This is a genomic window from Shinella sp. HY16, from assembly GCF_028534175.1.
GTDB lineage: Bacteria > Pseudomonadota > Alphaproteobacteria > Rhizobiales > Rhizobiaceae > Shinella.
This window is the reverse complement of the sequence record NZ_JAHYXL010000001.1, coordinates 3677994-3792326: the sequence shown is the minus strand read 5'-3', so window position 1 is coordinate 3792326 and position 114333 is coordinate 3677994. Positions and strand designations below refer to the sequence as shown.

The 114333-nt window shown below is 63.7% G+C and carries 106 protein-coding genes, 1 tRNA gene and 1 pseudogene (2 of these 108 running past the window's edge); 49 read left to right on the top strand and 59 right to left on the bottom strand.

Annotated features, from left to right (window positions below):
* The 6 genes from K0P03_RS18570 to coaA form a co-directional block, all read left to right on the top strand.
* A protein-coding gene (locus tag K0P03_RS18570; RefSeq protein WP_023513688.1) for a DUF2628 domain-containing protein crosses the window boundary here: on the top strand, positions 1-145 show its 3' portion. It extends 326 nt beyond the left edge of the window; the window shows 145 of its 471 coding nt (coding positions 327-471); its start codon lies off the left edge, out of view; its stop codon occupies positions 143-145.
* A 1-nt stretch (position 146) separates the two neighbouring features.
* Positions 147-788 (top strand): imidazole glycerol phosphate synthase subunit HisH, encoded by a 642-nt coding sequence (gene hisH / locus K0P03_RS18565; RefSeq protein WP_272790299.1) that lies wholly within the window; start codon positions 147-149, stop codon positions 786-788.
* A 1-nt stretch (position 789) separates the two neighbouring features.
* A complete protein-coding gene (hisA, locus tag K0P03_RS18560) occupies positions 790-1524 on the top strand; it encodes a 1-(5-phosphoribosyl)-5-[(5-phosphoribosylamino)methylideneamino]imidazole-4-carboxamide isomerase (RefSeq protein WP_272790298.1) in 735 nt (244 codons plus the stop codon).
* A 106-nt stretch (positions 1525-1630) separates the two neighbouring features.
* Positions 1631-2407 carry an imidazole glycerol phosphate synthase subunit HisF gene (gene hisF / locus K0P03_RS18555; RefSeq protein ID WP_023513684.1) on the top strand — a complete coding sequence of 259 codons (777 nt, stop codon included), beginning with the start codon at positions 1631-1633 and terminating at the stop codon, positions 2405-2407.
* Between the two features lie 10 nt (positions 2408-2417).
* A complete protein-coding gene (locus K0P03_RS18550) occupies positions 2418-2738 on the top strand; it encodes a phosphoribosyl-ATP diphosphatase (RefSeq protein WP_023513683.1) in 321 nt (106 codons plus the stop codon).
* Positions 2738-3733, top strand: coding sequence for a type I pantothenate kinase (gene coaA, locus K0P03_RS18545; protein ID WP_024271288.1), 996 nt, complete (start codon positions 2738-2740; stop codon positions 3731-3733). The genes K0P03_RS18550 and coaA overlap by 1 nt, the downstream gene beginning before the upstream one ends.
* A gap of 5 nt (positions 3734-3738) precedes the next feature.
* Here coaA and K0P03_RS18540 read toward each other — a convergent pair whose 3' ends face one another.
* The 4 genes from K0P03_RS18540 to K0P03_RS18525 form a co-directional block, all read right to left on the bottom strand.
* Positions 3739-4356, bottom strand: a complete 618-nt coding sequence (locus tag K0P03_RS18540) for an alpha-ketoglutarate-dependent dioxygenase AlkB family protein (protein ID WP_272790297.1) — start codon at positions 4354-4356, stop codon at positions 3739-3741.
* Between the two features lie 24 nt (positions 4357-4380).
* Positions 4381-4893, bottom strand: a complete 513-nt coding sequence (gene lysM / locus K0P03_RS18535) for a peptidoglycan-binding protein LysM (protein WP_050745391.1) — start codon at positions 4891-4893, stop codon at positions 4381-4383.
* 108 nt (positions 4894-5001) lie between these two features.
* A complete protein-coding gene (gene arfB, locus K0P03_RS18530; protein WP_050745390.1) occupies positions 5002-5436 on the bottom strand; it encodes an alternative ribosome rescue aminoacyl-tRNA hydrolase ArfB in 435 nt (144 codons plus the stop codon).
* A gap of 127 nt (positions 5437-5563) precedes the next feature.
* Positions 5564-7174 carry a phosphoenolpyruvate carboxykinase gene (locus K0P03_RS18525; RefSeq protein ID WP_272790296.1) on the bottom strand — a complete coding sequence of 537 codons (1611 nt, stop codon included), beginning with the start codon at positions 7172-7174 and terminating at the stop codon, positions 5564-5566.
* A 312-nt stretch (positions 7175-7486) separates the two neighbouring features.
* Here K0P03_RS18525 and K0P03_RS18520 point away from each other — a divergent pair, with 312 nt between their 5' ends.
* From K0P03_RS18520 to trxA, 12 genes are all read left to right on the top strand, one after another.
* Positions 7487-8218, top strand: a complete 732-nt coding sequence (locus K0P03_RS18520) for a response regulator transcription factor (RefSeq protein WP_023514723.1) — start codon at positions 7487-7489, stop codon at positions 8216-8218.
* Positions 8219-8363: 145 nt separating this feature from the next.
* Positions 8364-10094 (top strand): sensor histidine kinase, encoded by a 1731-nt coding sequence (locus K0P03_RS18515; RefSeq protein ID WP_245290438.1) that lies wholly within the window; start codon positions 8364-8366, stop codon positions 10092-10094.
* Positions 10091-10546, top strand: coding sequence for an HPr kinase/phosphorylase (locus K0P03_RS18510; RefSeq protein ID WP_272790295.1), 456 nt, complete (start codon positions 10091-10093; stop codon positions 10544-10546). The genes K0P03_RS18515 and K0P03_RS18510 overlap by 4 nt, the downstream gene beginning before the upstream one ends.
* A gap of 150 nt (positions 10547-10696) precedes the next feature.
* Positions 10697-11098, top strand: a complete 402-nt coding sequence (locus K0P03_RS18505; RefSeq protein ID WP_023514720.1) for a PTS sugar transporter subunit IIA — start codon at positions 10697-10699, stop codon at positions 11096-11098.
* 15 nt (positions 11099-11113) lie between these two features.
* Positions 11114-11386 (top strand): HPr family phosphocarrier protein, encoded by a 273-nt coding sequence (locus K0P03_RS18500; protein ID WP_023514719.1) that lies wholly within the window; start codon positions 11114-11116, stop codon positions 11384-11386.
* Positions 11387-11542: 156 nt separating this feature from the next.
* Positions 11543-12943: an adenosylhomocysteinase gene (gene ahcY / locus K0P03_RS18495; RefSeq protein ID WP_130518056.1), complete on the top strand. Its 1401-nt coding sequence runs from the start codon at positions 11543-11545 to the stop codon at positions 12941-12943.
* 290 nt (positions 12944-13233) lie between these two features.
* Positions 13234-15687 carry a sensor histidine kinase gene (locus tag K0P03_RS18490; RefSeq protein WP_272790294.1) on the top strand — a complete coding sequence of 818 codons (2454 nt, stop codon included), beginning with the start codon at positions 13234-13236 and terminating at the stop codon, positions 15685-15687.
* Positions 15688-15693: 6 nt separating this feature from the next.
* Positions 15694-17190, top strand: a complete 1497-nt coding sequence (gene tsaE / locus K0P03_RS18485) for a tRNA (adenosine(37)-N6)-threonylcarbamoyltransferase complex ATPase subunit type 1 TsaE (RefSeq protein WP_272790293.1) — start codon at positions 15694-15696, stop codon at positions 17188-17190.
* Positions 17191-17259: 69 nt separating this feature from the next.
* On the top strand, positions 17260-17994 hold the full coding sequence (locus K0P03_RS18480) for a nucleotidyltransferase family protein (protein WP_272790292.1): 735 nt from the start codon (positions 17260-17262) through the stop codon (positions 17992-17994).
* Positions 17991-21173 carry a double-strand break repair protein AddB gene (gene addB, locus K0P03_RS18475; RefSeq protein WP_272790291.1) on the top strand — a complete coding sequence of 1061 codons (3183 nt, stop codon included), beginning with the start codon at positions 17991-17993 and terminating at the stop codon, positions 21171-21173. Before K0P03_RS18480 ends, addB begins: the two co-directional genes overlap by 4 nt.
* Positions 21166-24723, top strand: a complete 3558-nt coding sequence (addA, locus tag K0P03_RS18470; protein ID WP_272790290.1) for a double-strand break repair helicase AddA — start codon at positions 21166-21168, stop codon at positions 24721-24723. The genes addB and addA overlap by 8 nt, the downstream gene beginning before the upstream one ends.
* 117 nt (positions 24724-24840) lie before the next feature.
* Complete coding sequence (gene trxA / locus K0P03_RS18465; RefSeq protein WP_130518066.1) at positions 24841-25161, top strand: thioredoxin; 321 nt, start codon at positions 24841-24843, stop codon at positions 25159-25161.
* A gap of 55 nt (positions 25162-25216) precedes the next feature.
* Here the strand turns inward: trxA and K0P03_RS18460 are convergent, their stop codons facing one another.
* The 5 genes from K0P03_RS18460 to K0P03_RS18440 all read right to left on the bottom strand — a co-directional run bounded on the left by K0P03_RS18460 (position 25217) and on the right by K0P03_RS18440 (position 30315).
* Positions 25217-26560 (bottom strand): bifunctional folylpolyglutamate synthase/dihydrofolate synthase, encoded by a 1344-nt coding sequence (locus tag K0P03_RS18460; protein WP_023513834.1) that lies wholly within the window; start codon positions 26558-26560, stop codon positions 25217-25219.
* Between the two features lie 21 nt (positions 26561-26581).
* The gene (gene accD / locus K0P03_RS18455; RefSeq protein WP_023513833.1) at positions 26582-27484 is read right to left on the bottom strand and encodes an acetyl-CoA carboxylase, carboxyltransferase subunit beta; all 903 of its coding nucleotides are present in this window, start codon (positions 27482-27484) and stop codon (positions 26582-26584) included.
* A gap of 89 nt (positions 27485-27573) precedes the next feature.
* A complete protein-coding gene (gene trpA, locus K0P03_RS18450; protein ID WP_050745381.1) occupies positions 27574-28413 on the bottom strand; it encodes a tryptophan synthase subunit alpha in 840 nt (279 codons plus the stop codon).
* A 1-nt stretch (position 28414) separates the two neighbouring features.
* On the bottom strand, positions 28415-29635 hold the full coding sequence (gene trpB / locus K0P03_RS18445) for a tryptophan synthase subunit beta (RefSeq protein WP_023513831.1): 1221 nt from the start codon (positions 29633-29635) through the stop codon (positions 28415-28417).
* Positions 29632-30315, bottom strand: a complete 684-nt coding sequence (locus K0P03_RS18440; RefSeq protein WP_023513830.1) for a phosphoribosylanthranilate isomerase — start codon at positions 30313-30315, stop codon at positions 29632-29634. The genes trpB and K0P03_RS18440 overlap by 4 nt, the downstream gene beginning before the upstream one ends.
* 130 nt (positions 30316-30445) lie before the next feature.
* Here K0P03_RS18440 and K0P03_RS18435 point away from each other — a divergent pair, with 130 nt between their 5' ends.
* Positions 30446-30643 (top strand): YqaE/Pmp3 family membrane protein, encoded by a 198-nt coding sequence (locus K0P03_RS18435; protein WP_023513829.1) that lies wholly within the window; start codon positions 30446-30448, stop codon positions 30641-30643.
* Positions 30644-30667: 24 nt separating this feature from the next.
* Here K0P03_RS18435 and K0P03_RS18430 read toward each other — a convergent pair whose 3' ends face one another.
* The 9 genes from K0P03_RS18430 to K0P03_RS18390 form a co-directional block, all read right to left on the bottom strand.
* Positions 30668-31429, bottom strand: a complete 762-nt coding sequence (locus K0P03_RS18430) for a M48 family metallopeptidase (protein ID WP_050745379.1) — start codon at positions 31427-31429, stop codon at positions 30668-30670.
* Positions 31430-31524: 95 nt separating this feature from the next.
* Entirely contained in the window at positions 31525-31959 is a 435-nt protein-coding gene (locus K0P03_RS18425; protein ID WP_023513827.1) for a DUF2852 domain-containing protein, read from the bottom strand.
* Between the two features lie 128 nt (positions 31960-32087).
* Positions 32088-33380, bottom strand: coding sequence for a polyhydroxyalkanoate depolymerase (gene phaZ / locus K0P03_RS18420; RefSeq protein WP_050745377.1), 1293 nt, complete (start codon positions 33378-33380; stop codon positions 32088-32090).
* Positions 33381-33579: 199 nt separating this feature from the next.
* A complete protein-coding gene (locus K0P03_RS18415; RefSeq protein ID WP_272790289.1) occupies positions 33580-34596 on the bottom strand; it encodes a zinc-binding alcohol dehydrogenase family protein in 1017 nt (338 codons plus the stop codon).
* 1 nt (position 34597) lies between these two features.
* Complete coding sequence (locus K0P03_RS18410; protein WP_023513414.1) at positions 34598-35572, bottom strand: ABC transporter permease; 975 nt, start codon at positions 35570-35572, stop codon at positions 34598-34600.
* A gap of 28 nt (positions 35573-35600) precedes the next feature.
* A complete protein-coding gene (locus tag K0P03_RS18405) occupies positions 35601-37154 on the bottom strand; it encodes a sugar ABC transporter ATP-binding protein (RefSeq protein WP_272790288.1) in 1554 nt (517 codons plus the stop codon).
* A gap of 88 nt (positions 37155-37242) precedes the next feature.
* Complete coding sequence (locus tag K0P03_RS18400; protein ID WP_272790287.1) at positions 37243-38229, bottom strand: ABC transporter substrate-binding protein; 987 nt, start codon at positions 38227-38229, stop codon at positions 37243-37245.
* A 209-nt stretch (positions 38230-38438) separates the two neighbouring features.
* Positions 38439-38885, bottom strand: coding sequence for an RbsD/FucU family protein (locus K0P03_RS18395; RefSeq protein WP_272790286.1), 447 nt, complete (start codon positions 38883-38885; stop codon positions 38439-38441).
* A gap of 38 nt (positions 38886-38923) precedes the next feature.
* Positions 38924-39943 (bottom strand): aldo/keto reductase, encoded by a 1020-nt coding sequence (locus K0P03_RS18390; RefSeq protein ID WP_272790285.1) that lies wholly within the window; start codon positions 39941-39943, stop codon positions 38924-38926.
* Positions 39944-40137: 194 nt separating this feature from the next.
* On the opposite strand from K0P03_RS18390, the gene K0P03_RS18385 reads away from it, so the two are divergent.
* The gene (locus tag K0P03_RS18385; protein WP_130518082.1) at positions 40138-41016 is read left to right on the top strand and encodes a GntR family transcriptional regulator; all 879 of its coding nucleotides are present in this window, start codon (positions 40138-40140) and stop codon (positions 41014-41016) included.
* Between the two features lie 10 nt (positions 41017-41026).
* Positions 41027-42118 (top strand): mannitol dehydrogenase family protein, encoded by a 1092-nt coding sequence (locus K0P03_RS18380; RefSeq protein WP_272790284.1) that lies wholly within the window; start codon positions 41027-41029, stop codon positions 42116-42118.
* Here the strand turns inward: K0P03_RS18380 and K0P03_RS18375 are convergent.
* Positions 42112-42912 (bottom strand): HpcH/HpaI aldolase family protein, encoded by an 801-nt coding sequence (locus K0P03_RS18375; protein ID WP_023513523.1) that lies wholly within the window; start codon positions 42910-42912, stop codon positions 42112-42114. The two genes, K0P03_RS18380 and K0P03_RS18375, sit on opposite strands and share 7 nt — an antisense overlap.
* 64 nt (positions 42913-42976) lie before the next feature.
* The gene (gabD, locus tag K0P03_RS18370) at positions 42977-44428 is read right to left on the bottom strand and encodes an NADP-dependent succinate-semialdehyde dehydrogenase (RefSeq protein ID WP_050745371.1); all 1452 of its coding nucleotides are present in this window, start codon (positions 44426-44428) and stop codon (positions 42977-42979) included.
* Between the two features lie 160 nt (positions 44429-44588).
* Between gabD and K0P03_RS18365 the strand changes: the two genes are divergently transcribed.
* Positions 44589-45182, top strand: a complete 594-nt coding sequence (locus K0P03_RS18365) for a nitroreductase family protein (RefSeq protein WP_272790283.1) — start codon at positions 44589-44591, stop codon at positions 45180-45182.
* A 150-nt stretch (positions 45183-45332) separates the two neighbouring features.
* On the opposite strand, the gene gyrB is transcribed toward K0P03_RS18365, so the two are convergent.
* The 5 genes from gyrB to K0P03_RS18340 all read right to left on the bottom strand — a co-directional run bounded on the left by gyrB (position 45333) and on the right by K0P03_RS18340 (position 50669).
* Positions 45333-47765, bottom strand: a complete 2433-nt coding sequence (gene gyrB, locus K0P03_RS18360; RefSeq protein ID WP_130518088.1) for a DNA topoisomerase (ATP-hydrolyzing) subunit B — start codon at positions 47763-47765, stop codon at positions 45333-45335.
* A 133-nt stretch (positions 47766-47898) separates the two neighbouring features.
* Positions 47899-48279: a helix-turn-helix domain-containing protein gene (locus K0P03_RS18355; RefSeq protein WP_023513448.1), complete on the bottom strand. Its 381-nt coding sequence runs from the start codon at positions 48277-48279 to the stop codon at positions 47899-47901.
* The gene (locus K0P03_RS18350; protein WP_272790282.1) at positions 48276-48848 is read right to left on the bottom strand and encodes a Smr/MutS family protein; all 573 of its coding nucleotides are present in this window, start codon (positions 48846-48848) and stop codon (positions 48276-48278) included. Before K0P03_RS18350 ends, K0P03_RS18355 begins: the two co-directional genes overlap by 4 nt.
* Positions 48835-49950 carry a murein transglycosylase A gene (gene mltA, locus K0P03_RS18345; RefSeq protein WP_272790281.1) on the bottom strand — a complete coding sequence of 372 codons (1116 nt, stop codon included), beginning with the start codon at positions 49948-49950 and terminating at the stop codon, positions 48835-48837. Before mltA ends, K0P03_RS18350 begins: the two co-directional genes overlap by 14 nt.
* Before the next feature lie 14 nt (positions 49951-49964).
* Complete coding sequence (locus K0P03_RS18340; RefSeq protein ID WP_023513445.1) at positions 49965-50669, bottom strand: Tim44/TimA family putative adaptor protein; 705 nt, start codon at positions 50667-50669, stop codon at positions 49965-49967.
* Between the two features lie 154 nt (positions 50670-50823).
* On the opposite strand from K0P03_RS18340, the gene K0P03_RS18335 reads away from it, so the two are divergent.
* Together K0P03_RS18335 and secB are read left to right on the top strand one after the other, a co-directional pair.
* A complete protein-coding gene (locus K0P03_RS18335; RefSeq protein ID WP_272790280.1) occupies positions 50824-51282 on the top strand; it encodes an FxsA family protein in 459 nt (152 codons plus the stop codon).
* A gap of 69 nt (positions 51283-51351) precedes the next feature.
* Positions 51352-51828 carry a protein-export chaperone SecB gene (secB, locus tag K0P03_RS18330; RefSeq protein WP_023513443.1) on the top strand — a complete coding sequence of 159 codons (477 nt, stop codon included), beginning with the start codon at positions 51352-51354 and terminating at the stop codon, positions 51826-51828.
* An 83-nt stretch (positions 51829-51911) separates the two neighbouring features.
* On the opposite strand, the gene dnaQ is transcribed toward secB, so the two are convergent.
* From dnaQ to K0P03_RS18305, 5 genes are read right to left on the bottom strand one after another with little or no spacing between them, the layout of a single operon-like run.
* The gene (dnaQ, locus tag K0P03_RS18325; protein WP_023513442.1) at positions 51912-52616 is read right to left on the bottom strand and encodes a DNA polymerase III subunit epsilon; all 705 of its coding nucleotides are present in this window, start codon (positions 52614-52616) and stop codon (positions 51912-51914) included.
* On the bottom strand, positions 52616-53206 hold the full coding sequence (gene coaE, locus K0P03_RS18320) for a dephospho-CoA kinase (protein ID WP_050745366.1): 591 nt from the start codon (positions 53204-53206) through the stop codon (positions 52616-52618). Before coaE ends, dnaQ begins: the two co-directional genes overlap by 1 nt.
* A complete protein-coding gene (locus K0P03_RS18315; RefSeq protein ID WP_272790279.1) occupies positions 53206-54063 on the bottom strand; it encodes a shikimate dehydrogenase in 858 nt (285 codons plus the stop codon). The genes coaE and K0P03_RS18315 overlap by 1 nt, the downstream gene beginning before the upstream one ends.
* Complete coding sequence (locus K0P03_RS18310; RefSeq protein ID WP_272790278.1) at positions 54056-54652, bottom strand: Maf-like protein; 597 nt, start codon at positions 54650-54652, stop codon at positions 54056-54058. The genes K0P03_RS18315 and K0P03_RS18310 overlap by 8 nt, the downstream gene beginning before the upstream one ends.
* Before the next feature lie 25 nt (positions 54653-54677).
* Positions 54678-55499, bottom strand: coding sequence for a pyruvate, water dikinase regulatory protein (locus K0P03_RS18305; RefSeq protein WP_023513438.1), 822 nt, complete (start codon positions 55497-55499; stop codon positions 54678-54680).
* Between the two features lie 404 nt (positions 55500-55903).
* Between K0P03_RS18305 and hemE the strand changes: the two genes are divergently transcribed.
* The 8 genes from hemE (at position 55904) to K0P03_RS18265 (ending at position 64690) form a co-directional block, all read left to right on the top strand.
* Positions 55904-56938, top strand: coding sequence for a uroporphyrinogen decarboxylase (hemE, locus tag K0P03_RS18300; RefSeq protein ID WP_272790277.1), 1035 nt, complete (start codon positions 55904-55906; stop codon positions 56936-56938).
* Positions 56935-57474, top strand: a complete 540-nt coding sequence (gene hemJ / locus K0P03_RS18295) for a protoporphyrinogen oxidase HemJ (RefSeq protein ID WP_023517181.1) — start codon at positions 56935-56937, stop codon at positions 57472-57474. Before hemE ends, hemJ begins: the two co-directional genes overlap by 4 nt.
* Before the next feature lie 186 nt (positions 57475-57660).
* Positions 57661-58926, top strand: a complete 1266-nt coding sequence (rho, locus tag K0P03_RS18290; RefSeq protein WP_024271281.1) for a transcription termination factor Rho — start codon at positions 57661-57663, stop codon at positions 58924-58926.
* A gap of 127 nt (positions 58927-59053) precedes the next feature.
* A complete protein-coding gene (mnmE, locus tag K0P03_RS18285; RefSeq protein ID WP_272790276.1) occupies positions 59054-60379 on the top strand; it encodes a tRNA uridine-5-carboxymethylaminomethyl(34) synthesis GTPase MnmE in 1326 nt (441 codons plus the stop codon).
* A gap of 78 nt (positions 60380-60457) precedes the next feature.
* Positions 60458-62335, top strand: coding sequence for a tRNA uridine-5-carboxymethylaminomethyl(34) synthesis enzyme MnmG (mnmG, locus tag K0P03_RS18280; RefSeq protein WP_443020562.1), 1878 nt, complete (start codon positions 60458-60460; stop codon positions 62333-62335).
* Positions 62332-62967, top strand: coding sequence for a 16S rRNA (guanine(527)-N(7))-methyltransferase RsmG (gene rsmG / locus K0P03_RS18275; RefSeq protein ID WP_272790274.1), 636 nt, complete (start codon positions 62332-62334; stop codon positions 62965-62967). The genes mnmG and rsmG overlap by 4 nt, the downstream gene beginning before the upstream one ends.
* A gap of 13 nt (positions 62968-62980) precedes the next feature.
* The gene (locus K0P03_RS18270) at positions 62981-63775 is read left to right on the top strand and encodes a ParA family protein (protein WP_050745360.1); all 795 of its coding nucleotides are present in this window, start codon (positions 62981-62983) and stop codon (positions 63773-63775) included.
* Positions 63776-63799: 24 nt separating this feature from the next.
* Positions 63800-64690: a ParB/RepB/Spo0J family partition protein gene (locus tag K0P03_RS18265; protein WP_023514416.1), complete on the top strand. Its 891-nt coding sequence runs from the start codon at positions 63800-63802 to the stop codon at positions 64688-64690.
* A gap of 15 nt (positions 64691-64705) precedes the next feature.
* On the opposite strand, the gene holA is transcribed toward K0P03_RS18265, so the two are convergent.
* Genes holA through leuS form a run of 3 tightly spaced genes read right to left on the bottom strand, consistent with a single transcriptional unit; the run spans position 64706 to position 68889 of the window.
* Positions 64706-65740 carry a DNA polymerase III subunit delta gene (gene holA / locus K0P03_RS18260; RefSeq protein WP_272790273.1) on the bottom strand — a complete coding sequence of 345 codons (1035 nt, stop codon included), beginning with the start codon at positions 65738-65740 and terminating at the stop codon, positions 64706-64708.
* Between the two features lie 7 nt (positions 65741-65747).
* Positions 65748-66272, bottom strand: a complete 525-nt coding sequence (lptE, locus tag K0P03_RS18255) for an LPS assembly lipoprotein LptE (RefSeq protein ID WP_050745358.1) — start codon at positions 66270-66272, stop codon at positions 65748-65750.
* Positions 66259-68889, bottom strand: a complete 2631-nt coding sequence (gene leuS / locus K0P03_RS18250; protein WP_272790272.1) for a leucine--tRNA ligase — start codon at positions 68887-68889, stop codon at positions 66259-66261. The genes lptE and leuS overlap by 14 nt, the downstream gene beginning before the upstream one ends.
* A 198-nt stretch (positions 68890-69087) precedes the next feature.
* Here leuS and K0P03_RS18245 point away from each other — a divergent pair, with 198 nt between their 5' ends.
* Both K0P03_RS18245 and K0P03_RS18240 read left to right on the top strand, forming a co-directional pair.
* Positions 69088-69747 (top strand): YggS family pyridoxal phosphate-dependent enzyme, encoded by a 660-nt coding sequence (locus K0P03_RS18245; RefSeq protein ID WP_023516582.1) that lies wholly within the window; start codon positions 69088-69090, stop codon positions 69745-69747.
* A gap of 134 nt (positions 69748-69881) precedes the next feature.
* Positions 69882-71786 (top strand): propionyl-CoA synthetase, encoded by a 1905-nt coding sequence (locus tag K0P03_RS18240; protein ID WP_272790271.1) that lies wholly within the window; start codon positions 69882-69884, stop codon positions 71784-71786.
* A 60-nt stretch (positions 71787-71846) separates the two neighbouring features.
* Here K0P03_RS18240 and K0P03_RS18235 read toward each other — a convergent pair whose 3' ends face one another.
* On the bottom strand, positions 71847-72548 hold the full coding sequence (locus K0P03_RS18235; protein WP_023516580.1) for a DUF1013 domain-containing protein: 702 nt from the start codon (positions 72546-72548) through the stop codon (positions 71847-71849).
* Positions 72549-72780: 232 nt separating this feature from the next.
* On the opposite strand from K0P03_RS18235, the gene acs reads away from it, so the two are divergent.
* Positions 72781-74736 (top strand): acetate--CoA ligase, encoded by a 1956-nt coding sequence (gene acs / locus K0P03_RS18230; RefSeq protein ID WP_024271275.1) that lies wholly within the window; start codon positions 72781-72783, stop codon positions 74734-74736.
* A 192-nt stretch (positions 74737-74928) separates the two neighbouring features.
* On the opposite strand, the gene K0P03_RS18225 is transcribed toward acs, so the two are convergent.
* Complete coding sequence (locus K0P03_RS18225; protein WP_023515750.1) at positions 74929-75126, bottom strand: DUF1674 domain-containing protein; 198 nt, start codon at positions 75124-75126, stop codon at positions 74929-74931.
* A 212-nt stretch (positions 75127-75338) separates the two neighbouring features.
* Here K0P03_RS18225 and htpX point away from each other — a divergent pair, with 212 nt between their 5' ends.
* The 4 genes from htpX (at position 75339) to purH (ending at position 81219) form a co-directional block, all read left to right on the top strand.
* Positions 75339-76304 carry a zinc metalloprotease HtpX gene (htpX, locus tag K0P03_RS18220; protein WP_050745354.1) on the top strand — a complete coding sequence of 322 codons (966 nt, stop codon included), beginning with the start codon at positions 75339-75341 and terminating at the stop codon, positions 76302-76304.
* Positions 76295-77707: an RsmB/NOP family class I SAM-dependent RNA methyltransferase gene (locus K0P03_RS18215; protein ID WP_443020584.1), complete on the top strand. Its 1413-nt coding sequence runs from the start codon at positions 76295-76297 to the stop codon at positions 77705-77707. Before htpX ends, K0P03_RS18215 begins: the two co-directional genes overlap by 10 nt.
* Positions 77708-77823: 116 nt before the next feature.
* The gene (locus K0P03_RS18210) at positions 77824-79506 is read left to right on the top strand and encodes a heparinase II/III family protein (RefSeq protein WP_023512362.1); all 1683 of its coding nucleotides are present in this window, start codon (positions 77824-77826) and stop codon (positions 79504-79506) included.
* Between the two features lie 102 nt (positions 79507-79608).
* Positions 79609-81219 (top strand): bifunctional phosphoribosylaminoimidazolecarboxamide formyltransferase/IMP cyclohydrolase, encoded by a 1611-nt coding sequence (purH, locus tag K0P03_RS18205; protein WP_272790269.1) that lies wholly within the window; start codon positions 79609-79611, stop codon positions 81217-81219.
* Between the two features lie 109 nt (positions 81220-81328).
* On the opposite strand, the gene K0P03_RS18200 is transcribed toward purH, so the two are convergent.
* Positions 81329-82654, bottom strand: coding sequence for an MFS transporter (locus K0P03_RS18200; RefSeq protein WP_081870721.1), 1326 nt, complete (start codon positions 82652-82654; stop codon positions 81329-81331).
* A 249-nt stretch (positions 82655-82903) separates the two neighbouring features.
* Positions 82904-87685, bottom strand: coding sequence for an NAD-glutamate dehydrogenase (locus tag K0P03_RS18195; RefSeq protein ID WP_272790268.1), 4782 nt, complete (start codon positions 87683-87685; stop codon positions 82904-82906).
* Positions 87686-87961: 276 nt separating this feature from the next.
* On the opposite strand from K0P03_RS18195, the gene pdxY reads away from it, so the two are divergent.
* Positions 87962-88837 (top strand): pyridoxal kinase PdxY, encoded by an 876-nt coding sequence (gene pdxY, locus K0P03_RS18190; RefSeq protein WP_023512366.1) that lies wholly within the window; start codon positions 87962-87964, stop codon positions 88835-88837.
* A 95-nt stretch (positions 88838-88932) separates the two neighbouring features.
* Positions 88933-89574 (top strand): carbonic anhydrase, encoded by a 642-nt coding sequence (locus tag K0P03_RS18185; protein ID WP_023512367.1) that lies wholly within the window; start codon positions 88933-88935, stop codon positions 89572-89574.
* A gap of 150 nt (positions 89575-89724) precedes the next feature.
* Here K0P03_RS18185 and K0P03_RS18180 read toward each other — a convergent pair whose 3' ends face one another.
* Both K0P03_RS18180 and K0P03_RS18175 read right to left on the bottom strand, forming a co-directional pair.
* Complete coding sequence (locus K0P03_RS18180) at positions 89725-90546, bottom strand: lytic murein transglycosylase (protein WP_037408762.1); 822 nt, start codon at positions 90544-90546, stop codon at positions 89725-89727.
* Positions 90547-90772: 226 nt separating this feature from the next.
* Complete coding sequence (locus tag K0P03_RS18175) at positions 90773-91807, bottom strand: aspartate-semialdehyde dehydrogenase (protein ID WP_023512369.1); 1035 nt, start codon at positions 91805-91807, stop codon at positions 90773-90775.
* A gap of 491 nt (positions 91808-92298) precedes the next feature.
* Here K0P03_RS18175 and K0P03_RS18170 point away from each other — a divergent pair.
* Positions 92299-94190, top strand: a pseudogene (locus K0P03_RS18170) (MFS transporter).
* A gap of 59 nt (positions 94191-94249) precedes the next feature.
* Here K0P03_RS18170 and K0P03_RS18165 read toward each other — a convergent pair.
* The 5 genes from K0P03_RS18165 to K0P03_RS18145 all read right to left on the bottom strand — a co-directional run bounded on the left by K0P03_RS18165 (position 94250) and on the right by K0P03_RS18145 (position 97682).
* On the bottom strand, positions 94250-94948 hold the full coding sequence (locus K0P03_RS18165; RefSeq protein ID WP_050745347.1) for a phosphatase PAP2 family protein: 699 nt from the start codon (positions 94946-94948) through the stop codon (positions 94250-94252).
* Between the two features lie 120 nt (positions 94949-95068).
* Positions 95069-96178 carry a 3-isopropylmalate dehydrogenase gene (gene leuB / locus K0P03_RS18160; RefSeq protein ID WP_272790267.1) on the bottom strand — a complete coding sequence of 370 codons (1110 nt, stop codon included), beginning with the start codon at positions 96176-96178 and terminating at the stop codon, positions 95069-95071.
* A gap of 108 nt (positions 96179-96286) precedes the next feature.
* On the bottom strand, positions 96287-96667 hold the full coding sequence (locus K0P03_RS18155; protein ID WP_023517288.1) for a RidA family protein: 381 nt from the start codon (positions 96665-96667) through the stop codon (positions 96287-96289).
* A gap of 5 nt (positions 96668-96672) precedes the next feature.
* The gene (leuD, locus tag K0P03_RS18150) at positions 96673-97278 is read right to left on the bottom strand and encodes a 3-isopropylmalate dehydratase small subunit (RefSeq protein ID WP_050745346.1); all 606 of its coding nucleotides are present in this window, start codon (positions 97276-97278) and stop codon (positions 96673-96675) included.
* Positions 97279-97433: 155 nt separating this feature from the next.
* Positions 97434-97682: a hypothetical protein gene (locus K0P03_RS18145; RefSeq protein ID WP_023517286.1), complete on the bottom strand. Its 249-nt coding sequence runs from the start codon at positions 97680-97682 to the stop codon at positions 97434-97436.
* Between the two features lie 152 nt (positions 97683-97834).
* Between K0P03_RS18145 and K0P03_RS18140 the strand changes: the two genes are divergently transcribed.
* Positions 97835-98746, top strand: coding sequence for an HpcH/HpaI aldolase/citrate lyase family protein (locus K0P03_RS18140; protein WP_272790266.1), 912 nt, complete (start codon positions 97835-97837; stop codon positions 98744-98746).
* Entirely contained in the window at positions 98743-98949 is a 207-nt protein-coding gene (locus K0P03_RS18135; RefSeq protein ID WP_023517284.1) for a DUF1737 domain-containing protein, read from the top strand. Before K0P03_RS18140 ends, K0P03_RS18135 begins: the two co-directional genes overlap by 4 nt.
* A 180-nt stretch (positions 98950-99129) precedes the next feature.
* On the opposite strand, the gene K0P03_RS18130 is transcribed toward K0P03_RS18135, so the two are convergent.
* Positions 99130-99564, bottom strand: coding sequence for a metallopeptidase family protein (locus tag K0P03_RS18130; RefSeq protein WP_024271272.1), 435 nt, complete (start codon positions 99562-99564; stop codon positions 99130-99132).
* A 386-nt stretch (positions 99565-99950) separates the two neighbouring features.
* Here K0P03_RS18130 and K0P03_RS18125 point away from each other — a divergent pair, with 386 nt between their 5' ends.
* Both K0P03_RS18125 and bfr read left to right on the top strand, forming a co-directional pair.
* Complete coding sequence (locus K0P03_RS18125; protein WP_024271271.1) at positions 99951-100262, top strand: (2Fe-2S)-binding protein; 312 nt, start codon at positions 99951-99953, stop codon at positions 100260-100262.
* The gene (gene bfr / locus K0P03_RS18120; RefSeq protein WP_024271270.1) at positions 100228-100713 is read left to right on the top strand and encodes a bacterioferritin; all 486 of its coding nucleotides are present in this window, start codon (positions 100228-100230) and stop codon (positions 100711-100713) included. The genes K0P03_RS18125 and bfr overlap by 35 nt, the downstream gene beginning before the upstream one ends.
* Before the next feature lie 66 nt (positions 100714-100779).
* Here the strand turns inward: bfr and K0P03_RS18115 are convergent, their stop codons facing one another.
* From K0P03_RS18115 to obgE, 10 genes are all read right to left on the bottom strand, one after another.
* On the bottom strand, positions 100780-101307 hold the full coding sequence (locus K0P03_RS18115) for an RNA pyrophosphohydrolase (RefSeq protein ID WP_023517259.1): 528 nt from the start codon (positions 101305-101307) through the stop codon (positions 100780-100782).
* Between the two features lie 9 nt (positions 101308-101316).
* Complete coding sequence (locus K0P03_RS18110) at positions 101317-102519, bottom strand: divergent polysaccharide deacetylase family protein (protein WP_023517260.1); 1203 nt, start codon at positions 102517-102519, stop codon at positions 101317-101319.
* A 183-nt stretch (positions 102520-102702) separates the two neighbouring features.
* A complete protein-coding gene (locus K0P03_RS18105; RefSeq protein WP_023514275.1) occupies positions 102703-104025 on the bottom strand; it encodes a S41 family peptidase in 1323 nt (440 codons plus the stop codon).
* Entirely contained in the window at positions 104015-105445 is a 1431-nt protein-coding gene (locus K0P03_RS18100) for a murein hydrolase activator EnvC family protein (RefSeq protein ID WP_272790265.1), read from the bottom strand. The genes K0P03_RS18105 and K0P03_RS18100 overlap by 11 nt, the downstream gene beginning before the upstream one ends.
* Positions 105446-105585: 140 nt before the next feature.
* Complete coding sequence (gene rlmH, locus K0P03_RS18095; RefSeq protein ID WP_023514273.1) at positions 105586-106068, bottom strand: 23S rRNA (pseudouridine(1915)-N(3))-methyltransferase RlmH; 483 nt, start codon at positions 106066-106068, stop codon at positions 105586-105588.
* Between the two features lie 80 nt (positions 106069-106148).
* Positions 106149-106622: a ribosome silencing factor gene (rsfS, locus tag K0P03_RS18090; RefSeq protein ID WP_050745342.1), complete on the bottom strand. Its 474-nt coding sequence runs from the start codon at positions 106620-106622 to the stop codon at positions 106149-106151.
* 40 nt (positions 106623-106662) lie between these two features.
* On the bottom strand, positions 106663-107271 hold the full coding sequence (locus K0P03_RS18085) for a nicotinate-nucleotide adenylyltransferase (RefSeq protein WP_050745341.1): 609 nt from the start codon (positions 107269-107271) through the stop codon (positions 106663-106665).
* 36 nt (positions 107272-107307) lie between these two features.
* Positions 107308-108585: a glutamate-5-semialdehyde dehydrogenase gene (locus K0P03_RS18080; RefSeq protein WP_050745340.1), complete on the bottom strand. Its 1278-nt coding sequence runs from the start codon at positions 108583-108585 to the stop codon at positions 107308-107310.
* The gene (gene proB / locus K0P03_RS18075; RefSeq protein ID WP_023514269.1) at positions 108578-109750 is read right to left on the bottom strand and encodes a glutamate 5-kinase; all 1173 of its coding nucleotides are present in this window, start codon (positions 109748-109750) and stop codon (positions 108578-108580) included. Before proB ends, K0P03_RS18080 begins: the two co-directional genes overlap by 8 nt.
* A 1-nt stretch (position 109751) precedes the next feature.
* Complete coding sequence (gene obgE / locus K0P03_RS18070) at positions 109752-110762, bottom strand: GTPase ObgE (protein ID WP_023514268.1); 1011 nt, start codon at positions 110760-110762, stop codon at positions 109752-109754.
* Positions 110763-110841: 79 nt separating this feature from the next.
* Between obgE and K0P03_RS18065 the strand changes: the two genes are divergently transcribed.
* On the top strand, positions 110842-111702 hold the full coding sequence (locus K0P03_RS18065; protein ID WP_023514267.1) for an endonuclease/exonuclease/phosphatase family protein: 861 nt from the start codon (positions 110842-110844) through the stop codon (positions 111700-111702).
* Between the two features lie 39 nt (positions 111703-111741).
* Here the strand turns inward: K0P03_RS18065 and K0P03_RS18060 are convergent, their stop codons facing one another.
* From K0P03_RS18060 to rplU, 4 genes are all read right to left on the bottom strand, one after another.
* Positions 111742-112332, bottom strand: coding sequence for a GNAT family N-acetyltransferase (locus K0P03_RS18060; RefSeq protein ID WP_272790264.1), 591 nt, complete (start codon positions 112330-112332; stop codon positions 111742-111744).
* Positions 112329-112961 carry a GNAT family N-acetyltransferase gene (locus tag K0P03_RS18055; RefSeq protein WP_024270533.1) on the bottom strand — a complete coding sequence of 211 codons (633 nt, stop codon included), beginning with the start codon at positions 112959-112961 and terminating at the stop codon, positions 112329-112331. Before K0P03_RS18055 ends, K0P03_RS18060 begins: the two co-directional genes overlap by 4 nt.
* Positions 112962-113085: 124 nt before the next feature.
* The gene (gene rpmA / locus K0P03_RS18050; protein ID WP_023515222.1) at positions 113086-113355 is read right to left on the bottom strand and encodes a 50S ribosomal protein L27; all 270 of its coding nucleotides are present in this window, start codon (positions 113353-113355) and stop codon (positions 113086-113088) included.
* A gap of 25 nt (positions 113356-113380) precedes the next feature.
* Complete coding sequence (rplU, locus tag K0P03_RS18045; protein ID WP_023515223.1) at positions 113381-113752, bottom strand: 50S ribosomal protein L21; 372 nt, start codon at positions 113750-113752, stop codon at positions 113381-113383.
* 346 nt (positions 113753-114098) lie between these two features.
* Between rplU and K0P03_RS18040 the strand changes: the two genes are divergently transcribed.
* Both K0P03_RS18040 and K0P03_RS18035 read left to right on the top strand, forming a co-directional pair.
* A tRNA-Ser gene (locus K0P03_RS18040) sits at positions 114099-114188 on the top strand.
* Between the two features lie 115 nt (positions 114189-114303).
* Positions 114304-114333, top strand: the beginning of a protein-coding gene (locus K0P03_RS18035) for an ABC-F family ATP-binding cassette domain-containing protein (RefSeq protein ID WP_272790263.1). 1593 nt of this gene lie beyond the right edge of the window; only the first 30 of its 1623 coding nucleotides appear in the window; it begins with the start codon at positions 114304-114306; its stop codon lies beyond the right edge, outside the window.

The following is a 114333-nucleotide window of genomic DNA, read 5'->3' as shown; positions in this document are numbered from 1 at the left end:
TGCAACGGCGGAAGAGATTTACTACATGGACATCAGGACCGGCGAACCGGAGACGCGTCATACCGTTTCCCTGCCGGCAGCCGAAACCTCCCCGCGCCGGCACGCTCCCATGCTCGGCCTCGTCGGTTTCAAGGAAGGACGCTGAGATGCGCGTTGCAATCATCGACTACGGTTCGGGCAACCTGCGCTCGGCCACCAAAGCCTTCGAACGCGCCGCGCGCGAAGCCGGCATTACCGCCGAGATCGACCTGACGGACAAGGCCGAGCGCGTCGCCAGCGCGGATCGCATCGTGCTGCCCGGCGTCGGCGCCTATGCCGATTGCCGTCGCGGCCTTGATGCCGTGCCCGGCATGGTCGAGGCGCTGCGCGAGACCGTCGAGGCGAAAGCCCGTCCCTTCCTCGGCATCTGCGTCGGCATGCAGCTCATGTCCTCGCGCGGCCTCGAAAAGACCACCACCGAAGGCCTCGGCTGGATCAGGGGCGATGTCGTCAGGATGACGCCCGACGATCCGGAGCTGAAAATTCCGCAGATCGGCTGGAACACGCTCACCCGCCGCTACGCGCATCCGCTCTTCGAGGGCATTCCGGAGACGCTGCACGCCTATTTCGTGCACTCCTACCACCTCGCCGCCGAAAACCCTGACGAGGTGGTCGCCACGGTCGGCTATGGCGGCCCGATGACCGCCTTCGTCGCCGACGGCAACAAGGCCGGCGCGCAGTTCCATCCGGAAAAGAGCCAGTCGCTCGGCCTCGCCCTCATCACCAATTTCCTGCGCTGGAAGCCGTAACATGATCCTCTTTCCCGCCATCGACCTGAAAGACGGCCAGTGCGTTCGCCTCAAGCTCGGCGACATGGACCAGGCCACCGTCTACAATCCCGACCCGGCCGCCCAGGCGAAAGCTTTTGAAGACCAGGGTTTTGAATGGCTGCACGTTGTCGACCTCAACGGCGCCTTCGCCGGAGAGAGCGTCAACGGTGCTGCCGTCGATGCTATTCTCAAGGCGACGAAGAATCCGGTGCAGCTCGGCGGTGGCATCCGCACGCTGGATCATATCGAAAGCTGGCTGGCGCGCGGCCTCTCCCGCGTCATCCTCGGCACCGTTGCCGTGCGGGATCCGGCGCTGGTCATCGAGGCCTGCCAGAAATTTCCGGGCAAGGTCGCTGTCGGCATCGACGCCAAGGGCGGCAAGGTCGCCGTCGAGGGCTGGGCGGAAGCCTCCGAACTCGGCGTGATCGAGCTTGCCAAAAAATTCGAAGGCGCCGGCGTTGCCGCGATCATCTACACGGACATTGACCGCGACGGCATTCTGGCCGGCATCAACTGGGCTTCGACGCTGGAACTCGCCGACGCCGTCTCCATTCCCGTCATCGCCTCCGGCGGCCTTGCCTCGATGGACGACATCCGCCGCCTCGTCGCGCCGGATGCCCGCAAGCTGGAGGGCGCGATTTCCGGCCGGGCGCTCTACGACGGGCGGATCGATCCCGCCGAAGCGCTGGCCATGATACGAGGAGAAGCCGCATGACCCTCAAGGCCCGCGTCATTCCCTGCCTCGACGTGAAGGACGGCCCGCGACGCCCGCAGCCGCATAGCGGCGAGGACGCGCAAAACAAGAAGAAGGAGGCCGTCCTTTGACCCTCAAAGCACGCGTCATTCCCTGCCTCGACGTGAAGGACGGCCGCGTCGTCAAGGGCGTCAGCTTCGTCAATCTGGTCGATGCCGGCGATCCCGTGGAATCGGCGAAAGCCTATGATGCGGCCGGTGCCGACGAACTCTGCTTCCTCGACATTACCGCTTCCTCGGACAACCGCGACACGATCTTCGACGTCGTGGCGCGCACCGCCGACCATTGTTTCATGCCGCTCACCGTCGGCGGCGGCGTGCGCGCAGTGGCGGATATCCGCAAGCTGCTGCTTGCCGGCGCCGACAAGGTCTCGATCAACTCGGCCGCCGTCGCCAATCCGGATTTCGTGGCGGAAGCGGCCGACAAATTCGGCAACCAGTGCATCGTCGTCTCGATCGATTCGAAGAAGGTTTCGCAGGACGGCGAGGAAGACCGCTGGGAAATCTTCACCCATGGCGGCCGCAAGCCGACCGGCATCGACGCCGTCGCCTTCGCCGAAAAGATGGTGGAACGCGGCGCGGGCGAGCTGCTGCTGACCTCCATGGACCGCGACGGCCAGAAGGGCGGCTATGACATCGCCCTGACCCGCACCATCGCCGACCGCGTCTCCGTGCCGGTCATCGCCTCGGGCGGCGTCGGCACGCTCGACCATCTCGTCGAGGGCGTGCGCGACGGCCATGCGACGGCGGTGCTGGCGGCCTCCATCTTCCACTTCGGCACCTATACGGTGGGCGAAGCGAAACGCTACATGGCCGAGCATGGCATTGCCATGCGGCTCGACTGAGGAGAGAGCGATGAGCGACTTTTCCCTTGCCGATCTCGAACGCATCGTCGATGCCCGCGCCAAGGCCGATCCGTCGGAATCCTGGACGGCCAAGCTCGTGGCCGCCGGGCAGCAAAAGGCGGCAAAGAAGCTCGGAGAAGAGGCGATCGAGACGGTTATCGCGGCGATTGAGGGCGAAAAGGCCGCTTTAACGAGCGAAACGGCCGATTTGCTCTATCATCTGATCGTCGTATTGAAAATCGGCGGCGTCGCGTTACAAGATGTCATGGAGGAGCTGGAGCGGCGGACGAACCAGTCCGGCCTCGTGGAGAAGGCCAGCCGGAAGAGTTGATGATCCAGGCAGTGCGCGACAAGGACCAGGCGGATATTCCGGACGATTTCGGCAACCGCGACTATTCTCCCTACCGCTTTTTTTCGGCAGACGAGTGGGCGCGCTTCCGGGCCGACACGCCGCTGACGCTGACCGCCGACGAGGTGCAGCGCCTGCGCTCGCTGAATGACCCGATCGACCTCGACGAAGTCAGGCGCATCTACCTATCGCTGTCGCGTCTGCTTTCGGCCCATGTCGAATCCTCGCAGATCCTGTTCGAGCAGCGCAAACGCTTCCTCAGCCTCTCGGACGAGGCCAAGACCCCCTATGTCATCGGCATTGCGGGTTCGGTCGCTGTCGGCAAGTCAACCACCGCCCGCATCCTGATGGAGCTGCTGTCCCGCTGGCCTTCCAGCCCCAAGGTCGATCTCGTGACGACCGACGGTTTTCTCTATCCGAACGCGGTGCTCCAGCGCGAAAACCTGATGGAGCGCAAGGGTTTCCCGGAGAGTTACGACATAGGCGCACTGCTGCGTTTTCTCTCGGCCATCAAGGCTGGCAAGAAGGACGTCAAGGCACCGACCTATTCGCACCTCACCTATGACGTGTTGCCCAACGCCTTCCGCACCATCGACCGGCCGGATATCCTGATCTTCGAGGGTATCAACGTGCTCCAGTCACGCAATCTGCCGGCCGACGGCAAAATCGTGCCGATGGTCTCGGATTTCTTCGATTTCTCGATCTATATCGACGCGGAGGAGACGCTGATCCACACCTGGTATGTGGATCGTTTCATGCGCCTTCGGGAAACGGCTTTCCGCAACCCCGATTCCTACTTCCACCGGTACGCGACGATCAGCGAGGACGAGGCGCTGACGATCGCGGAAAACCTCTGGCGCAACATCAACCTGAAGAACCTGCACCAGAACATCCTGCCGACCCGCCCGCGCGCCGATCTCATCCTGCAGAAGGGCGAGAACCACCTCATCGAGACGGTGGCGCTGCGCAAGCTCTGAGCAGGCTATGGATTGACCCGACGGAGCGTCAGATTGATGCGCCCGGCGTTCTTCAAAAGCGTCGACGTGCCGGGATAGATCCGGTCAACCCCGTGAAAGATCAGCCGGCTTTCCCCGCCGAACACGAAAACGTCGCCGCTTGAGAGGCGGAACGACCGTGTCGGATCGCTGCGGGAAACACCGCCGACGCGGAACAGGCACTGGTCGCCAAGCGAAACGGACACGACAGGCGCTGCAAATTCAGTCTCGTCCCGATCCTGGTGCAGGCCCATCTTGGCATCCGGATCATAGAAATTGACGAGGCAGGCCTCCGGCGGCTTTTCGAAGCTGGATACCGCGTTCCACAGGGCGAGAAGAGTCTCGGGAATGGCCGGCCAGGGGCGGCCGGTCTCGGGATGGGTCGGCTGGTAACGATAGCCGCCGTCCTTGTCCGTCACCCAGCCGAGCGAGCCGCAATTGGTCATGCGCACGGACATCGGCTTGCCGGTCTTCGGCATGCGCGGCACGAAGAGCGGCGCCTCGGCCACGATCTGCCTGATAGCGGCGACCAGGGCCTCCTGGGCCGAGCGATCAAAATGGTCGGGGAAGTAGCGCAGCCCCGGGGCGAGGCCGCGCTCAGCCATGACACATCTCGCGGTCCGTACGGTTCACGCTTCCGCCAGGTCCGGAATGCGCAGCACCTGGCCGGGATAGATCTTGTCCGGATGGGAGAGCATCGGGCGGTTGGCGTCGAAGATCAAGGTGTGCTTGGCGCCCTTGCCCTTGCCGTAATAGGCCTCTGCGATCTTCCAGAGATTGTCGCCCTTCTTGACCGTGTGAAGGGTCGGGTCATTGGCGGGCGCGGAGACTTTCAGGAGTTCCGTCAGGTCGATCTTTTCGAGTTTCAGGCCGGAATCGGCCGGTGCGACCTTGAGATCGGCGGCCTCGACCTTGGAAATCCCCAGCGTATTGCCCACGGCGATGACGGCCTTTTCGAAGGCCGTCTGGTCGGCCACGACGCCCTTCAGCACACATTTGTCACCCTCCACGGAGACTTCGACATTCTGCGTGCCGAGATCGAAGGAATCGAGCTCCTTCTTGACCGCCTCGGCTTCCGGCGCTTCGTCGTCGCCGATGCCGAGCTTCTTGCCGGCGTTCTTGATAAAGCTGAAGAGACCCATGGCTACCTCCCTGGTCTTTTTTGCCTGGTTTTCCGAACTTAAGCAGAGCCCTTCCGCAAAGGAAAGCTCTCGTTTCACTCTCACCGCTAAACGGCCAAGTTGCGGCAATCATTCACCGCCGGGCTTGGCCCGCATGCGCTTGACGTCCGATCGGCCCGATTTTTCCTTGAGCCGGCGTTCGACCGAACCTTTCGTCGGCTTCGTCTTCTTGCGCACCGGCGGCGGCGGTTCGGCCGCCTTGAGGATCAGCTCCTTCAGCCGCTCGCGCGCATCCTCGCGATTGCGTTCCTGGCTGCGAAAGCGGTTCGCCTCGATCAGCAGCACGCCGTCCTTGGAGACCTTGCGGCCGGCGAGCCGTTCCGCGTTGGCCTTCACCCGGTCGTTCAGCGAGGGCGAGTTGCGCAGATCGAAGAAGAGCTGCACAGCCGTCGAGACCTTGTTGACGTTCTGCCCGCCCGGGCCGCCGGCCAGCACGAATTGCTCGGTCAGTTCCCAGCCGGCAATCGTGATCGAACTCTTGATGTAGAGGGGCGCGCTTGCCATGGAAATTCCTTTCCCGGCCGTTTTAACCGGCACCGGGCGAAACGGGAAGCTGCCGCCGGAAAGGAAAATACCGACGAAAAACCCGGCCGCAGGGGCCGGGTTTCACGTGAATCATTGCCAAAAAGCCTTATTCGGCGGCAACCTTCAGGCCCGGCGCGGCATCGCGCACGCCGCCATCGACATGGTCCTCGAACTTTTCGAAGTTCGCGATGAACATGTCGACGAGCTTCTGGGCCTGCTTGTCATAGGCAGCGCCATTGGCCCAGGTCGAACGCGGGTCGAGAATCTTCGTGTCCACACCCGGCACCGAAACGGGCACCTGGAAGCCGAAATTGTCGTCACGGCGGAACAGCGCGTCCTTCAGAGAGCCGTCGAGCGCGCTGGCGAGCAGGGTGCGCGTCGCCTTGATCGGCATGCGACGGCCTTCGCCGTAAGCGCCGCCCGTCCAGCCGGTGTTGACCAGCCAGCAATCGACGCCGTGCTCGGCGATGAGCTCCTTCAGGAGATTGCCGTAGACCGTCGGGTGGCGCGGCATGAAGGGGGCACCAAAGCAGGTCGAGAAGGTGGCTTCCGGCTCGGTCACGCCACGCTCGGTGCCGGCAACCTTGGCGGTGTAGCCGGAAAGGAAGTGGTACATGGCCTGGTCCGGCGTCAGCTTGGCGATCGGCGGCATGACGCCGAAGGCATCGGCCGTCAGCATGATGATCGTCTTCGGGTGCGGTGCGCGACCGGTCTTGCTGGCGTTCGGGATGAAATCCAGCGGATAGGCGCAGCGGGTGTTCTCCGTCAGCGAGCCGTCGTTGAAATCAGGCACGCCGTTCGCGTCGAGCACGACGTTCTCGAGGACGGAACCGAAACGCTGCGTCGTCGCGTAGATTTCCGGCTCGGCTTCGGCCGAAAGGCGGATCGCCTTGGCGTAGCAGCCGCCTTCGAAGTTGAAGATGCCGTTTTCGCCCCAGCCGTGCTCGTCATCGCCGATCAGCGTGCGGGTCGGGTCGGCCGACAGCGTCGTCTTGCCGGTACCCGACAGGCCGAAGAACACGGCAGCGTCACCATCCGGGCCGACATTGGCCGAGCAGTGCATCGGCATGACCTTTTCCGACGGCAGCAGCCAGTTCAGAACGGTGAAGACCGACTTCTTCATCTCGCCGGCATAGAAGGTGCCGGCAATGAGCACGATGCCGCGGGTCAGGTCACAGGCGATCATGGTTTCCGTGCGGGCGCCGTGGCGCTCGACATCGGCCTTGAAGGTCGGCAGGTCGATAATCGTCAGCTTCGGGGCAAAGGCCGCAAGGTCCTTCTCTTCCGGGCGGATGAGCAGGTTGCGGATGAACAGCGAGTGCCAGGCGAGTTCCGTGACGACGCGGGTCGGCAGGGCGTAGTCGGCATCGGCACCGCCGACGAGATCCTGCACGAAAAGGTCGCGATCGGCGGCATGGGCCAGCATGTCGGCGTGCAGCACGTCGAAATGCTCGCGCGAGACGGCCTTGTTGTTGTCCCACCAGATGGCGCCTTCGGTGTTTTCGTCGCGCACGACGAACTTGTCCTTGGGCGAACGGCCGGTGTGCTGGCCGGTGAGGGCGCGAAGGGCGCCATGGGCGGTCTTGACCGCTTCGCCACGACCGAGGGCCTCTTCATAGAGAGCCTCAGCAGCAAAGTTGTACCGGACCGTGCCGTTGGTGTGGATACCCATCGCGGTGAGCCCCTGAGCGGGGTTGCGAACGCCAAGTTCCTGCATGGTCCAGTTTTCCTCCAAGGCGACAAGACTGGTGTGAATTTTGCCGGAACCTAATGCGCAGCTGTCACAAAGACAAGAGGAAAATAGAAATTAGGCAATGATATCAATTAATTAATCGATTTAAAGAATTATGTTACTTTTTTAATCGTTTGAATAATCGATTTAAAAATGACTTGGCCGGCACGCCCGAAACGTCTCCCTTTATCTTCGCCACAATTTGTTCCACCTTTACCCCCAGGAAGGCGCATCAGATCCAGGACAGGAAACGATCCGAGGTCGGGAAAGGCGCCGATGAATATGGAGACTAGCAGGATGCAGACGATCGCACTCGTTGACGACGACCGGAATATTCTGACATCCGTGTCGATCGCTCTGGAGGCAGAAGGCTACAAGGTCGAGACCTATACGGACGGCGCCTCGGCCCTCGACGGCCTTCTTGCCCGACCGCCGCATCTGGCGATTTTCGACATCAAGATGCCGCGCATGGACGGCATGGAGCTCTTGCGCCGGCTGCGCCAGAAATCCGATATCCCCGTCATCTTCCTCACCTCGAAGGACGAGGAGATCGACGAGCTGTTCGGGCTGAAGATGGGCGCGGACGATTTCATCACCAAGCCGTTCTCGCAGCGCCTCCTGGTGGAGCGCGTCAAGGCGATCCTGCGCCGGGCCTCGAGCCGTGAGGCCGCAGCCTCCGCGGGTGCTGCCGGCAGCGCGGCAAAGGCCGGCGAGATTGCGGCCCGCTCGCTGGAGCGCGGCCAGCTCGTCATGGACCAGGAGCGCCACACCTGCACCTGGAAGGGCGAGCCTGTCACGCTCACCGTCACCGAATTCCTCATCCTCCACTCGCTGGCGCAGCGCCCGGGCGTCGTCAAAAGCCGCGATTCGCTGATGGATGCGGCCTATGACGAGCAGGTCTATGTCGACGACCGCACCATCGACAGCCACATCAAGCGCCTTCGCAAGAAGTTCAAGATGGTCGATACCGACTTCGACATGATCGAAACGCTCTATGGCGTCGGTTATCGTTTCCGCGAGATGGCCTGAGACGCGATTTCGCTTGCATGGACCGCGGCGGCGATGGCATGCCGCGGTCAGCGGCGTTGCGCCGCATGAAGGATAGACCCGCTTGTTGCAGACAGCGCCGGAAAAGGATGGGGAAGACGTCGAGGGCCGCCCAGCGCCGCGCTCCCTGCGCCGCCGCTGGACCCATCCCTTCACGCTGGCCCGCCGCATCTTCGGCAATGCCGTCTTTTCGAGCCTGACGCGCCGTATCCTGTTCTTCAACCTCGTCGCGCTCGTCGTGCTCGTCGCCGGCATCCTCTATCTCAACCAGTTCCGCGAGGGCCTCATCGACGCGCGCGTCGAGAGCCTCCTGACCCAGGGCGAAATCATCGCAGGGGCGATCTCCGCTTCCGCTTCCGTCGATACCAACTCGATCACCATCGACCCGGAAAAGCTGCTGGAGCTGCAGGCCGGCCAGAGCATCACACCGCTGCCGAACGACGAGGACCTCGAATTCCCGATCAATCCGGAGCGCGTAGCGCCGGTTCTCCGGCGGCTGATCTCACCGACACGCACCCGTGCGCGCATCTACGACACGGACGCCAACCTGCTGCTCGATTCGCGGCATCTCTATACGCAGGGCCAGGTGCTGCGCTTCGATCTGCCGCCGGTGGAACCGGAAAGCACCAGCCTCATCGAGCGCATGAACGTCTGGTTCAACCGCATCCTGCAGCCGAGCAACCTGCCGCAATACAAGGAAGCGCCCGGCGGTGACGGCTCGATCTATCCGGAAGTGATGAATGCGCTGACCGGCGTGCGCGGCGCGGTTGTGCGCGTCAACGACAAGGGCGAGCTGATCGTCTCGGTCGCCGTGCCCGTGCAGCGGTTTCGCGCGGTGCTCGGCGTGCTGCTGCTCTCGACCCAGGCAGGGGACATCGACAAGATCGTGCATGCCGAGCGTCTCGCCATCATGCGTGTTGCGGGCGTTGCCGGCCTCGTCAACATCGCGCTGTCGCTGCTACTTTCCAGCACCATCGCCAACCCGCTGCGCCGGCTTTCGGCGGCGGCGATCCGCGTGCGGCGCGGCGCCAAGGAGCGCGAGGAGATCCCCGATTTCTCGGCACGCCAGGACGAGATCGGAAACCTTTCGATTGCGCTTCGCCAGATGACGAACGCGCTCTACGACCGCATCGACGCGATCGAGAGCTTTGCCGCCGATGTCAGCCACGAGCTGAAGAACCCGCTGACCTCGCTGCGCAGCGCCGTCGAGACGCTGCCGCTGGCGCGGACGGATGAATCGAAAAAGCGGCTGCTCGACATCATCCAGCATGACGTTCGCCGTCTCGACCGCCTGATCAGCGATATCTCCGATGCCTCCCGCCTCGATGCCGAGCTTGCCCGCAGCGATGCCCGCACTGTCGATCTCGAGAAACTGCTCGGCGACCTCATCGACATCTCGCGGCAGGTCAACACGCGCAAGAAGCCGGTGACCCTCGATTTCGTGGTGGACCGCAAGGACAATCCGAAGGCGAAGTTCGAGATATCCGGCTACGAGCTGCGCATCGGCCAGATCGTCACGAACCTCATCGAAAACGCCCGCTCCTTCGTGCCGGACCCCGGCGGGCGTATCGTCGTGCGCCTGTCGCGCGGGCGGAACGACCGCTGCATCATCCAGATTGAGGACAACGGCCCCGGCATCCAGGCGGAAAACATCGACCGCATCTTCGAGCGCTTCTATACGGACCGCCCGGCCACCGAGGATTTCGGCCAGAATTCCGGCCTCGGCCTCTCCATCTCGCGGCAGATCGCCGAAGCCCATGGCGGCACGCTGAAGGCCGACAACATCGTCGACAAGGCGACCGGCGAACTGGCGGGCGCGCGCTTCACACTGTCGTTGCCGACCGGGACGCAAAAATGACCCCCCTCGCCAACGTGCACGGGACGGCGATCGTGATCGGCACACGCGGCTTTCTGTTCATCGGCCCCTCCGGCACGGGCAAGAGTGCGGTCGCGCTCCACTGCATCGGCGAGGCCCGCGCCCGCGGCCTCTTCGCCGCCCTTGTCAGCGACGACCAGGTTTTCGTTTCCGAAACGAACGGCCGGCTCATCGCCCGTGCGCCAGAAAGCATTGCGGGTCTGGCGGAGGTCCGCGGGGCCGGCATCGTCGCGGTAAAGACGATCGAGGCGGCCGTTCTCATCCGGGCGATACGCCCGATGGAGCCGCCATTTACCGAGCGCCTGCCGCCGGAAGGGGAAACCGTCACGGTTCTACCGTCGCTCCTCCTGCCCCTCACACGGCTACCGCTCTTCCCTAGCGTGAGTGCTTTTTCGACCTTGATCGCAATTCACCCGGAAATCCTGGAGAGTTGACCGCAAAAGCCCCGAGAAAACACGAAATCGGGCATTTTGGACTTGCACTTGGTCTTTTCATTGACATGATGGCCACCCCAACGGTGGACGGAATTGTTGCGTTGCGGTATTCCGCCGTCCGTTTGAGTTGGGAAACTGGAGCGACTGCTGATGATCGGACTGGTGCTTGTCACCCATGGCAAGCTGGCGGAAGAATTCCGGCACGCCCTTGAGCATGTCGTTGGTCCGCAAAAGGCAATCGAGACCGTCTGCATCGGCCCCGAGGACGACATGGACCAGCGTCGCCAGGATATCCTGGAGGCGGTGATGCTTGCCGACCAGGGCAATGGGGTCATCATCCTCACTGACATGTTCGGCGGCACGCCGTCCAACCTCGCCATTTCCGTGATGAACGGCAACGGAATCGAGGTGATTGCCGGCGTCAACCTTCCCATGCTGATCAAGCTCGCCGGCATTCGCGGTGAGAACAATATGGAGAAGGCGCTGATCGACGCCTCCGAGGCCGGCCGCAAATATATCAACGTGGCAAGCCGCGTGCTCAGTGGCAAATAGGGTTTTCCGCCGTCCATGACCGTCTCGAAAGAGCTTCTCATCATCAACAAGCGCGGTCTCCATGCCCGCGCCTCGGCGAAATTCGTCCAGACAGTCGATGGCTACGACGCCGAAGTCACCGTCTCCAAGGACGGCATGACGGTGGGCGGCACATCGATCATGGGCCTGATGATGCTGGCCGCCAGCCCCGGCTGTTCCGTGCTGGTGACGGCGGTCGGCGTCCAGGCACGCGAGGTGCTCGACGCCCTCGACGCGCTGGTGGCCGATCGTTTCGGCGAAGAAATGTAAACCAAGCGCCGACATAAGGATATAAAGACTTCTTTATATCCTGTTGCTCCAGCCGGCATTTCCTGATAGGAAGCGCCATCACGAATAGTATCTGTTCGTTCCACGCACGGGCGCAGGCAATTTCGTTGCTGCACGTGCCAAAAGGCTGGAGACCCCATGACCACCACGAAGGACTACCACGTCGCCGACATCGCGCTTGCCGATTTCGGCCGCAAGGAAATTCAGATCGCCGAGACCGAAATGCCAGGCCTGATGGCGTGCCGCGAAGAGTTCGGCACCGCCAAGCCGCTCAAGGGCGCGCGCATCACCGGCTCGCTGCACATGACCATCCAGACCGCCGTACTCATCGAGACGCTGGTCGCGCTCGGCGCCGATGTCCGCTGGGCCTCGTGCAACATCTTCTCCACGCAGGACCACGCCGCTGCCGCGATCGCCGCCGCCGGCATCCCGGTCTATGCCGTGAAGGGCGAAACCCTCACCGAATACTGGGAATACACCGACAAGATCTTCCAGTGGGCCGATGGCGGTCTCTCCAACATGATCCTCGACGATGGCGGCGACGCCACCATGTACATCCTGCTCGGCGCCCGCGCCGAAGCCGGCGAGAACATTCTGGTCAACCCGGGCTCGGAAGAAGAAGAGATCCTCTTCGCACAGATCAAGAAGCGCCTCGCCGCTTCCCCGGGCTGGTTCACCAAGCAGCGCGACGCCATCCAGGGCGTGACGGAAGAGACCACCACCGGCGTCAACCGTCTCTACCAGCTCCAGCAGAAGGGCCTGCTGCCCTTCCCGGCGATCAACGTCAACGATAGCGTCACCAAGTCGAAGTTCGACAACAAGTACGGCTGCAAGGAATCGCTGGTCGACGGCATCCGCCGCGGCACCGACGTGATGATGGCCGGCAAGGTTGCCGTCGTCTGCGGCTATGGCGACGTCGGCAAGGGTTCGGCTGCATCGCTTAAGGGCGCCGGCGCCCGCGTCAAGGTGACGGAGATCGACCCGATCTGCGCCCTCCAGGCCGCCATGGACGGTTTTGAAGTCGTGCAGCTCGAAGACGTCGTCTCCACCGCCGACATCTTCATCACGACCACCGGCAACAAGGACGTCATCCGCGTCGACCATATGCGCGAGATGAAGGACATGGCGATCGTCGGCAATATCGGCCACTTCGACAACGAGATCCAGGTCGCGTCGCTCCGCAATTTCAAGTGGACGAACATCAAGCCGCAGGTCGACATGATCGAGTTCCCGAAGGGCAACCGCATGATCCTGCTGTCCGAGGGACGCCTGCTCAACCTCGGCAACGCCACCGGCCACCCGTCCTTCGTGATGTCCGCTTCGTTCTCCAACCAGGTTCTCGCCCAGATCGAGCTCTTCACCAAGGGCGACGCCTACCAGAACGAAGTCTACGTTCTGCCCAAGCAGCTCGACGAGAAGGTCGCGCGCCTGCACCTCGCCAAGCTCGGTGCGCGCCTGACGGAGCTCTCCGAAGAACAGGCCGGCTATATCGGCGTGACGACCCAGGGTCCGTTCAAGGCCGAGCACTACAGGTACTGATCCTTACCCAGGTTATCCACAACATCTAGGGGCTGCGCGCTTGACAAGGCGCGCAGCTTCTTTTTTGGGCGCATCCCTTCCCGACGATTCTGGAAACAAGTATCTTTTAAAGCATTGATTCGGCGTGCAGATGCGGACCCTTCGCGCCGGATTGGGATGTCTTGTCGATCAGGCGGCAAACGGACGGAGACAGACCGGGGATGATGGCGGACACAAAACGAGGCCGTTCCGGGCAGGCTTTTGCCATGCCGGGGCGGGACAGGGCGCATTCCTATGCGCAGAATAAATTTATGGTTAATGAATGGTTTACGAGCGGCAAGCGCCGTCTCGTATCGGCACTGTCGGCCGGCTCGGCGCTGACGGCGCTTGCCGGCCCGGCGCATGCCGCCGGCCCCTATCTCGCCACCACGGAGATCGTCACCGTTTCCATGCTGCTCGGCGTGATGTCGGCAGCGATGGTTTCGGCGATCTGGATGATCCGCCAGCGTGGCCGCATGGAAGCGGAAAGCCGCGAACTGAAGGCGCATCTTTCCGATGCGCGCCACAATGTTTCCCGTCTCCAGGCACTGATCGGCGACAAGGACCGGCGCATCGTCGTCTGGGACGGCCTTTCGGATAAACCAGAATTCCTGGGCCAGCTTCCGGCAGAGACCGGAGCGCCGCTGGCCGACCGCGACTTCCTCGCCTTCGGCCGCTGGCTGAAGCCGACCTCCGCCGCCGAAATCGAGCGCGCCGTCGAAAAGCTGCGCTCGCAGGCGCAGAGTTTCGACCTGATCCTCGAAACGAGTCGCGAGGAAGTGCTGGAAGCGCAGGGACGCGTTTCCGGCGGCCAGGCCTTCGTGCGCTTCGTGGCGCTGAACAACCTGCGCGCGGAAGCTGCCGAACTGAGGCTGGAGCGCGACCGGCTGGTCCAGGCGCTCACCACGCTGCAGGGCCTGCTCGACCAGATCGACCTGCCCGTCTGGCAGCGCGCGGCCGACGGCTCGCTCGCCTGGGTGAACGAGGCCTATGCCGAAGCCGTCGAGGCCAAGGATGCCGCCGGCGCCGTAGCCGAGGGGCGCGAGCTGCTGCCGACCATTGCGCGCGAAAAGATCCGCGCCGCCAGCACCTATGATGCGCCGTTCCGCGACAAGGTCTCGACTGTCGTACACGGCAACCGCAGCTTCTTCGACGTCGTCGATGCACGCAGCCCGACAGGTTCGGCCGGCATCGCCGTCAATGTCTCCGACATCGAGGCGGTGCGCGAGGAGCTGGTGCGCACGCTGAAGAGCCACGCCGAGACGCTCGATCATCTCGCGACCCCCGTCGCCATCTTCGACGGCGAGCAGCGCCTGCAATTCTACAACCAGGCCTTCCAGCGCATGTGGGAGATCGACACGGCCTTCCTCGAAGGCAAACCCGGCAATGGCGAACTGCTCGACCGCCTGCGCGCCAACGGGAAGCTGCCGGAACAGCTCAACTGGAAACAGTGGAAGGACACCGCGCTTTCCGTCTACCGCGCCATCGACACCCAGACCGACCTCTGGCACCTGCCGAACGGCCAGACGCTGCGTGTCTTCGCCACTGCGCGGCCACAGGGTGGCGCGACCTGGGTGTTCGAGAACCTGACCGAAAAGGTTGATCTCGAGACGCGCTACAATACGCTTGTACAGGTGCAGGACGAGACGATCGACCATCTGGCCGAAGGCGTCGCCGTGTTCAGCCCGGACGGACGCATCCGCCTCTCCAACCCGGCCTTCCGTGCGCTCTGGGGTATCAGCGAGGCCGAGGCGAAATCCGGCACCCATATCCGCGCCATCGAACAGGCCTGCGCGCCGTCCTATGACAAGCCGGACGGCTGGAAGCGTTTTGCCCATATCATCACCAGCTTCGATGACGAGCGGCCCTCCTGCCAGGGCGTGCTGGAGCTGCGCACCGGCCTGGTGCTCGACTTCGCCGTCATCCCGCTTTCCAACGCCCAGACGATGCTGACCTTCGTCAACATCACCGACAGCGTGCGCGTCAGCCGGGCCCTCACGGAAAAGAACGAGGCCCTGCGCAAGGCCGATGCGCTGAAGAACGATTTCGTCCAGCACGTTTCCTACGAGCTGCGCTCGCCGCTGACCAACATCATCGGTTTTGCCGATCTCCTGAAGACGCCGACCATGGGCGAGCTCAACGACCGGCAGGCCGAATATGTCGATCACATCGCGACATCCTCGGCGGTGCTGCTCACCATCGTCAACGATATCCTCGACCTTGCCACCGTCGATGCCGGTATCATGGAGCTCGACTATAGCGAGATCAACCTGACGGACCTGCTCGACGACGTCTCCATGCAGTTTGCCGACCGGCTGTACGAAGCGCAGGTGACACTGGAAATCACCGCGCCCGACAATCTCGGCACCATCGTCGCCGACCAGCAGCGCCTCAAGCAGATCCTCATCAAGCTTTTGAGCAATGCCGCCAATTTCGCACCGGAAGGCAGCTCGATCAGCCTCAAATGCTGGCGCGAGAGCGCCGACCTCGTCTTCACCGTTTCCGACCGCGGGCCCGGCATTCCGCAGGACGTGCTGAAGACGGTGTTCGATCGCTTCGAAAGCCATGGCCGGCGCGGCGGTGCAGGCCTGGGCCTCTCGATCGTCGAAAGCTTCGTCAGCCTGCACCACGGCACCGTCACGATCGACAGCCATGAAGGCCGCGGCACCGATGTCACCTGCCGCATTCCGTCTGCGACGATGACGTCCTTCGCTGCGGCGGAATAGGCCCGGATGGCGCTCGACCTCTTCCTTCCCGACGAAGCAGCGACCATCCGCTTCGGCGAGGACATGGCGCTCGGCCTGAAGCGCGGCGACTATGTCGCGCTGTCGGGCGATCTTGGCGCCGGCAAGTCGACCTTTTCCCGCGCACTGATCCGGGCGATCGCCAACGACGCCTATCTTGAAGTGCCGAGCCCGACCTTCACGCTGGTCCAGAGCTACGAGCTGCGCATCCCCGTCGCCCATTTCGACCTTTACCGCATCGCCGATGCTACCGAGATCGACGAACTCGGCTTCGACGAGGCGCTGTCTGACGGCATCTGCCTCGTCGAATGGCCGGAAAAGGGGTCTGGCACGCTGCCGGCAGACGGCATCACGCTTACTTTCCTGCATGAGGGTGAGGGACGGCGCGTCACCGTCGACGCCCCGGCACCGGCCCTGGCACGCATCCGCCGCTCCCTGGCGATCCGCGCCTTCCTCGATGAAGCCGGCTACCGAAATGCCACGCGCCGCCACCTGACGGGCGATGCCTCGGTGCGCGCCTATGAGCATGTCCATCTCGATGGCGCACGTTTCGTGCTGATGGATTCGCCGCGCCACACGCCCGGGCCCATCCTTGCGCATGGAAAATATTACCAGCAGATCGCCCATATCGCCGAGGATGTGAAACCCTTCATCGCGATCGGCCAGTATCTCGTCGCGTGCGGCCTGCGCGCGCCGGCGATCCACGAAATGGATATCGATGAGGGCATTCTGCTGATCGAGGATCTCGGCAGCGAAGGCGTTCTCGACGAAAACGGCATGCCGATCGCCGAGCGCTACCGCGAGAGTGCCGCTTGCCTTGCGCGTCTGCATGGCGAGCCTGCGCGGCGGGATCTTCCCGTTGCCGGAGACATCGTGCACCGCGTGCCGGATTTCGACCGCGACGCCATACAGATCGAGGTGAGCCTGCTCACCGACTGGTACCTGCCCTTCAAGCGCGGCACGCCGGCAAGCCAGGACGAACGCCGCAGCTATATCGCCCTGTGGGACGGGCTGATCGACAGCCTTGCCGCCGCCGAGCACAATCTTCTGCTGCGCGACTTCCACTCCCCGAACATCATCTGGCGGCCGGAGGCAACCGGCACCGACCGGGTCGGCATCATCGACTTCCAGGACGCGATGATCGGCCCCTCGGCCTACGACGTCGCCTCGCTGGTGCAGGATGCGCGTGTCGACATGCCGGAGGAGGTGGCGGAAAGCGTTCTCGACCACTACCTTTCGCTGCGGGCTGCGGATCCCGGCTTCGACCGGGACCGGTTCCTGCGCGACTGGCACGTCATGGCGGCGCAGCGCAACTGCAAGCTCGTCGGCCTCTGGGTGCGGCTGATGCAGCGCGACGGCAAGCCCGTCTACATGAACCATATGCCGCGCACCTTCCGCAATCTGGAACGGGCGCTCGCCCATCCCGATCTCGCCCCCTTGCGCGACTGGTGCGAAAAGGCTGGAATCCTCGCGACCGAATCATGAGGATCTCTTTTGCGTCCCTTTGGCGCAGACTAGCATGGCACTCTTGCTGAAATGGCCCTGGAAACCCCGATGAAGATCGAAGACGCCATGGTGCTGGCCGCCGGCCTCGGCACCCGCTTGCGCCCCATCACCGACACGATGCCCAAGCCGCTGGTGCCGGTCGCCGGCAAGGCGATGATCGACTACGGGCTCGATGCGCTGGCCGCAGCGGGCGTCAAGCGCGCCGTCGTCAACGTGCACCATTTCGCCGACCAGATGATCGCCCATCTCGCCGGTCGCACGGCTCCCGAAATCATCCTCTCCGACGAGACCGATCAACTGATGAATTCCGGCGGCGGCCTCGCCAAGGGCCTGAAGCTGCTGAACCGCGACCCCGTCTTTGTCATGAATGCCGACCTCTTCTGGATCGGCGAGAAGCTCGGCGAGCCGAGCAATCTCGAACGGCTGGCCGAGGCCTTCGACCCCGAGCGCATGGACATGCTGCTGCTCTGCGTGAAGCTGGAGGACACGACCGGCCACAACGGCAAGAAGGATTTCTCGATGGACGCCGAGGGGCGGCTGGCGCGCTACCGGGAGGGCGACGGAACGCCCTTCGTCTATGCCGGCGCCATCGCCATGATGCCGGCCCTCTTCGACGACGCGCCCGAGGACGCCTTCAACCTCAACATCTATTTCGACCGGGCAATCGAGACGGGCCGCCTCTTCGGCCTCGTGATGGACGGCCACTGGATCACCGTCGGCACGCCGGATGCGATCGGCGCGGCGGAAGCCGTCATCGGCGCGGCGCGCGAGGCGGCGGCGTGACGCGGGCGCGCGGACGCATCTACTCCATCCCGGCGAGCCTGCCTTTCTTGAGGACGACTGCCCAAAGCCTTGTCGACGGCCGGCTTATGCCCGGCTTCACCTATGACCCCGCCGATCCGCTGGCGCTGGCCGACGTCACGATTTACGTGCCGACCCGCCGCTCCGCCCGCGTGCTGCGCTCGGAATTCGTCGATCTCTTCGGCGGACGCTCGGCCATCCTGCCGGTCATCCGCGCGCTCGGCGAGACCGACGACGACAGCGGCTTCTTCGACGAGGCCGCGCCGGCACTGCTCGACATGGCCGAGCCGCTGTCCGGCCCGACGCGTCTTCTCGAACTCGCCCGCCTCGTGCTCGCCTGGCGCAACCAGCTGCCTGCGGCGGTCACCTCCGTTCATGCGGAAAGTCCGCTCGTTGCGCCCGCGAGCCCCGCCGATGCCGTGTGGCTCGCCCGCAACCTCGCCGAAATCATCGACGCGATGGAGACGGAAGAGCTCGACTGGCTGGCGCTCGACAATCTCGACGTCTCCAACCATGCGCTCTGGTGGCAGCTCACCGCCGAATTCCTGAAAATCGCCAGCGAATTCTGGCCGGCACGGCTGACGGAGCTCAACCGCTCCTCCCCGTCGCTGCGGCGCAATGCGACACTGCATGCCGAGACCGAGCGCTACCGCACCACGCCGCCCGCCGGCCCCGTCATCATCGCCGGTTCCACCGGCTCCATTCCCGCAACCGCCGGCCTGATCGCGGCCGTGGCGGACCTGCCGAACGGCGTGGTGATCCTGCCGGGGCTCGATCGCTTCATGTCGGATGCCGAATGGCTGCTCGTCGGCCACCATGCGGGCAGCGACGGCGCCCTGAAACCCGATGCCGCCGCCCGCAGCCATCCGCAATACGGCCTCCACCGCCTGCTCGCCCGCATGGGCTGCACACGTGCGGATGTCGACTTGCTCGGCACACCACCCGAAGCGCTGGAATACCGCTCGCAGGTCCTCTCCAGCGCCTTCCTGCCGACCCAGGCAACATCCGGCTGGGGCGAGGTTCGCGGCATGCTCGATGCGGGCCGCCTGGCCGGGGCCTTCGAGGCCGTGTCGCTCGTCGAGGCGGCCAACGAGCGAGAGGAGGCGGTGGCTATCGCGATTGCGCTGCGGCTGGCGCTGGAGGATGGCGAGGACACCCAGGCGGCACTGATCACGCCCGACCGCAAGCTCGGCCGGCGCGTGGCGGCGGAGCTTGCCCGCTTCGGTATCGAGGCGGACGATTCGGCCGGCACACCGTTGCTTTCCACACCGCAGGGCACGCTCCTGCGTCTCCTCAACGAGGCGGCACTGCGGCCGGGCGACCCGGTGCCACTCGTCGCGCTGCTGAAACACCCCCTCGCCCGCTTCGGCCTGCCCGCAGCGGACCTGGCCGTCGCCGTAGCGGCGCTGGAACTGACAGCGCTGCGCGGCGGCACGGCCGAGATCGACATCTCCACGCTCGAACCGCTGCTAGAGGCCGCGCTTGCCCGTCAGGCACTGGATCGCCACCCGCCGGAGTGGCGCACGGCGCTTTCCGAGGCTGCCATCCCCCTTGCCCGCGATCTCGCACGCCGTATCGCCGAAGCGGTCGAGCCGCTTGCCGGCGCGCTCGTGCAGGAAAGCCGCACGGGGCGACGCTTCTCCTCGAAGCTTCCGGTCTCCGACTGGTCGGAACGGACCGGCCGGGTGCTCGAAGCGGCGGCGGTGGACGAACAGGGCAACCTTGCCGCCCTCTGGTCCGGCGAGGCTGGCGACAGCCTGGCGAACCTCCTCAAGAGCGTGATCGAGACGGACGGGCAGATCGAGGCCGATGGGCCGCAATGGTGCGACATCATCGAGGCGCTGGCGGCCAGCGAGAGCGTCAAGCCGCGCTCCATGCGCCATCCGCGCGTCTTCATCTTCGGCGCGCTCGAATCGCGCCTGCAAAGCGTCGATACGGTGGTGATCGGTGGGCTCAACGAGGGCACCTGGCCGGGACAGGCGGCGAACGACGCCTTCCTGTCGCGCGTCATGAAGGTGGAGATCGGCCTGGAGCCGCCGGAACGGCGCATCGGACAGCTCGGCCACGACCTGCAGATGGCCGCAGCCGCGCCGAAACTGGTACTGACGCGGGCGCTGCGCAACGGCACCGCACCAACCGTCGCCTCGCGCTGGTTGCAACGGCTCATCGCCGTCGGCGGCCCCACCCTTGCCGCAGACCTCAGGGCGCGCGGAAAAAGTCTCATCGACTGGGCGAACGAGATTGATCGCAGCCCGTCCGTACCGACCGCCCGGCGCCCGGCGCCGCATCCGCCGGCCGAGCTGCAGCCGAAGAAATACTCGTTCAGCGAAGTGGGGCGCCTCCGGCGCGACCCCTATGCGATCTATGCCCGCCATATCCTGCGCCTCGACCCGGTCGCTCCCTTCAATCTCGATCCGGGGCCGGCCGAGCGCGGCTCGCTTTACCATCGTATCGTCGATCGTTTCGTGCGCGAGGAAGCGAGCGGCGAGCCCTTCGCCCTCATCGGCCGCATCCTTGCGGAAGAATTCGACGCTGTCGCCCTGCCCCCGCATATCGATGCCGTCTGGCGGCCGCGCTTTGCCGCCGTCGCCCGCGCCTTCGTCCACTGGCACCTCGAGCGGGCGGGCGGCGTGCGCGAGAGCCTGACGGAGGTGCCGGCCTCGCTCGATCTTTCGGTCGGCGGCATCCGCCTGACCGGCATTGCCGACCGCATCGACATTCTGCCGGATGGCGGCGCGGATCTCCTCGACTACAAGACCGGCAGCACGCCGTCGCTGAAGGTGGCGCGGGCGCTGCTCGATCCGCAGCTCGCGCTGGAAGCGGCGGCGATCCGGCGCGGCGCCTTCCGCGGACCGGGGCTTCGCGAGCCGGCGAACCTTCTCTATGTGCGCCTCAAACCCGGCGAACGGTTCAAGGCCGAGCAGGTGAACAACGAGCACGCCAAATCGGCGAACGCCACACCGAAATCCGCGGTCGAGCTTGCCGAGGAAGCGTTGACGGAGCTGGAAAAGCTTCTGACGGGCCTCATCGAAGGCCGCTATGGTTTTGCCTCCCGGCTCATTCCCGAACAGGAACGGGACTATGGCGGGGAATACGACCATCTGGCGCGCGTCGCCGAATGGTCCTCGGCGGAAAGCAACGGGGAGAGCGAGGATGCTTGAGGACGATCGGCCCGCCTCCGCCGAGCCCGCCGCCTGGCTGAGCTGGACCACGCAGAAACAGGCGACGGCCTCCGATCCCGCCCGCTCGGCCTGGGTTTCGGCCAATGCCGGCTCGGGCAAGACCCATGTGCTGACGCAGCGCGTGATCCGCCTGCTTCTCGCCGGTTGCCGGCCCTCCGCCATCCTCTGCCTCACCTATACCAAGGCTGCGGCTTCCGAAATGTCGAACCGCGTCTTCGAGCGGCTGGCCGAATGGGCAACGCTCTCCGACGAAATCCTGTCGGAGCGCGTGGCGGCGATCGAGGGCAGAGAGCCGAACCTGTTCAAGCTTGCCGAGGCGCGCCGCCTCTTCGCGCGTGCGCTCGAAACGCCGGGCGGGCTGAAGATCCAGACGATCCACGCCTTCTGCGAGGCACTGCTGCACCAGTTTCCGCTGGAAGCCAATGTCGCCGGCCACTTCTCCGTGCTCGACGACCGGGCCGCGGCCGTGCTGCTGGCCGATGCCCGCCGGACACTGCTGACCGCGACGACGAACGAGGACGACAGCACACTGGCGGCCGCCTTCGCCACCGTGCTCGACATTGCCGACGACACCGGGCTGGAGCGGCTGATCGCCGATATCGTGGCGAGCCGCGGACAGATCCGTGAGTTCCTGGACGGCGCCGCGAAGGCGGGCGGCATGGATGCCGTGCTGCGCCGGGAAACCGGGCTCGACCCAAACGAGACGGCAGACGACATCCTCGCCGCATTCTGGCCGCTCGACGGTTTGCAAGGCGCGGTTCTCGAATCCTATCTCGCAGCGGCGGAGAGCCTCGGCAGCGAGACGGTGAAGACCTCCGCCGCGGGCCTGCGCGGCGTAGCCCGGCTCACCGATGCCGAGGCGCAGCGCGCGGCACTGCATGATCTCTTCTTCACCGGCACCGGCTCACCGCGCAGCCTCGACCGATCGTTCCTGTCGAAGAAGGTTCGCGACAGCGCCCCCCATTTCGAAACCGCGCTTCTGGCCGCCCAGGCCCATGTGGTCGCCTGCGACGACCGGTTGCGACGGTTCCGCATGTACGAGGCGACGCGCGCGGCGCTCGTCATCGCCGAGCGGCTGATCGGCGATTACGAGGACCTGAAGCGGGCGCGCAGCCTGCTCGACTTCGACGACCTGATCGACCGCACCGCGCGGCTGCTCACGCGCGAGAAGGTGAGCGCCTGGGTGCACTACAAGCTCGACCAGGGCATCGACCACATCCTCGTCGACGAGGCACAGGACACCAGCCCGCGGCAATGGCAGATCGTCAAGTCGCTGACGGACGATTTCTTCGCCGGCGAAACGGCGCGGAACCGGAACCGCACCATCTTCGCCGTCGGCGACGAGAAGCAGTCGATCTACTCCTTCCAGGGCGCCCGGCCGGAGCGTTTCGCCGAGGAGGGCCGCACGGTTCTTCGCCGCACGCAGGCGGCAGAAGCCGCCTTCAGCCCGATCCGGCTGCTGCTCTCCTTCCGCTCGACACGCGAAGTGCTCTCGGCGGTCGACCAGGTCTTTCTCGACCCCGCCAATGCGCGCGGCCTGACGCCTGACGGCAGCGAGATCGTGCATGCCTCCAACCGCGGGCGCGAACCGGGCGCGGTCGATATCTGGGAGGTGATCGCCGCCCCGCCGGGTCTTGACGAGGAGGACTGGACAGCACCCTTCGACGCGGTGGCCGAGGAGGCGCCGATCAACGTGCTGGCCCGGCGCATCGCCGATACGCTCGCGGCCTGGATCGGCCGGGAAACGGTGACGGAAAAAGGTAAGACGCGGCCCATGGCGGCCGGCGACGTCATCGTGCTGGTGCGCAAGCGCGACGCCTTCGTCAATGCGCTGACGCGCACCCTGAAGCAGCGCCACAATCTCCCTGTCGCCGGCGCCGACCGGCTGGTGCTGACGAAGCACATCGCGGTGCAGGACCTGATGGCGCTCGGCCGCTTCGCCGTTCTGCCGGAAGACGACCTTTCGCTGGCAGCGCTCCTGAAGAGCCCGCTGTTCAATCTCGACGAAGAGGCGCTGTTTGCGCTGGCGGCGCGGCGCGGCGAACGGCAGGGCCTCTGGGCGCGCCTGACGGAGGCTGCGGAAGAAGACGCTGTGCTGGCCGGCATCGTGCGGCGCCTCAGGGACGTGCTGCGCGATGCGCAGGGCCAGGCAGTACACGATTTCTATGCGCGTATTCTCGGTGCCGGCGGCGGGCGGCGGGCCTTTCTCGCCCGGCTCGGGACGGAAGCCGGCGAAATCATCGACGAGTTCCTGACATTCGCGCTGGAGCAGGAGGAGAACGGCCTGCCGGGCCTGCAGGCGTTCGTCTCCACGCTGGAGCTCGAAGCCCCGACCGTCAAGCGCGAGCAGGACAAGGCGCGCGGCGAGATCCGCATCATGACGGTGCATGCCGCCAAGGGCCTGGAGGCGCCGGTGGTCTTCCTCGCCGACGGCGGCGCAAAACCCTTCAGCCCCAGCCACATGCCGCACCTGCGTTTTCTCTCGGCACCCGGCCTTGCCGGCGGCCTGCCGGCCTGGCTGCCGCTCAAGGATCTTGGCAACGCGCTGACGGTGGCCGATGCGGAGCGCATCAAGGACAGCGCGGAAGAGGAATACCGCCGCCTGCTCTACGTGGCGATGACCCGCGCGGCGGATCGCCTCGTCGTCTGCGGCTATCGCGGCCGGCTGGAGAACAAGGACACCTGGCATCAGATGATCACGGCGGCGCTTTCTGCCGATGGTGCGCGGTGCGTTGAAAAGACCTTTTCGACGGCAGGCGAGAGCTGGCCGGGATTTTCCTGGCGTGAGGCCGGGGCGGCGACCCTGGAGGCGGCCACCGCGGCCCCCATCGAGGACAAGGTGAAGGTTACGCTTCCTGAAGCATTGGGTCGTCCCCTGCCACCGCAGAAATCATTGCCGCGACCGCTCAGCCCCTCGGGTGCGGCAGCAGTGATCGAGACGGATGCGGCGGACCTCCTGGTGCCCTCGGCGCTCTTCGGTCGGAAGGGTGGCGTTCCGGGCGCCGGCCTTGCGATGGAGCGAGGGCGCATCCTGCACCGTTTCCTCCAGGTCCTGCCCGCCTTCGCTGACGCGGAACGGCCCGCAGCAGCGCGGCGCTATCTCGAACGGGCGGCCGCCCACTGGCCGGAAAGCGCGCGGACCTCGCTGGTCGAAGCGGCGCTCGCGGTGATCGGCGACGAAGACCTCGCCGCGATCTTTTCACCGGCCGCCCGCGCAGAGGTATCGATCATGGGCACGCTGACGCTCGGCAGCCGGGACTATGCGGTCTCCGGCCGCATCGACCGCATGGCGATCACCGATGCGGCTGTCGAGATCGTCGATTTCAAGACGAACCGTGTGCCACCTGCCTCGCATGCCGACATTCCCTTCGAGCACCGGGCGCAGCTTGCGATCTACCGCGCGATCCTTATGCCACTCTATCCGGCGCGGGAAATCCGCTGCGGGCTGATCTATACGGAGGCGGCGAAAACCTATTGGCTGGACGCCGGCCTGATGGAGGCAAGCCTTGCCGAACTCGCCTCGAAGTGAGATACCGGACGGGACGACCGGTCGCCTTCCGGCCACCGGCAGAGCGGTGTCAGGCCTTGAAACCAGCCCGCGCCAGCATCACATTGAGTACAACGATCACCATCCAAGGAGAGCCTCATGGCTACCGTAAAAGTCGACCAGTCCAACTTCCAGACTGAAGTTCTCAATTCCGCAGAGCCTGTCATCGTCGATTTCTGGGCTGAATGGTGCGGCCCGTGCAAGATGATTGCCCCCGCGCTCGAGGAAATTTCGACGGAACTCGCCGGCAAGGTGAAGGTCGCCAAGCTGAACATCGACGAGAACCCGGAACTGGCCGCCCAGTATGGTGTGCGTTCCATTCCGACGCTCGCCATGTTCAAGGGCGGCGAAGTCGCGGACATCAAGGTCGGCGCCGCGCCGAAGACGGCCCTTTCGAGCTGGATTTCCAGCGCAGCCTGATTGGCCAGCATGACTGGATACGAGAAAGCCCGGCTTCGGCCGGGCTTTTTTGTGCTCAGGTGGGGGGCGTTCCGTTGTCGGCAAGAACATCGCCGACGAGGTAGAGCGAACCGCCGATCAGGATGCGCGGCGGCACCTCGTCCTCTTCGGTGATGCGGGCGATTTCGGCGAGCGCATCGGCAACGGTCGACAGCGGCTGGGCCTCAAGGCCGGCGCGGGCCGCGTCATCGGCAAGCGCAAGAGGATCAAGGCCGGCATCGGAGCCGCGGATCGGCACGGTGAAGACCCGTTCGGCAAGACCACCGAACGGCTCGAAATAGCCGACCGGATCCTTGGTGTTGATCATGCCGGTGACGAGGAAGAGCGGGCGCGGCTCGCGCTCCTCGAAATTCGCCATGGTTTCGGCGATAACCTGGCCGGCACCGGGATTGTGCCCGCCATCGACCCAGATCTCGCTGCCCCGCGGAGCAAGCCGCAGAAGCGCGCCATCCGTCAGCCGTTGCAGGCGGCCCGGCCATTCGACGCGAGCAAGGCCCTGCTCCAGCGCCTGCTCGGAAACGGCAAAGCCGGCAGCCTTGACGGCGCGGATCGCCGCGGCGGCGTTGGCATATTGGTGGCGGCCAGGCAGGCGCGGCAACGGCAGGTCGGCAAGGCCGAATTCGTCCTGATAGACCAGGCGGCCGAACTCCTCATGCGCCATGAAATCCTGGCCATAGACCGCATGCGGGCAACCAAGCCGCTCGGCGGTCTCGACCAGCACATCGCGGGCCGCCTCTTCCGACTGATAGCCGATGACGACGGGCGCGCCGCGCTTCATGATGCCCGCCTTCTCCGCTGCGATCAGCTCGACCCGGTCGCCGAGATAGGCCTGATGGTCGAGCGAGATCGGCATGATCACCGAAACGGCGGGGCGCGGAATGACATTGGTCGCATCGAAGCGCCCACCGAGGCCGACCTCGATGATCGCCACGTCGGCCGGATGCTCGGAGAAGAGCAGGAAGGTGACGGCGGTCAGGATTTCGAAAACGGTGATCTTTTCGCCGCCATTGGCCTCCGCCACGCGGCGCACCGCATCGGCGAGCACGGCATCGCCGACCAGAGCCCCGCGTTCCCCCTTGACGGCGAGACGGTAGCGCTCATGCCAGTTGACGAGATGGGGAGAGGTGTGGACGTGAACGCCGAGGCCTTCGGCCTCCAGGATCGCGCGGCAGAAGGCGGTGACGGAGCCCTTGCCATTGGTGCCGGCCACATGGATGACCGGCGGCAGTTTCAGGTGCGGATCGCCGAGCGCGGCAAGCAACCGCGTGATGCGGTCCAGCGAAAGATCGAACCCCTTGGGATGGAGACCGAGAAGCTTCTCGATCTCCGCTGCCGCTTCGCTGGCCGATACCGTCGTCATGCCGCTCTCCGCCGATCCGGCTTACTGGGCCGCGATGGCGACCGCGCCATTGGTGAGCGATGCGGTCGCCGGCTTCTTCATCAGGATCTTCAGAAGGCGGGCGAGCGTATCGGGAATGTCATGTCGATTGACGACGAGATCGACCATGCCGTGTTCCAGAAGGTATTCCGAGGTCTGGAAGCCTTCAGGCAGCTTCTCGCGGATCGTCTGCTCGATGACGCGCTTGCCGGCAAAGCAGATTTCGGCGCCCGGCTCGGCAAGGTGGATGTCGCCCAGCATGGCGTAGGACGCCGTCACGCCGCCGGTCGTCGGGTTGGTGAGCACGACGATATAGGGTTGGCCCGCTTCCTTGAGCATCTCCACGGCGACCGTGGTGCGCGGCAGCTGCATCAGCGAAAGGATGCCTTCCTGCATGCGCGCGCCGCCCGAGGCGGGAAACATGACGAGCGGGCACTTTTCGGCAATCGCCCGTTCGAAGGCCTTGATGATCGCCTCGCCTGCGGCAATGCCGAGCGAGCCGCCCATGAAATTGAACTCGTGCACGACGGCGACCAGCTTGACGCCGCGCATCTTACCGACGCCGGCGACAATCGTGTCTTCGAGGTCGGTCTTGATCCGGCTATCCTTCAGGCGATCCGTGTACTTCTTCGAATCGCGAAACTTCAGCGGATCCTGCGCGACCTTCGGCTGCTGCAGGGCTTCGTAGACGCCATCGTCGAAGAGATCCTTGAGGCGGGCCTTGGCCGGCATCTTCATGTGGTAGCCCGAGGCGGGAATGACCCACTTGTTCTCCTCGAGATCGCGGTGGAACACCATCTCGCCGGTTTCCGGGCACTTGATCCAGAGGTTGTCGGGAACATCCCGGTTGGGGCGGCCGAGCATCGAGTTGATCTTCGGCCGAACGTAATTCGTGATCCAGTTCACGGTCTAGACTCCCGTTAATCTGCGCAATTGCGGGAAAACCGCGTCATGCTTTTCCCGCAATTGCCTTTATCCGATCCCATGTGGGAATTTCACTCCGCCGCCGCAAGGCGCGCGCCGCGCACACCCGAGGCGAGGCTCATCACCAGCGTCTCGACGCCGGCGACGGTGGCGGCGCTGGCCTTGCCGTCCGCCGTCAGGCTGGAAGCGATCTGGTTGACGATCGCGGTGCCGACGACGACGCCATCCGCCGAGGCGCCGATGGCGCGGGCATGGTCCGCCGTCTTGACGCCGAAGCCGACGCAGACCGGCAGCTTCGTATGCGCCTTGATGCGGCCGACTGCGCCACCGATCAGCGAGGGATCCGGCAGGGCCGAGCCGGTGATGCCGTTCATCGATACGTAGTAGACGAAGCCGGAGGTGTTCTTCAGGACCGCCGGCAGGCGCTTCTCGTCCGTCGTCGGCGTTGCCAGGCGAATGAAGTTGATACCCTTGGCGAGCGCCGGCAGGCAAAGTTCGTCATCCATTTCCGGCGGCAGGTCGACGACGATGAGGCCGTCGATGCCGGCTTCCAGCGCCTCGTCGAGGAAACGATCGACGCCGTAGATGTAGATCGGGTTGTAGTAGCCCATCAGCACGATCGGCGTCGCATCGTCACCCTTGCGGAAGTCGCGCGCCATCTGCAGCGTCTTGGCGAGCGTCTGCCCGCCCTTCAGCGCGCGCTGGCCGGCCAGCTGGATGGCCGGGCCGTCGGCCATCGGATCGGAGAAGGGCATGCCGAGTTCGATGACGTCGGAGCCTGCCTTCGGCAGCGCTCTCATGATCTCGAGCGAGCTGGCATAATCCGGATCGCCGCCCATGAAATAGGTCACAAGGGCCGGGCGACCTTCGGCGGCGAGATCCGCGAAGCGTTTGTCCATGCGTGCGGTCATCTTAGAGCTCCATACCGAGGATCTTGCCGACGGTGAAGATGTCCTTGTCGCCACGGCCGGAGAGGTTCATCAGGATGATCTGGTCCTTGCCCATTTTCGGCGCGCGCTTGATCACTTCGGCAATGGCGTGGCTCGGCTCCAGCGCCGGGATGATGCCTTCGAGCTTGGTCAAGAGCTGGAAGGCTTCCAACGCCTCGTCGTCCATGATCGGCACATATTCGGCACGGCCGATCTGGTGGAGCCAGGCGTGCTCCGGGCCGATGCCCGGGTAGTCGAGGCCGGCGGAAATCGAATGGCCTTCCTTGATCTGGCCGTCGGCATCCTGCAGCAGATAGGTGCGGTTGCCGTGCAGAACGCCCGGCGAGCCGGCGGTCAGCGAGGCACAGTGTTCGTCGCCGTCAAGCCCCTTGCCACCCGCTTCAACGCCGACGATCTGGACGTTCTTGTCATCCAGGAAGGGGTGGAAGATGCCGATCGCATTGGAACCGCCGCCGACGGCAGCGATGACCATGTCCGGCAGGCGGCCTTCGGCTTGCAACAGCTGCTCGCGGGCTTCCGTGCCGATCACGGCCTGGAAGTCGCGTACCAGTTCCGGATAGGGATGCGGGCCGGCGGCGGTGCCGATCAGGTAATAGGTGTCCTCGACATTGGTGACCCAATCACGCAGAGCCTCGTTCATGGCGTCCTTCAGCGTGCCGTGTCCGGCGGTGACCGGGCGCACGTCGGCACCGAGCAGCTTCATGCGGAAGACGTTCGGCGCCTGGCGCTCGACATCCGTCGCGCCCATGTAGACGACGCAGGGGAAGCCGAAACGCGCGGCGACCGTGGCCGAGGCCACGCCGTGCTGGCCGGCACCGGTTTCCGCGATGATGCGCGTCTTGCCCATGCGCTTGGCGAGAAGGATCTGGCCGATACAGTTGTTGATCTTGTGCGAGCCGGTGTGGTTCAGCTCCTCGCGCTTGAAATAGATCTTCGCGCCGCCGAGATGCTGCGTCAGGCGCTCGGCATAATAAAGCGGGCTCGGACGGCCAATATAGTGCGCACCAAGCTCCTTCAGCTCCGCCTGGAAGGCCGGATCGGTCTTGGCCTTGTTCCACTCTTCCTGAAGATCGAGGATCAGTGGCATAAGGGTTTCGGCGACGAAACGACCGCCGAAAATGCCGAAACGGCCGTCCTCGTCCGGACCTTCACGGTACGAATTCAGGTTGGGTGACTGGTTCACTTGCCTCTCCCTGCAACGGTTTCGCGTTCCGCTTCCCGTGCCGCTTCAAAAAATGCATCCATCAGGCCGAGATCCTTGACGCCCGGGGCGCTCTCGACCCCGGAACTGGCATCGATGCCCGGCGCGCCGGTCAGCCTTATGGCCTCGGCGAGGTTATCCTTGTTCAACCCACCGGAAAGCATGTAATCGACGCTTCCGTCAAGCAAATGCATGAGCGTCCAGTCGAAGGAGACGCCATTGCCGCCAGGAAGCTCCGAGCCCGCCGGCGGCTTCGCATCGAAGAGGAACCGGTCGGCAATGCCGATATAGGGATCGATCTTCTTCAGATCGTCCGCCTCGCGCACCGAAAAGGCCTTTATGACAGGCAGGCCGTAGACGGCCTTGACGTTCAGGACGCGCTCCGGGCTTTCGCTGCCGTGCAGCTGAAGGATATCCGGCGAGAGCTGGTCGACGATCTCGTCGAGGGCGTCATTGTCAGCATTGACAGTGACGGCAACGATCTTCACCCGGCCGCGCACCCGATCCGCAAGACGACCGGCGTCGGACGGCTCGATGTTGCGCGGGCTCTTGGGAAAGAAGATGAAGCCGATATGGGTGGCGCCGAGCGCAACGGCCCTGTCGACGGCCTCTTCGGTCTTCAGCCCGCAGATTTTGATGTCGAGTGACGTTTCACGTTTCATGGGCGCAGGGAGTCGCATGAATCACCCGAAGAGTCGAGCCGAAAGACGGCATCCGACCCTCGGGAAACGCCGCCCTTGCGCAGGCTTCGAACGGGCCCATATGGAGGGGGACCCTAGTTTGGAGATCCCCATGCGGCTCATCATTGCCATCCTGCTGCCCTTCCTCGTGTTTTTCACCATCGGGCGGCCGATTGCCGGCATCATCTGCCTCATCCTGCAGATCACGCTGATCGGCTGGCTGCCGGCGGCCATCTGGGCGGTCTATGCGCTGGGGCAGTACAATACGGACAGGAAAATCCGCGAGGCGCTGGCCGATCGCGGCCGCTGACCAGTCCTTCCGGTCAAAACCGCTTCAGCCGAAATCAACCGCATGCAACAGGCTGCCATTGCGCTTCAGCCAGCGCTTGGCATCCTCGGTCTTCGGGCAGAGCTGCTCGCACAACGCCCAGAAGGCCGGGCTGTGGTTCATTTCCCTGAGATGCGCCACCTCGTGGGCGGCGAGATAATCGATCACGCCAGGCGGCGCCATGGCGATGCGCCAGGAGAAGCTGAGTGCGCCATCCGCCGAGCAGGAGCCCCAGCGGCTGCGGGTATCGCGCAGCGTCAGCGACTTCACGCGTTTGCCGATGCGGCCGGCATGCACGGCGACGAGCCGTTCCAGCTCCAGCCGGGCCTCCTTCTTCAGGAAATCGCAGATACGACGGGGAATGCTCTCCTCCATGCCGCCGACGCGCAGCACCGCCTCATCATCGACAACCAGGGCCTCCGTCAGGCCGCGCAGGCGGCCGGTCGCCTCGATGCGGTGGGAGACGCCGCGGATCATCACGTAGCCGCCGTCCATGAGTTCGTTCGTCGTGCGGAACTTGGCGAGCTTCGTCATCAGCCAGCCCTGGTGCCGATCGAGGAAATCGCGGATCTCGCGCTCGGCAATGCCGCTCGGCACCGTCATGCGCAGTGCCCGCCCGCCCGGCTCGATGCGCAGGGTCAGCCGTGTCGCGCGAAAATCCCGCCTTATGGTGAGCGGCAGGCGCTTGCCGTTGACGTCCATTTCCCGCCGCTCCGGTGGAGGCGGCGTCTTCAGGGCCTTTCTGGGCTTACGAAGCGAGGAGAACATACTGCCTTTCATAGCCGATTCGGCTGAAACTGGAATGCCCCGACGAAAAACCGGCGCTCGAGGCGCCGGTCTCCATCTCATCCGCTCAGACGAGGTCAGGTCGCCGGAAAGCCCGGAACGTCGCCCTGGCCGTTGGCGCGGCGCTCGCGCATGAAGCGGTCGAATTCTTCCTGATCCTTTGCCCGGCGAAGCTCGCGGACATAGGAGTCGAATTCTTCACGCATCTCGTCGAGCTTGCGGCGTTCCTCGTCGAGGCGGGAGAGCTCGGCATCGCGCCAGTCGTCGAAGGCGACATTGCCGGTGGCGCTACGGAAAGCGGAACCACCGCGGCGGCCGAACTTGCCCCGGCAGGAGGCGAACATGCCGTCGACGGTGTCGTTGGCGTCTTTCTTAAAGGATTTCAGACGGTCGCCGAAGATGATGTAGGCGAGCATGGCAAGGCCGAGCGGCCAGAACACCACGAAGCCGAGCACCATCAGGGCGATGGTCGCAGGCGTCCAGTCCGGACGAATGAGCGCTGACTGGTTCATGTGCAATCTTCCTCACGATCGACGGAAACCACCTCGGTTTCCGGTGAATCCGATGTGGTTAGACCGCCCACCGCATTCAAGACGATGCCCTGTGAATTCGGGCAAGCGCCTGAAAGAGGACTGAAAAATCAGGCGCCGCCGCTGGCCTTGCCGCCCTTGATGACGCGCGGCGCGGCCGGCTTCACCTTTGCGCTGCGGGCATGTTCGGCAATGAAGGAGAGGATGCGCGGAGCAATCTCCCGGCGGAAACGCGAACCGTTGAAGACGCCGTAGTGACCGACATCCGGCTGCATGTAATGCATGCGCATGTCATCGGGAATGTTGGTGCAGATCGTCTGCGCCGCCTTCGTCTGGCCGACGCCCGAGATATCGTCGTTCTCGCCCTCGACGGTGAGCAGCGCCACCTTGCGGATCGCCGTCGTGTCGACGGGACGCCCGCGGTGCATCATCTCACCCTTCGGCAGCGCGTGTTTCATGAACACGGTCTCGACCGTCTGGAGGTAGAATTCGGCGGTGAGATCCATGACGGCAAGATATTCGTCGTAGAAGTCACGATGCTTTTCAGCCGCGTCGCCGTCGTTCTTCACAAGGTGGGCGAAGAATTCCTTGTGGGCGATGACATGGCGGTCGAGGTTCATCGACATGAAGCCCGACAATTGCAGGAAGCCCGGATAGACCATGCGCATGAAGCCGGGCTGCGGCCACGGAACGGGCATGATGACATTGTCGCGGAACCATTCGATCGGCTTTTCTTCCGCCAGCTTGTTGACGGCGGTCGGGTTGATGCGCGTGTCGATCGGCCCGCCCATCAGCGTCATGGTGGAGGGCGACAGCGGGTCGTTGTCGGCTTCCATGACCGCAACGGCCGCCAGCACCGGCACTGCCGGCTGGCAGACGGCGACGACATGGGTATCCGGCCCCAGCGCATGCAGCATCTGGATGACGTAGTCGATATAGTCGTCGAGATCGAAACCGCCGTCCGACAGCGGCACCATGCGCGCATCCACCCAGTCGGTGATGTGGACCTCCGCATGCGGCAGCAGCGCTTCGACCGTGCCGCGCAGCAGCGTCGCATAGTGGCCCGACATCGGCGCGACGATCAGGACCTTCGGGTCCTTGCGATGACCGGCCGGCAAACAGCGCTCGAAATGGATGAGATTGCAGAACGGGCGCTGCCAGACGATCTTTTCGTGCACGGAAACGCTCTGGCCGTCGATGAGCGTGGTGGGAAGATCGAATTCAGGCTTGCCGTAGCGCCGGGTGGTGCGCTCGAGAACCTCGAAGCCGGCAGCCATGGTTCGGCCGAAATAGGTATGGGAAACCGGATTGAGCGGGTTGCGGAAGGCGATGCGCATCTGGTCCGCCACAGCGCGCCAGGGCGCCATCACCGCATGGTTGAGTTCGTAGAGCTGATAATACATCGGACGCGATACCCCATTCTGGGTGCGGGGCTGAGCGCCCTCTGCACCGTGTCACCCCGGTTTCCGCAGATGCGAAAAGACTAACATGTTTTCGCTGCGTGGCAACACGCCGCACGGACATCCTAAACCTGTGAACCTTTCGCGGGCATGAACGGATTTCAGGCTTTTCATCGCGTTTTCGACGTTCCGCCGGCCTTTTTCAGCCCGCCACACGCACAATCGCCTTGATCAGGCCCGATTTTTCGGTCGCCCAGCGAGAAAGGTCGACCGGGACATGCGCAAGCGTGGTGCGATGAGTCACCAGCGCCTCGACCGGCACGCGACCGGTGCGGATGTTCTCCATCACATGCTCGAAATCGACACGTGTGGCATTGCGGCTGCTGATCAGCATCATTTCGCGCTTGTGAAACTCCGGGTCGGAAAAACGGATCTCTTCCTTCACCACGGAAACCAGCACGAGCGCACCGCCATGGGCGACATGGTGGAAGGCAGCCTCCATGGATTTCGCATAACCCGTCGCATCGAAGACGACATCGAAGCCTTCACCGCCTGTGGCCGCGAGCACCGCGGCCGCCGCATCGGAGCCGGCAAGGATGCCCTTCACCAGGCCAAAACGCTCCGCCGCCATGGCAAGCCGCTCGGTCGAAGTATCCATCAAGGTGACGTCATGACCGGCAATACGCGAGAAGAGCGCCGTACCGAGCCCGATCGGGCCGGCGCCGATGACAAGGGCGCGCGAACCGGCGGGCGCCAGGGACCGGCGCACCGCATGGGCACCGATCGCCAGGAATTCCACGGTCGCCGCCGCCTCCAGCGAGAGGCCGTCGGCCGGATAGAGGTTGTCCGCCGGCAGCAGGATCTCCTCGCAGAAGGCGCCGTCGGTATGCACGCCGAGCACGCGGATCGCCGTGCAGCAGTTCGGTTTGCCTTGCCGGCAGGCCACGCAGGTGCCGCAGGAAAGGTAGGGATTCACGACGACGGATGCACCGGCAACAAGCTGGCTCGTGCCCGGATCGAGGACGGTGGCCGAGACCTCGTGGCCCATCACCCGGGGATAGTCGAGGAACGGGTGCTTGCCCTCGAAGATATGATAATCGGTGCCGCAAATGCCGACATGGCTGACGGCGACGCGCACCCAGCCCTCCGGCAGGCCGGCGGGGCTCTCACGCTCGACCGCTTCGAGGCGACCGGGTTCCACACAGACGACGGCTTTCATCTCAACGGCTTCCGCGACGGCGCAGCTGATCGAAATAGACGATGACGATGATGAGGAGCCCCGTGATGATGCGCTGCCAGAAGGAGTTGATGTTGAGGAGGTTCGCGCCGTTGTTGATGGTTGCGAGGATGAAGGCGCCGAGCAGCGGCCCGTGCACCGAGCCGACCGCGCCGAAGAGGCTGGTTCCGCCGATCACCGACGAGGCGATCGCCTGCAGCTCCCAGCCTTCCGCCTGCGTGGCATTGCCGATGCCGATGCGCGAGGCGAGCAGCAGGCCGACAAAGGCGGCGCAGGTCGCCGACAGGATATAGGCGAGGTAGATGGTGCGGTTGACATTGACGCCGGAAAGGCGCGCCGCCTCGCTGTTCGAGCCGACCGCGAAGAGATAACGGCCCCAGCGCGAGAGATGCAGGAAGACGAAGGCGGGGATGGCCACCAGGATGACCATCCAGAACAGGCTCGGCACGCCGAGGAAATCGGCGCGGGAGAAATTCGTGAAACCCTCGTGGCTGATCGAAATCGTCGAGCCGTTGGTGATGAGCAGGCCGATGCCGCGCAGCGAGGTCAGCGTCGCCAGCGTGATGATGAAGGGCGGCAGGCCCATGCGCACGATGCCGAAGCCGTGGAAGGCGCCAATGGCGACGCCGATCAGCAACGTCAGGATGATCGACAGCCAGAGCGGCACGCCGGCCTGCAGCAGCCAGGCGACGATGACGCTGGTGAAGCCGACAATGGCCCCGACCGAGAGGTCGATACCGGCGGTGATGATGACGAAGGTCTGGCCGACCGCCAGGATTGCCGTCATCGCCCCCTGGCGCAGCAGGTTGCTGATGTTGTTCGGTGTCCAGAAGGCATTGGTCGAAAGGCCGAGCAGCAGCCAGAGGAACAGCAGCAGCCCGAGAAGGGTCAGGCCGAGCAGGATGTTCGTGCCCTTCCTGGGGGCCGGTGCGCTTTCCGTCGTCGTTTCCACGCTCATGTTCTTCTCCCTTTTTTCGCGCGGCGATTCAGATGCCGATGGCCTGGGTCAGGACGTCCTCATGGGTGGCCGCCCGGTGGTCGTGGCTGGCGACGAGCCGGCCGCCCCTGAAGACATGCAGCCGGTCGGAAAGTTCATAGACTTCCGGCAAGTAGGACGAGATGAGGATGATGCCGGCGCCCTGCTTCAGGAGTTCGCCGAACAGGCGGTAGATTTCCGCCTTGGTGCCGACATCGACGCCGACGGTCGGCTCGTCGAAGATGAACAGCCGCGCGCCGTGGCTCAACCACTTGCCGATGACGATCTTCTGCTGGTTGCCGCCGGACATGGCGGAAGCGAGCACGTGGCGCGACGGCGTCTTGATACGCAAATCGCGGATCTGGCGGTCGGCATTCGCGGCCTCGTCGCCGCGGCGGATCGTCAGGCCCGAGCTCAGCTTCCTGAAGACCGGCAGGTTGATGTTGAGGCCGATCGGCAGGTTGAGGCAGAGGCCCTGGTCGCGCCGGCTTTCCGGGGCAAGCGCGATGCCAAGGTCCATCGCCTGGCGCTCGTTGCGGATATCGACCTTCGCGCCATCCCAGAAGATCTCACCGGCCGAGACCGGCTGGCGACCATAGAGGCCGAGGGCAAACTCGCTGCGGCCGGCACCGATGAGGCCGTAGAGGCCGACGATCTCGCCGGCGCGCACGGAAAGCGACACATCGCTGAAACCCGGACCGGACAGGCCACGCGTCTCGACGATGACCTTGCCGGCCGGCACCTTTTCCTTGTGGTAGATCTGTTCGATCGAACGGTTGATCATCAGTGCGATCAGCTCGTTCTCATTGGTCTCGCCGATCAGGCGCGTGCCGACATGGGTGCCGTCGCGCAGCACCGAGACGCGGTCGGCGAGCTCGAAGACCTCCTCCATGCGGTGGCTGATATAGACGATCGTCACGCCCTGGTCGCGTAGCCGGCGAATGAGACGGAAGAGCTGGGCGGATTCCTGGCGCGTCAGATAAGCGGTCGGTTCGTCGAAGATGAGGAAGCGGATGCCGCGCATGGCCGCCTTGGCGGTGGCGACCAGCTGCTGCTGGCCGATGGTGAGGCTGCCGAGAAGAGCGCCGGCGGGAAGCTGGAAGCCGAGATCGTCGAGCACCGCCTGAGCCGCACGCTCCATGGCCGCCTTGCGCATCAGGCCATAGCGGTTCATCTCGTCGCCGAGAAACATGTTGGCCGCCACCGAAAGATGCGGGCAGAGCACGACCTCCTGGTGCACGGCATTGATGCCGCGGGAGATCGCCTCGTTCGGGGTCGCCAGCTGCACGGGCTTGCCACACCAGAAGACGTCACCCGCCGTGCGGCGGATGACGCCGGTCAGGAGCTTGATGAGGGTAGACTTGCCGGCGCCGTTTTCGCCGACGATGGCGTGGATCTCGCCGGCCAGAAACGCGATCGTCGCCGGTTTCAGCGCTTCCACGAGGCCGTATTTCTTCTGCAGTCCACGCAATTCGAGGATGGGCGCGCCGCGCGGCACCGCTTCGGATTCGGCGAGCTTCGCCTCGTCTTCATGCCGATGGCTGAGCTCTTCCAGGCTGCTCATCGCTGTCTCCTCCTGACTGCGTGGAAAGCGTCCCGCCCGGATCCTGCGGCCCGGGCGGGCAGATCGTCAAATGCTTTGCGGGAAGCGATCAGATCTTCGGATTGAGCAGGGCGTCGATCTTCGGATCGGCCATGTTCTCCTTGGTCACGAGGTTTGCGCCGGTATCAACGAAGGCGTCGACCTTCTCGCCCTTGGAAACGGCAAGCGCCGTCTTCACGCCGTCATAGCCCATGCGGTAGGGATCCTGTACGACGAGGCCGGCAAGCACGCCTTCCTTGAGGAAACCGACAGTCTTTTCATCGCTGTCAAAGCCGATGACCTTGATCTTCTCGCCGAGCTTGTTTTCCGCGATCGCCTGACCGACGCCCTGCGCCATGATGAGGTTGGAGGCGAAGACGCCGACGAGATTCGGATTGGCGGTGATGAGGTCGGTCATCATGTTGAGGCCGGTCGTGGCCTGGCCGTCCGCATATTTGTCCGCCACCACGGTCAGACCCGGATATTTCGTCTTGATCTGGTCGAGGAAGCCTTCTCGGCGCTGGTCGAGCGAACCGACGCCCGGCAGGCTGGTGATGATGGCGATCTCGCCTTCTTCCTTGCCGGTGGCAGCCTTGATCGCCGCGGCAAGCCCGTCTGCGGCGATGCGGCCACCCTGGACGTTGTCCGTCGTCAGGAACGAGGTGAAGGCCTTGGAATCGGCGCCCGAATCGATGCCGATGATCGGCACCGCCTTGGCCGCCTCGTCGACCGGCTTGCCGAGCGCCTTGAACTCCGTCGGCGAGATGACGACGGCGGCTGGGCTGCCGGCCACGGCGTTTTCGAGGATGCTGATCTGCCCGTTGATATCGGATTCCGACTGCGCGCCGAGTTCCGGCACGTTGACGCCGAGGTCCTTGCCGGCCGCGCGCGCGCCGGCGAGCACGATCTGCCAGTAGAAGGACGTCGTGTCCTTGACGATGATCGGAATGGTGACTTCCTGCGCGAAGGACGCGGCGGGGCTCATGGTGGCGAGGACTGCGGCACCCGCGAGCGCCGTGAAGGCGCGGCGAGACAGAAGCGATCTTACAATGCTCATCAGGTTTCTCCTCTCAAATGCTTCCCGTTCCTGTTGGGATCGTGTCGCGGGAAGCGAACAACTCGATCTTTTATCGATAAAAAACATTTTGTAGTCAGGCTACACCCGTCTGCCTTTGCTGGCAAGCGAAGGACCTTTCACCAGAATGCTGCTCTCGACAATGCTCCAGTCCATGCCATCCGTCCTCCCAAACGGTGGCCGCCGGGCGGCTAGGCCTGAAAAATCTCGTGCGGGTGCACGACACCCTTCTTCAGAATGATATTGCCATAGAGACGGAACTCCGTCGTGGCGACAATATAGGCCGCCTTCTTCGCCATCTCGTAGAAAGCGAAACGCTCGACCGCATGCACCTTGAAATCACCAGCCAGCCGATGGACGAGATCCTGAAAGGTCGCGCAGACCTCAGGCACCGCGTCTGGATCGCCGACCACCTCCATGCGCCAGGCGGCCTCCGGCACGAAGGTATCGAGCGGCATATACGCGAGAATGGCTTCCGTGATCGACACGGCATCGACCCCATCCGCCCGGATGACCTTCGGGCCGAGGAAACTCGACGGGAAATTGGCGTCGGCGATGACGATGTCGTCGCCGTGGCCCATGGTCCGGATGGCGTGCAGCAGATCCGGCCCGAGCAACGGATGAATGCCTTTCAACATGCCCTAGCGATCCTCCCAGATCGAAACCCAGATCAAAATCATTGCCGGACGGCGTTTTCCCCGAGTTCCGGCGCAACCACTATATGCGGCTCGAAAGCCGGGTAAATCTCTTTCGGCAGATCCATGCGCGCAAGCGCCATGTTGCGTCGCAGGCTCTGCGGTTTTGCCGTGCCGATCAGCACCGAGGCAACGGCCGGATGATTGTGCGGAAACTGGAGCGCGGGCGCAGCGAGCGGCACGCCGCCTTGCTGCGCGATCGCCATCATCGCACCAACCTTGGCCGCGATATCCGGCGTCGCCGGCATGTAGTCGAAATGCGCGCCGTCCACCGGCCCCGTCGCCAGAATGCCGGAATTGAAGACGCCGCCCACCACCAGGGACGTGCCCTTCTTCTCGCACAGCGGCAGCAGGTCCGCGGCCGCCGAACGGTCGAGCAGCGTATAGCGGCCGGCCAGCAGGATGCAGTCGAGATCGGCCTTCGCAAGCACATCGAGGCAGACCGGCACCTCGTTGACGCCAAGCCCATAGGCTTTGATCACGCCTGACGCCTTCAGTTCCTCCAGGGCTTTCAGACCCGTCTCGAGCAGCTGGCGCAGATGGAACGCGTTGCGCTCGGCGCCGTGTGTATAGACGCCGATATCGTGCACATAGAGGATATCGATGCGGTTCAGCCCGAGGCGGGCATGGCTGAGTTCGACGGACCGCATGATGCCGTCGTAGCTGTAGTCGTAGCGCACGTCGAAAGGCAGCGGATCGACGTATCCGTAGCTCGGCACCTTGTCGTCGGCGACGGGAACCATGACGCGGCCGACCTTGCTGGACAGAACCCAGCTGCCGCTCGGCTTGTCGCGCAGGAAATCGCCGGTGCGGCGCTCCGCAAGGCCGAAACCGTACCAGGGCGCAGTATCGAAGTAACGTAGCCCCTCGTCCCAGGCCGCCTCCAGCGTTTCGATCGCCGCATCGCGCGGGCACGCCCGGTAGAGACCGCCAAGCGCTGCGGTGCCGAAACTGAATTCGGTCACAGCCAGGCCTGTCCTGCCGACGATGCGCGTTTTCATCGAACCTCCCGTCGGCGTCCTCTCGCCATCATTTGTCTTTTATCGACAATAGACAGATTGCCGTCAATGGGTAATATGCAAGAAAGAGGAAACGGGAGGATGACGGCACCGGCATGCCAAGCGGCCGGCGTCTGGCCTTTCGCCCGGGCAATCAGTAAGGGACGCAACAGCAGACCACAGAACCGGCGGCACCCATGGCCAAACAGAACACCGTCTTCAAAGATGCCTTCAATCGCTGCCTGAAACTCCTGGAGCAGACGCCAAACCTGCCCTCGGAGCCGGAACTCGGCGCCACGCTCGGCGTCAGCCGCACGACCGTCCGCGCGATCCTCACCCGGCTGGAGGAGGCCGGTCTGCTGACCTGGGAGAAGCGGCGCAAGATCGTGCTGCGCAAGCCGGTCGCCGCAGATTATTTTCCGACCGAGGAAACGGATTCGCTTTCCGAGATCATCGAGCGCAGCTTCATGCGCCGCATTCTCGCCGGCGGTGCCGAGCCGGGCATGCAGATCAACGAACTGGAGCTTGCCCGCGAGATCGGAATCGGCACGACGAGCGTACGCGAATTCCTTATCCGCTTCAGCCGGTTCGGCCTGATCGAGAAGCGGCCGAACAGCCATTGGGTGCTGAAGGGCTTCACACGGGACTTCGCGCTCGAATTGACGGAAGTGCGCGAGATGTTCGAGCTGCGCTCGGCCAACGCCTTCGCCCGCCTTCCGGAGGATCATCCAGCCTGGCAGGAACTCGACACGATCGAGGCGATGCACCATGCCATCCTGGCCGATATCGAAAACCGCTACCTCGATTTCTCCGAACTCGACGAGCGCTTCCACCTCCTCGTGCACCGGGCCTCGAAGAACCGCTTCATCGTCGATTTCTACGACGTCATCGCGATCGTCTTCCACTATCACTACCAGTGGAACAAGACGAATGCCCGCGAGCGCAACGCAAGGGCGCTGGAAGAACACCTTGCCTATATCGCGGCGCTGCGTTCACGCGATCCGATCGAGATCGAGCTGGCCTGCCGGCAGCACCTGAAATCCGCGCGCGAAACACTTTTGCAATCGATCAACTGACGAGGACGGCATGGGCACACCCATCCTGCAATTCGGAACCAGCCGCTTCCTGCAGGCGCATGCGGACCTTTTCATCGACGAGGCGCTGAAAAGGGGCGAGGCCCTCGGCCGCATCACGGTCATCCAGACCACGGGCGCCCCGGAACGGGCGGGACGCCTTGCCGCGCTCGCAGCGCCAGGCGGCTATCCGGTGATCATCCGCGGGCGGAAGGACGGGCACGAGGTCAACCGCGAGCAGCGGATCACCAGCGTCGCGCGCACGCTTTCGGCGGCGAACGACTGGGAGACGGTAAGGAAGATCTTTTGCGACGAGGCCGAGGTCGTGCTCTCCAATACCGGGGACACCGGTTACATGGTAGGGCCAGACGATCTCGCCAGCCCTGTCCCGGCTTCCTTTCCCGGCAAGCTGCTGGCGCTTCTCCACGACCGTTTCGCGGCGAACCGGCGCGAACTGACCCTTCTGCCCTGCGAGCTCGTTTCGCGGAACGGCGATGTGCTGAAGCGGCTTATCCTCGACCTGCAAGGTGATCGTTACCCGGAGTCCGATTTTCGCAACTGGCTGTCCGAAAGCGTGATCTGGGGCAATACGCTGGTCGACCGCATCGTTTCCGAACCGCTGGAACCGGCCGGGGCCATCGCGGAGCCCTACGCGCTCTGGGCGATCGAGACCCAGCCGGGCCTGACGGTGCCGTGCAGACATGCGGACATCCGCCTTGTCGACGACCTGACACCCTACGAGAAGCTCAAGCTGCACATCCTCAATCTCGGCCATACGGTGCTGGCGGACATCTGGCTGGCGCAGAAAAGGCCGAAGGAGGAGACAGTCAAAGCCATTCTCGCCGACGCCGACGTCCGGCGCAGGCTTCTGGCGATCTACCACGACGAGGTGGTACCCGGCTTTGCCGACAGGGGGCTCGGCCGGGAGGCGGAAGCCTACGTTGCAGCGACCCTGGAGCGCTTCGACAATCCCTTCCTCGAGCACCGCCTCAGCGACATCGCCAACCACCATGCGGAGAAGCGCGTTCGCCGCATCGGCGATTTCCTAGCCTGGGCACCGGGTGTGCCGATGCCAAGGCTGGCTGCAATTGCCGGTGGTCAGTAGCCACCGCCGCGCTTTTCCGTTTCCTCTTCGCCAAGGAAGCTGCGGCGCAGGGTCTCGACAGCCGATACAAGGCAGTTGACGTCGGTGCCGATCGCCATGAAATCCGCACCGAGATCACGGTAGACCGCTGCCTGCGGCAGCGACACGGTCATGATGCCGCGCGCCTTGCCGTGGGCCTTCGTGCGCGCGAAGATATGGGTGATCGCCGCAAGCACCTCCGGCGCGCCGGGATTGCCGAGAAGCCCCATGTCCGCGGCCAGGTCCGAAGGGCCGATGAAGACACCGTCGACGCCCTCCACCGCCGCGATTTCATCGATCGCGGCCAGGCCAGCCCGGCTTTCGACCTGCACGATGAGACAGATCTCGTCATTGGCGGTCTTCAGATAGTCCGCCGTGCGGTTGAAGTCGCTCGCACGGCCGAGACCGGCACCGACACCGCGAATGCCGTGCGGCGGATAGCGCACGGCGCGCACCAGCGCCTCCGCCTCCGCTGCCGATTCGACCATCGGAATGAGAAAGGTCTGCGCGCCCTGGTCGAGCAGCTGCTTCAACATCCACGCCTCGCCCATCGGCGGGCGGACCATGGCGTGGGTCGGCGAGTGGCGCAACGCACCGACCTGTGCGCTGATCAGCGGCATGTCGTTCGGCCCGTGCTCGCCGTCGATCAGCAGCCAGTCATAACCGCTGCCGGACAGGATTTCCGCCGCATAGGCACTGCCAAGCGCCGCCCACAGGCCGAGCTGGAACCGGCCTTCGCGGAGTGCGGCCTTGAAGGTGTTTTTCGGTGCTGCCACGATTTTCCCTCTCAAAACAAAACCGGCCGGACGATGCCGGCCGGATTCTTGCTACTGTCCGATCTTAGGCGATGCCGCCGAGGCAGACATACTTGATCTCGGTGAACTCCTCGATGCCGTATCTCGAACCCTCGCGGCCGAGGCCGGAAAGCTTGACGCCGCCGAATGGCGCTTCCGCCGTCGAGATCAGGCCGGTATTGACGCCGACCATGCCATATTCCAGCGCCTCGGCGACACGGAAGACACGCGACAGCTCCTTGGCGTAGAAGTAGGAGGCAAGGCCGAACTCCGTGTCATTTGCCTGGGCGATGACGTCGTCCTCGTCCGTAAAGCGGAAGAGCGGGGCGACGGGGCCGAAGGTCTCCTCGCGGGCGACGGCCATGTCGGGCGTCACATTGGCAATGACGGTCGCCTCGTAGAATGTGCCGCCGAGCGCATGGCGCTTGCCGCCCTGCACCACGCGGCCGCCCTTCTTCACCGCATCGGAAACATGCTCCTCGACCTTTTCGAGCGCTGCCTGGTCGATCAGCGGGCCGAGCACGACGCCGTCGTCGAAACCGTTGCCGGTCTTCAGCTTGCCGACCGCGGCGGCGAGCTTCTCGGAGAAGGCGTCATAGACGGCATCCTGCACATAGATACGGTTGGCGCAGACGCAAGTCTGGCCATTGTTGCGGAATTTCGCGATCAACGCGCCTTCGACGGCCGCATCGAGATCGGCGTCATCGAAGACGATGAAGGGAGCGTTGCCGCCAAGTTCCAGGCCGAGCTTCTTGATGGTCGGGGCGCACTGCTTGTAAAGCTCGGCGCCGATTTCCGTGGAACCGGTGAAGGTGAGCTTGCGCACGGTCGGGTTGGCCGTCAGCTCCGCACCGATCTCACGGGCGGAGCCGGTGATGACCGAGAAGAGGCCCGCGGGAAGGCCGGCCCGTTCGGCGAGGATGGCGATAGCGATGGCCGAGAAGGGGGTCTGCGAAGCAGGTTTCAGCACCATGGCGCAGCCGGCGGCGAACGCCGGACCGGCCTTGCGGGTGATCATGGCGTTCGGGAAGTTCCACGGCGTGATGGCCGCGACGACCCCGATCGGCTGCTTCATCACGAGGATGCGCTTGTCCTTCTGGTGGCCGGGCACGATATCGCCGTAAAGGCGGCGGGCTTCTTCGGCGAACCATTCGACGAAGCTTGCACCATAGACGATTTCACCGGTCGCCTCGGCGAGCGGCTTGCCCTGTTCCATCGTCAGGATGCGGCCGAGATCGTCCTTGTTCTCGATCATCAGCTCGAACCACTTGCGCAGCACGGCCGAGCGCTCCTTGGCAGTGCGTGCGGCCCAGCCCTTCTGGGCGGCGGCCGCGGCGTCGATCGCCTCCTTCGTCTCCTTGGCGCCGAGCTTCGGTACATAGCCGACCAGCTCGCCCGTTGCCGGGTTCTTCACAGCAATGCCGCTGCCGTCCGCCTCGATCCAGCGGGTGCCAACGAGGGCTGCCTGACGCAGCAAGCTCGGGTCTTTGAGGCTCATCGGATATCTCCCATTTCGCGATGCCGTTTCTCACATGTCGGAAGGGTTATATTGCCTCCCCCACCGGTTCGACAATGCGACAGAGACGCGATTTTACCGCTTCGCGCGACGCACCGCCGGGTCTAAGGTCGGCCGGCAGAACTGACATTCGAGGCTTGCAATGACCCATCCCACCGGCCGCACTGCGGACCACGCCATCGACCCCGTCTATCTCGACCGCTGGTCGCCCCGCGCCTTTACCGGCGAGGCGATGCCGCAGGAAACGCTGCTGTCGCTGTTCGAGGCGGCGCGCTGGGCGCCCTCTGCGGCCAACGGCCAGCCCTGGCGCTTCGTCTACGGCCACCGCGGCACCGAGGCTTTCGAGCGCATCTACAACACGCTGGACGAGGGCAACCGCCGCTGGGCGGACAAGGCTGCCGTGCTCGCCGTGATCATCTCGCAGACCCACCGGGCAAACGCCGCCGGCGAAATGCGCCCGGCCTATACGCACGCCTTCGACACGGGTGCCGCCTGGGCCTATCTCGCCCTGGAGGCGACGCGCGCCGGCTACCATTCCCATGGCATGGGGGGTATCGACCGCGAGAAGGCAAGAGAAGTCCTCGGCGTACCCGAGAATTTTCGCGTCGAAGCGGCAATGGCGATCGGCAAAATCGCGCCGAAGGAGACACTGCCGGAGGACCTCATGAAACGCGAGGTACCGAGCGGGCGCAAGAAGGTGGAAGAGTTCGTCTCCGAGGGGCAATTCGCGCTCTGAAGCGGCTTGCCCTGTGCCACCAACCTCGGGCCAAGGCCCGAGGATCTACCGTCGCGGTTGAAGCGTGGATGGCCGGATCAGGATGACCGTGGCGCAGGAAGGGCAATATCTTTTCGATAGAAGAAAGCCGCCTTTCGGCGGCTCTCTTGCTTAGATATCGAGATTGGCAACGCTGAGAGCGTTTTCCTGGATGAAGTCACGGCGTGGCTCCACCTCGTCGCCCATCAGGCGGGCGAAGAGACCATCGGCATCCGTCGCGTCCGTCACCTTCACCTGCAGCAGCGAGCGGACGTTCGGATCGAGCGTCGTTTCCCAGAGCTGCTCGGCATTCATCTCGCCAAGGCCCTTGTAGCGCTGCATGGAAAGGCCTTTGCGGCCAGCAGCGAAGACGGCGTCGAGCAGCGCGCGCGGACCGGAAATCTCGACCTGGCCGTCCTTGCGGCGCAGTGCCGGCGGCACGGCATAGATCTCGTGGAAGCGGGCGGACAGCTGGTCGATATGGCGGGCATCGGCCGAGCCGATCAGCGCCATGTCGATATGGGCGAATTCCTTGACGCCGCGCACCATGCGCTCGAAACGCAAGCCACCATCGGTGGCGACGGATCCGGTCCAGCCGCGCTCCGTCTCTTCCGCGATGAGATCGAGCCGGCGGGCGACGTCTTCCGCCTTGGCGGCGTAGGCCTCGCGGTCGTGGCTGAGTTCGAGGTTCAGCGCACCGGCAATGGCCGCCTGCTCGATGATCGCGCGATTGTAGCGCGAATGCAGGCCGTCGAGCAGCGTGCGCAGGCGCAGCGCATCCTGGATCAGTTCCAGGATGTCCTGGCCGGCACGCACTTCGCCAGAGCTCAGTTCCAGCGCCGCGTCGTCGAGGCCGGCGGTGACGAGATAGTCTTCCAGCGCCTTCTCGTTCTTCAGGTACTGGCTCGATTTGCCGCGCGCCACCTTATAGAGCGGGGGCTGGGCGATGTAGAGGTGACCACGCTCGATCAGCTCCGGCATCTGCCGGAAGAAGAAGGTCAATAGCAGGGTACGGATATGCGCGCCATCGACGTCTGCGTCCGTCATGATGATGATCTTGTGGTAGCGCAGCTTGTCGGCGTTGAACTCGTCCTTGCCGATCGAGGTGCCAAGCGCGGTGATCAACGTACCGATTTCCTGGCTGGACAGCATCTTGTCGAAGCGCGCGCGCTCGACATTGAGAATCTTTCCGCGCAACGGAAGGATCGCCTGGTTCTCGCGCGAACGCCCCTGTTTGGCCGACCCACCGGCCGAATCGCCCTCGACGAGAAAGACTTCGGACTTGGCCGGGTCGCGCTCGGAGCAGTCGGCGAGCTTTCCAGGCAGCGACGAGATGTCGAGGGCGCCCTTGCGCCGCGTCAGCTCGCGCGCCTTGCGCGCGGCCTCGCGGGCGGCGGCGGCCTCGACCACCTTGCCGACAAGCGTCTTGGCATCGGCAGGATGCTCCTCGAACCAGGTAGAAAGCGCCTCGTTGACGAGGTTTTCCACGGCCGGCCGAACTTCGGAGGAAACCAGCTTGTCCTTGGTCTGCGAGGAGAATTTCGGATCGGGAACCTTGACCGACAGAACCGCCGTCAGGCCTTCGCGGCAGTCCTCACCCTGCAGCGTCACCTTCTCCTTCTTGGTGATGCCGGATGTATCGGCATAGGAAACGACCTGGCGGGTCAGCGCGCCGCGGAAGCCCGCCATGTGCGTGCCGCCGTCGCGCTGGGGAATGTTGTTGGTGAAGCAGAGCACGTTCTCGTGGTAGCTGTCGTTCCACCACATTGCGACTTCGACGGTGATGCCGTCCTTCTCGCCCCTGATCGCAATGGGCTTGGAGACCAGCGGCTTCTTCGCCCGGTCGAGATAGGTCACGAAGGCTTCGAGACCGCCCTCGTACATCAACTCGTCCTGCTTGATATCCGAATGACGGCGATCGGTGAGCAGGATGCGCACGCCGGAATTCAGGAAGGCGAGCTCACGCAGACGGTGTTCCAGCGTCCCGTAGTTGAAATCGATGTTCGAGAAGGTCTCGGTCGAGGGGAGGAACGTCACTTCCGTGCCGGTCTCGCTGCCGCACTCGCCTGTCACCGTCAACGGGCCATCGGCCACGCCATGGGTGAAGCTCATCTCGTGAATCTTGCCCGCGCGGCGGATCTTCAGCTTCAGCTTGACCGAAAGGGCATTCACCACCGAAACGCCGACGCCGTGCAGACCACCGGACACCTTGTAGGAATTCTGGTCGAATTTGCCGCCGGCATGCAGCTGGGTCATGATGACCTCGGCGGCGGAGACGCCCTCTTCCTTATGGATATCGGTCGGGATACCACGGCCGTTGTCGGTCACCGTCACGGACCCGTCCGGATTGAGCGTGACCGTCACAATATCCGCATGGCCGGCAAGCGCCTCGTCGATCGCGTTGTCGACGACCTCGTAAACCATGTGGTGCAGGCCCGAGCCGTCATCGGTATCGCCGATATACATGCCGGGACGCTTGCGCACCGCATCAAGCCCTTTGAGGACCTTGATCGAATCTGCGCCATATTCGGCCGGGCCGTTGTCGGTCTCGGGTGTGTCAGTCATTCAAACGTCTTTCCAGAGTGTTCGCGGAAGGCGGGAAGCGCGGCGAATCACCGCTTTTCAAGTGCTTGAATATAGGGTTCTTGCCCTGAAGTTCCAAATCTGAGAGCGGGCAAACACGGCAGAATTCAGGGAATCAGCCGGGTTTTACCCGGTTATTGCATGCTTTTTCCAGAATACCGGCAAGACGGCGCACCGTCTCGGGCGGCAGGTCGCGGATTTCCGCCGAAAGCCGGTTGGCAAAGGCGGTGTATTCCGGCGGAAGGCCCGCCGTATCCACCACAACGCGCGGATCGGAAATCCGGGCAATGCGGAACAGTTCTTCCGCCTCGTCCCAGATGACATTGAAATATCCGGCCACCCGTTGGAGAAAATCGAAGCTCGGCGTGCCGCGCTTGCCGTTTTCCAGCGCCGAGAGATAGGCGGGGCTGACGCCGAGCGCCTTGGCCATGTCCTTCTGCGAAACGCCCTTGCGATCGCGCAGATGCCGCACCGCCTTGCCGAAAGGTGTCGTCATCGTTTGTCTCCCGGGTGCCGGGCAAGCCGCACATAGAGCGCGCCGTCGCCGCCATGGTTGCGCGCCGCCGGCTCGTAGGAGGAGATCAGCGGGCGGAACTCCGGCAGGGAGAACCACAGCGGCACCGCCCGCTTCAGCGCGCCGTCGCTGCCGAGCGAGGTGCCCTTGCCGGTGATGACAAGCACATGGCGCAGGCCACGCTCATGCGCGCGGATGAGAAAACCGAGCAGGAAACCGTGCGCCTCGCTCTGGACCATGCCGTGCAGGTCGATGCGCGCTTCCAGCGCCAGGCGGCCCTTGGCAATCTTGCGCTTGACCGGGCGCTCCAGCGGGTGGTGCCTGGTCTCCTTGTCGCGGCCGATGGTGGTCAGCGCGATTCCTTCGTCGGCCTGGACGGATTTTTTCTTCTTCGGTTCCAGTTCAGGCTGCTTTTCGGCCGCCGGCTTTTGCGCGAAGGCTTCCTCGAATTCCGTCAATGCGTCGAGCCTGCCCGGCAGCGCGCGCGTGCTGCGCGCCACCTTGCCCCAGAGGATACGGTCCTCGCTTGAGAGCGTCTTATCCTTCGGCATGGAGGTAGCGCTCCGCCGCTGCCTTCGGCATGAGGATATGGAAGGTCGCCGCATTGCGCACATGGCCGGCCAGCGCGCCCGCCGCGTCGCCCGAGCCGGTGAAGATATCGCCGCGCGCCGGACCGACGATCGCCGTTCCGGTATCGAGCGCCAGCATCAGGCGGCGGAAGGGCTTGCCCTCATCCATATGGGTGAGGCTGTCGCTCGAAATGAAGAAGGGCAGCCCGAAGGTGTGGATCATGCGGTCAACCGCAAGCGAACGGCCGGCAACGAGCGGCACTTTCGCCGCGGCGATCGGGCCGAGCGACAGATCCGTAACCTCGGCCTCCTTGAAGAAGATGAAGGAGCGATTGTGCCAGAGCACGGCATCGACCTGATCTTCGTTGCGGGCTAGCCAGTCGCGGATCGAGGCCATGGAGACGGTTGCCGCATCGATCTCGCCGCGGTCGATCAGCAGCCTGCCGATCGCAGAAAACGGATGGCCGCTCTTGGCGGCATAGGTGATTCGCCTGACCGACCCGTCCGGATAGACGAGCCGTGCAGCGCCCTGCACATGGGCAAAGAAGACGTCCACCTTCGAGCGGGCGTAGGCGATCTCGAGCCCGCGACCCGAGAGAAAGCCACGCTCGATCTCGCCTCGGTCGGGGTGCTCGACAATGCCATCGTCCGTCCCGAGCCCGAACGCGAAGCCCGGCGGGAAACCGGCCGGGCGATTGTTGTCGTCGATATCGACCAGGTCTTCCGGCCGGGCATAGAAGGGATGGCGGTATTCGGCGTCCGGCGTTGCCCTTACGGCGACTTCCGGCTCGTAGAAGGCGGTGACGAAACCGGACGAGCCATCCGCCTTCTCGATCAGGAACGGCACGCACTGCGCCTCGAAGAAGGCACGCACCGCGGCAGGCCCTTGCGGCTTCTCGTCGGCTGCTGCGTCCAGCAACGTCAAAAGCTCGCCGGCGGTAATGCCGAGCGAGCCTGTCTTGTAGGGTTTTACGGTGCGGATGTGATCGCGACAGCGGGCCATGGCCGAAAGAAGTGCTGTCGGATCATCCTCGTTCCAGCCGGGAAGCGCCGAAAACCGGGCCGGAACCAGGCGATAGTCCATTGGCTTTGCCTCGCTCAGCCTTCCGATTCGGTGGCGATCAGCTTCCAGTTCGGATCACGAGAGCGGGTGTCGCGGGCAAAGGTCCAGAGGTCGTTGACCTCTGCCACCGTTTCCGCATCGCCCTCGATCAGCGTGCCGGCCTTGTCGTAGGTGGCCGAGATCAGCTGGCTGACGATGCGCAGCGTCACATTCGCCTCGCTGTCCTTGGCCTCGGCGCTGACGATGTCGGCCTTCTCGATACCGACGAAGCTGGAGCGGACGACCTCGCCCTTGCTCTCGCGGTCCGAAATGGCCGCGTCGAACCCTTCGTAGACCTCGCGCGACAGCAGGTTCTTCAGCGCCTTGCGGTCGCCATCGGCGAAGGCGACGACGATCATTTCATAGGCCATGCGCGCACCGTTGACGAATTCCTTCGGATTGAAGGAAGGATCGACCTTGACGAGCTGGCGAAGCTGCTCGTTGAGCGGCGTGCCCGGCGCGGCGAAGCTATCGACGGACGCATAGGGATTTTCGTCCGCGTCCGTTCCATCCCGACGCGGCAGGGTGACGACCTTGCCGCGATCGGCCGAATCAGTCTCGCCGGCGGCCTCGCGCTTGGAATAGGGATCGAACGGCGGGCGCTCGTTGCCGGTGCGCCGGCCGAGCACGCTGCGCAGCTGCAGGAAGATGACCACCGCAGCCACCAGGAAAAAAATCGTTACAAAGTCGAATGAGCCCATTATCGATCCGCAGCCGTTTTCGTTTTTCTTGTTCCTTCCCCATATAGTCCGCAAAACCGGATCATTCAAATGGCGATGACGTGAATGCGACCAAGGCGCGCGCAAATGGCACCGGCAGTATCGGTCCGCGCGAATCTGTGCGACAGTCAAGACCATGCTTCGACGCCTCATCCCCCTTCTCATTCTCGTGCTGCCGCTGGCGGAAATCGCCTGCTTCATTGTTGTCGGTCGGCGCATCGGCCTTTTCGCCACCCTGTCGCTGGTCGTGCTCTCGGCGATTGCCGGCGTCGTGCTGATGCGCATCCAGGGCTTCGGCGTGCTCGCACGACTGCGCCAGTCCGGACAGGACGGCCGCGCGCCGGGCAAGGAAATGCTCGATGCGGCGATGATCATGATTGCTGGTATCCTTCTGTTGATCCCCGGCTTCCTGACCGACATCCTCGGCCTGGCCCTGTTTCTGCCGCCGGTGCGTACATTTCTCTGGAACCGGCTGATGCGCAACATCGTGGTTGTCGATATCGGTGGCACACGTCCCGGCAGCCAGTCGAAAACGGAACCCCAGCGCACCATCGATCTCGATGAAAGCGACTTCCATCGCGATGGCCGGCCCTGACGGCGGGTTGTAAGCCCCCTGCTGAAATGCTAGATGGCCTGACTTTCCAGAGTCCCCGAGGATACTTCCATGACTGACGCAGCAACCGAGAACAACGCCGCGAGCCCCTCGCTCAACATCCTGGCGCAGTACGTGAAGGACTTCTCCTTCGAAAACCCGGGTGCTCCGCGGTCGCTCCAGGCCCGTGACAAGGCGCCGGCGATCAACATCAGCGTCAACGTCAATGCCAACCCGCTCTCCGAGACGGACTTCGACGTCATTCTTTCGCTGAACGCGGAAGCCAAGGACGGCGACAAGATGCTCTTCAACGCCGAGCTCGCCTATGGCGGCGTCTTCCGCGTCACCGGCTTCCCGCAGGAGCACATGCTGCCGGTTCTCTTCATCGAGTGCCCGCGCCTGCTCTTCCCCTTCGCTCGCCAGATCATCTCCGACGCAACCCGCAACGGCGGCTTCCCGCCGCTGATGATCGACCCGATCGACTTTGCGCAGATGTTCACCCAGCGCATGGCCGAAGAACAGGTCAAGGCCAAGGTCAACGCCAACTAAGGCAGAAAACCTCACTCCAAAGAAAACGCCCGGCCACCAGGTGACCGGGCGTTTTCTTTTGTCTCAGGGAAGCTGAGCCGGATTCACCCGCCGTATTTCGCCCAGATTGCCTTGTCGCCCATCTTCTGCACCATGGTGCCATGAGCAGCGCTCTCCTCTTCGGAAAGGCGGGAGGCAAGCGGCTTCGGCCTGACACCGAGCGGCAGAACGACATCGTCCTCCATCTCGACCAGCGCCCGGCGACCGCTTTCCGCCATGCCGAGCCCCAGCGCCGCCTGCCGGCCGCCGATCATCTCGATATAGACTTCGGCGAGAAGCTCGGAATCGAGCAGGGCGCCGTGTTTCGTACGGTGCGAATTGTCGATCCCGTAGCGCCGGCAGAGCGCATCGAGCGAGTTCGGTCCCATCGGATGCTTGCGGCGCGCCAGCGCCAGCGTGTCCGTCACCTTCTCCTGCAGGATCGGCGGCAGACCGATGCGTTCGAACTCCGCATTGATGAAACCCATATCGAAGCTGGCATTGTGGGCCACCCAGCGGGCATCGCCGAAGAAATCGAGAATCTGCTGTGCGAGATCGGCGAAGGGCGGCTTGTCCTTGAGGAACTCGTCCGTAATGCCGTGCACGGCAAGCGCATCCGGATGCACCTTGCGGTCGCCGGGGCTGACGAAGAGGTGCAGCGTGCGGCCGGTCGGAAAATGGTTCTCCAGCTCGACGCCGCCGATTTCGATGACGCGGTCGAGCTTGTTGTCGAGGCCGGTCGTTTCCGTATCGAAGATGATCTCGCGCATCAGTCCTCTTGTCCCTTCAGGCTTTCGACAATCTCTTCCACCGCTTTGCGCGCCGCTTCAAGTCCCCTACCGGTATCGATGAGGAAATCGGCGCGCCTGCGTTTTTCGGCGTCCGGCATCTGGCGCGACAGGATGAGCTGGAATTTCTCCTCCGTCATGCCCGGGCGGGCGAGCACGCGCTGTCTCTGTATATCGGGATCGCAAGTAACGACGACAACCTTGTCCACCCGCCCCTCGCCCCCCGTCTCGTAGAGAAGCGGGATGTCGAGCAAAACGAGTGGCGAACCACGATCCCGTTCCGCATCGAGAAAGGCCTTTTCCCGCGCCCGCACGAGCGGATGGATGATCGCCTCCAAAGCGGCGAAGCGGTCCGGGAACCGCGCAAGCGTCGCCGATAGCGTCTTGCGATCGATGACCCCCTCCTTGAGCGCTTCCGGAAAGTGTTCGGCAACCGGAGCGACGGCATCGGTGCGGTAGAGATCGTGCACCGTCGCATCCGCATCGTGCACCGGCACGCCAAGATCGTGGAACATTGCCGCGGTGGTCGACTTGCCCGTTCCGATCGATCCGGTAAGGCCGAGCACGATCATCAGTGCGCCTCCATGTCCGCGAGGATCAACCGGCGCAGGTTCATATCGACGGTGGGCCGGACACCGAACCATTTTTCAAAACCCGGCGCCGCCTGGTGCAGCAACATGCCGAGGCCGTCGACCGTGGCGAACCCTTGCTCGGCCGCCTGGCGCAGGATGGGAGTGACCAGCGGCACATAGACGATGTCGGTCACGACAGCGCCCCCTGCCAGCGGCGAGAAGTCGAAATCCGGTGCCGCCTCGCCATCCATACCAAGCGACGTCGTGTTGACGAAGAGCCCCGCACCCGCCGAGACCTCTTGCAAGGCAGCCATGGCGTGGGCATGCACCTTCGCTCCGAACCGATCGGCGAGCTCCTGCGCCCGCCCCAGAGTGCGGTTGACGACATGGATTTCGCCGATGCCGCGATCGCGCACCGCCTGGATGATCGCCCGGCTGGCGCCGCCAGCCCCGAGAATAACAGCACGATCCGTCCTGTCCCATCCCGGTGAAGCGGCATCGAGATTGGCAAGAAAACCGAAACCGTCGGTGTTGGTCGCGTGCAGCCGGCCCTCGTCCAGCCAGAGCGTGTTCGACGCACCGAGTTCTTCGCTCAATGCATCCGGCCGGTCGGCAAGCGCGAAGGCCGTTTCCTTGTGCGGGATGGTGACATTGCCGCCAACGAAGCCGGATTCTCCACTCTTCAGCCTGGAAATGAAGCCGGCGAAGTCTTCGGGTGAAACCTCCTGCCGCGTGTAGGATCCCTGCAATCCCAACGTTTTTAGCCAGAAGCCATGGATCAGTGGCGAGCGCGAATGTTTGACCGGGTAGCCCGTCACGAAGGCGTGGCGAACGAATGTTTCACGTGAATCATGCATCGATGGCACCGAGATCGCGAAGTTTAGCCAGCAACGGAAGCAGCGGCAGGCCCAGAATTGTGAAGTAGTCTCCGTCGATCCGCTCGAAGAGCTGCACGCCCTCTCCCTCGAGCTGATAGGCTCCGACACTTGCCAGAACCCGCGTGCCGACCCGGGCCAGATGTCGATCGATGAAAGCATCCGAGAGCGGGCGCATTGTCAGATGCGCGATGGAAACGTGGCTCCACAATGTCGCGCCGTCCCGCACCAAAGCGATGCCGCAGTTGAGGGAATGGGTGCGGCCGGACATCGCCTGAAGATGAGTCCTGGCTTCCGCCATGTCGGCCGGCTTGTGAAACACACGCCCTTCCAGGGACAATGTCTGGTCGGAGCCGATGACGAGCGCACCGGGACGACGCGTTGCGACATCCAGCGCCTTTTCGATCGCCAGCGTCTCGGCAACCTGCTGCGGGGTCGGCTTGCGGGCGGCAAGCGCCGTTTCGACCGCACGCTCGTCGATGGCGGCCGCCTCGGTTTCAAAGGCAAGGCCGGCATTTTCCATCAGCATGCGGCGAAAGGGGCTCTGCGAGGCGAGGATCAGCAGTGTCATGAAAATCTCCGTTTGCCGCTCCGGGTTACCGAAGCTTCGGGCGAAGAGCAACGATGGCGGCGGCCGTTTCCTCGATCGAGCGCCGGGTAACGTCGATGATCGGCCAGTTGTTGCGCGCGCAGATGGCGCGCGCATATTTCAGCTCCTCGGAAATCTGCGCCCTGTCGACATAGTCATCGCCGCGAAAATCCTGCGTCTGGCCGAGCACCCGGTTCTGCCGCACCTGGGCAATGCGATCCGTTGTGGCGATCAGCCCGACGATCAGCGGTCTCGCCGCCGCCGCCAACCGCTCCGGAAGCGGTACGCCAAGCACGATCGGCACATTGGCGGTCTTGATGCCACGATTGGCGAGATAGATGCTCGTCGGTGTCTTCGAGGTTCGACTGATGCCGATGAGAATGACATCCGCCTCGTCCAGATCGGCAGGCAGCTGCCCGTCATCGTGATCCATCGTGAAATTCAGCGCGTCGATGCGCGCGAAATACTCCGCGTTCATTACATGCTGCGCACCGACCCGCCGCCGCGACGGTGCACCGAGATAGGACTGGAAGAGATCGATGACCGGTTCGAGAACGGAAACGCAGGGCACGCCCATCTCCCGGCAACGCTGGTCGATGATCTCGGACAGCTCCCGGTCGACGATCGTATAGAGCACGATGCCCGGCGCACCATCGATGGCGTCGAGCACGGGCATGAGCTGCTTGCGGTTGCGGATCAGCGGATAGACGTGTTCGAGCGCCTGGGATGATTGGAATTGCGCCGCGGCCGCCCGCCCCGCGGCAATCAGCGTCTCGCCCGTCGAGTCCGATATCAGGTGCAGATGGAAGTAGTTTTTGGTGCTTTCCACAATATCCTCCGCCCCCTGTTGATGAACCGGGAGAACGGTGAGCTAAGAACGGCAGGGACCCGGAGGCAAGGGGATAACTGCCATTTTGTCCACAATCCGCGGGAGACGGGACGAGGATTCACGGTGCATGTGGATAAGACTCATGACACGGCAAAGTGTCGCGCTTCTCCACACGTCATCCACAGGAAGGCTTTCCATGCGACATCAAGAATCCTTTTGATTCAAAATGACGAATCCGGTTTTCCGCCTTCCAGGCCAGAAATATCTCTGTGCACATTGCTTTTTCCCCAGCACTGCCGGCAAGGCTGTATCCCTGTGGAGAGGATTTAATCCTTGATAGTCACCGACTCTAAGAAATAGAAACCTTTTCAAAGAGATTATTTAAAGATTGGGAGAACCCCGCGGTGTCTGCGAAAAACCGGAAGATCGTCGATGTCCTGAACGGGAAGACGGTCTCCCCTCCTCCTCTCTGGCTGATGCGCCAGGCCGGACGGTATCTGCCGGAATATCGGCAGACGCGCGCGGCAGCAGGAAGCTTCCTCGATCTCTGTTATTCGCCGGAGTTGGCGACGGAGGTAACGCTGCAACCGATCCGTCGCTACGGTTTCGACGCCGCAATCTTGTTTTCCGATATCCTCGTCATTCCCGATGCCCTGAAGCGCAATGTCCGCTTCGAGGAGGGTCATGGCCCTCGTCTCGACCCGATCGATCCGGATGGCATTCTCACCCTGAAGACAGACGGGGTCGCAGAGCACCTCAGACCGGTCATAGAGGCGATTGGCCGCATTCGGGGTGCCCTGCCCGAGGAAACGGCGCTGCTCGGCTTCTGCGGGGCGCCCTGGACCGTCGCCACCTACATGATCGCCGGCCATGGTACCCCGGATCAGGCGCCCGCGCGTCTTTTCGCCTACAAGGAGCCGCGCGCCTTCGCGCATCTGCTCGATGTGCTTGCCGAACTCTCGGCTGACTACCTCGTGGCACAGATCGATGCCGGCGCCGACGCGGTACAGATCTTCGATTCCTGGGCTGGCGTTCTCGGCGAGCGGGAGTTTGCCGATTTTGCCGTCCGCCCGGTGCACAGGATCATCGCATCGGTGAAGGCCCGCCGTCCGCAGGCCAAGATCATTGCCTTCGCCAAGGGGGCAGGCCTGCAGCTGAAATCCTACCGGCAGCAGACCGGCGCCGACGCCATCGGCCTCGACTGGTCCGTGCCGCTCTCCGTCGCGGCCGACTTGCAGAAGGAGGGTCCCGTCCAGGGAAATCTCGATCCGATGCGTGTCGTTGCCGGCGGCGCGGCGCTCGACGAGGGCATCGATGCCATTCTGCAGGCGCTCGGCAACGGGCCGCTGATCTTCAATCTCGGCCACGGGATCACGCCGCAGGCGGATCCGGACAACGTCACGCGCCTTGTGGCGCGTGTGCGCGGAGGGGCGCGGTGAGCGAGAAACAGGCGGGCGAGAGCGCCGGGCGCCGGGCGCGGCTGCGGGCCGCAGTGGCGCTCGCCGTCTTTGCGCTGCTGGCGCTTCTCCTCGTTCTCTATCCGCCCGAGGATCTCTATCTGTGGATCAAGGCGTTGCACATCATCGCCGTCATCTCCTGGATGGCGGGTCTACTCTACCTGCCGCGGCTCTTCGTCTACCACACGGATGCCCCGCCCGGCTCGGCCGAGGCGGAGGTCTTCAAGGTGATGGAGCGGCGGCTCTACCGGGTCATCATGCAGCCCGCGATGGGCCTTTCCTGGTTGCTCGGTCTCTATCTCGCCTGGTCGGTCTATGGTTTCCAGGGCGGCTGGCTGCATGCCAAGCTTGCCTTCGTCGTGCTGCTCTCGGCTGTGCATCAGTTCTACGGCCGCGCCGTGAGGGCGTTTGCCGAGGATCGCAACACGAAGACAGGCCGTCAGTGGCGGCTTTGGAACGAGGCGCCGGCGCTTCTGATGATCCTCATCGTCATCCTGGTCGTCGTGAAGCCGTTTTAGGCCCTCTGCGGCAAAACGGATGAAATTCCGATGCCCCCTTGCGGGCCAGCACCGGAACCGCTATTTTCCGCGCATCTCATCTTTCGTGGCATGTGTATTCGTTCAGTGAACTGCACCGTTCCCCCGCAGTTCGGCCTTGACCCGCACGCCTTTTCCCATCCCGATGACAGCCAGCATGGACCATTCATGGCCGAAATGAAGCTACAAGACCTCAAGAACAAGACTCCGACCGACCTCCTTGCCTTTGCCGAATCGCTCGAGGTCGAGAACGCGAGCACGATGCGCAAGCAGGAACTGATGTTTGCGATCCTGAAGATGCTGGCCGCGCAGGACGTGGAAATCATCGGCGAAGGTGTGGTCGAAGTGCTGCAGGACGGTTTCGGCTTCCTGCGTTCGGCCAATGCGAACTATCTGCCGGGCCCCGACGACATCTACATCTCGCCCTCCCAGATCCGCCGCTTCTCGCTGAAGACCGGCGATACGGTGGAGGGCCCGATCCGCGGCCCGAAGGAAGGTGAACGCTATTTCGCATTGCTGAAGGTCAACACGATCAATTTCGACGATCCGGAAAAGATCCGTCACAAGGTTCACTTCGACAACCTGACGCCGCTCTACCCGAACGAGCGCTTCAAGATGGAACTCGAGATCCCCACCTCGAAGGATCTTTCTCCGCGTGTCATCGATCTCGTCGCCCCGCTCGGCAAGGGCCAGCGCGGCCTCATCGTCGCTCCGCCGCGGACGGGTAAGACGGTTCTCCTGCAGAACATCGCCCATTCGATCACCGCCAACCATCCCGAATGTTATCTCATCGTCCTCTTGATCGACGAGCGTCCGGAGGAAGTGACGGACATGCAGCGTTCGGTGCGGGGGGAAGTTGTTTCCTCGACCTTCGACGAACCGGCGACGCGCCACGTGCAGGTCGCCGAAATGGTCATCGAGAAGGCGAAGCGCCTCGTCGAGCACGGCCGCGACGTCGTCATCCTGCTGGATTCGATCACCCGTCTCGGCCGCGCTTACAACACCGTCGTTCCGTCCTCGGGCAAGGTGCTGACGGGTGGCGTCGACGCGAATGCGCTGCAGCGCCCGAAGCGCTTCTTCGGCGCGGCGCGCAATATCGAGGAAGGCGGTTCGCTGACCATCATCGCGACCGCGCTGATCGATACAGGCAGCCGCATGGATGAAGTGATCTTCGAAGAGTTCAAGGGCACCGGCAACTCGGAAATCGTGCTTGATCGCAAGGTTGCCGACAAGCGCATCTTCCCGGCGATGGACATTCTCAAGTCCGGCACGCGCAAGGAAGACCTTCTGGTGCCCCGTCAGGATCTCCAGAAGATCTTCGTCCTGCGCCGCATTCTCGCTCCGATGGGCACAACGGATGCGATCGAATTCCTGATCGACAAGCTGAAGCAGACGAAGAACAACGGCGACTTCTTCGACTCGATGAACACGTAAGCGACACGCGTCGTCGTCGTTACGCTGCATGGTCCCGCCGCAAGCCGGGACCATTTTCGTTTGAAGTGGGAAAATTCGATTCTTTCCCGAAATGGATTTATCGATTCGTACCCGGAATAATGAGACCATGCATTCCACGGACACGATCTTTGCCCTTTCGAGCGGAGGCCTGCCCTCCGGCGTGGCGGTGATACGCCTGAGCGGTTCGGCCAGCGGATCAGCGGTTCAGACCCTGTGTGGTCGCCAGCCGGAGGAGCGGCGTGCCTCCCTTTGTTCGATTCGAAACCGGAACGGTGAGACGCTCGACAAGGGCCTGGTGCTGTTTTTTCCGGGTCCGAGCTCCTTCACGGGGGAGGATTGCGCGGAGCTCCAGATCCACGGGGGGCGCGCGACGGTCAAGGCAGTGCTGGCGGAACTGGCCGGGATGGTTGGTTTGCGGGCGGCTGAGGCCGGAGAATTTTCCCGCCGGGCCTTTTTGAATGGCCGTATGGATCTGGTGGAGGTCGAGGGCCTTGCCGATTTGATCGGCGCCGAGACGGAGATGCAGCGCCGCTTGGCGGCAGAGCAATCGTCCGGCGGACTCTCGAAGCTTTACGATTCGTGGGCGAAACGACTAACGCACGCTCGCGCGTTGATCGAGGCAGAGCTGGATTTCGCCGACGAAGATGATGTGCCTGGTTCCGTAGCAAGCAGTGTCTGGACGGATATGCGGTGTTTGGAGCAGGAAATCCTTAACCATCTTTCCGGTGCCAGAGCCGCGGAGATTGTCCGTGACGGCCTGAAAGTGGTGATTGCCGGCCCGCCGAATGCCGGCAAGTCGAGCCTGCTGAACCATCTGGCGCGACGCGACGTGGCGATCGTCACGGAGATTCCCGGGACGACGCGGGATGTCCTGCACGTCGATCTCGACCTCGACGGCTTCGCTGTTCGGCTGTATGATACAGCTGGCTTGCGGGACACGGACGATCTCGTCGAGCAAGAAGGTATCCGGCGGACGCGGCGCTCGATGGCAGAAGCCGATCTGGTTCTTCTCCTGTCCGCGGAAGGAAACTTCGATTGGACAACCTTCGTCAACGGCTATAGCGGCCCTGTTGTTCGCGTCCGGACCAAGGCTGATCTACGGGATGACGCATCGCCCAATTCGGGCGCTGATGTAGTCATCTCGGTTCAGACGGGGCAGGGTATTGCCGAGCTTCTTGATCGTGTGGGTACCCATCTGCCGGATCTGGGTGAGGCAAATGCCCTGGCATTGCCAACCCGCCAGCGGCACACGGACAATCTGATCATGGCGCGCAATCACATTGAATCCGCCCTGGAGGCGGATGAGCGGGGCCTGGATATACAGGCCGAATATCTTCGATTGGCCGGACAGGCACTGGGTCGCGTCACGGGACGGGTGGACGTGGAAAATCTGCTCGACGTGATCTTTTCGGAATTTTGCATAGGCAAATGATTCACGTGAAACAGCACAACGTGTACGAGTCACTTTGTACGTTTCACGTGAAACAGGTAGTGCGGGATGATAGAAGAAATGAAATATGATGTGGTGGTGATCGGGGGTGGACATGCCGGCGTGGAGGCGGCCGCGGCCGCAGCACGCTTCGGCGCACGAACGGCCCTTCTGACCCACAAGGCGTCGACGATCGGTGTCATGTCCTGTAACCCTGCGATTGGCGGTTTGGGCAAAGGGCATCTCGTTCGTGAGGTGGACGCCCTCGACGGATTGATGGGACGGGTCGCGGATCGTGCAGGCATTCAGTTTCGCCTGCTGAACCGTCGCAAGGGCCCCGCTGTACGCGGTCCACGCACTCAAGCCGACCGAAAGCTCTATCGCGAAGCCATGCAGGCGGAGATTGGGCAGCTTTCCGGCCTGACGGTTGTCGAAGGCGATGCTTATGATCTGAACTGCCGGGATGGCCGGATCGCCGGAGTCGTTCTGAAGGACGGGCGACAGCTGGCTTGTGCCGCCGTCGTCATCACAACAGGCACATTTCTACGCGGACTTATTCATATCGGCTCCAAAAAAATCCCGGCCGGTCGGGTCGGCGAAGAGCCTTCTTTGGGGCTCTCCGCGACATTCGAACATCTGGGTTTCAAACTTGGCCGCCTGAAGACCGGTACGCCCGCACGGTTGGATGGCCGCACCATCGATTGGGCCGCGGTCGGGCGCCAGGCGGCGGACGCAGAACCGGTGCCATTCTCCTTCATGACGGACCGCATCGTCACGCCGCAGATCGAATGCGGTGTGACGCGAACAACCTCGGCGACCCATCGCATCATTGAGGAGAATATCGGCCAATCGGCGATGTATTCCGGCCAGATCGAAGGTGTAGGTCCTCGCTATTGCCCCTCCATCGAGGACAAGATCGTCAAGTTCGGGGAGCGCGACGGTCATCAGATCTTCCTAGAACCGGAAGGTCTTGATGATGACACCGTCTATCCAAACGGGATTTCGACGTCGCTGCCGGCGGATGTGCAGCAGGCTTTCATTCACACGATCCCGGGCCTGGAGCGCGCCCGTATCCTGCAGCCGGGCTATGCGATCGAGTACGACCATGTTGATCCGCGGGAACTGTCGGCCACCTTGGAAGCGCGGCGCCAGGCGGGACTTTTCCTGGCCGGACAGATCAATGGCACGACCGGTTATGAGGAAGCAGCGGCGCAGGGGTTGGTGGCCGGCTTGAACGCGGCGCGGCGGGCGGCAGGCATGGACGGCCACGTCTTCAGCCGTACGGATAGCTACATCGGTGTCATGATCGATGATCTGACATCGCGTGGTGTGACCGAACCCTATCGCATGTTCACCTCGCGGGCGGAGTACCGCCTTTCGTTGCGCGCAGACAATGCCGATGTGCGTTTGACGCTGACGGGAATGGCGCTTGGCGTGGTCGGCGCGGATCGACGGCAGCGTTTTGATCAATGGTCTGCGGAGATGCTGGTTGCGCGCGAAAAGCTCGCGGCCTTGAGGCTCTCGCCGAACGAAGCTGCGGGCAAGGGTATCCGGATCAACCAGGACGGCGTGCGCCGTACCGCCTATGATTTGCTGGCCTATCCGGATATCGACTTCGCCCGGTTGGTGGCAGTCTGGCCGGAGCTTGAAATCTTTTCGCCACGGGTTCGGGATGCTGTCGAGATTGAGGCCAGCTATGCGGTCTATATGAACCGGCAGGAGGCCGATATCGCTGAGGCACGTCGCGAGGAAGAACGCGGAATTCCTGCAGGGTTCGATTTCAGTGCCCTGCCCGGCCTTTCCATCGAACTCCAGCAGAAACTGGCTGTGGCCCGACCGTCGAATCTGGCGCAGGCGGCGCGGGTGGACGGCATGACACCAGCAGCACTGACGCTTCTGCTCGCCTATCTCAAGCGTGTGCCCGATACGGCATCGATACAACGGACTGCCAGTGCATGAGCAACTTGCCTCGAGAATTTTCCCGTCTGAATGTTTCACGTGAAACTGAAGACCGGTTGAACGTCTTTGTTGCCCTGTTTCAGAAATGGGCCAAGACCATCAATCTGGTGGCCCCTTCGACATTGGCCGAAGTCTGGAGCCGGCATATCGTCGATAGCGTACAGATTTATGCACAGTGCCCCGGTCCCCGTGTCTGGGCCGATCTTGGCAGCGGCGGCGGCTTTCCGGGCATTGTCACCGGCATTCTGTTGGCGGGGGTGGGTGACGGATGGGTCCATCTGGTTGAGAGCAACAACAAGAAGGCTGCTTTTCTGCGAACCGCTATTTTGGAGACGGGCGCTCGCGCCTCGGTTCATGCGATTCGTATCGAAGAGGCGCCTGCAGTGATCGAACATTGCGATGCGATCTCGGCCCGGGCGCTGGCGGATCTGGATCTTCTGATGGATTTCGGGCTGCCGTGGGCGGAGCGCAACCCGGACCTCAAGTTTTTCCTCCACAAAGGCCGGGATTATCGGCGGGAGGTCGAGAAAGCGCATGGAAGGTGGAGATTCGATCTGGTAAAACATGCCAGTGTCGTCGAGCCGGACTCGGTAGTGCTCGAAATCTCGAAGCTTTCGCGAAAACGCGAGTGATTGGCGGATCTCCATGGCAGGCGAAAAGAACCGGATCATCACCATTGCAAACCAGAAGGGTGGCGTGGGGAAGACGACGACCGCGATCAACCTCGCTACGGCACTGGCTGCCATCGGCGAGCGTGTGCTGATCGTCGATCTGGACCCGCAGGGCAACGCCAGCACGGGTCTCGGAATAGATCGCCGCAACCGTGAGCTCTCCTCCTATGACCTGTTGATCGGTAGCCACGGCGTTGCCGAGACGGTGTTGCCGACGGCGGTTCCCAATCTGGCGATCATTCCGTCGACGATGGATCTCCTTGGTATCGAGATGGAGATCGCGCAGCAGAACGACCGCGTCTTCCGGCTGCGGCGGGCGTTGGCATCGGCGGAGGCGCTGTCTTACTCTTACGTGCTGGTCGATTGCCCCCCCTCTTTCAATCTCCTGACCATGAATGCGCTTGCCGCGGCTCATTCCGTGCTGGTTCCGCTGCAATGCGAATTCTTCGCGCTGGAGGGCCTCAGTCAGCTGCTGGAGACGGTGGATCAGGTGCGTCGCACCGTCAATCCGTATCTCGATATCCAGGGTATCGTGCTGACGATGTTCGACTCGCGCAACAATCTTGCGCAGCAGGTCGTCAACGATGTACGAACGCATCTCGGCGAAAAGGTTTATCACACGCTCATTCCGCGCAATGTGCGCGTTTCCGAAGCGCCTTCCTATGGCAAGCCGGCAATTCTCTACGATCTTAAATGCGCCGGAAGCCAGGCCTATCTTCAGCTCGCCTCCGAGGTAATTCAGCGTGAGAGGCAGCGTCGGGCTGCCTGATTCCAGTATCCGTGAGTAGATCCGATGAATGAAGACAATTCGAAGCGGCGCCTTGGCCGTGGTCTCGCCGCCCTGATCGGGGAAATGGATCAGCTGCCCGCAACCGATGTCGGCGAGCGGCCAGCGGTCAATCCCGATCGCCTGGTTCCGATTGAGTTCGTCGGCCGCAATCCGCGCAATCCGCGGCGCTATTTCGATGAGTCGGAACTTCAGGATCTCGCGTCCTCCATTCGCCAGCATGGCATTGTTCAGCCGGTCGTGGTACGAACGACCGCGGACAATCGTTATGAAATCATCGCCGGCGAGCGCCGCTGGCGCGCTGCTCAGCTGGCAGGGCTTACCGATATTCCGGTCATCATCCGGGATGTGGACGACCGTACGGCCCTCGAAATCGCTATCGTGGAAAACGTGCAGCGCTCCGACCTCAATCCGCTGGAAGAGGCGATGGGGTATGAGCTGCTGATTGCCGATCACGGCTATACGCAGAACGATCTTGGCGAGATCATCGGCAAGAGCCGCAGCCATGTGGCAAACAGTCTCCGTCTGCTGAAGCTTCCCGAACCGGTGCGCGATATGCTGGCGTCCGGCTCGCTTTCCGCCGGTCATGCGCGGGCGCTTATCCCGACGTCCGATCCGATCGCCCTGGCGAAAAGCGTCGTTGCGAAGGGCATGTCGGTGCGTGATACGGAGCGTCTTGCGCAGAACGATATCAAGGCGCAAAGCGATCCGAACCACGGGCAGGCGCAGCGCAAGGACGAAAAGGATGCCGATACGCTGGCGCTCGAGCGCACGCTTTCGGATGTTCTCGGGCTTGATGTGACCGTCAATCACAAGGGAAGCGGCGGGCAGCTGCGGATCGCTTACAAGACCCTCGAACAGCTTGAGGAAATCTGCCGGCTTCTCGAGCGACGGTAGAATCCTTAGCCGGATTCAGCGGCGGGCGGATTGCAGAACGGTCGCCAGCATGGTTTGCATGGCGATCGTGTCTTCCAGTGCCGGGCGCTGCCGACTTTGCAGGATGGCGGCCTGAAGACGCTGTGTTTCACGACGGATTGCCGGACCTGTCCAGCTTTTCAGCGCGTTCTCGACAATCGGCTTGCGCCGGAAATGCAGATGCCGGCCAAGGGTTGCCATGGCCTGGGCGGCGGGCGCCCGCTTTTCATCCATTTCGGCGCGCATCAACTCAAGGAGCTGGAACTGTCGAAGGCACCCTTGCAGCACAAGGAAGACCGGTGTCTTGGAGGAAACGATCTTCTGTATGGCGTGCAGGAAACCGTCCTTGTCACCCTTCAGAATGGCGTCGATGGCGTCATCCGTCGAGATCGCGCTGGCATCGCCGACAATCTCCTCGACGTCCTGCTCCTCGATGAGCTCCCTGCCCCGACAATAGAGCGCCAGCTTGCGCACCTCGTTGCGCGAGGCGAGCCGGTCTCCGCCGATGGTTTCCACCAGGCGCGTGCGGGCGGCAGGTGAAATGCGCAGGCCTTCCGAGGCCAGTTCCTGGTCAATGAGGGCCTGGAGGGCGCGCCCGTCGTCTGCATAGCAGGCAATGGCGACGGCGGCGGAACTCGATTCGGCCACCTTGCGCAGTCCGGCGCCCTTCTTCAGGTCGCCGGCTTCGATGATCAGCGTGGAGGGACCTGCGGGCTGTTGGGCAAGGATGTCCAACGCGTCGGAAAGGCCCTTTTCGCTGCCGGCATTGCGGATCCAGACCAGACGATCGCCACCGAAAAGGCCGATCGCGTTCATCTCGTCGATCAGCCGCCCGGGCTGACCGCCGATCTCGCCGGCATCGAGTTTCACGACGGAGAAGGCATCGGTGAGGTCGACGCCGCTGACGGCGGCGAGCGCCGCGGCGCGCTCCGAAACCAGGCCCCGGTCGGGTCCATAGACAAGGAACAGCCGCACGGGCAGCGGTTTGCGCTTCAGGAAACCGTCGAACTCGTGCGACTTGACTTCGGCCATGGCCGGCTCAGCGACGGCCGAGAGCCGACGCGACATCCGCGCGGATCAGCTCTGCCAGCTCCCGGGAACCGCGGTTCTCCGCATCCCTGACCGCCCGCAGCTTGGCGAATTCCTGCACGGGATAATCGACGAGAGCGACTGCGGAGCGCTTGCCCGAGGCCAGTGTTTCGCCGGAGTCGGTCTGCACGAGATTGTAGTCCGCAGAAACGACGATGCGGCCGGCGCGGGGAATGTCGTCACGCACGTCGAGCAGCACACCGATCTTGCGGACCGTCACGTTGAGTTCGAGGTGGTAAAGCGCGCTCTGCGTCTCGCCGGCGCCACCGGAGAAAAGGAAGATCAGGTCGTTGCGGACCTGCTGTTCCACGCGGTCATCGGCTTTCGAGATGGCCACGGCGGCAAGCTTGCCCTCCGTACCGGCAGGCGTGGAGTAAAGCGGCCGCACCTGGCAGCCGGCGACGACGCCAAGGATGGCGATGCCGGCAAACGCCTTGGCGAACCGCGAGAGGCCGGTTCCGTCAGACAACAACATTCACGATCCTCTGTGGTACGACGATGATCTTCTTGGGTTGCTGGCCGGCAAGGGCGGCCTGAACCGCTTCGAGCGCCAGGACGGCCGCCTGGACGGTAGTCTGGTCCGCATCGCGGGCGATTGTCAAATCGGCGCGCTTCTTGCCGTTGATCTGCACCGGCAGCGTGATCTCGTCGTCGGCGACGAGGCGGTCTTCGTAGGACGGCCAAGGGGTTGTCGCGACGAGGCCTTCGCCGCCGACCGCGCGCCAGCATTCTTCCGCCAGATGCGGCGTCATGGGCGCTACGATGCGGATCAGGATGCCAACCGCTTCACGCAGGGCGGCGATAAGGTCGCTCGAGGCTTTGCCGGCAGCAGCGGTGGTGAGCGGCGCGGCAAGCGCATTGACGAACTCGTAGATGCGCGCAACGGCCTTGTTGAAGGCAAGCTTGTCGTAGTCTGCCTGAACGGCCTTCAGCGTCTTGTGCGCCGCCTGGGAGACGGCGAGCGCTTCACCGTCCGCGCCGGGGCGGCTTTCCGCTGCTTTCAGGGCGGGTGCGGCTTCGGAAACAAGGCGCCAGACGCGCTGGACGAAGCGGTGGGCACCTTCGACGCCGGCTTCCGACCAGATGACGTCGCGATCCGGCGGGGAGTCGGAGAGCACGAAGAAGCGGGCCGTGTCGGCACCATAGGAGGCGATGATGTCGTCGGGATCGACAACGTTCTTCTTCGACTTCGACATCTTCTCGATGGAGCCGATAGCGATTTCTTCGCCGGATTCGAGAAGCGTCGCGTGGCGCTTGCCGTCGATCTCCTCGATGCGGATTTCGGCGGGTGTCACCCATTCGCGCTTGCCGGCGACGGTGCGGCTATAGGTTTCATGCACCACCATGCCCTGGGTGAAAAGGCCCTTGAACGGCTCCTTCACGTCGAGATGGCCGGCAACCTGCATGGCGCGGGTGAAGAAGCGCGAATAGAGCAGATGCAGGATCGCGTGTTCGATACCGCCGATATACTGGTCGACCGGCAGCCAGGCATTGGCTGCGGCCGGATCCGTCGGGTCGTTCTCCCACGGGGCGGTGAAACGGGCGAAGTACCAGGACGAATCGACGAAGGTGTCCATCGTGTCCGTCTCGCGGCGGGCGTCCTTGCCGCATTGCGGGCAGGCGACGTGGCGCCAGGTCGGATGGCGGTCGAGCGGGTTGCCCGGCTTGTCGAAGGTGACGTCGTCGGGCAGCTTGACCGGCAGGTCTGCCTTCGGAACCGGCACGACGCCGCAATCCTCGCAGTGGATGACCGGAATGGGGCAGCCCCAGTAGCGCTGGCGCGAAATGCCCCAGTCGCGCAGGCGGAAGTTCACCTTGCGCTCGCCCTGCGGGGCGTTGCCGAGCGTTGCGGCCGACAGGCGCTTTGCCACCTCCTCGAAGGCGGCGCCGGTGCTGAGGCCGTCGAGGAAGCGGGAATTGATCATCACGCCGTCGCCGACATAGGCTTCGCCGGCGATGGCGAAGGTGGCGGCGTCGCCGTTTTCAGGCATCACGACCGGCACGACCGGCAGGTCGTATTTGCGGGCGAAGTCGAGGTCGCGCTGATCCCCGGAAGGGCAGCCGAAGATGGCGCCCGTGCCGTAGTCCATCAGGACGAAGTTGGCGACATAGACCGGCAGCTCCCAGCTGGGATCGAAGGGATGGCGCACGCGGATGCCGGTGTCCATGCCCCTCTTCTCCGCCGTCTCAAGTGCGGCGAGCGAGGTGCCGGCACGGCGGCACTCCTCACAGAACGCCATGATCTCGGCGTTCTTCGCCGAAACGGCCTTGGCGAGCGGATGGTCCGCGGAAATGGCGATGAAGGAGGCGCCGAACAGCGTGTCGGGACGGGTGGTGTAGACGGTGATGTCCTTCTCGCCGGCGAGATCCGCGCCGGTGGCGATCTCCCAGCGCACCAGCATGCCTTCCGAGCGGCCGATCCAGTTCTTCTGCATCAGCCGGACTTTCTCCGGCCACTGGTCAAGCGTTTCCAGCGAATCGAGCAGGTCCTGGCTGAAATCGGTGATCCGGAAGAACCACTGCGTCAGCTCGCGCTGCTCGACGAGTGCGCCGGAGCGCCAGCCGCGGCCGTCGATGACCTGCTCGTTGGCGAGAACCGTATGGTCGACCGGGTCCCAGTTCACCTTGGACTGCTTGCGGTAGACGAGGCCCTTCTCCAGAAAATCGAGGAAGAGGTGCTGCTGGCGCTGATAGTATTCCACGTCGCAGGTGGCGAACTCGCGCGACCAGTCCAGCGACAGGCCCATGGACTTCAGCTGGTTGCGCATGGTCGCAATGTTGTCGTAGGTCCAGCCCTTCGGGTGCACCTTGTTCTGCATGGCGGCGTTTTCGGCGGGCATGCCGAAGGCGTCCCAGCCCATCGGGTGCAGCACGTTGAAACCGCGGGCGCGCTTGTAGCGCGCGACGACGTCGCCCATCGCATAGTTGCGCACATGGCCCATGTGGATGCGGCCAGACGGATAGGGGAACATTTCCAGGACGTAGTACTTTTCGCGCGGATCGTCGTTCTTGGTCAGGAAGACGCTGTCGTCGTTCCATTTTGCCTGCCAGCGGGGTTCGGCATCGCGCGGATTGTAACGTTCGGTGGCCATGTCTTTGATGTTCCGGAAGTCTTTTGGGAGTCTTGGAGGGCGGTGCGCCCATGCGAATATGGTGCCGAGACCTTCATCATGAAACCGCCGAAGCGTCAAGTTTTCCGGCCTCCTGGCAGAAGGGATGCGACATGCGCGCGCTTGGCAAACGGCGCCGATTTCGCTAGGTCCGGAACCAGATGCCGATGGAGAGTGACCATGGACCTTCAGGACCGTCTCGAGGACGTTCGCAACCGGATCAGCAAGGCGGCCGTTGAAGCCGGCCGCAGACCCGAGGCGGTGACGCTGGTGGCGGTCTCGAAAACCTTCGATGCCGAAGCGATTCGCCCGGCAATTGCCGCCGGGCAGCGCGTGTTCGGTGAGAACCGCGTGCAGGAGGCCCAGGGCAAATGGCCCGTGCTGCGAGCCGAAACGGCCGGCATGGAGCTTCATCTGATCGGTCCGTTGCAATCCAACAAGGCGGCCGAGGCCGTCGCCCTTTTCGATGTCATCGAGACTGTTGACCGGGAAAAGATCGCCCGCGCGATCGCCACCGAGATGGCGCGGCAGGGGCGTGCGCTGCGGCTCTATGTCCAGGTCAATACCGGGCTTGAACCGCAGAAGGCCGGCATCGCGCCTGATGACACGGTCGCCTTCGTTACGCTCTGCCGTGACGAGCTCGGCCTCACCATCGAGGGGCTGATGTGTATTCCGCCGGCGGAGGAAAATCCGGGCCCGCATTTCGCGCTGCTCGCAAAGCTCGCCGAACGCTGCAACCTCGACCGCCTGTCGATGGGTATGTCGGGCGACTATGACGTGGCCATCGGCTTTGGCGCGACAAGTGTGCGTGTCGGTTCCGCGATTTTTGGAACGCGCTGACGTTCCCGCTTGACGGTCTTCAAGGGGCAATTTGCCGCTTGAGGCTTTCGTCTGGCTTTTCCGAAGCATCGTCCTCTCCTATTCTCCTCCCCATGGAGGACCGGCCGGTTTCATGGCCGGACATGGAGGATGCGATGCAGAAGACCTATGCCGAGATCTATCGGTCGTGGAAGAATGACCACAGGGGTCATTGGGCCGAGGCGGCCCGGGCGATCGACTGGTTCAGCGAACCGACGGATATTTTCGACGCGGCGCAGGGCGTTTACGGGCGCTGGTTTCCCGACGCGATCGGCAACACCTGTCACAATTGCGTGGACCGGCATGTGGCGGCCGGGCATGGCGGGGATACGGCGCTGATCTATGACAGCCCGGTGACCGGTCGCAAGGCGCGCTACAGCTACGGCGACCTCCTTTCCCATGTGAATGCCATGGCGGCGGTGCTCGTCGATCAGGGTGTAGAGAAGGGCGACCGCGTCATCCTCTATATGCCGATGATCCCGGAGGCGATCTTCGCCATGCTGGCCTGTGCGCGCATCGGGGCGATCCATTCGGTGGTCTTCGGTGGGTTTGCCGCGAGCGAACTCGCAGCGCGCATCGACGATTCCACCGCGAAACTCGTCGTCACGGCCAGCTGCGGCATCGAGCCCAATCGCGTGGTCGCCTACAAGCCGTTGCTCGACACGGCGATCGAGCTGGCCGGGCACAAGCCGGAGCGTTGCCTCGTGTTGCAGCGGCCGGAACTGGTGGTGGAGCTGAAGCCTGGGCGTGATGTGGATCTCGGCCCTGCGCTTTCGGCGGCGCGGGAGGATGGGCGTGAAATCCCCTGCGTGCCATTGGCGGCAACGGATCCGCTCTACATTCTCTATACGTCGGGTACGACCGGCCAGCCCAAGGGCGTCATCCGCGACAATGGCGGCCACATGGTGGCACTGGCCTGGACGATGCGGGCGTTCTACGGTGTGGAGCGCGGTGAGGTCTATTGGGCGGCGTCGGATATCGGCTGGGTCGTCGGCCATTCCTACATCGTCTATGCACCGCTTCTCAATGGCAGCACCACGGTGCTCTACGAGGGCAAGCCGGTCGGCACGCCGGATGCGGGCGCCTTCTGGCGGGTGGTGGAGGACTACAAGGTCTCGGTGCTCTTCACCGCCCCGACCGCCTTCCGCGCCATCCGCAAGGAGGATCCGGAAGGTGTGCTCGTCAAGCGGCACGACATTTCCAGCCTGCGGGCCCTGTTCCTGGCCGGTGAGCGGGCCGATCCGGATACAATCCGCTGGGCCGAAGCGGTGCTCGGCGTGCCGGTCATCGATCACTGGTGGCAGACGGAAACCGGCTGGCCGATCGTTGGCAACCCGCTCGGCCTTGGGCCGCTGCCGGTGAAACACGGCTCCCCGACTGTGCCCATGCCGGGTTATGAGCTGCATGTGCTCGACGATGCCGGCCACGAGGTTTCGCCTGGCACGCTCGGCAACATCGCCATCAAGCTGCCCCTCCCCCCTGGCTGCCTGACGACCTTCTGGAATGCTGACGAGCGTTTCCGCTCAGCCTGCCTTTCGGAGTTCCCCGGCTACTACAAGACGGCCGATGCCGGTTACATCGACGAGGACGGGTACGTCTTCATCATGTCGCGCACCGACGACATCATCAACGTTGCCGGTCACCGCCTTTCGACGGGCGCGATGGAAGAGGTCTGCGCGAGCCATCCGGATGTCGCCGAATGCGCCGTGATCGGCGTCGCCGATGCGTTGAAGGGCCAGTTGCCGGCTGGCTTCCTCGTTTTGAAGAGCGGTGTTTCACGTGAATCATCGGTCGTGGAGCAAGAGGTTGTCGGCCTTGTGCGCGAGCGCATCGGCCCGGTCGCCGCCTTCAAGACGGCGATCTGCGTGAAGCGCTTGCCGAAAACGCGCTCCGGAAAGATCCTGCGCGGCACCATGCAGAAGATCGCGGACCGGGTGGACTGGAAGATGCCGGCGACCATCGACGATCCCTCTATCCTGGACGAGATTGCCGAGGTCTTGTCGGGTCGGCGGATCGTTTGAGCAACAAAAAACCCGGCCATTTCGGTGGCCGGGTTTTTGCTGTCTGGTGATGAACGGCGCTTAGAAGCGGTCGTCTTCATCCTCGTCCGGCGTGGCCGACTTCAGCGACTTCAGCTTGGCGAAGACGGCATCGGCGTCGATTTCCTTCTCTTCCTCGCGGTCGGTGCTGTAGGGCAGCTTTTCCGTTTCCTGCGCGGATTCGAGCGTTGCGCCGAGTTCGGCGGCGGTCGGCAGCGGACGACCCTTCGAGGCGCGTTCAACCTCGAGGTCGAGGTCGATCTGCGAGCACAGACCCAGCGTTACCGGATCCATCGGCGTCAGGTTGGTCGAATTCCAGTGGGTGCGTTCGCGGATCTGCTCGATCGTCGATTTGGTCGTGCCGACGAGACGCGAGATCTGCGCATCCTTGAGTTCCGGATGGTTGCGCACGAGCCAGAGAATGGCGTTGGGGCGGTCCTGGCGCTTGGAGACCGGCGTGTAGCGCGGGCCCTTGCGCTTGGATTCCGGCACGCGGACCTTCGGTTCGGACAGCTTCAGCTTGTGATTCGGATTGGCTTCGGCGCGGGCAATTTCCTCGCGCGACAGCTGGCCGGTCGAGATGGGGTCGAGGCCCTTGATGCCCTGCGCCGATTCGCCGTCGGCGATGGCCTTCACTTCGAGCGGGTGCAGTTTGCAGAATGTGGCGATCTGGTCGAACGACAGCGCCGTGTTGTCGACCAGCCAGACCGCGGTCGCCTTTGGCATGAGGAGCTGCTGAGCCATGGATATAGTCCTTCTGTCCGTCCGCGCCGGTGTCGCGGGCCGTGGGGTGTAACCACTATGTTCCGGGAATTCGGCCCTCTATACAATCACTGTCGCAGAAATGCAATTCTTCAAGCGCAAATGACCTTTTGTCTAATTGCCCGAAGGATTTGACCTGATATGTATGGCGACGGAGATGCGGGGGACCGGAGGAGACACGGCTTGCCCGCCCATGCGCAGTGAGGAGGAATCCATGTCCGCAAAGACCTATCCGGTGCTGAAGTCCGCGAAAAGCCGCACGCTGATCGACAACGAAACCTATCAGAACTGGTATCGCGAAAGCATCGAGAACCCGGAGCGTTTCTGGGACAAGCACGGCATGCGGATCGACTGGTTCAAGCCCTATACCAAGGTGAAGAACACGTCGTTCACCGGCAAGGTGCCGATCAAGTGGTTTGAAGACGGCATCACCAACGTCTCCTACAATTGCATCGATCGCCATCTCAAGGCGCATGGTGATCAGGTCGCCATCATCTGGGAAGGCGACAACCCCTATATCGACAAGAAGATCACCTATAACGAGCTCCATGAACACGTCTGCCGCATGGCGAACGTGATGAAGAAGCACGGCGTCAAGAAGGGCGATCGCGTCACCATCTACATGCCGATGATCCCGGAAGCGGCCTATGCCATGCTTGCCTGCGCGCGCATCGGCGCCGTGCACTCCGTCGTCTTCGGCGGCTTCTCGCCGGATGCCTTGGCCGGCCGCATTGTCGACTGCGAATCGACCTTCGTTGTTACCTGCGACGAGGGTGTGCGCGGCGGTAAACCCATTCCGCTGAAGGAAAACACCGACACGGCGATCGACATCGCCGCCAAGAACCATGTCATCGTCAACAAGGTGCTCGTTGTCCGCCGCACCGGTGGCAAGATCGGCTGGGCGCCGGGCCGTGACATCTGGCATCACCAGGAAGTGCTGACCGTGCCGCGCGATTGTCCGCCGGCCAGGATGAAGGCGGAAGACCCGCTCTTCATCCTCTACACGTCGGGCTCCACCGGCAAGCCGAAGGGCGTTCTGCACACCACGGCCGGCTACCTCGTCTATGCCTCGATGACGCACAAATACGTCTTCGACTACCAGGACGGCGATATCTACTGGTGCACGGCCGACGTGGGTTGGGTCACCGGCCATTCCTATATCGTCTACGGTCCGCTGGCGAACCGTGCGACCACGCTGATGTTCGAGGGCGTGCCGAACTTCCCGGATGCCGGCCGCTTCTGGGAGGTGGTCGACAAGCACAAGGTCAACATCTTCTACACCGCTCCGACGGCGATCCGCGCCCTCATGGGCGCTGGCGATGCCTTCGTGAAGCGCTCGTCGCGTTCGTCGCTGCGCCTGCTCGGCTCGGTCGGTGAGCCGATCAATCCGGAAGCCTGGGAATGGTATTACAACGTCGTCGGCGAAGGCCGTTCGCCGATCGTCGACACCTGGTGGCAGACGGAAACCGGCGGCATTCTGATCACCCCGCTGCCGGGCGCCACGGAGCTCAAGCCCGGTTCGGCGACACGGCCGTTCTTCGGCATCAAGCCGCAGCTTGTCGACAATGAAGGCAACGTGCTGGAAGGGGCGGCCGACGGCAACCTCTGCATCACCGACAGCTGGCCGGGCCAGATGCGCACAGTCTATGGCGATCACAAGCGCTTCGTCGAAACCTATTTTTCGACCTACAAGGGCAAGTATTTTACCGGTGACGGCTGCCGCCGCGACGAGGATGGCTATTACTGGATCACCGGTCGTGTCGACGACGTGCTCAACATTTCCGGCCACCGCCTCGGCACGGCCGAAATTGAATCGGCCCTCGTCTCGCACCATCTGGTCTCGGAAGCCGCCGTCGTCGGCTATCCGCACAGCCTCAAGGGCCAGGGCATCTACTGCTATGTCTCGCTGATGGCTGGCGAGGAAGGCACCGATGCGCTGCGCCAGGACCTCGTCAAGCATGTGCGCAAGGAGATCGGCCCGATCGCGACGCCGGACAAGATCCAGTTCTCGCCCGGCCTGCCAAAAACGCGTTCCGGCAAGATCATGCGCCGCATCCTGCGCAAGATCGCCGAGGACGATTTTGGCTCTCTCGGCGATACGTCCACCCTCGCTGATCCGGCCGTGGTGGACGACCTGATCGCCAACCGGCAGAACAAGGCTGCGGGTTGAGCCTGAAACATAAAGCGAAACGGCGGCCACTGGCCGCCGTTTTCGTTTGAGGTGGTTTTGTTTGAGCGGGAGTTTCCTACCCTCGGTCGCTATCCTCGGGTCTGTCGGGGATCCTGCTGTGTGGAGTGCCGGCCGAGTGGTAGGGCGGATCACACCCCACCGTGATGAAGGAGACACGCCGGGCGTATCCGGTCAAAAATCGATCGCCCGGCCTTTGATCTCCCAATCACCGAAGCGGGCCGGATCGGCTCCGCCGCGTCCACCGGTCTCCGGGGCGGGTTCCGCCTGCGGGGCGGCCTTGCGGCGTTCTTCTGCTTCCTGAAGGGCCCGCTGGGCGGCGGGGGACAGCACTTTCCGGCCGTCCGTATGATTGTCGTTGTCGCTTTGCATGAAATTGGGCATCCTTCCCGGATATTGAAGAATTCCTGTTCGCTTCCCATCCTATAAGGCATGTCGCGCAAAAGTGTGCAGCGGTTTTGCGAGAACGACATGTAAAAAGCTGGGTGTGAAGGCGTTGTGGAAAGCGCTGATTCACGTGAAACATTCCCTTGACAACAGGTGAATGGCAACCCGGCAAGAGACCAGACAGGAGCCGAAGACGTATGAACATCGTTCGCACAGCCATGCTTCTCGCCGTGATGACGGCGCTTTTCATGGGCGTGGGCCTGCTCATCGGCGGCAAGGGCGGCATGCTGATCGCGCTTCTCGTCGCCATCGCCATGAACTTCTTTTCCTACTGGAATTCCGACCGGATGGTGCTGTCCATGTATGGCGCCAAGGAGGTCGATGAGCGTTCGGCGCCGGAATATTACGGCATTGTGCGTGATCTTGCCAAACGCGCCGGCCTGCCCATGCCGCGCGTCTATGTCATCAACAGCGACCAGCCGAATGCCTTTGCCACCGGCCGCAACCCGCAGAATGCCGCGGTTGCTGCTTCGACCGGCCTGCTGCATGCCTTGACTTATGAAGAGGTGGCGGGCGTGATGGCGCATGAGCTCGCGCATATCCAGAACCGCGACACCCTGACCATGACGTTGACGGCGACGATTGCCGGCGCGATCTCCATGCTCGCCAACTTCGCCATGTTCTTCGGCGGTAGCGGCAACCGGGAAAACAACAACCCGCTCGGCTTCATCGGTGTGCTCATTGCCATGATCGTCGCCCCTTTCGCTGCCATGCTGGTGCAGATGGCAATCAGCCGCACCCGCGAATATTCTGCCGACAAGCGGGGTGCGGAGATCTGCGGCAATCCGCTCTGGCTCGCCTCCGCCTTGAAGAAGATCGCGGTCGCTGCCGGCCGCATTCGCAACGACGGCGCCGAGCACAATCCGGCGACAGCCCATATGTTCATCATCAATCCGCTGTCGGGCGAGCGCATGGACAATCTGTTCTCCACCCATCCGAACACGGAGAACCGCATCGCCGCGCTTCAGGAAATGGCCCGCGGCAAAGAGATGCGCTCGACGGAGCCGGTGCGGGCTGATAATCCGTCCCGCAAATCGCGTTCCGTCCCGTCGACCGGCTGGGGACGCGGTGGTTCCGAACCGCCCAAAGGTCCCTGGTCTTGAACGACGACAATCGAAAAAACAGATCGCATCCGAAACGCCATCGCCCCAGCAAGGGGCCGTCTGTGGATGCCGCAGCCAACCATCCGGAAAAGCCGGGCCTGCGCGCCCGGCAGGCCGCGGCCAAGATCCTGGCGGCTGTCGTCGATCGCAGGACGCCGCTCGACGGCATGCTTGACCTCGAAAACGGCAACCCGGCCTATTGCCAGCTGAACGATGCCGACCGTGCGCTCGTCCGCGCCATCCTCAACACGGCGCTGCGCCACCTCCCCCGCATCGAGGCTATTCTCGACACGCTGGTCGGCACGCCCCTGCCTGATGGCGCCCGGGCGCTGCATCACGTGCTGACGGTCGCGGCGGCACAGATCCTCTATCTCGACGTGCCCGATCACTCCGCTGTCGACCTCGCGGTCGAGCAGGCGCAGATCGATCCGCGCAACCGCCGTTTCGCAAGCCTCACCAATGCGGTGCTGCGCCGCCTGTCGCGCGAAAAGGCCTCGCATTTGACGGCGACAAAAGCCGTTTCCGTCATTCCGGCTTGGTTCCATGAGCGGCTAGCCGCCGTCTACGGACATGACCACGCCGCGCGCATTGCCGATGCCTTGCTCGAGCCCTCCACTGTCGATCTGACGGTCAAGTCCGATGCCGAAGGCTGGGCCGAGCGGTTTGGCGGCCTGATTCTGCCGACAGGATCGGTCCGCCTTCCGGTCGCCTCCGGTGCCATTCCGGCACTCGAAGGCTTTGAGGACGGGGAATGGTGGGTACAGGATGCCGCGGCAAGCCTGCCGGCAAAGCTGTTTTCGAATCTTGCGGGCAAGCGGGTCGCCGATCTCTGTGCTGCGCCCGGCGGCAAGACCGCGCAGCTCGCCGCAGCGGGGGCCAGGGTCACCGCCCTCGACCAGTCCGGCAACCGTCTGAAGCGGCTTGTCGGCAATCTCGACCGGCTCCGCCTCTCGGCCGAGACCGTTGAGGCGAACATGGCGGAATACCGCCCGGGTGAACCCTTCGATGCCGTTCTTCTCGACGCACCCTGCTCCTCGACAGGCACGATCCGCCGTCATCCCGACGTGCTCTGGACCAAGGGGCCGGAGGATATCGGCAAGCTGGCCGGCCTGCAGGAGCGCCTGCTGCGCCACGCGCTGACGCTGGTACGCCCTGGCGGCGAGCTGGTCTTCTCCAACTGCTCGCTCGATCCGAGCGAAGGCGAGGAGATGGTAGCCCGCGTTCTCGCCGACAATCCGGACTGGCGCATTGCGCCGGTCGATCCTGCCGACTGGCCGGGTTTGGAAGAGGCGATTTCCCCGCGCGGCGAATTCCGCACCACGCCTGCGATGCTGCCCGCAACCGCCAGCCATGCCGGTGGCCTGGATGGGTTCTATGCCGTGCGGCTCGTCCATGCCGGCTGATCTGCAAGGGCGCCTGGGAACGGCTTCCACCGTCGTCAACAGTCCATCGACCGGCAGTCAATTGACGACGCTTGCCTTCTCGGCCTAGCTATAGGCCCAGGAGGCATTCGTTAACCATGCAGCTTTCCGACAGGCAGCGGCTTCTCTATCTGTATATGCGTGAGGGTTGGCGCCGGTTTTCTCGGAGGCTCGCCCTCGGGCGAATCAGTGCCATGCGCTTTTCCGGCGGTACGCCGGACCGGCTGGTCGTCGCGCCGACAGACCTTCACCCGGCTGATTCGTTTGCCGGCGAAGAAATCGTTGCCGGCCGCTTTCCGCTGGCTGGCCGCGTTCTTGAATGCGACGGCGAATCACCCTTTGCGCTGGAGCTTCCCTCGGAGGAGTTCGCGGTACGCCTGCATTCCTTCGGCTGGCTGCGGCACATGCGGTTGGTGGATCCGGAAAAGGCGGCCCATACCGCCCGCTTCGTGGTGGACGACTGGCTGCAGAGCCATGGACGCGTCATCGGCGGGCTTGCCTGGCGGCCGGATGTCGCCGCTCAGCGCATCATCGCCTGGTTGTCCCATTCGCCTGTTGTCCTGAAGGATGCCGATTATCCGTTCTATCGCCGCTTCCTGAAGAGTCTCGCCTTCCAGGTTCGGTATCTGCGCCATGTCGCCGATACGACGCGCGATGGCGAACCGCGGCTCAGGGTGCGTATTGCGCTCGCCATGGCCTCCATCGCCATGCCGAGCTCGGCCTCGCGCATGCGCAAGGCCGCCCGCCATCTCGACGAGGAGCTCGACCGGCAGATTTTGCCGGACGGTGGTCATTCCTCCCGCAATCCGCGCGCCGCGCTCGATGTGCTGCTCGACCTGCTGCCGTTGCGCCAGACCTATGTCAATCTCGGCCACGACATGCCGGCGCAGCTCATCCCCTCGATCGACCGTATCTTCCCGGCGCTGCGCTTCTTCCGCCATCAAGGTGGCGAGCTCGCGCTGTTCAATGGCGCGACCTATACGCTCGCAAATGAGCTGATGTCGGTGCTGCGATATGACGAGACCGGCGGTGCGCCGTTCAAGGCATTGCCGTTGAGCCGGTATGATCGCCTGGCGGTCCAGGAAACGGTCGTTCTGATGGATACGGGCGTGCCCAAATCTGTCGATCTGTCGGCGACAGCCGCCGCCGGTGCGCTTTCCATTGAAGTGTCCTCGGGCAAGAACCGCTTCATCGTCAATTCCGGTCGTCCGCGTTTTGCCGGCGAGGCACTCAGGCAGATGTCGCGTACCACCGCAGCCCATTCCGTCGCCACGCTCAACGACACATCCTCCTCGCGGATTTCCACCTCCCGCTTCCTGGGGCCGATCGTCGTCGGCGGCATCAGCAAGGTGGACGTGGCGCGGGCTGAGCGTCAGTCGGGCGCCGACAGCGTGACGGCGACCCATGACGGTTATCTCAAGCGCTTCGGCCTGCTCTACGAACGGGATATCCTCGTTGCGGCGACGGGCGGTGAGATCCGTGGCCGGGAGCGCTTCTACAAGCCCGCCGATCCGGACGGCGCGATCGAGAAGGGCACCGCAGTGGTGCGCTTCCACATCCACCCGACGATCCAGCTCTACAGGGTATCGGCCAACGAGACGCGGCTGATCGCCCCTGACGGCGAGGCCTGGGCGCTGACCTGCGTCGATGTCGCGGTGGCGGAAGAGGAGGATGTCTTCTTCGCCGATCCTTCCGGTGTCAGGGCCTCGCGCCAGCTCACGCTGACCATGCCGCTTGCCAAAGTGGCCGAAGTTCAGTGGTCGTTGGTGCGGCAACGCTGAGAATTCCCGGCGTTTGGCGGTTTTCTCGCGGCCGGGCCTGTGATAACGGGGCGCATGACCATCCGGCCCGCCCTTCCGGGCCGTCAGAACGGAGCGCCCCCAATGGCCGTCATTTCCAAGAAGATCCCCGCCCCCGACCGTGTCGCCCTGCGCACGGCCCTGCTGTCCGTCTCCGACAAGGCCGGCGTCGTCGACCTCGCCCGGGCCCTTGCCGAGAAGGGCGTGCGGCTGCTGTCGACCGGCGGCACGCACAAGGCGCTCCGCGACGCCGGGCTTGACGTCACCGACGTTTCCGAGGTTACGGGCTTTCCGGAAATCATGGACGGCCGCGTAAAGACGCTGCATCCCACCGTGCATGGCGGCCTGCTGGCGATCCGTGACGATGCGGAGCATGTCGAGGCGATGAAGGAACACGGTATCGGCGCGATCGACCTTGCCGTCATCAACCTCTATCCTTTCGAGGAAGTGCGCGCCAAGGGGGGGGACTATCCGACGACGGTCGAGAACATCGACATCGGCGGCCCGGCGATGATCCGCGCCTCGGCCAAGAACCATGCCTATGTGACCATCGTCACCGATCCTGCCGATTATCCTGCGCTGCTTGAGGAACTCGCCGACGGTTCGACCTCCTACGCCTTCCGCCAGCGTATGGCGGCGAAGGCCTATGCCCGCACGGCGGCCTATGACGCGGCCATCTCCAACTGGTTCGCCGATGCGCTCGACATCGCGATGCCCCGCCACCGCGTGCTCGGCGGCGTGTTGAAGGAAGAGATGCGTTATGGCGAGAACCCGCACCAGAAGGCAGGCTTCTACGTGACGGGTGAAAACCGCCCGGGCGTCGCGACCGCCACGCTGCTGCAGGGCAAGCAGCTTTCCTACAACAACATCAACGACACCGATGCGGCCTTCGAGCTCGTCGCCGAATTCCTGCCGGAGAACGGCCCGGCCTGCGCGATCATCAAGCATGCCAATCCCTGCGGCGTTGCCACCGGCAAGACGCTGAAGGATGCCTATGCGCGGGCGCTCGCCTGCGATCCGGTCTCGGCCTTCGGTGGTATCATCGCGCTCAACACCACACTTGATGGCGAGACGGCGGAGGAGATCGTCAAGCTCTTCACCGAGGTCATCATCGCGCCGGACGCGGACGAGAAAGCCCGGGCCATCATTGCCGGCAAGCCGAACCTGCGCCTGCTGGTGACGGGCGCCCTGCCCGATCCGCGTGTGCCCGGCCTTTTCGCCAAGACCGTGTCGGGCGGCCTGCTCGTGCAAAGCCGCGACAACGGCATGGTCGAGGACCTCGAACTGAAGGTCGTCACCAAGCGTGCGCCGACCGCCCAGGAACTGGTGGATATGAAGTTCGCCTTCAAGGTTGCCAAGCACGTCAAGTCGAATGCTGTGGTCTATGCCAAGGATGGCCAGACGGCCGGCATCGGTGCCGGCCAGATGAGCCGTGTCGATTCCGCCCGCATCGCCGGCCTGAAGGCCGAGGAAGCGGCCAAGGCCATGGGTCTTGCCGAGCCGCTGACGCGGGGTTCGGCTGTCGCGTCGGAAGCTTTCCTGCCCTTTGCTGACGGCCTGCTCTCGGCGATTGCAGCGGGCGCCACGGCGGTGATCCAGCCGGGCGGTTCGATGCGCGACGCGGAGGTGATTGCCGCGGCTGACGAGGCGGGCGTCGCGATGGTCTTCACCGGCATGCGCCATTTCCGTCACTAGCCCGTTTCGGCCTCTTTCTAACTCCGGGAAAGCCGTCATGCTTTCCCGGAACATTTTAGCCGGATTCTTCGCCGGATAGCAGCGCCCCGCTTGCGGGGCGTTTCGCGTTTCAGACCTCCACCTTCGCCGCCGGATAGGGTGTGCGCAGCAGGAGCAGGAAGCCGACGAGGAGGAAGGCGATGAGCGCCATCATGCCGAGGCGCGCGGAGCCGGTCGCCGTGGTGACGAGCGCGACGGAGAGGGGGGCGAGGAAGGAGGTGGCGCGGCCGGACAGGGCATAGAGGCCGAAATAGCGGCCCGCCTCGTCCGGATGAATGCTCTGGGCGAGATAGGAACGAGCGGAGGCCTGGACAGGGCCGAAGGCGATGCCGATCAGAAGGCCGTAGACGATATAGGCCTTTTCCGCTGCGGTGCCGAACAGGCCGCCGGAATCGGCGGTCGGCAAGGGCAACAGGCCGAACAGCGTGAAGCCCGGACCGGTGGAGACGATGCCGATGGTGGCCAGCGTCAGGCAGACGAGGCTTATCACCACCACGGTCTTCGAGCCGAGACGCCGGTCCATGCGGCTGGCATAGAGGCAGCCGCCGATCGCCACCACATTGAGGATGATGCCGTAGATGCCGAGTTCGAAGGTCTGCCAGGCGAACATGCCGGCGGCGAAGGTGCCGCCGAGCGCCAGCAGCCCATTGACCCCGTCCTGATAGATCATCCGGGCAATGAGGAAGCGCAGGATGCCCGGTTTTCTGCGAAGGTCGCGCAGTGCGAATGTGAGATCGGCGAAGCCGGCGCGCACCGCAGCTACAATGGGCAGCCCCCGGCTCTGGTCCGGCGTGAAGAAGAACATCGGCAGGATGAAGACGAGGTACCACAGCGCCGAGATCGGCCCGGTGATGCGGGCATCTTCGCCTGCGGCAGCGTCGAGGCCGAAGAGCGGGCTGATGCCGATCGCCGTCCGGCCTGTCTCCGGATTTGCGGCCAGCAGGGCGACGACCGCAATCAACACGATCATGCCGCCGAGATAACCGAGGCCCCATGCGATGTTGGAGATGCGGCCGGCATCCGCGGGGCTCACCAGGCGCGGCATCATCGAATCGTTGAAGACGATGGAGAACTCCGCCGCTACGGTGGCGAGCACGATCATCGCCATGGCGAAGATGAGGCTGCTGCCGGGCGCGGCATACCAGAGGGCGAAGAGAGACAGGATCTTGATGGCGGCGAAGGCGGCGATCCAGGGCTTTCGCGCGCCGGAGGCATCGGCGATGGAGCCCATGATCGGGGCGAGCAACGCAATGGTGACGCCGGCGATGGTGAGCGTATAGCTCCAGGCCGCCTGCCCGGCCGCGTGGTCCTCGGTGAGGCGCGAGACGAGGTAAGGGCCGAAGATGAAGGTGGTGATGACCGTGAAGAACGGTTGCGCTGCCCAGTCGAACAGCATCCAGCCCGTTATGCCGAGGCGGCTCGTCCGCCCTGCCGCTGCTTCCGCCACGCCTATCCCCGCTTTTCGAATCGCTGCGGCGGGTTTTCACGCCGGTTTCGCCAGGAGGCTAGCATTTGCCGGTGACGGGATTCAACGGGTGCGGTGAGACCCTCTCTGCCTGGCAGGCAGAGAGGGCAGTTGCGGTTGCGCAAAGGCGCGATAGCCTCGGCCGCACGGAAGGTGGCCGCGATGAGGCAAGGGCGTGTCTTACCGGGCCCGTTCCTGTGCGAGGTCGCTCAGGATGCCAGCGGCGACGCTGACCTTGGCGAGCGTGGCTTCGCCTGCTTCCGTCAGCGCCGAGAGGTTGGCGGTGACGCGGGCGAGGCGCTCGCGGTCACCCTGCTGCCAGGTGGCGAGCGGTGCCTTGTCGCCCTTGTGGCGTGTCAGCACCACCGTGGCGAGGTCCCGGCGGGCATTGGCGATATCGGTGAGGCTGCGCTGCAGGGCGAGCGCTTCATAGAGATCGCCGGTCGGGATGCGGCTGGCCGCCGAAAGCAGCCGGCCGATATTGAGCGCTGCGCTGATGCCGGCGAAGGTCTGCGCCGTCTTGCTGAGCGTGTCGCCCGTCGCCCCGGCGATCAGCATGACCTCCGGCACGAAGGTCAGCATGGAGAGCGTGGCGATCTCCTCGGCCAGCTCCGTCGGCACGCCTTCGTCCTCATAGGCATGGGCCTTGCGGCGGGCCTCGTCGCCGGCCTGCTCGGAGATGAGGGTGGTAAGATGCGGACGTAGCTGCTTCAGGGCCTGCTTGAGCTTGTGCACCGCCTGGTCCATCGGGCCGGAGACTGCACCGGTGGTCAGGAGCAGGCTGGTGACGGAAGCGTAGATACGACCGATCTCCTCGTAGAGCTCGTTCTGCACCGATCCTGAAACCTGGTTGTCCAGAGCATCGACGCCGGCATAGAGGGCGGCGAGGCCGTAGCCGTCGCGGGCGATGACGGCGGCTTTCACCGCATCCGCCGGACCGAAACCGGTGCCGTCGGTCAGCGTGTTGACGAAGGCCGGGCCGCCGCGGTTGATCACCTCGTTGGCGAGGATCGTTGCGATGATCTCGCGGCGCAGGCGGTGCGAACGGATGTCGTCCGCATAGGCCTTCTGCATCTTCGCCGGGAAGTAGCCCATCAGCGTTGGCTCGAAATAGGGCTCGTCCGGCAGATCGGTATGGACGAGTTCATCGAACAGCACCAGTTTGGCATAGGAGAGCAGCACGCCGATCTCCGGCCGCGTCAGCGACTTGCCGGCCTGGTAGCGTTCTGCGACCGTGCGGTCGTCGGGCAGCGTCTCGACCTTTCGGTTGAGCTGGCCGGCGGCCTCGAAGCGATCCATCAGGCGGGTCAGTGGCGCGCGGTTGGCGGCACCCTGCTTTTCCGTCAGCGAGATCGCCAGCGATTGCAGGTAGTTGTTGCGCAGCACGAGGTGCCCCACCTCGTCCGTCATCGAGGCGAGCAAAACGTTGCGCTTGGCGCGCGGCAGCCGGTCGTCGCGCATGGCCGAGGCGAGCGCGATCTTGATGTTGACCTCGACGTCCGACGAGTTCACGCCGGCCGAGTTGTCGATGGCATCCGAGTTGCAGCGCCCGCCCTTGAGGCCGAAGGCGATGCGGCCGCGCTGGGTGACACCGAGATTGGCGCCCTCGCCGATCACCTTGGCGCGCACGTCGTCGGCGACGATGCGGATCGGGTCGTTGGCGCGATCACCGACCTCGGCATCCGTCTCGTTCTGGCCGCGGATATAGGTGCCGATACCGCCGAACCACATCAGGTCGACCGGCGCCTTGAGGATCGCCGTCATGATCTCGAAGGGCGTCGCCTTGGTCTTGTCGATGCCGATCACGGCCATGGCTTCCGGCGTGAGCGTCACGGATTTTTCCGTGCGCGGGATGATCATTGCGCCCTTGGACAGGACCGAGCGGTCATAGTCCTGCCAGCTGGAGCGCGGCAGGTTGAACATGCGGCGCCGTTCGGCGAAGGACGTGTCGGTGTCCGGGTTGGGATCGATGAAGATGTCGCGGTGGTCGAAGGCGGCGAGGAGCCGGATCTTGCGCGACAGCAGCATGCCGTTGCCGAAGACGTCGCCCGACATGTCGCCGACGCCGGCGACGGTGAAGGGCGTCTTCTGGATGTCGATGTTCATTTCGCGGAAGTGGCGCTTCACGGTTTCCCAGGCGCCGCGGGCGGTGATGCCCATCTTCTTGTGATCGTAGCCGGCCGAGCCGCCCGAGGCAAAGGCGTCGTCGAGCCAGAAGCCGGCTTCCTGCGCCAGGCCGTTTGCGGTGTCGGAGAAGGTTGCGGTTCCCTTGTCGGCGGCGACGACGAAATAGGGATCGTCGCCGTCGAGGCGCACCGTGTCTGCCGGCGGCACCACGTCCTGGCCGACGATGTTGTCCGTGACGGAGAGGAGCGTGCGGATATAGGTCTTGTAAGCCTCGGTGCCGGCCTTGAAGACGGCGTCGCGGCTGCCGCCGACCGGGAGCTGCTTCGGATAGAAGCCGCCCTTGGCGCCGACGGGCACGATGACCGAGTTCTTGACCTGCTGGGCCTTCACGAGGCCGAGCACTTCCGTGCGGTAGTCCTGTGCACGGTCGGACCAGCGCAGGCCGCCGCGGGCGACCTTGCCGAAGCGCAGATGCACGCCCTCGACCTCGGCGCCGTAGACGAAGATCTCGCGGAAGGGCCGTGGTTCCGGCAGGCCGTCGAGAGCCTTCGGGTCGAGCTTGATCGCCAGCGTCTTGCGCGGTTTTCCGTCCGCATCGCGCTGGAAGTAGTTGGTGCGCAGCGTTGCCTCGATGGCGTTGACGTAGCGGCGCAGGATGCGGTCCTCGTCGAGGCTCGGCACGTTCGCCAGCGCGGTCTCGATCGCCGCTGCGATCTCTGCGGATTTCTTCTCGCGCTGGCGCTCTGAGAGCTTCGGATCGAGGCGGGTCTCGAACAGGCGGAAGAGGTCGGCGGCGATAAGCGGGTACTTGTTGAGCGTATCGGCGATATAGCCCTGCGAATAGGCGATGCCCGTCTGGCGCAGGTAGCGCGAATAGGTGCGCAGCGCCATGATCTGACGGGCGGAGAGTCCACCGGTCAGCACGAGGCGGTTCAGCGCGTCGTCGTCTACATCGCCGTGCCAGGCCGCGAGGAATGCCTCCTCCAGCATCGGGCTCAGCTTGGCAAGATTGATCTCGATGCCATCGCGGTGCTTCAGTTCCATGTCATGCAGGATGACGCGGCGCTCACCGCCATCGAGGCCGGCAAGTGTCAGGTCGTGCGTCTGCTCACTGATGACGTTGAAGCCGAGATTTTCCAGAAGCGGCACGCGCTGCGATAGCGAAACGGGTTCGCCGGCATGGAAGATCTTCAGTTCGACGGAGGCGAGATCCGTGTTCCAGGCCTTGCGGTAGAAGGCGATGCTGATCGGGTTCTCGGGCGTTGCCGTGGTGATGAGGGAAAGATCCGCATGGGCCTCGGCGGGGGTGAAGTCCTCCTGGTAGCTGCGGTCGGTGACGAGCCGCACGCCGTCTGTATTGGAGAGGGCCTCGAACCTGTCGGTCCAGCGGGTGGCGATCTCGCGCACCGCCTGTTCGAGCTTGCCCTGCGGGATGCGCGGAGTCTTGCCGCCGGAGCGGCCGATGATGAAGTGCACGCGCGCAAGGCCGCCTTCCGGGAAGGCCGGATAGTAGGCCGAGACGCGGCCGTCATAGGCCGACTTCAGATAGTTGCCGATCTTTTCGCGCACGTCGGAATCGTACTGTTCGCGTGGCACGTAGACGATGACGGAGACGAAGCGGTCGAAGCGATCGATACGCGGCAGCACGCGGATGCGCGGCCGGTCGGAGAGTTCGTTGATCTGCTCGCAGAAGGTGGCAAGCAGACTGGTGTCAATCTGGAAGAGGTCGTCGCGCGGATAGGATTCCAGCGTGTTGATCAGCATCTTGCCGGAATGGCTTTTCGGGTCGTAGCCAAAATGCTCGATGACCGCGGCGACCTTCGAGCGCAGCAGCGGGATCTGGCCGGCGGCGTGGGTGTAGGCTGTCGAGGTGAAGAGGCCGACGATACGCAGTTCCCCGATCACCCTGCCCTTCTCGTCGAAGCGCTTGAGGCCGACATAGTCCATATAGGCCCGGCGGTGCACGAGCGATTTCACATTGGCCTTGGTGACGATCAGGAAATCCGGACCTTCAAGGAATTCAAGGATTTCCGGCGTCGTCGTCACCGCGTCCTTGCCAAGGCGCAGCACGCGCACATCGGGGTCGGAGAGGATGCCGAGGCCCTCCCCTCCGCGTTCGACGGTTGCCGCTTCGCCCTTGCCGGAATAGCTGTATTCGCGCATGCCGAGGAAGGTGAAGTTGTTGCCGCGCAGCCAGGCGAGGAAGGCGAGCGCTTCGTCCTTGCCGGGCTTCTCCTTGGCGTAGCGCTCCACGTCGGCCATGGTGCTGTCGAGCTTTTCCACCATGGCGGGCCAGTCATCGACGGCCAGATGGACCTGATCGAGCACGGTTCCGACCCGTTCCGCAAGTGCGGCGGCCTCGCTCGGCGCGAGTTCGGACAGGTGGATCTCGATATGGCTGACCCGCTGCGCCGGATCGCTTTCCTCGTCGGGCGAGAAGAGCTTCGGTGCCTCACTGGGCGTTACGACGAGGATCGGGTGGATCGCCAGATGGATGTCGCGATGGGTGCTCGTCACCTCGCCCATCACTGAATCATAGAGGAACGGCTGGTTGCGATCGGTGACGGAGAGAACCGAAACGGGCTGGCTCTGCGGCGTCACGCCGGCAAGCGTGGTGACGGTGACACGCGGCTCGGTGCCGTCCCAGGCCTCGATTTCGGCCATGGCATGGGCTGCCGCGACGGCCAGCATCTCGCCGCTATAATGCTCGAGGTCGTCCTTGCTGGCGCGCCCGAAGAGGATGTCCGGGTTCAGCGTCTTTGCGCCGAGGGCGGCAGCTGCGGCCTTTGCGGCCTCGATGTGTTTTTCTCGTTTCACGTTGGTCCTGGCACCCATGGAATTCTCCCTCGAATCCGATGGCCGGACGTTAGCAGAAGAAAAAATACGTGCGACGGAATTTGTGCATTTGCGAGAAAATTCAATCGATTTTGTCCTAGATAGGTCAGTTTCACTGTCGTTTTGTCACGAATCTCGTGTTTTTTCGTCGAAAAGCAGCCAAAAACCGGCCGGATCTGCTTTTTTCATCTTTTCCGCCAAAGGCCGAAAACGGGGTGGGCGTTGACAGGAAATGACCCCCTTGTCATCACTCGGCCGGAACCAGGAGAGCCTGATATGAACGAGAGCGACAAGGGCGCTGTCATCGTGATTTCGAGCCATGTGGTGCGCGGCACGGTGGGCAACCGCGCCGCCGTCTTCGCGCTCGAGACGCTTGGCCATCCGGTCTGGGCGCTGCCGACCGTCATTCTGCCCTGGCATCCCGGTCGCGGGCGTTCGACGCGTGTGGCGATTTCGGCCGACGATTTCGATGCGATGATCTCCGATCTCATCCGCGCACCCTGGCGGGGCGAGGTGAAGGCAGTGCTGTCGGGCTATCTCGGCAGCGCGGCGCAGGCCCATTCGGTGGCGCGGCTGGTTGCGGCCCTGCGGGCGGAAAATCCCGACCTTCTCTACATGTGCGACCCGGTGTGCGGCGACGATCGCGGCCTCTACGTGCCGGAGGAAACGGCGGTGGCGATCCGCGATGCACTGATCCCGCTTGCCTCGATCGCCACGCCCAACCGGTTTGAACTCGCCTGGCTTGCCGGCGCGCCGCTCGAAACGAACGGGGCGATCATGGAGGCGGCGCTGTCGCTTGGGCCCGCCCGTATGCTCGTCACCTCCTCGCTGCCGCTGATGGCGGGGAGCACCGGCAATCTCTATCTTTCCGGGCGTCACGCGCTGCTGGCGGAGCACCGGCTCGTGCCCAACCCGCCGAACGGCACCGGTGACCTGCTGGCCGCCATCTTCCTCTCCCGGATTATGGAGGGCCTGCCGGAGGAGCGCGCTCTGATGATGGCGACTGCCAGCGTCTTCGAGATCGTGGCGCGCACCACAAAACGCGGTGCCGACGAGTTGACGCTGGAACAGGACGCCTCCAGCATTTCCACTCCCATGGCAATGGTGCACATGCGCCGCCTCGTGCATCCGGCCCAGTCGCGGCGATCCTGAACGATCCGGCCTTGCGCGGTGCCTTTCGGAGTGGTTTATGCAGGGTCGGATGGGGCCTCATCCGGTAGATTGTTACACGGGGGTATTCCGACACCATGAACCGCTTTCCCGATCGTCTTCTGAATGGCTACCGCAACTTCATGTCCGGCCGCTACGCCGAGCAGTCGGCGCGCTACAGGGCATTGGCCGAGACGGGCCAGAAACCGAAGACACTCGTGATCGCCTGTTGCGATTCCCGTGCCGCACCGGAGACGATCTTCGACAGCGGCCCGGGTGAACTCTTCGTCGTGCGCAATGTCGCGAACCTCGTGCCGCCCTATGAGCCTGACGGCAATTTCCATGCGACGTCGGCGGCGCTCGAATTTGCTGTCCAGTCGCTGAAGGTCAGCGATATCGTGGTGATGGGCCATGGCCGCTGCGGCGGTATTTCCGCGGCGCTCGACCCCGATGCCGAGCCGCTGTCACCTGGTGATTTCATCGGCAAGTGGATGGGCATGCTGAAGCCTGTCGCCGAGCAGATCCAGGGCGCTGAAATCCTCACGCAGGCCGAGCGCCAGCGTGCGCTGGAGCGGGTCTCGATCCGCAATTCGCTCGCCAACCTGCGCACCTTTCCCTGTGTCCGCATCCTTGAGGAGCGCGGCCGTATCCAGCTTCACGGTGCCTGGTTCGATATCTCGACGGGTGAGTTGTGGATCATGGACGGCAAGACCGGTGATTTCCAGCGCCCCGGCGCATAAAGCGATTCCGCTTTTCTCCAAAGCGCGAAAACGCTCTATCTTTTTGTTTCCAGGCAATCCCGCTTCGCGCTTTTGCTGGAATTGCTCCAACAAAAAACCCGGTGCGAAGGCTCGCACCGGGTTTCTTCAAAACCGGAGTCTACGACCGGCTCACTCGCCGTCGATTTCCGCGCCGATAATGGCAATTGCGCGCTGGTAGACGCTGGCTGCGTTCCAACCCTGCAATGCGCCGAAATTGCCTTGGCCCGGCTGGTAGCCGCCGCCGGCGCTCCAGCCGTGGCCGCGCAGGAAGTTGGCCGTGGAGGCCAGCGCGTCGGCCTTCGAACCGACGAGGTCGATGCGGCCGTTGCCGTCGCCGTCGACGCCGTACTTCAGGACGTTGGCCGGCAGGAACTGCGTCTGGCCGATTTCGCCATGCGCCGCGCCGCGGGCCGAGGTCGACAGGACGCCCTTCTGCACGAGCTGGAGCGTGGCGTAGAGCTGAGTGGTGAAATAGTCCGAACGGCGGCAGTCATAGGCGAGCGTCGCGACGGCTGAGATCGTGTGTTCCTTGCCCAGGAAGCCGCCGAAACCGGTTTCCATGCCCCAGATGGCGAGCAGCGGGCCGGCCGGCACGCCGTAGCGGGCCTCGATGCGGTCGAAGAGGGCCGCGTTCTGCTTCTTCAGGCTCTTGCCGCGGCGAATGATCGCCTGGCCGCCCCGCTTCTGCATGAACTGTTCGAGCGAGAGCTTGAAGCTCTTCTGGCCGCGGTCGGCGCGGATCGTGGCGCGGGCATAGCTGACATTGGCGAATGCCTTGTCGAGCGTTGAACGGCTGATGCCGCGGCCTGCCGCCTCGTCCTTGAATGCCTCTACCCAGGCCGGAAAACCGCCCCCATCGTTGCCGCAGCTGGCGGCGTTGGCCGCCGCCGGCACTGCTGCCGTGGCGATCATTGCGGCCAGCACCTTGGCCACGCTCTTTGTCATGCCCATGAAAAACCCCGTGATCTCGTCAATTCCGCTGGGGAAGCATGTCATGCTCCCCTGTTTCTGTCACCGCACCTTGCCGTGAACCGTTCCGGCGATGCCGCCGGGACCCGCTTCAAAGCGAAGTCCCGATTGTCCTCTGACGGAACAACCGGGACTTTTATTTAAAATTGATTAAGGGAGCGTTGCCAATTTTCTCGAAAAGGTGGCGAACGCTCCGCTTTTTGTGCCGTCAGGCGGCCTGCTTCTTCGCCTTGATCAGGCCGCGGTTGACGAGCAGCTCCGCGATCTGGATGGCGTTGAGGGCGGCACCCTTGCGCAGGTTGTCCGAAACGACCCACATGTTGAGGCCGTTCTCCACCGTGGCGTCCTCGCGAATGCGCGAGATGTAGGTGGCGTCTTCGCCGGCCGATTCGTAAGGCGTGATGTAGCCGCCGTTCTCGTGCTTGTCGATAACCTGGCAACCCGGCGCTTCGCGCAGGATATCGCGAGCCTCGTCCGCCGTGATTTCCTTCTCGAATTCGATGTTCACGGATTCGGAATGGCCGATGAAGACGGGAACGCGCACGGCCGTGCAGGTGACCTTGATCTTCGGGTCGAGCATCTTCTTGGTTTCTGCGAGAACCTTCCACTCTTCCTTCGTGTAGCCGTCTTCCATGAAGCTATCGATGTGCGGAATGACGTTGAAGGCGATGCGCTTCGTGAACTTCTTCGATTCGATCGGATCGGCGACGAAGACGGCGCGGGTCTGGTTGAAGAGCTCGTCCATGCCGTCCTTGCCGGCGCCGGAGACCGACTGGTAGGTCGAGACGACGACGCGCTTGATGGTGGCGCGGTCGTGCAGGGGCTTCAGTGCGACGACGAGCTGGGCGGTCGAGCAATTGGGGTTCGCGATGATGTTCTTGCGGGTGAACTGCGCGATGGCATCCGGGTTCACTTCCGGAACGATCAGCGGAACGTCGGCATCGTAGCGCCAGGCCGAGGAGTTGTCGATGACGACGCAGCCCTGCGCGCCGATCTTCGGCGACCACTTCTGCGAAACCGTGCCGCCGGCCGACATCAGGCAAATGTCCGTGTCGGAGAAATCGTAGTTTTCGAGGTTCTGCACCTTCAGCGTCTTGTCGCCGAAGGAGACCTCGGTGCCCTGCGAACGCGAGGAGGCGAGCGCCACGACTTCGTCAGCCGGGAAACCGCGCTCGGAAAGGATGTTCAGCATTTCACGGCCGACATTGCCGGTCGCGCCGGCGACTGCGATCTTGAAACCCATGTCTAAAGCTCTCTTTCTCTGTCTCTCCGCGGGTTCAGGAGGTGAAACCCGTCGGCCATGACGCGGGTTTCGGTCCCCGGCCATACCGGGGAGAGAGCGGTGGCCAGAGACGTCAGACGGTTTTCGTCGTCGTTTTGGCCATTGTTTTGGAAATCGATACGCAATGACGAACCCGTCCGGCGGTGAAGGCCGGAGCGATCATGCGGGCGATGGAAAATCCAAGGCGGTTCATGTCGGTTCCCTTGCGTAGGGTGCTGCATACGCTCATCTGCCGAAGAGTCAAGCCTTGCGTGATGGATCAGGCCTTTCAAGGGCGAGCCCCGTGCTCGACTTAAGTCGTACACCCAAAGTCATAAGCCCAAAGCAGCGCTGATGTCACAAGGCGTTTTCTGCCATCCTTCCATCAGGCGCACCCCGTCCGGCGTTTTTAGGGAGAAATTCCGGACCTCAGAGGGCTGCCCCGCTACGCCGTTTTTGTGGAGGACAATGAAATGGCAAATGTTTCGACCGTGGGCAACGCCAAGTCGGCGCCCATGACGGGCGAGCAGAAGAAGGTGATTTTCGCCTCGTCGCTCGGCACCGTTTTTGAATGGTACGATTTTTATCTTTACGGCTCTCTGGCGATCTATATCGGCGCCACCTTCTTCAGCCAGTATCCCGAGACGACGCGCAACATCTTCGCGCTGCTTGCCTTTGCTGCCGGCTTCCTCGTGCGTCCGTTCGGTGCTCTGGTCTTCGGCCGGCTCGGTGATCTTGTCGGCCGCAAATACACCTTCCTCGTCACCATCCTCATCATGGGCGTCTCGACCTTCGTGGTCGGCCTCCTGCCTGGCGCGGCCACCATCGGTATCGCCGCCCCGATCATCCTGATCCTCCTGCGCATGCTGCAGGGCCTGGCGCTCGGCGGTGAATACGGTGGCGCTGCGACCTATGTCGCCGAGCACGCGCCGGACGGCAAGCGTGGTTACTTTACCTCCTGGATCCAGACCACGGCGACGCTCGGCCTGTTCCTGTCGCTGGTGGTCATCCTCTCGGTGCAGTTCATCGTCGGCAAGGAAGCCTTTGCCGAATGGGGCTGGCGCATTCCGTTCCTGCTCTCCGTCGTCCTGCTCGGCGTATCCGTCTGGATCCGTCTGAAGATGAACGAATCGCCCGCCTTTGCGAAAATGAAGGAAGAGGGCAAGGGCTCCAAGGCCCCGCTGACGGAAGCCTTCGGCCAGTGGCGCAATGCCAAGATCGCCCTTCTCGCACTGTTCGGCGCTGTCGTCGGTCAGGCCGTCGTCTGGTATTCCGGCCAGTTCTACGCACTGTTCTTCCTGACGGGTGTTCTGAAGGTCGATGGCCAGTCGGCCAACCTGATGGTTGCCGCCTCGCTGCTGCTCGGCACCGGCTTCTTCGTTCTCTTTGGCTGGCTGTCGGACAAGATCGGCCGCAAGCCGATCATCATGGCCGGCCTGCTGCTCGCCATGCTGACCTACTTCCCGCTGTTCAAGGCGCTGACCTGGGCCGGTAACCCGGCGCTCGCCACGGCACAGGAAACGGTCCGTGCGACCGTCACGGCTGCTCCCGGCGACTGCAAGTTCCAGTTCAACCCGACGGGCACGGCGAAGTTCACCACCTCGTGTGATATCTCGCGACGTCGTTCCTGACCCGCAATTCGGTGCCCTATGACGTCGTCACGACGGCGGCTGCCGGTACGGCGGCAACGGTCAAGATCGGCGAACAGACGATCACCGGCTATGACGCGACGGCTGCGGGCGACCAGGCCAAGGCCCTCGACGCCGCCTTCCAGAAGCAGACCAACATGGCGCTTCACGATGCCGGCTATCCGCTGGTCCGCGGCGCGGCCAAGGTTCCGGAATCGAAGCTCGACGCCTTCGTTGCGGCCAACCCGGAACTCGCCCTCGATGCCGCCGCCATCCGCGCCGGCGAGAAGGCCACCCTGCCGGCGGCGGATCTCGTCTCGGGCAAGCTGCTGACGGCTGATGAAGCTGCCGGCGTCACGGATATGGCCGTCTACACGATCGCTGGTGGCGGCGCCTTCACCATGGTCGCCGATCCGGCAAACGTGAACTGGATCACGATCATTGCCGTGCTGACCGTCCTCGTGATCTACGTCACGATGGTTTACGGTCCGATCGCCGCCCTGCTGGTCGAGCTCTTCCCGACCCGCATCCGCTACACCGGCATGTCGCTGCCCTATCATATCGGCAACGGCTGGTTCGGCGGCCTGCTTCCGGCGACGGCCTTCGCGATGAGCGCGGCCCAGGGCGATATCTACTATGGCCTCTGGTACCCGATCGTCTTCGCAGGCATCACCCTTGTCATCGGCCTTCTCTTCCTGCCGGAAACGAAGGACCGCGACATCCACGCCATGGATTGATCTCCCCCTTCCGATAGTTCATGGCGCGCCCGGCTCGTGGTTTCCACGGGCCGGGTTTTTTATGGGATCCTGGTGGGGAACATGGATTTCGGCAGCGGCCAGCCGCGGTCGTCGAAACGGAAGAGCCATTCCCTGCTGGCGAAGAAGAAGGCAGCGGCGATGGCGGTCCAAAGGCCGAGCAGGAGGCCGGCGGCGACGTCGCTCGGATAATGCGCGCCGACGATGACGCGAGAGGCGCCGATCGCCAGTGCGCCGATGAGGAAGAGTGGGCGCAGCCGGGGCGCCAGCATCGAGAAAGCCCCGAAGAACGCGCCAGCCGCTGCCGAATGGCCTGACGGGAAACTGGCATAGAGATTGTCGTAGGCGAAGGGCGTCAGACTGTAAGCGCCGAGATCGGTGAAGAGTTCGGGGCGCGCCCGGCCGATGATCAGCTTGAAGAGATGCACGAGCGCGCTCGTCGCGCCGATCGTCAGGAAGAAGTAGAGCGACAGCCGTCGCGCCGTTCGTGCCCGGCCGGCAAAGGTTTCGTTCCGGCTCACCCGGCGAGCGATATAGGCGAGGATCACGATCAGGCCCGAACCATAGATCATCCAGGAGAAGGTGCCGAAATCGGTGATGCGTTCGTTGAAGGTCACGATGGCGCCGGGAAGGCCCTGGGCGCGCTGCGACAGCATCGGATCGAGAGGAACGAGGGCCACGACGAGGATGGCGGTGGCGGCGAGGATCCAGAGCGAGGAGGTCGCGAACGATCGGTTCATGGGTATCCCTAAAAACAGCGTTGCCTCCATGTGTTGGCGAGAGCCGGTATTTCAAGGGAGGCGAACGAAAAAGGCCCCCGGTGCAGGCGCGCCGGGGGCCTTTTCACGAAAATTTCAGGCTCAGGCCGAGAGCTTCCTGAAGGCGGCGAGGATGGCGTCGCCCATTTCCGCGGTGCCGACCTTGCGGCAGCCTTCGGCCATGATGTCGCCGGTGCGGATGCCGCTGTCGAGCACCTCGGCGATCGCCTTTTCGAGGTTGTCGGCATCCGCGACCATGTTGAACGAATAGCGCAGGCACATGGCGAAGGAGGCGATCATGGCGATCGGGTTGGCGATGCCCTTGCCGGCGATATCGGGCGCCGAGCCGTGCACGGGCTCATAGAGCGCCTTGCGCTGGCCCTTGGCATCCGGCGCGCCGAGCGATGCGGACGGCAGCATGCCGAGCGAGCCGGTCAGCATGGCGGCAACGTCCGAGAGCATGTCGCCGAACAGGTTGTCCGTCACGATCACGTCGAATTGCTTCGGCGCGCGGACGAGCTGCATGCCACCGGCGTCGGCCAGCATGTGTTCGAGCTGGACGTCGGAATAGCTGCGCTTGTGCGTTTCCGTCACCACCTGGTTCCACAGCACGCCCGACTTCATGACGTTGCGCTTTTCCATGGAGCAGACGCGGTTCTGGCGGGTGCGCGCCAGTTCGAAGGCGACGCCGGCGATGCGCTCGATCTCGTAGGTGTCGTAGACCTGCGTGTCGATGCCGCGCTTCTGGCCGTTGCCGAGGTCGATGATCTCCTTCGGCTCGCCGAAATAGACGCCGCCCGTCAGCTCACGCACGATCAGGATGTCGAGGCCTTCGACGAGTTCCGGCTTCAGCGAGGAGGCGTTTGCCAGCGCGGGGTAGCAGATGGCCGGGCGGAGGTTCGCGAAGAGCTTCAGATCCTTGCGCAGGCGCAGGAGGCCGGCTTCCGGGCGGACCTCGTAGGGCACGTCGTCCCACTTCGGGCCACCGACGGCGCCGAACAGCACGGCGTCGGCCGTCAGTGCCTTCTCCATGTCGCCTTCCGAGATCGCCGCGCCGTGGGCGTCATAGGCCGAGCCGCCGACGAGGCCTTCGTCGGTCTCAAAGCCAGCGCCCCGTTCGGCGTTCATGTAAGCGATGATCTTGCGGACTTCCGCCATGGCTTCCGGGCCGATGCCGTCGCCGGGCAGAAGGAGGAGGGTACGCGCTGTCATGGGATTGTCCTTGATGTCACGGAATGGTCGCGCGCTTCTTAGCGCAACTTCCGTTCAAGGAAAATCGCCGAAAAGAAAGAATTTTGCGCGGAGCGCTTCGCCTTTCGGCTAGCTTGCGCGCAGGGCCGTGACCTCGATCTCGATCAGCATTTCCGGCCGGATGAGGTCGCAGACCACCATCGTGGCCGCGGGACGGATCGTTCTGAACGTTTCACCGAGGATGGGGAAGATGCGGTCGGCGAAGGCAGCGTCAGTCACGTAATAGTGGCAGCGAACGACTTCGGCGAAGGAGAAGCCGGCCTCCTGCAGAACCTCGCCGATGGTTGCAAGGCAGGTGCGCGTCTGTGCTTCGACGCCTTCCGGCATGGTCATGGTTGTATAGTCGTAGCCGGTCGTGCCGGATACGAAACACCAGTCACCCTGAACGACGGCGCGCGAATAGCCCGCCGTCACTTCGAAGGGAGAACCGGAGGAGATCAGTCGGCGCATGGCCTTCAAGCCCAGGGGCGCGAGCTTGCGTTCTGCTTCTCGAAACTGTCGATCGAGGTCGCCTTTTCCAGCGTCAGGCCGATGTCGTCGAGACCGTTCAGCAGGCAGTGGCGGCGGAAGGCGTCGATCTCGAAGCCGATGCGGCCGCCGTCGGGACCGGTGATTTCCTGCGCTTCCAGGTCGACGGTCAGGATGGCGTTGGAGCCGCGGCTGGCATCGTCCATCAGCTTGTCGAGGTCATCCTGGCTGACGACGATCGGCAGGATGCCGTTCTTGAAACAGTTGTTGTAGAAGATGTCGGCGAAGCTCGTGGAGATGACGCAGCGGATGCCGAAGTCGAGCAGGGCCCACGGCGCATGTTCGCGCGAGGAGCCGCAGCCGAAATTGTCGCCGGCGACGAGGATCGAGGCGTTCTGGTAGGCCGGCTTGTTCAGCACGAAGCTTTCGTTGACGCTGCCGTCTTCGTTGTAGCGGGCTTCGGCGAAGAGGCCCTTGCCGAGACCGGTGCGCTTGATCGTCTTGAGGTAGTCTTTCGGAATGATCATGTCCGTGTCGATATTGACGACGGGAAGCGGCGCGGCGACGCCGGTCAGCTTGACGAACTTGTCCATGCGAAAACCCTCGAAATGCGGTGATGTCGGTTGGCACAAGCGTTTAGATGAATTTTCCGCGGATTTGAAGGAGAATCTTCCGGAAAGCCGGGCATCAAACGCTAGTGCCGGGCGCGCAAAGCGCCCGGAGCGTCCCTTTCGGGAGCGAACCTTTTTTAGAGGTCGATGATCGTGCCGCGGCCGTCGTTCCAGATGCGCGGTTCGCGCTGGCCCGGCGCCCGGCGATCGTTGCGCGCTGTGGCGCGGACCGGAGCCGGCTGGAGCTTGGCGGCGAGCATGGAACCGAGCATCAGCACGGCGACGATGCCGGCGATAGCGAGGCCCACGGAGGCGGCGAACAGGAAGGTCGCGCCTGCGACAAGCATGGTGAAGACGGTGAAGACGATGGAGCGGATACGCTGCATTTTGATTGACCCTTTCTCTGCGAGAGAATGTGGGGGCGGATTTTGTCCATTGCAAGGCCGAACGCGCGGGATTCGCTGTGCCACAATGTCCTGAGGGCGTGCGCAGTGCCATGGCGCTTGCGGGCTGCGGCAAAGCGCGGCAAAAAGGGCGGATGAACAGGACACCGCATCACCATCCGCTCCGCCTGCGCCGCTCGGTGCTCAGTGTTCCCGCCGTCAATGCGCGGGCGCTTGCCAAGTCCGCTGCGCTCGATTGCGACGCCATCATCTTCGACCTTGAGGATTCCGTGTTGCCGGAGAAGAAGGCGGAGGCGCGTGCCGCCCTTGTCTCACATTTCAAGACGCTCGATCGGTCCAAGGGCTGCGAGCATGTTATTCGGATCAATTCGCTCGACGGGCCCGACGGCGTGCTCGACCTGGAGGTGGTGCTCGATTGCATGCCCGAGGCGGTGCTGCTCCCGAAAGTGTCGGAGCCGCAGGATGTGCTGACCGTCGCCGACTGGCTTTCCGAGGCCGGTGCCGACGAAGGGCCGCGCCTGTGGGCGATGATCGAGACGGCGGCGTCCCTCCTCAATCTCCCCGCCATCGCGGAGACGGGCCGTACCCATGGTGGTCGGCTGGATTGTTTCGTTGTCGGTCTCAACGACCTTCGTAAGGAAACCGGCATCGCGGATATTGCCGGCCGGCCGTTCCTCGTACCGTTGCTGTTGCAGGTGGTGGTCGCTGCGCGGGCGTCCGGGCTCGATGTCATCGACAGCGTTTTCAACGATTTTTCCGACGACGAGAATTTCGTGCTGGAGTGCCGACAGGGTCGGCAAATGGGGTTTGAAGGCAAGATGTTGATTCATCCGGCGCAGATTGCCGCTGCCAACGAAGCCTATGGCGTTACCGAGGCAGAAGCGGCCGAGGCGCTGGCCGTCGTCTCTGCCTTCGCCGCACCCGACAATGCCGGCAAGGCCGTCGTTGCCCTCGCCGGCCGCATGGTGGAAAAGCTCCATGCCGACCAGGCCGGGCGTATTCTGGCCAAGGCCGATCTGATCAATGAGAGAAAGAAGAAAGCATGAAAGTCTACCGCTTCCTGACTGGTCCCGATGATGCCTCGTTCTGCCACAAGGTGACGCTGGCGCTGAACAAGGGCTGGGACCTGCACGGTTCGCCGACCTACGCCTACAATGCCGAGACCAAGCTGATGCAGTGCGGCCAGGCGGTTGTGAAGGACGTCCCTGGCAAGGAGTACACGCCCGATATCAAGCTTTCGGAGCAGTAATCGCGTAAAGCGATCGCGGTGTGTGTCCGTCACATCTTTCGATGAACAATGCCTATTCACCGGCGTGATCCTCGGCCTTGAGCCGAGGAGCCAGGCTTTGGGTCCGGTGTGGATGGTCGCGTCAGGCCCGACCATGAGCGAGGCGAGGGGACGCCTTGTTGGCCGCCCAACGCGCGGCGGTTAGCCCGCGGCGATTTCCGCACTCGCCTCGATGCGCTCCATATCGTCGTCAGACAGGCCGAAATGGTGGCCGATCTCGTGGATGAGGACATGGGTGATGATGTCGCCCAGCGTCTCCTCGTTCTCTGCCCAGTAATCGAGGATCGGGCGGCGGTAGAGCGTGATGCGGTTCGGCATCTCGCCGGTTTCGACGGTGAAGCGCTCGGTGATGCCGCGGCCCTCGAAGAGGCCCAGCAGGTCGAACGGGGTTTCCAGCGCCATGTCCTCGAAGACGTCGTCGCTCGGGAACTCGGCGATCTCGATGATCAGGTTGCCGGTGAGTGCGCGGAATTCTTCCGGCAGGTGGCCATAGGCTTCCAGCGCCAGGGATTCGAAGGTGCTGATGGTCGGGGCGTGGCGCGTGCGCCAATCCTCGGTCTGGTCAATGCGGGCCATGGGCTCTCCTTTGCCCGTCATATAGACGATTTCCAGGGTTTTTCGAGGGACGAAATTGCATGCCCCGCGTGCATCGGTGTGCGATCGCACCGCTTTGCCGGCCGATTCGACCCCTCGCATCGAAAGCGGATGGCGGCGAGTGTGATGGAATCCGGCGCCAGGGCGGATTTGCAACAAAACGTGATCGGTCAGTTTGCCGCAGTCGGATGGCTTTCCATCGGCAGAGTACGGGCGGTAAGTCCATGAAAAGACGATATTTATAATCAAGATTAGAATGACTCTAAATTAATGAGTCAACAAGACTGACCTGTTCATTCTTGACAGTCAGGGTCGCCTTTTGCTTAATCCCGGAAACTCAGTACTTTGCGTATGGCAGGCGAGACGAAATGCTGGTTTGCAGCTGTAATTTCATCACCCAAAAGGAAATCGTTGACGTGATCAATGGTCTCCTCGACGAGGACTGTTGGCAGCTCATCGTGCCTGCAAAGGTCTATCACGCCATGCAGAAGCGCGGCCGCTGCTGCGGCTGTTTCCCCAATGTCGTCGACATCATCATCCGCACGACCGAGCAGTATCACGCCGGCCGCCACTCGACGGATGACGAGATATTTGATTTCATGACCCGCCTCAAACAATTCCATGAAGAAAACAGGAGAGCGGACCTTGAAAGGCGACAAAAAAGTCATCGAGCAGCTTAACGAAGCGCTCCATCTCGAACTCGGTGCCGTCAACCAGTACTGGCTTCACTATCGCCTGCTGGAAGACTGGGGCTACACGCTTCTCGCCAAGAAGGAGCGCGCCGAGTCGATCGAAGAGATGCAGCACGCCGACAAGCTCGTCGCCCGCATCATCTTCCTCGAAGGCCACCCGAACCTCCAGACCGTCGCGCCGCTTCGCATCGGCCAGAACGTCAAGGAAGTGCTGGAAGCCGATCTTGCCGGCGAATATGACGCCCGCAAGGCTTACAAGAAGTCGCGCGACATCTGTCATGACGCCGGTGACTACGTCACCATGAAGCTGTTCGAAGAGCTGCTGATCGACGAGGAAGGTCACATCGACTTCCTCGAAACCCAGCTGGAGCTGCTCGGCAAGCTCGGCGAGGAAAAATACGGCCAGCTCAACGCCGCGCCGGCGAACGAAGCCGAATAAGGCGAAAGCCCTACGCCCGATACAGAAAACCCCGGTCTTGCGACCGGGGTTTTTTCTTGGGGCCCATCAGGGTGCCAGATGCGCGAAGGCGGCGACGACCTCTTCGTAGACCCCGCGTTTGAAGGGCACGATCAGGTCCGGCAGGTCGCGCATCGACTTCCATTCCCAGGCGTCGAATTCCGCAGCGTGGCCGCCCGGCGGCGGGTTGATGGCGATCTCGTCTTCGGCGCCCTCGAAGCGGAAGGCATACCAGCGCTGCGTCTGGCCGCGGTATTTGCCCTTGAGGCCGACGCCGATCAGGTGGGCGGGCAGATCGTAGTTGATCCAGCGGCCGGCATCGCCGAGCAACGAGACGTTGCGGATGCCGGTTTCCTCGTAGAGTTCGCGGTAGGCGGCCTTCAGCGGGTCCTCGCCCTTGTCGATGCCGCCCTGCGGCATCTGCCAGAGCTGCGGCGAACCGTCATATTCGGAGTTGCCGACAGGGATCCGCCGGCCTGCCCAGACCTTGTTCTCGCTGTTCAGCACCATGATGCCGACACAGGGGCGGTACGGCAGGTCCTCGGCCCTGATCACCTTGTCCTTTTCCTTGCCCATCGAAAATTCCTATTGTTTGGCGGGAACCGCTGCGAGCGACGCGACGCCGACGATCTCGATGCCGCGGCCGCTCGCTTCCTCGCACCATTCGCGGATCGCGTCCACACTTTCGTCGAAGGCCGAGGCCATGCCGATCGCCGTGCCGTTGCGCCGGGCGACGCGCTCGAGTTCGTCCAGCTTCTTCAGGATCGCCTCGCGTGAAAGATCGCCGTCGAGCTGGAGATCGGCAAAGGCGTGCGGGGCCTCCACGGCGCCGGCAATGGTGCCGGACAGCGACTGCGCCGAGCTGCCGTCGTCGAGGAAGAGCAGGCCGCGGCTGGAAATGTCCCGGATCACAGGCTCCAGCGCATCGGCATCGGAGAGGAAGCGGCCGCCCATGAAATTGACGATACCGGTATAGTTTGTGACCTGCGCCATGGCGCGGTGCAGCTCGGCAAGGTTCTTGGCTTCGCCGAGATCCGTGCGCAGCGTGTAGAGGCCGGGGTCGTTCTGCGGATAGTCGAAGGGCTCGAGCGGCATCTGCAGCAGGATTTCGTGGCCGCCACGGCGCGCTTCCTGCATCCAGCGCGACAGGCTGTTGCCGCTGGCGGCGAAGGCGAGGGTCACTTCTCCCGGCAGTTCGCGGATGGCGCGTTGCGTGCCCGTCTGGCTGAGGCCGAGGCCACCGACCACGATGGCGATACGCGTGCCACGCGCGCCGGACCAGGGCCGGGCGTATTGATCCATCGGGCGGGTGCCGTCGAGGCCGATGATCGGGATCTTGCCGTCGGAAGTCTCCTCCAGCAGGTCTTCGTTCGGGAAGGCGGCCGAGCGGGCATCCTGTCCGATGCGGTTCGCCTCGATGATAAGCGGGCCTGTACCGGTGCGCGTGCCGGGTGTGAACGTGCGCACGACAGTGCCGTCGTCGGTCAGCGTTTCCTCGACACGGGCACCGGAAAGGCCGTTCGCGCGGCGCACGCCGTCCGTCGCAGTCGCCGTCTTCTGGTCGGCCTTGCCCTCGGTGGTCGCCTGGGAGGCGGTCTCTTCTGCCGGAGGCGCGTAAGGTGTAGTGCCGAGGCCGCTCGGGGCGGTTGCGGTCCAGCCTGAAAAGCCGATGAGGCCGATGGCGGCAAGGGTGAACAGGATCGTGCCAGCCGGGAACCGCGACGGTCCCGTCGGTCGGGGCCTTGCCTTGCGGTCCTGGCCGAGAGGTGCGTGAATGTCTGTGCCCAAGGTCAGTCCGCGCCGGCCGCTGGAGCATTTCCAGCCGGGGCGGTGCCGCGCCGGCGTCGGAGATGCGGTAAAAACTAGCCTCTAGGGCATGTCGCGCAAAAGCGTGCGGTAGTCAGCGATCACGACATGCGTCTGGTGCATGGAATTCCGGGCCCGCGTGGTCGCGGGCCCGGAGATGGCAGGTTACTTCTTCAGCTCGGCCTTTTCCGGATTGGCCGGGAAGGCCTTGTCGGTCTTCTGGCCGCGCAGCAGTTCCAGCGCATACTGAAGCTGGAGGTCATCCTTGGCTTCCGGCGGGACATAGGCCGAAGAGCCGGAGCCTGCTTCCGTTTCGCTCTGGCCCTGGATATGGCCGCGCAGGTTGGATTCGCCGGCAGATTCCAGCTTGCCCTGCAGCTCGGGCGGCAGCGGCTGCTCGACCGTGATGTCGGGGGTGATGCCGGTGCCCTGGATCGATTTGCCCGACGGCGTGTAGTAGAGCGCGGTCGTGAGGCGCAGCGCGCCGGCATCGCCCATCGGGATGATGGTCTGGACCGAACCCTTGCCGAAGGACCGCGTGCCGAGCACGGTGGCGCGGCGCATGTCCTGCAGGGCACCCGCAACGATTTCCGAGGCCGAGGCCGAGCCGCCGTTGACCATGACGATGACCGGCTTGCCGTCGGTGATATCGCCCGGCGTCGCGTTGAAGCGGCGGGTCTCGTCCTCGTTGCGGCCGCGGGTCGAAACGACCTCGCCGCGCTCCAGGAAGGCGTCGGAGACGTTGATCGCCTGGTCGAGCAGGCCGCCCGGATTGAGGCGGAGATCGAGCACGTAACCCTTCAGCTTGTCGGCCGGAACCTCTTCCTTGATCTTGATGATCGCGGCTTCCAGGTCGTCATAGGTCTTTTCCGTGAACGAGATGACACGGAGGTAGCCGACATCGTTCTCGACGCGCGACTTGACGGCCTTCACGGCGATGATGTCGCGCATGATGGTCAGCTCGATCGGCTTTTCGGCGCCCTTGCGGATCAGCGTCAGCTTGATCGGCGTGTTGACCGCGCCGCGCATCTTTTCGACCGCTTCTTCCAGCTTCAGGCCGCGCACATCGGCGCCGTCGATCTTCGAGATGAAGTCGCCGGCAAGGACGCCCGCGCGGGCGGCCGGCGTATCGTCGATCGGGGTGATGACCTTGACGAGCTCGTCCTCCATGGTGACCTCGATGCCGAGGCCGCCGAATTCGCCGCGCGTCTGGGTGCGCATGTCCTCGGCGTCCTTCGCATTCATGTAGGAGGAATGCGGGTCGAGCGAGGTGAGCATGCCGTTGATGGCATTCTCGATGAGCTGGTCTTCCTTGGGCGGCGTCACGTACTGCGCACGCACGCGCTCGAAGACATCACCGAAGATGGAAAGCTCGCGATAGGTCGACGAGCCGGCGGCTTCGGCCGGCAGAGTGGCCGTGTTGATGACGCTCATCGCCGTGGCACCCATGAGTGCACCGACGAGAACAAGAGAAGCCCTACGTATCATTGCGTGCCTTTCCAGAATTTTTTACGGACCACCACGGCCGGGAATCAACCGGTTTTCCGTTCTTTCGGAATTCAATGTAAAGTGTCGGCTTGTCCGTTTCCAGCGTCAAAGCGTTGACACTCGCCACCCTTTTTTCACCCATCACGGCGAGTGGTTCTCCCGCCACGACGAACTGACCCTCCCGCACGCTCACCCGATCCATGCCCGCGAGGACCAGATGGTAACCCTCCCCGGCGTTCAGGATGATCATGCGCCCATAACTGCGGAACGTGCCGGCAAAAACGATCCATCCGTCGGAAGGGGCCGTGACGAGTGCGCCGGGATTGGCCGCCAGCGTCAGGCCCTGCGAATCATGGCCGGTGCCGTCCGCCTCGCCGAATTGGCGCAGAACGTCGCCGGCCACGGGAAAGTCAAGTTTTGCCTGCAGTTCGGAGAATTCATATGCCGGAGCAATGCGGTTTTTGTCGGGCACGCTGTCGCGGGCGAGGGCTCTCGCCTTCTCCCGCTCCGCCTCGCTCAGGTTGCGCCGCTCCTCTTCCTTGGCGCGGGCGAGCGCGGCGGCATCGCGTACGGAGCCAATGTCGCGCTCCAGGCTGCCGATCAGGCCTTCAAGGCTTGTCGCGCGGGCGGCGAGCTCCTCGGCGCGCCGGCGTTCGGCGGCGAGCGTGCGGTTGTTGGTCTGCGTCAGGGCCTCGTTCTGGGCGACGAGTAGTTCGGAGCGCTTTTCCTCCTCGATGCGCAGTTGCATGGCATCGGTCAGCTCCGTTCGCTCGCGGTCGATATCGCTCTTGATGTCCATCAGCGCCGTCAGGTCATCGACCAGCTCTTCCGTTTCCTTGCGGATGCCGGGCACGACCGCGCCGAGGAGGATGGCGCTTCTGACCGAAGACAGCGCGTCTTCCGGGTTGACGAGCAGGGCCGGCGGCGGGTTCCGGCCCATGCGCTGGAGCGCGGCGAGAACCTCCGCCAGGAGGCCGCGGCGCTCGTGCAGCGAGGCGCGAACGCCCGCCTCCCGCTCCCGCATGCCTTCCAGCCGTTTTTCGCCGGCAAGGATCTTCTCTTCCATGCTCTTGCGCATGGCGGCTGACTTGACGATTTCCTCGCGCAGGCTCTGGCGCGTCTTTTCCAGCTTGGCGATCTCGGCTTCGAGCTCTTTCGTCTTCTCTTCGGAAACCGTGATCGACTGGGAGAGCGTTTCAAGCTCGCGCCGCGTACTGTCGCGGCGCAGGGTCAGGGCCGCGGCCGGATCGGGCTCGGCCCTTGGCAGCGAACCGGTCTTTTCCAGCGCGACGCCGGTTTCGTTCGGTTCGGCGGCGATGGGATGGGGGAAAAGGGCCAGCGTCAGGGCAGCACAAAGCCAGGCCGGCCGCAGCAGGCGGGCGATGCCTTTCCCCGGATTGACTCTATGGGCTGTCCTCATCGCTCCCCGAACGTCCGTTCTCCCCCGCTCTATGCTGATTTGGCGCTTTCGCCAAGAATTTCACTTGGCCAACAAACCGTGCCGAAAATACGGCTGCGCCCATTCTGCCCTGCCAGCCTTGCGTGGCGGTGACGCCTGTCTCAGCTGCGGTGGTAGGGGTGGCCGGAAAGGATGGTGACCGCGCGATAAAGCTGTTCGGCGATGAGGATGCGCACGAGCTGGTGCGGCCAGGTCATCTTGCCGAGGCAGAGCGTGGCATCGGCGCGCTCGTAAAGGGCGGGGTCGAGCCCGTCGGCGCCGCCGATGGCGATCATCAGCTCGCGCTTGCCCGCATCGCGAAACCCGCCGATGAGATCGGCGAAAGCGGGGGAATCGAGCGCCTTGCCGCGCTCGTCAAGCAGGATCAGTACGGCGCCGTCGGGCAGCGCCTTCTGCAGCATGGCCGCCTCCTCGCGCTTGCGCGTCTCGGCATTGCCGGCGCGGCTTTCGCCGACCTCGGCAAGCTTGCCAAGCTCGAGGCCGATCGCGGGGCCGGCCTTGGCGAAACGGTCCATGTAGCGGGCCGCAAGATCCTTCTCAGGGCCGGCCTTCAGCCGTCCAACCGCAAAAAGTCCAACCCGCATCGCCCAAAGCCCTGTCCGTTCGGGTGACGCCTGAAGCCACGCCACCGTTTTTCCTCGCCGGACAGGCGCCCGGCGTCATGTCAATGGACGGTGCCGTCCTCGATCTCGGGAGCTGCCCACATCCGTTCGATGTTGTAGAACTCCCGGACTTCCGGCCGGAACACGTGAACGATGATATCGCCCGTGTCGATCAGCACCCAGTCGCCCGCCTCCAGGCCCTCGACGCGGGCATTGCCCAGGCCTTCGTCCTTGAGATCGGAGATGAGGTGATCGGCAATCGCCATGACATGACGGTTCGAGCGTCCGGACACGACCACCATGTAGTCGCCCAGCGCCGATTTCCCGGCAATGTTGATGGTGACGATATCTTCTGCTTTCGAGTCCTCGAGGCTTGCGAGGACCAGTTGAAGGGCACGGTCGGCGGCATCGTCGCCCCTTCCCGCGCTCTTTGAGAAAACGCCGATGACGTTTCCCTTCGCGTGCACTGTTGTCAGGTTCGTTCCTTTCTGTGTAACAGGACAAGCACGTCTTGTACCGGTGTGTCGGGCCGGCACCTACCAAATGTAGGCATCAAAGGTTACCACTTTCAAGACGTCACTTCTGAGGGATGGTTTTCTCTAGGGCCGCCTGGCTGCGCAGCGCGGTCGAGCTGAGCGGTGAGCGGGGGCCGTGGATGAAGGTCCAGGCCGGCGCCGGGCGCCCGGCCAGCGACATCGCATCCTCCTCGTCGATGCGCGCATAGTCGAAGGTTTTCGCCATGCGCGAGGAGAGATAGGCGAGCGTCGAGCCCGGCCGGTCGATGACGGCGATGGGGAAGGTGCGGGCGATCTTCTGCCAGTTCTGCCAGCGGTGGAAGGTACCGAGATTGTCGGCGCCCATGATCCAGACGAAGTGGACGCCGCGGTTCAGCGCCTGCACGCGCTCCAGCGTCTTGGCCGTATAGCTCTGCCCGAGCCGCTTCTCAAAGGCCGTCACCTTGACGCGCGGGCCCGGTGCGATGTCCTCGCTGAGGCGGATGCGCTCGCTGAGCGGGGCGAGGTTCCGGTGGTCCTTCAGGGGGTTGCCGGGGGTCACCATCCACCAGAGCTGGTCGAGGCCGAGGCGCCGCAGGGCGATTTCCGCGACGAGCGCATGGCCTTGGTGCGGCGGGTTGAACGAGCCGCCGAACAGGCCGATCGCCATGCCCTTTTCCGCATGCGGCATTCTCAGGTAGCGCTCTGCAACCACGTCCGACGTCACTTAGGGTCGCACCTGTCCGGTGCCGCGCACCCGGTATTTGAAGGAGGTGAGCTGCTCGACGCCAACCGGGCCGCGCGCATGCATCTTGCCTGTCGCGATGCCGATCTCGCCGCCCATGCCGAACTCGCCGCCATCGGCGAACTGGGTAGAGGCATTGTGCAGCAGGATCGCCGAATCGATTTCCGTGAAGAAACGCTCGACGACGGCGGGATCCTCCGCGATCACGGCCTCCGTATGGGCGGAAGACCAGCGGTTGATATGTTCGATCGCACCCGAGATGCCGTCGACGAGCGCGACGGAGATGATGGCATCGAGATACTCCGTCGACCAGTCCGTTTCCGTTGCGGCGACGAGGTTTTCGATGCGGGTGCGGATTTCGTCCGTCGCGCGCACCTCGCAGCCGGCGGCGCGCAGGCCTTCGAGAAGCGGTGCAAGGTGCGTATCGGCGGTGGCGCGGTCGATCAACAGGGTTTCGGCAGCGCCGCAGATGCCCGTGCGGCGCATCTTCGCGTTGACGACGATCCGTTTCGCCATGTCGAGATCGGCGGATTTGTCGATATAGATGTGGCAGAGGCCTTCGAGATGGGCGAAGACAGGCACGCGCGCCTCGCTCTGTACGCGGGCGACGAGGCTTTTTCCGCCGCGTGGCACGATAACGTCGATCGTGCCGCCAAGGCCCGACAGCATGGCGCCGACGGCGGCCCGGTCCGTCACGGGCACGTACTGGATTGCATGTTCCGGCAGGCCGGCGGCCTTGAGGCCGGCGACGAGGCAGGAATGGATCGCCTGCGATGAATTCACGCTGTCTGAACCACCGCGCAGGATCACGGCATTGCCGGCCTTGAGGCACAGCGCCCCGGCGTCCGCCGTTACGTTCGGCCGGCTTTCATAGATGACGCCGATGACGCCGAGCGGCGTGCGCACACGCTCGATATGCAGGCCGTTCGGTCGGTCCCATTCGGTGATGATATCGCCGACCGGGTCCTTCAGGCCGGCAATGTCGCGGATCGCGTCGGCAATGCCCTCGATGCGCTCTGCCGTCAACGTCAGCCGGTCGATGAAGGACGCGGCGACGCCGCTTTCCCGGGCATTGGCAAGGTCGACGGCATTGGCGGCGAGGATGGCATCGCGGCCGCCAAGGATTTCGGCGGCCATCGCTTCGAGCGCGCGGTTCTTGGCCTCGGCGGTGGCGATGGCCAGCGGCCTTGCCGCAGTGCGGGCATTGCGGCCGATCTCGGCCATCAGGCCGTCGATCTCGGTTTTGACCTGGTCAAGCATGGCTCACGTCCTTTCCCGCCTCGGCGGCGAGCGGCGCGGAAAGGCCGGTCACCACGAGGTCATCCCTGTGCACCATGGCGGCGCGGCCGGCATAACCGAGGATGGCGGCGATCTCCGCCGATTTCTTGCCGATGATCATGCGCGCTTCGTCCGCATCGTAGCCGGCAAGCCCACGGGCGATCTCGCGCCCGTTCGTGCCGTAGATCGACACCGTATCGCCGCGCGAGAACGTGCCCCAGACGCCGCGCACGCCTGCGGGCAGCAGGCTCTTGCCCGATGTCAGCGCCGTTTCTGCCCCGGCGTCGATCTCCAGCCGGCCGGCCGGCTGCAATTGCCCGGCAATCCACGTCTTTCTTGCCGTGACCGGCGAGCCGGAGGGTGCAAACCACGAGGACCGCGCGCCCTCTTCGACGGCGCGCAGTGGATGGTCGACCTTGCCTGAGGCGATGATCATGGCGCAGCCCGCACCCGTCGCGATTTTGCCAGCGTCGATCTTGGTGCGCATGCCACCGCGCGACAGTTCCGAGGCGGCGCCGCCGGCCATGGCTTCGATAGCAGGCGTGATGGCGTCGATGGTCTCGAGGAAACGCGCGTCGGGATCGAGATGCGGCGGCGCCGTATAGAGCCCGTCGATATCGGAGAGCAGCACCAGCAGGTCGGCACCGGTCATGGTGGCGACGCGGGCGGCGAGCCGATCGTTGTCGCCGTAGCGGATTTCCGTCGTCGCGACCGTGTCGTTCTCGTTGATGATCGGCACGGAGCCGAGCTTCAGGAGCTGGTTGATCGTTGCGCGTGCATTGAGATATCGCCGCCGTTCTTCCGTATCGCCGAGCGTCAGGAGGATCTGGCCGGCGACGATGCCGTCCGTCGAGAGGCTTTCCGACCAGGCACGGGCAAGCGCGATCTGGCCGACGGCGGCGGCGGCCTGACTCTCCTCCAGCTTCAGGGCGCCCGAGGGCACCTTCAGCACGGAGCGGCCGAGCGCGATGGCGCCGGAGGACACGACGAGCACCTCAGTGCCGCCGGCGCGCAGCGCCGCAATATCCCTGCACATCGCGTCGAGCCAGGCCTTCTTCAGGCCGCTCGCGCGGTCGACGAGCAGGGCCGAGCCGATCTTGATCACAATCCGGCGGTGTTTTCCGAGCGGTTTGCGGTGCGTTGTCATCTCAGTCGTCGGATCCGGAGTTCTTCGCCTGGACGATGATGTCGCGCAGCGCTCTCAGCGTGCCCGTCATGCCGACATTGGCGACGGCGGAAATCTGGAACGGCGTCTGGCCGCTCGCCTTGGCAAGCGCTTTGGTCTTCTTCTTCAGTTCGTCCTCGTCAAGCAGGTCGATCTGCGAAAGTGCGACGATCTCCGGCTTGTCGGTGATGCCGCCGCCATAGGCTTCCAGCTCGTGCTTCACCGTCTTGTAGGCCTTGGCGACGTCCTCTTCCTGTGCGGAGACGAGGTGCAGCAATACGCGTGTGCGCTCGACATGGCCGAGAAACCGGTCGCCGAGACCGATACCGTCATGTGCACCCTCAATGAGGCCGGGAATGTCGGCGAGAATGAATTCGCCGCCGTCGATCGTCGCGACACCGAGGTTGGGGTGCAGCGTGGTGAAGGGGTAGTTGGCGATCTTCGGCCGGGCCCGCGTGCAGGTGGCGAGGAAGGTCGATTTTCCCGCATTCGGCAGGCCGACGAGGCCGGCATCGGCGATCAGCTTCAGGCGGAGCCAGATGGTCTTCTCATCGCCCTCCAGGCCCGGATTGGCCCAGTTTGGCGCCTGGTTGGTCGCCGACTTGAAATGCGCGTTGCCGAAACCGCCATTGCCGCCGGCGGCCAGCTTGAAGCGCTGGCCTTCCGTGATGAGGTCGATGATCAGCGTCTCGTTGTCTTCCTCGAAGATCTGGGTGCCGACTGGCACCTTCAGCGTCACGCTGGCGCCGTTCGCGCCGGTGCGGTTGCGGCCCATGCCGTGCGTGCCGGTCGAAGCCTTGAAATGTTGCTGGAAACGGAAATCGATCAGCGTGTTGAGGCCGTTGACGGCCTCCACCCACACATCGCCGCCGCGCCCGCCGTCGCCGCCGTCGGGACCGCCGAACTCGACGAATTTTTCACGACGGAACGAGACAGCCCCTGCCCCGCCGTCGCCGGACCGGATATAGACTTTTGCTTCGTCCAGGAATTTCATCGGCTCGCCGTTCGCTTTTCTCGTATTTTCATAGTGCCGTCTTCGATATAGCCGCTTCCGTGAGAGGTCAAAGACTATCGTGAAATTCGTCAGCTACAACGTCCAGTATGGCATCGGTCTCGACGACCGGTTCGATCTGCCGCGCATCGTCTCCAGCATCCACGGTGCCGATATCATCGCGCTGCAGGAGGTGACCCGCAATTTCAACCGCAACGGCCATGTCGACATGGTCGCCGAGTTGCAGGTGCTGCTTGCCACCCACTATTCCGTCTTCGGCGCGGCCTGCGATCTCGATGCGGGTTCGGCGATCGAGCAGGGCCGCGTGGTCAACCGCCGCTTCCAGTTCGGCAACATGATCTTTTCGCGCTGGCCGATCCTGTCGACCCGCACCATTCTTTTGCCGCGCACGCGCACCCTCGACAAACTGAACCTTCAGCGCGGTGCGACCGAAGCGGTGATCGCCAGCCCCAAGGGGCCGATCCGCGTTTACTCCGTGCATCTCGACCATGTGCATCGCGACGAGCGCATCACGCAGATCCGCGCCCTCAAGGACCGTGCCCAGCTCTACCCGGTCGAGGGCGGCGCGATTTCCGGCGCCCACGAATTCGGCCTTGCCGAACCGCCGGTGCCGGAGGACTACGTGCTGATGGGCGATTTCAACATGGTGCCGGAATCGCCGGAATATTGCGAGATGGTCGGCGGCGTCGACGCGCTTTACGGGCGACAGATTCGCGCCACCCATCCGGTGGATGCGCTGGCCGGCCTCGGCAAGCGCCACGCCGCCAGCTATAGCTGGGTCGATCCGAAGAACCATGCCGAGCGCCTCTTCCTCGATTACTGCTTCCTCAGCCACGGCCTCGTGGAGCGGCTGACGGACGCCTGGGTCGACGAGACCGCCTTCGGCTCCGACCATATGCCGGTCTGGTTCGAATTGTCCTGACGGCAGCGGTCGGGGCGGATTTCTCCGCCCCGCTCGTTTTCAGTGCCGCGGTGCTGCCGGGCGGAAGTCACCAGGCTCCAGCCGCGTTTCGATATGCGGCACCATCGCGCCGCGGGCGACGCAGAAGAGGTCGCTGCAGCCGGTGATGCGGAACCCTGCCTTCTCCTGCACCCTGAGCGAGGCGAGGTTGTCGGCGAAGATGCCGGACCTGATGTCCGTGCCGGGCATCCGCATCAGGAAGCGCGCCGTTGCCGCATGCACGGCCTCGCTCATATAGCCCCGCCCCCAGTAGAAGCGGTTCAGCCAGTAGCCGATCTCCCAGCCGCCATTGCTGCGCTCGAAGGAGACGCAGCCGATATGCACGTCGTCCCCGGCCGTGATGGCGAAGGCCCAGCCCTCGTTGAGATCGGTGGTGGTGATGGAAAGCCATTCCGTCGCATCCTGCCGGTCATACGGTGCGGGTACCCGCGCCAGCATGCGCGAGACCTGGAAGTCGTTCAGCGACTGGGCGATCGCCTCCGCATCGGACATGCGGTGCGGGCGGAGCGCCAGGCGCGCCGTCGTGATGGTCGGGCAGGGCCCGGCGCCGGTGACGCGCTCGCGTTCGATCTGGGTCTGCATGGCGTTCATCGCATGCCTCCCCAGCTCTTCAGCGAAACCCAGGTCTTGCGGTCCAGCCTGTACCATTCGACGGGCACCATGCCGCCGACCGCGAGGCTCTGCACCATGCCGGTCGCCTGGAACTGGAAGCCGCACTTCTGGATGACCCGGCGCGAGGGAATGTTCATGACCCGGCAGCGCGCATCGATCTGCTCGATGTCGCGGGTGCGGAAGACCATGTCGATCAGCGCGTGGGCCGCCTCGGTGACATATCCCTGGTTCCAGTACGGTTCGCCCAGCCAGTAGCCGAGCTCGACCGTGCGCCCATCCTCATGCGGTTCGATGCCGCAGCATCCTAGGAAGGCGCCGTTGTCGGCTTTCGTAATGGCATAGACGCACTTGCCAATCGCGCCGGCGCGTGTGCGTCGCACGAAATCAGCAGCGTCCGCAACCGTGTAGGGGTGCGGCATGCGGGCGACCATGTTGGCGATATTGGCGTTGTTGGCGAGATGGGCAAGGGCGTCGATGTCGTCTTCGTGCGGGGCTCTCATGACGAGCCTCTGCGACAGCAAGATCGGGCAGTCGGTCCTCGACCGTTCAGGCCTCAGCCGTTCCTTGGGAGACCGTGATTGGCCTTCCCTCAACAATTCGGTCTGCATGGTTCAGTCCTCCAGAGCAAAAAGGGGAGATGGGTCTTGCCCCATCTCCCCTTTTTTCTTCAGGCCTGAACCTGTAGCGTCAGCCGGGTCGATGAGACGCCGGCTGTTTTAGAGCGCTACCGGCTTATTCCGCTGCTTCCGCTTTCGGGGCTACAGACACGTATACGCGACCGTTGGCCTTCGTACGGAAATTCACATTGCCAGCCGTAAGTGCGAAGATCGTGTGATCCTTGCCGAGGCCGACATTGGCACCGGGATGCCACTGCGTGCCGCGCTGGCGGACGATAATGTTGCCTGCAAGTACGGCTTCGCCGCCGAACTTCTTCACGCCAAGGCGCTTGGACTGGGAATCGCGACCGTTGCGCGAGGAGCCGCCAGCTTTTTTGTGTGCCATAGGAGTTCTCCTTTACCTGTCCGGATTATTCGGCTGCAGCTTCAGCGGCGGCGTCGGACTTCTTGGAAGCCTTCTTCGCCTTGCCGGCTGCGGCGATGTCGATGATGCGGACAGTCGTGTTGTGCTGACGATGACCGCGCGAACGCTTCGAGTTCTGGCGACGACGCTTCTTGAAGGCGATAACCTTCTTGGCGCGGCCATGCTCGACGACTTCGGCCGTCACGATGGCGCCTTCGACGAAGGGCGCACCGATCGTGGCGTCGGCGCCGACGCCAACCATCAGCACTTCGGTGAATTCGATCTTGGCGCCTGCGTCGCCCGACAGCTTTTCAATCGTCAGGACGTCGTTGGCGGCCACGCGGTACTGCTTACCGCCGGTCTTGATGACTGCGAACATATTTTATCCTTTCATGTTCGTGCCGGCTCTTTGTCCCGAAAGGGCAAGGCCGTCTTTTTATCAGTCGCGGGGATGGCGATGCATTGGCGCATCGCCGGCTCAAATGGTTCGTTGCGAGACTGGACGCTTGCAAAAGGCAAGGCCGGACGGCACAAAGAACCAGCGTCGCGGCACAAGTGAGACCTATGCCACTGCACCTTGCGCAATAGGTGAGCCGATGAAAACTGTCAAGGGGATTTCCGTCACCATGACAAATAGATGAACTTTCCGTAGCCTGGCCCCCTTGCAAGCCCGCCCGACACCCGCTATTAACCGCCCCGCGCTCAAAGGGCGCCGACCTGACCGCGGAGAGGTGGCAGAGTGGTCGAATGCACCGCACTCGAAATGCGGCATACCTGCAAGGGTATCGTGGGTTCGAATCCCACCCTCTCCGCCATAAACTTCCTTCCGGGTTTTCCTGCCTGACTTGCGTGCTTTCCTGCTGCGGGCGCATGGACTTGATGCCGTGCGTCATGGCATAGGGCGCGGGACCACGACGAGGCCCGGTTTCCATGATCCGCATCGAGAATATCAGCAAGTCC

Coding starts and splice junctions, on each gene's coding strand:
- hisH (WP_272790299.1), top strand. CDS start 147: ATGCGCGTTGCAATCATCGACTACGGTTCGGGCAACCTGCGCTCGGCC.
- hisA (WP_272790298.1), top strand. CDS start 790: ATGATCCTCTTTCCCGCCATCGACCTGAAAGACGGCCAGTGCGTTCGC.
- K0P03_RS18550 (WP_023513683.1), top strand. CDS start 2,418: ATGAGCGACTTTTCCCTTGCCGATCTCGAACGCATCGTCGATGCCCGC.
- coaA (WP_024271288.1), top strand. CDS start 2,738: ATGATCCAGGCAGTGCGCGACAAGGACCAGGCGGATATTCCGGACGAT.
- K0P03_RS18540 (WP_272790297.1), bottom strand. CDS start 4,356: ATGGCTGAGCGCGGCCTCGCCCCGGGGCTGCGCTACTTCCCCGACCAT.
- lysM (WP_050745391.1), bottom strand. CDS start 4,893: ATGGGTCTCTTCAGCTTTATCAAGAACGCCGGCAAGAAGCTCGGCATC.
- arfB (WP_050745390.1), bottom strand. CDS start 5,436: ATGGCAAGCGCGCCCCTCTACATCAAGAGTTCGATCACGATTGCCGGC.
- K0P03_RS18525 (WP_272790296.1), bottom strand. CDS start 7,174: ATGCAGGAACTTGGCGTTCGCAACCCCGCTCAGGGGCTCACCGCGATG.
- K0P03_RS18520 (WP_023514723.1), top strand. CDS start 7,487: ATGCAGACGATCGCACTCGTTGACGACGACCGGAATATTCTGACATCC.
- K0P03_RS18510 (WP_272790295.1), top strand. CDS start 10,091: ATGACCCCCCTCGCCAACGTGCACGGGACGGCGATCGTGATCGGCACA.
- K0P03_RS18505 (WP_023514720.1), top strand. CDS start 10,697: ATGATCGGACTGGTGCTTGTCACCCATGGCAAGCTGGCGGAAGAATTC.
- K0P03_RS18500 (WP_023514719.1), top strand. CDS start 11,114: ATGACCGTCTCGAAAGAGCTTCTCATCATCAACAAGCGCGGTCTCCAT.
- ahcY (WP_130518056.1), top strand. CDS start 11,543: ATGACCACCACGAAGGACTACCACGTCGCCGACATCGCGCTTGCCGAT.
- K0P03_RS18490 (WP_272790294.1), top strand. CDS start 13,234: ATGGTTAATGAATGGTTTACGAGCGGCAAGCGCCGTCTCGTATCGGCA.
- tsaE (WP_272790293.1), top strand. CDS start 15,694: ATGGCGCTCGACCTCTTCCTTCCCGACGAAGCAGCGACCATCCGCTTC.
- K0P03_RS18480 (WP_272790292.1), top strand. CDS start 17,260: ATGAAGATCGAAGACGCCATGGTGCTGGCCGCCGGCCTCGGCACCCGC.
- addA (WP_272790290.1), top strand. CDS start 21,166: ATGCTTGAGGACGATCGGCCCGCCTCCGCCGAGCCCGCCGCCTGGCTG.
- trxA (WP_130518066.1), top strand. CDS start 24,841: ATGGCTACCGTAAAAGTCGACCAGTCCAACTTCCAGACTGAAGTTCTC.
- K0P03_RS18460 (WP_023513834.1), bottom strand. CDS start 26,560: ATGACGACGGTATCGGCCAGCGAAGCGGCAGCGGAGATCGAGAAGCTT.
- trpA (WP_050745381.1), bottom strand. CDS start 28,413: ATGACCGCACGCATGGACAAACGCTTCGCGGATCTCGCCGCCGAAGGT.
- K0P03_RS18440 (WP_023513830.1), bottom strand. CDS start 30,315: ATGAAACGTGAAACGTCACTCGACATCAAAATCTGCGGGCTGAAGACC.
- K0P03_RS18435 (WP_023513829.1), top strand. CDS start 30,446: ATGCGGCTCATCATTGCCATCCTGCTGCCCTTCCTCGTGTTTTTCACC.
- K0P03_RS18430 (WP_050745379.1), bottom strand. CDS start 31,429: ATGTTCTCCTCGCTTCGTAAGCCCAGAAAGGCCCTGAAGACGCCGCCT.
- K0P03_RS18425 (WP_023513827.1), bottom strand. CDS start 31,959: ATGAACCAGTCAGCGCTCATTCGTCCGGACTGGACGCCTGCGACCATC.
- phaZ (WP_050745377.1), bottom strand. CDS start 33,380: ATGTATTATCAGCTCTACGAACTCAACCATGCGGTGATGGCGCCCTGG.
- K0P03_RS18415 (WP_272790289.1), bottom strand. CDS start 34,596: ATGAAAGCCGTCGTCTGTGTGGAACCCGGTCGCCTCGAAGCGGTCGAG.
- K0P03_RS18410 (WP_023513414.1), bottom strand. CDS start 35,572: ATGAGCGTGGAAACGACGACGGAAAGCGCACCGGCCCCCAGGAAGGGC.
- K0P03_RS18405 (WP_272790288.1), bottom strand. CDS start 37,154: ATGAGCAGCCTGGAAGAGCTCAGCCATCGGCATGAAGACGAGGCGAAG.
- K0P03_RS18400 (WP_272790287.1), bottom strand. CDS start 38,229: ATGAGCATTGTAAGATCGCTTCTGTCTCGCCGCGCCTTCACGGCGCTC.
- K0P03_RS18395 (WP_272790286.1), bottom strand. CDS start 38,885: ATGTTGAAAGGCATTCATCCGTTGCTCGGGCCGGATCTGCTGCACGCC.
- K0P03_RS18390 (WP_272790285.1), bottom strand. CDS start 39,943: ATGAAAACGCGCATCGTCGGCAGGACAGGCCTGGCTGTGACCGAATTC.
- K0P03_RS18385 (WP_130518082.1), top strand. CDS start 40,138: ATGGCCAAACAGAACACCGTCTTCAAAGATGCCTTCAATCGCTGCCTG.
- K0P03_RS18380 (WP_272790284.1), top strand. CDS start 41,027: ATGGGCACACCCATCCTGCAATTCGGAACCAGCCGCTTCCTGCAGGCG.
- gabD (WP_050745371.1), bottom strand. CDS start 44,428: ATGAGCCTCAAAGACCCGAGCTTGCTGCGTCAGGCAGCCCTCGTTGGC.
- K0P03_RS18365 (WP_272790283.1), top strand. CDS start 44,589: ATGACCCATCCCACCGGCCGCACTGCGGACCACGCCATCGACCCCGTC.
- gyrB (WP_130518088.1), bottom strand. CDS start 47,765: ATGACTGACACACCCGAGACCGACAACGGCCCGGCCGAATATGGCGCA.
- K0P03_RS18355 (WP_023513448.1), bottom strand. CDS start 48,279: ATGACGACACCTTTCGGCAAGGCGGTGCGGCATCTGCGCGATCGCAAG.
- K0P03_RS18350 (WP_272790282.1), bottom strand. CDS start 48,848: ATGCCGAAGGATAAGACGCTCTCAAGCGAGGACCGTATCCTCTGGGGC.
- mltA (WP_272790281.1), bottom strand. CDS start 49,950: ATGGACTATCGCCTGGTTCCGGCCCGGTTTTCGGCGCTTCCCGGCTGG.
- K0P03_RS18340 (WP_023513445.1), bottom strand. CDS start 50,669: ATGGGCTCATTCGACTTTGTAACGATTTTTTTCCTGGTGGCTGCGGTG.
- K0P03_RS18335 (WP_272790280.1), top strand. CDS start 50,824: ATGCTTCGACGCCTCATCCCCCTTCTCATTCTCGTGCTGCCGCTGGCG.
- secB (WP_023513443.1), top strand. CDS start 51,352: ATGACTGACGCAGCAACCGAGAACAACGCCGCGAGCCCCTCGCTCAAC.
- dnaQ (WP_023513442.1), bottom strand. CDS start 52,616: ATGCGCGAGATCATCTTCGATACGGAAACGACCGGCCTCGACAACAAG.
- coaE (WP_050745366.1), bottom strand. CDS start 53,206: ATGATCGTGCTCGGCCTTACCGGATCGATCGGAACGGGCAAGTCGACC.
- K0P03_RS18315 (WP_272790279.1), bottom strand. CDS start 54,063: ATGCATGATTCACGTGAAACATTCGTTCGCCACGCCTTCGTGACGGGC.
- K0P03_RS18310 (WP_272790278.1), bottom strand. CDS start 54,652: ATGACACTGCTGATCCTCGCCTCGCAGAGCCCCTTTCGCCGCATGCTG.
- rho (WP_024271281.1), top strand. CDS start 57,661: ATGGCCGAAATGAAGCTACAAGACCTCAAGAACAAGACTCCGACCGAC.
- mnmE (WP_272790276.1), top strand. CDS start 59,054: ATGCATTCCACGGACACGATCTTTGCCCTTTCGAGCGGAGGCCTGCCC.
- mnmG (WP_443020562.1), top strand. CDS start 60,458: ATGAAATATGATGTGGTGGTGATCGGGGGTGGACATGCCGGCGTGGAG.
- rsmG (WP_272790274.1), top strand. CDS start 62,332: ATGAGCAACTTGCCTCGAGAATTTTCCCGTCTGAATGTTTCACGTGAA.
- K0P03_RS18270 (WP_050745360.1), top strand. CDS start 62,981: ATGGCAGGCGAAAAGAACCGGATCATCACCATTGCAAACCAGAAGGGT.
- K0P03_RS18265 (WP_023514416.1), top strand. CDS start 63,800: ATGAATGAAGACAATTCGAAGCGGCGCCTTGGCCGTGGTCTCGCCGCC.
- holA (WP_272790273.1), bottom strand. CDS start 65,740: ATGGCCGAAGTCAAGTCGCACGAGTTCGACGGTTTCCTGAAGCGCAAA.
- lptE (WP_050745358.1), bottom strand. CDS start 66,272: ATGTTGTTGTCTGACGGAACCGGCCTCTCGCGGTTCGCCAAGGCGTTT.
- leuS (WP_272790272.1), bottom strand. CDS start 68,889: ATGGCCACCGAACGTTACAATCCGCGCGATGCCGAACCCCGCTGGCAG.
- K0P03_RS18245 (WP_023516582.1), top strand. CDS start 69,088: ATGGACCTTCAGGACCGTCTCGAGGACGTTCGCAACCGGATCAGCAAG.
- K0P03_RS18240 (WP_272790271.1), top strand. CDS start 69,882: ATGCAGAAGACCTATGCCGAGATCTATCGGTCGTGGAAGAATGACCAC.
- K0P03_RS18235 (WP_023516580.1), bottom strand. CDS start 72,548: ATGGCTCAGCAGCTCCTCATGCCAAAGGCGACCGCGGTCTGGCTGGTC.
- acs (WP_024271275.1), top strand. CDS start 72,781: ATGTCCGCAAAGACCTATCCGGTGCTGAAGTCCGCGAAAAGCCGCACG.
- K0P03_RS18225 (WP_023515750.1), bottom strand. CDS start 75,126: ATGCAAAGCGACAACGACAATCATACGGACGGCCGGAAAGTGCTGTCC.
- htpX (WP_050745354.1), top strand. CDS start 75,339: ATGAACATCGTTCGCACAGCCATGCTTCTCGCCGTGATGACGGCGCTT.
- K0P03_RS18210 (WP_023512362.1), top strand. CDS start 77,824: ATGCAGCTTTCCGACAGGCAGCGGCTTCTCTATCTGTATATGCGTGAG.
- purH (WP_272790269.1), top strand. CDS start 79,609: ATGGCCGTCATTTCCAAGAAGATCCCCGCCCCCGACCGTGTCGCCCTG.
- K0P03_RS18200 (WP_081870721.1), bottom strand. CDS start 82,654: ATGCTGTTCGACTGGGCAGCGCAACCGTTCTTCACGGTCATCACCACC.
- K0P03_RS18195 (WP_272790268.1), bottom strand. CDS start 87,685: ATGGGTGCCAGGACCAACGTGAAACGAGAAAAACACATCGAGGCCGCA.
- pdxY (WP_023512366.1), top strand. CDS start 87,962: ATGAACGAGAGCGACAAGGGCGCTGTCATCGTGATTTCGAGCCATGTG.
- K0P03_RS18185 (WP_023512367.1), top strand. CDS start 88,933: ATGAACCGCTTTCCCGATCGTCTTCTGAATGGCTACCGCAACTTCATG.
- K0P03_RS18180 (WP_037408762.1), bottom strand. CDS start 90,546: ATGGGCATGACAAAGAGCGTGGCCAAGGTGCTGGCCGCAATGATCGCC.
- K0P03_RS18175 (WP_023512369.1), bottom strand. CDS start 91,807: ATGGGTTTCAAGATCGCAGTCGCCGGCGCGACCGGCAATGTCGGCCGT.
- K0P03_RS18165 (WP_050745347.1), bottom strand. CDS start 94,948: ATGAACCGATCGTTCGCGACCTCCTCGCTCTGGATCCTCGCCGCCACC.
- leuB (WP_272790267.1), bottom strand. CDS start 96,178: ATGACAGCGCGTACCCTCCTCCTTCTGCCCGGCGACGGCATCGGCCCG.
- K0P03_RS18155 (WP_023517288.1), bottom strand. CDS start 96,667: ATGCGCCGACTGATCTCCTCCGGTTCTCCCTTCGAAGTGACGGCGGGC.
- leuD (WP_050745346.1), bottom strand. CDS start 97,278: ATGGACAAGTTCGTCAAGCTGACCGGCGTCGCCGCGCCGCTTCCCGTC.
- K0P03_RS18145 (WP_023517286.1), bottom strand. CDS start 97,682: ATGCAGCGTATCCGCTCCATCGTCTTCACCGTCTTCACCATGCTTGTC.
- K0P03_RS18140 (WP_272790266.1), top strand. CDS start 97,835: ATGAACAGGACACCGCATCACCATCCGCTCCGCCTGCGCCGCTCGGTG.
- K0P03_RS18135 (WP_023517284.1), top strand. CDS start 98,743: ATGAAAGTCTACCGCTTCCTGACTGGTCCCGATGATGCCTCGTTCTGC.
- K0P03_RS18130 (WP_024271272.1), bottom strand. CDS start 99,564: ATGGCCCGCATTGACCAGACCGAGGATTGGCGCACGCGCCACGCCCCG.
- K0P03_RS18125 (WP_024271271.1), top strand. CDS start 99,951: ATGCTGGTTTGCAGCTGTAATTTCATCACCCAAAAGGAAATCGTTGAC.
- K0P03_RS18115 (WP_023517259.1), bottom strand. CDS start 101,307: ATGGGCAAGGAAAAGGACAAGGTGATCAGGGCCGAGGACCTGCCGTAC.
- K0P03_RS18105 (WP_023514275.1), bottom strand. CDS start 104,025: ATGATACGTAGGGCTTCTCTTGTTCTCGTCGGTGCACTCATGGGTGCC.
- K0P03_RS18100 (WP_272790265.1), bottom strand. CDS start 105,445: ATGAGGACAGCCCATAGAGTCAATCCGGGGAAAGGCATCGCCCGCCTG.
- rlmH (WP_023514273.1), bottom strand. CDS start 106,068: ATGCGGGTTGGACTTTTTGCGGTTGGACGGCTGAAGGCCGGCCCTGAG.
- K0P03_RS18085 (WP_050745341.1), bottom strand. CDS start 107,271: ATGCCGCATGCGGAAAAGGGCATGGCGATCGGCCTGTTCGGCGGCTCG.
- K0P03_RS18080 (WP_050745340.1), bottom strand. CDS start 108,585: ATGCTTGACCAGGTCAAAACCGAGATCGACGGCCTGATGGCCGAGATC.
- proB (WP_023514269.1), bottom strand. CDS start 109,750: ATGACAACGCACCGCAAACCGCTCGGAAAACACCGCCGGATTGTGATC.
- obgE (WP_023514268.1), bottom strand. CDS start 110,762: ATGAAATTCCTGGACGAAGCAAAAGTCTATATCCGGTCCGGCGACGGC.
- K0P03_RS18060 (WP_272790264.1), bottom strand. CDS start 112,332: ATGAACGCCATGCAGACCCAGATCGAACGCGAGCGCGTCACCGGCGCC.
- K0P03_RS18055 (WP_024270533.1), bottom strand. CDS start 112,961: ATGCAGACCGAATTGTTGAGGGAAGGCCAATCACGGTCTCCCAAGGAA.
- rpmA (WP_023515222.1), bottom strand. CDS start 113,355: ATGGCACACAAAAAAGCTGGCGGCTCCTCGCGCAACGGTCGCGATTCC.
- rplU (WP_023515223.1), bottom strand. CDS start 113,752: ATGTTCGCAGTCATCAAGACCGGCGGTAAGCAGTACCGCGTGGCCGCC.